The sequence below is a fragment of the Pseudomonas sp. KCJK9016 genome, from assembly GCF_046231795.1.
Taxonomy (GTDB): domain Bacteria; phylum Pseudomonadota; class Gammaproteobacteria; order Pseudomonadales; family Pseudomonadaceae; genus Aquipseudomonas; species Aquipseudomonas bananamidigenes.
The window spans coordinates 166102-277753 of record NZ_JBJJMM010000002.1 but is presented as its reverse complement, the minus strand read 5'-3'; the positions used below and the strand labels follow the sequence as shown (position 1 = coordinate 277753).

General features: G+C 61.3%; 108 protein-coding genes and 1 pseudogene (2 of these 109 running past the window's edge). 53 read left to right on the top strand and 56 right to left on the bottom strand.

What is annotated here, in order from left to right; all coding sequences use genetic code 11:
* The 4 genes from spoT to ACK6BI_RS02945 form a co-directional block, all read right to left on the bottom strand.
* Window positions 1-1534 carry the 5' portion of a bifunctional GTP diphosphokinase/guanosine-3',5'-bis pyrophosphate 3'-pyrophosphohydrolase gene (gene spoT, locus ACK6BI_RS02960; RefSeq protein WP_409315924.1) on the bottom strand. Its footprint begins 572 nt before the window's first position, so only the first 1534 of its 2106 coding nucleotides appear in the window; it begins with the start codon at window positions 1532-1534; the stop codon falls past the left edge of the window.
* Window positions 1535-1591: 57 nt separating this feature from the next.
* Window positions 1592-1861 carry a DNA-directed RNA polymerase subunit omega gene (rpoZ, locus tag ACK6BI_RS02955; RefSeq protein ID WP_065258182.1) on the bottom strand — a complete coding sequence of 90 codons (270 nt, stop codon included), beginning with the start codon at window positions 1859-1861 and terminating at the stop codon, window positions 1592-1594.
* A 168-nt stretch (window positions 1862-2029) separates the two neighbouring features.
* Window positions 2030-2650, bottom strand: coding sequence for a guanylate kinase (gene gmk, locus ACK6BI_RS02950; protein ID WP_065258181.1), 621 nt, complete (start codon window positions 2648-2650; stop codon window positions 2030-2032).
* Window positions 2651-2663: 13 nt separating this feature from the next.
* On the bottom strand, window positions 2664-3527 hold the full coding sequence (locus ACK6BI_RS02945) for a YicC/YloC family endoribonuclease (protein WP_409315923.1): 864 nt from the start codon (window positions 3525-3527) through the stop codon (window positions 2664-2666).
* A 268-nt stretch (window positions 3528-3795) separates the two neighbouring features.
* Here ACK6BI_RS02945 and rph point away from each other — a divergent pair, with 268 nt between their 5' ends.
* Window positions 3796-4518, top strand: a complete 723-nt coding sequence (gene rph, locus ACK6BI_RS02940; protein ID WP_409315922.1) for a ribonuclease PH — start codon at window positions 3796-3798, stop codon at window positions 4516-4518.
* Window positions 4519-4547: 29 nt separating this feature from the next.
* Window positions 4548-4916: a DUF4870 domain-containing protein gene (locus ACK6BI_RS02935; protein WP_260521513.1), complete on the top strand. Its 369-nt coding sequence runs from the start codon at window positions 4548-4550 to the stop codon at window positions 4914-4916.
* 62 nt (window positions 4917-4978) lie between these two features.
* Here ACK6BI_RS02935 and ACK6BI_RS02930 read toward each other — a convergent pair whose 3' ends face one another.
* Window positions 4979-5758 (bottom strand): exodeoxyribonuclease III, encoded by a 780-nt coding sequence (locus tag ACK6BI_RS02930; protein WP_007920349.1) that lies wholly within the window; start codon window positions 5756-5758, stop codon window positions 4979-4981.
* An 82-nt stretch (window positions 5759-5840) separates the two neighbouring features.
* On the opposite strand from ACK6BI_RS02930, the gene pyrE reads away from it, so the two are divergent.
* The gene (gene pyrE / locus ACK6BI_RS02925; protein WP_409315921.1) at window positions 5841-6485 is read left to right on the top strand and encodes an orotate phosphoribosyltransferase; all 645 of its coding nucleotides are present in this window, start codon (window positions 5841-5843) and stop codon (window positions 6483-6485) included.
* Between the two features lie 71 nt (window positions 6486-6556).
* Here the strand turns inward: pyrE and argB are convergent, their stop codons facing one another.
* The 4 genes and pseudogenes from argB to coaBC form a co-directional block, all read right to left on the bottom strand.
* On the bottom strand, window positions 6557-7462 hold the full coding sequence (gene argB, locus ACK6BI_RS02920; protein WP_065258175.1) for an acetylglutamate kinase: 906 nt from the start codon (window positions 7460-7462) through the stop codon (window positions 6557-6559).
* A gap of 17 nt (window positions 7463-7479) precedes the next feature.
* Window positions 7480-8883: pseudogene (locus tag ACK6BI_RS02915) on the bottom strand (phosphomannomutase/phosphoglucomutase); the annotation flags it as partial.
* Between the two features lie 302 nt (window positions 8884-9185).
* Entirely contained in the window at window positions 9186-9641 is a 456-nt protein-coding gene (gene dut, locus ACK6BI_RS02910) for a dUTP diphosphatase (RefSeq protein ID WP_065258173.1), read from the bottom strand.
* Between the two features lie 5 nt (window positions 9642-9646).
* Complete coding sequence (coaBC, locus tag ACK6BI_RS02905; protein ID WP_085708873.1) at window positions 9647-10855, bottom strand: bifunctional phosphopantothenoylcysteine decarboxylase/phosphopantothenate--cysteine ligase CoaBC; 1209 nt, start codon at window positions 10853-10855, stop codon at window positions 9647-9649.
* A gap of 135 nt (window positions 10856-10990) precedes the next feature.
* Here coaBC and radC point away from each other — a divergent pair, with 135 nt between their 5' ends.
* Complete coding sequence (gene radC, locus ACK6BI_RS02900; protein WP_409315920.1) at window positions 10991-11665, top strand: RadC family protein; 675 nt, start codon at window positions 10991-10993, stop codon at window positions 11663-11665.
* Window positions 11666-11701: 36 nt separating this feature from the next.
* Here radC and ACK6BI_RS02895 read toward each other — a convergent pair whose 3' ends face one another.
* Window positions 11702-13288: an ABC transporter substrate-binding protein gene (locus tag ACK6BI_RS02895; RefSeq protein WP_409315919.1), complete on the bottom strand. Its 1587-nt coding sequence runs from the start codon at window positions 13286-13288 to the stop codon at window positions 11702-11704.
* Between the two features lie 446 nt (window positions 13289-13734).
* Here ACK6BI_RS02895 and rpmB point away from each other — a divergent pair, with 446 nt between their 5' ends.
* Window positions 13735-13968, top strand: a complete 234-nt coding sequence (gene rpmB, locus ACK6BI_RS02890) for a 50S ribosomal protein L28 (protein ID WP_003229474.1) — start codon at window positions 13735-13737, stop codon at window positions 13966-13968.
* A gap of 11 nt (window positions 13969-13979) precedes the next feature.
* Entirely contained in the window at window positions 13980-14135 is a 156-nt protein-coding gene (gene rpmG / locus ACK6BI_RS02885; RefSeq protein ID WP_003177274.1) for a 50S ribosomal protein L33, read from the top strand.
* Between the two features lie 72 nt (window positions 14136-14207).
* On the opposite strand, the gene ACK6BI_RS02880 is transcribed toward rpmG, so the two are convergent.
* Window positions 14208-14570, bottom strand: a complete 363-nt coding sequence (locus tag ACK6BI_RS02880) for a cupin domain-containing protein (protein ID WP_409315918.1) — start codon at window positions 14568-14570, stop codon at window positions 14208-14210.
* A 236-nt stretch (window positions 14571-14806) separates the two neighbouring features.
* On the opposite strand from ACK6BI_RS02880, the gene ACK6BI_RS02875 reads away from it, so the two are divergent.
* Both ACK6BI_RS02875 and ACK6BI_RS02870 read left to right on the top strand, forming a co-directional pair.
* Window positions 14807-16300, top strand: coding sequence for an aldehyde dehydrogenase (locus ACK6BI_RS02875; protein WP_409315917.1), 1494 nt, complete (start codon window positions 14807-14809; stop codon window positions 16298-16300).
* A 185-nt stretch (window positions 16301-16485) separates the two neighbouring features.
* Window positions 16486-17631, top strand: a complete 1146-nt coding sequence (locus ACK6BI_RS02870) for an MFS transporter (protein ID WP_409315916.1) — start codon at window positions 16486-16488, stop codon at window positions 17629-17631.
* Window positions 17632-17652: 21 nt separating this feature from the next.
* Here the strand turns inward: ACK6BI_RS02870 and ACK6BI_RS02865 are convergent, their stop codons facing one another.
* Window positions 17653-19221, bottom strand: coding sequence for a phospholipase D family protein (locus tag ACK6BI_RS02865; RefSeq protein WP_409315915.1), 1569 nt, complete (start codon window positions 19219-19221; stop codon window positions 17653-17655).
* Between the two features lie 60 nt (window positions 19222-19281).
* Window positions 19282-20703 carry a PLP-dependent aminotransferase family protein gene (locus ACK6BI_RS02860; protein ID WP_065258165.1) on the bottom strand — a complete coding sequence of 474 codons (1422 nt, stop codon included), beginning with the start codon at window positions 20701-20703 and terminating at the stop codon, window positions 19282-19284.
* Window positions 20704-20883: 180 nt separating this feature from the next.
* On the opposite strand from ACK6BI_RS02860, the gene ACK6BI_RS02855 reads away from it, so the two are divergent.
* Window positions 20884-21129, top strand: coding sequence for a DUF1127 domain-containing protein (locus ACK6BI_RS02855; RefSeq protein ID WP_409315914.1), 246 nt, complete (start codon window positions 20884-20886; stop codon window positions 21127-21129).
* A 108-nt stretch (window positions 21130-21237) separates the two neighbouring features.
* Here the strand turns inward: ACK6BI_RS02855 and ACK6BI_RS02850 are convergent, their stop codons facing one another.
* Complete coding sequence (locus tag ACK6BI_RS02850) at window positions 21238-22548, bottom strand: NAD(P)/FAD-dependent oxidoreductase (RefSeq protein ID WP_409315913.1); 1311 nt, start codon at window positions 22546-22548, stop codon at window positions 21238-21240.
* A gap of 145 nt (window positions 22549-22693) precedes the next feature.
* Between ACK6BI_RS02850 and ACK6BI_RS02845 the strand changes: the two genes are divergently transcribed.
* Complete coding sequence (locus tag ACK6BI_RS02845; protein WP_409315912.1) at window positions 22694-23047, top strand: YkgJ family cysteine cluster protein; 354 nt, start codon at window positions 22694-22696, stop codon at window positions 23045-23047.
* 4 nt (window positions 23048-23051) lie between these two features.
* Here the strand turns inward: ACK6BI_RS02845 and ACK6BI_RS02840 are convergent, their stop codons facing one another.
* Window positions 23052-23540, bottom strand: a complete 489-nt coding sequence (locus ACK6BI_RS02840) for an Lrp/AsnC ligand binding domain-containing protein (RefSeq protein WP_003177284.1) — start codon at window positions 23538-23540, stop codon at window positions 23052-23054.
* A 154-nt stretch (window positions 23541-23694) separates the two neighbouring features.
* On the opposite strand from ACK6BI_RS02840, the gene dadA reads away from it, so the two are divergent.
* The 6 genes from dadA to ACK6BI_RS02810 all read left to right on the top strand — a co-directional run bounded on the left by dadA (window position 23695) and on the right by ACK6BI_RS02810 (window position 29789).
* Window positions 23695-24999 (top strand): D-amino acid dehydrogenase, encoded by a 1305-nt coding sequence (gene dadA / locus ACK6BI_RS02835; RefSeq protein ID WP_065258161.1) that lies wholly within the window; start codon window positions 23695-23697, stop codon window positions 24997-24999.
* Window positions 24971-25324 carry a RidA family protein gene (locus tag ACK6BI_RS02830; RefSeq protein ID WP_065258160.1) on the top strand — a complete coding sequence of 118 codons (354 nt, stop codon included), beginning with the start codon at window positions 24971-24973 and terminating at the stop codon, window positions 25322-25324. Before dadA ends, ACK6BI_RS02830 begins: the two co-directional genes overlap by 29 nt.
* A 95-nt stretch (window positions 25325-25419) precedes the next feature.
* Window positions 25420-26493, top strand: coding sequence for an alanine racemase (gene alr, locus ACK6BI_RS02825; protein WP_409315955.1), 1074 nt, complete (start codon window positions 25420-25422; stop codon window positions 26491-26493).
* A gap of 89 nt (window positions 26494-26582) precedes the next feature.
* Window positions 26583-27131 carry a cupin domain-containing protein gene (locus ACK6BI_RS02820; RefSeq protein ID WP_409315911.1) on the top strand — a complete coding sequence of 183 codons (549 nt, stop codon included), beginning with the start codon at window positions 26583-26585 and terminating at the stop codon, window positions 27129-27131.
* 182 nt (window positions 27132-27313) lie between these two features.
* Entirely contained in the window at window positions 27314-27730 is a 417-nt protein-coding gene (locus tag ACK6BI_RS02815) for a c-type cytochrome (protein ID WP_409315954.1), read from the top strand.
* Window positions 27731-27866: 136 nt separating this feature from the next.
* On the top strand, window positions 27867-29789 hold the full coding sequence (locus ACK6BI_RS02810; protein ID WP_409315910.1) for an acetyl-CoA hydrolase/transferase C-terminal domain-containing protein: 1923 nt from the start codon (window positions 27867-27869) through the stop codon (window positions 29787-29789).
* A 67-nt stretch (window positions 29790-29856) separates the two neighbouring features.
* On the opposite strand, the gene ACK6BI_RS02805 is transcribed toward ACK6BI_RS02810, so the two are convergent.
* Complete coding sequence (locus ACK6BI_RS02805; protein ID WP_065258157.1) at window positions 29857-30429, bottom strand: xanthine phosphoribosyltransferase; 573 nt, start codon at window positions 30427-30429, stop codon at window positions 29857-29859.
* Between the two features lie 56 nt (window positions 30430-30485).
* Window positions 30486-32495 carry a DNA helicase Rep gene (gene rep, locus ACK6BI_RS02800; protein ID WP_409315909.1) on the bottom strand — a complete coding sequence of 670 codons (2010 nt, stop codon included), beginning with the start codon at window positions 32493-32495 and terminating at the stop codon, window positions 30486-30488.
* 263 nt (window positions 32496-32758) lie between these two features.
* On the opposite strand from rep, the gene ACK6BI_RS02795 reads away from it, so the two are divergent.
* Entirely contained in the window at window positions 32759-34429 is a 1671-nt protein-coding gene (locus tag ACK6BI_RS02795; protein ID WP_409315908.1) for a putative bifunctional diguanylate cyclase/phosphodiesterase, read from the top strand.
* Window positions 34430-34477: 48 nt separating this feature from the next.
* Here the strand turns inward: ACK6BI_RS02795 and ACK6BI_RS02790 are convergent, their stop codons facing one another.
* The gene (locus ACK6BI_RS02790) at window positions 34478-35872 is read right to left on the bottom strand and encodes a NorM family multidrug efflux MATE transporter (protein ID WP_409315907.1); all 1395 of its coding nucleotides are present in this window, start codon (window positions 35870-35872) and stop codon (window positions 34478-34480) included.
* A 157-nt stretch (window positions 35873-36029) separates the two neighbouring features.
* On the opposite strand from ACK6BI_RS02790, the gene ACK6BI_RS02785 reads away from it, so the two are divergent.
* Together ACK6BI_RS02785 and ACK6BI_RS02780 are read left to right on the top strand one after the other, a co-directional pair.
* Window positions 36030-36950, top strand: a complete 921-nt coding sequence (locus tag ACK6BI_RS02785; protein ID WP_065258153.1) for a LysR substrate-binding domain-containing protein — start codon at window positions 36030-36032, stop codon at window positions 36948-36950.
* 182 nt (window positions 36951-37132) lie between these two features.
* Window positions 37133-39109, top strand: a complete 1977-nt coding sequence (locus tag ACK6BI_RS02780; protein ID WP_409315906.1) for a methyl-accepting chemotaxis protein — start codon at window positions 37133-37135, stop codon at window positions 39107-39109.
* A 14-nt stretch (window positions 39110-39123) separates the two neighbouring features.
* Here ACK6BI_RS02780 and ACK6BI_RS02775 read toward each other — a convergent pair whose 3' ends face one another.
* The 8 genes from ACK6BI_RS02775 to ACK6BI_RS02740 form a co-directional block, all read right to left on the bottom strand.
* On the bottom strand, window positions 39124-39837 hold the full coding sequence (locus tag ACK6BI_RS02775; protein ID WP_409315905.1) for a phosphocholine cytidylyltransferase family protein: 714 nt from the start codon (window positions 39835-39837) through the stop codon (window positions 39124-39126).
* Between the two features lie 19 nt (window positions 39838-39856).
* Window positions 39857-40453, bottom strand: coding sequence for a gamma-glutamyl-gamma-aminobutyrate hydrolase family protein (locus ACK6BI_RS02770; protein ID WP_409315904.1), 597 nt, complete (start codon window positions 40451-40453; stop codon window positions 39857-39859).
* Window positions 40450-42765 (bottom strand): PEP-utilizing enzyme, encoded by a 2316-nt coding sequence (locus ACK6BI_RS02765; protein WP_409315903.1) that lies wholly within the window; start codon window positions 42763-42765, stop codon window positions 40450-40452. The genes ACK6BI_RS02770 and ACK6BI_RS02765 overlap by 4 nt, the downstream gene beginning before the upstream one ends.
* Window positions 42766-42771: 6 nt before the next feature.
* Entirely contained in the window at window positions 42772-43521 is a 750-nt protein-coding gene (locus ACK6BI_RS02760) for a class I SAM-dependent methyltransferase (RefSeq protein WP_409315902.1), read from the bottom strand.
* A complete protein-coding gene (locus ACK6BI_RS02755; protein WP_409315901.1) occupies window positions 43518-44066 on the bottom strand; it encodes an adenylyl-sulfate kinase in 549 nt (182 codons plus the stop codon). Before ACK6BI_RS02755 ends, ACK6BI_RS02760 begins: the two co-directional genes overlap by 4 nt.
* A gap of 74 nt (window positions 44067-44140) precedes the next feature.
* The gene (locus ACK6BI_RS02750) at window positions 44141-45307 is read right to left on the bottom strand and encodes a hypothetical protein (RefSeq protein ID WP_409315900.1); all 1167 of its coding nucleotides are present in this window, start codon (window positions 45305-45307) and stop codon (window positions 44141-44143) included.
* Between the two features lie 370 nt (window positions 45308-45677).
* Window positions 45678-47171, bottom strand: a complete 1494-nt coding sequence (locus ACK6BI_RS02745; protein WP_409315899.1) for a YifB family Mg chelatase-like AAA ATPase — start codon at window positions 47169-47171, stop codon at window positions 45678-45680.
* 454 nt (window positions 47172-47625) lie between these two features.
* The gene (locus tag ACK6BI_RS02740) at window positions 47626-47886 is read right to left on the bottom strand and encodes an accessory factor UbiK family protein (RefSeq protein ID WP_011336527.1); all 261 of its coding nucleotides are present in this window, start codon (window positions 47884-47886) and stop codon (window positions 47626-47628) included.
* Between the two features lie 413 nt (window positions 47887-48299).
* Here ACK6BI_RS02740 and glnK point away from each other — a divergent pair, with 413 nt between their 5' ends.
* The 4 genes from glnK to sutA all read left to right on the top strand — a co-directional run bounded on the left by glnK (window position 48300) and on the right by sutA (window position 51083).
* Window positions 48300-48638, top strand: a complete 339-nt coding sequence (gene glnK / locus ACK6BI_RS02735) for a P-II family nitrogen regulator (RefSeq protein ID WP_002555808.1) — start codon at window positions 48300-48302, stop codon at window positions 48636-48638.
* A gap of 37 nt (window positions 48639-48675) precedes the next feature.
* Window positions 48676-50013 (top strand): ammonium transporter, encoded by a 1338-nt coding sequence (locus ACK6BI_RS02730; RefSeq protein ID WP_065258150.1) that lies wholly within the window; start codon window positions 48676-48678, stop codon window positions 50011-50013.
* Window positions 50014-50228: 215 nt separating this feature from the next.
* Complete coding sequence (locus ACK6BI_RS02725) at window positions 50229-50654, top strand: secondary thiamine-phosphate synthase enzyme YjbQ (RefSeq protein ID WP_260521496.1); 426 nt, start codon at window positions 50229-50231, stop codon at window positions 50652-50654.
* A 102-nt stretch (window positions 50655-50756) separates the two neighbouring features.
* Window positions 50757-51083 carry a transcriptional regulator SutA gene (gene sutA, locus ACK6BI_RS02720; RefSeq protein WP_065258148.1) on the top strand — a complete coding sequence of 109 codons (327 nt, stop codon included), beginning with the start codon at window positions 50757-50759 and terminating at the stop codon, window positions 51081-51083.
* A 65-nt stretch (window positions 51084-51148) separates the two neighbouring features.
* Here sutA and ACK6BI_RS02715 read toward each other — a convergent pair whose 3' ends face one another.
* Genes ACK6BI_RS02715 through lptM form a run of 6 tightly spaced genes read right to left on the bottom strand, consistent with a single transcriptional unit; the run spans window position 51149 to window position 55753 of the window.
* The gene (locus tag ACK6BI_RS02715) at window positions 51149-51853 is read right to left on the bottom strand and encodes an HAD family hydrolase (RefSeq protein ID WP_409315898.1); all 705 of its coding nucleotides are present in this window, start codon (window positions 51851-51853) and stop codon (window positions 51149-51151) included.
* Window positions 51850-52749, bottom strand: a complete 900-nt coding sequence (gene xerC / locus ACK6BI_RS02710; RefSeq protein WP_409315897.1) for a tyrosine recombinase XerC — start codon at window positions 52747-52749, stop codon at window positions 51850-51852. The genes ACK6BI_RS02715 and xerC overlap by 4 nt, the downstream gene beginning before the upstream one ends.
* Before the next feature lie 2 nt (window positions 52750-52751).
* On the bottom strand, window positions 52752-53477 hold the full coding sequence (locus tag ACK6BI_RS02705) for a DUF484 family protein (RefSeq protein ID WP_409315896.1): 726 nt from the start codon (window positions 53475-53477) through the stop codon (window positions 52752-52754).
* A 13-nt stretch (window positions 53478-53490) separates the two neighbouring features.
* Window positions 53491-54321 carry a diaminopimelate epimerase gene (gene dapF, locus ACK6BI_RS02700; protein ID WP_065258144.1) on the bottom strand — a complete coding sequence of 277 codons (831 nt, stop codon included), beginning with the start codon at window positions 54319-54321 and terminating at the stop codon, window positions 53491-53493.
* A gap of 4 nt (window positions 54322-54325) precedes the next feature.
* Window positions 54326-55573: a diaminopimelate decarboxylase gene (gene lysA / locus ACK6BI_RS02695; protein WP_065258143.1), complete on the bottom strand. Its 1248-nt coding sequence runs from the start codon at window positions 55571-55573 to the stop codon at window positions 54326-54328.
* Window positions 55574-55582: 9 nt separating this feature from the next.
* Window positions 55583-55753 (bottom strand): LPS translocon maturation chaperone LptM, encoded by a 171-nt coding sequence (gene lptM, locus ACK6BI_RS02690; protein ID WP_082302373.1) that lies wholly within the window; start codon window positions 55751-55753, stop codon window positions 55583-55585.
* 203 nt (window positions 55754-55956) lie between these two features.
* On the opposite strand from lptM, the gene cyaY reads away from it, so the two are divergent.
* From cyaY to rnk, 3 genes are all read left to right on the top strand, one after another.
* A complete protein-coding gene (gene cyaY / locus ACK6BI_RS02685; protein ID WP_065258142.1) occupies window positions 55957-56289 on the top strand; it encodes an iron donor protein CyaY in 333 nt (110 codons plus the stop codon).
* A 1-nt stretch (window position 56290) separates the two neighbouring features.
* Window positions 56291-56509 carry a DUF1289 domain-containing protein gene (locus ACK6BI_RS02680; protein WP_065258141.1) on the top strand — a complete coding sequence of 73 codons (219 nt, stop codon included), beginning with the start codon at window positions 56291-56293 and terminating at the stop codon, window positions 56507-56509.
* Between the two features lie 128 nt (window positions 56510-56637).
* Window positions 56638-57048 carry a nucleoside diphosphate kinase regulator gene (gene rnk / locus ACK6BI_RS02675; protein ID WP_065258140.1) on the top strand — a complete coding sequence of 137 codons (411 nt, stop codon included), beginning with the start codon at window positions 56638-56640 and terminating at the stop codon, window positions 57046-57048.
* Between the two features lie 7 nt (window positions 57049-57055).
* Here the strand turns inward: rnk and ACK6BI_RS02670 are convergent, their stop codons facing one another.
* The 3 genes from ACK6BI_RS02670 to ACK6BI_RS02660 all read right to left on the bottom strand — a co-directional run bounded on the left by ACK6BI_RS02670 (window position 57056) and on the right by ACK6BI_RS02660 (window position 60818).
* Window positions 57056-59899, bottom strand: a complete 2844-nt coding sequence (locus tag ACK6BI_RS02670) for a class I adenylate cyclase (RefSeq protein WP_409315895.1) — start codon at window positions 59897-59899, stop codon at window positions 57056-57058.
* 195 nt (window positions 59900-60094) lie between these two features.
* Complete coding sequence (locus ACK6BI_RS02665; protein ID WP_065258138.1) at window positions 60095-60340, bottom strand: TIGR02647 family protein; 246 nt, start codon at window positions 60338-60340, stop codon at window positions 60095-60097.
* Window positions 60341-60533: 193 nt separating this feature from the next.
* Window positions 60534-60818: a hypothetical protein gene (locus ACK6BI_RS02660; RefSeq protein ID WP_409315894.1), complete on the bottom strand. Its 285-nt coding sequence runs from the start codon at window positions 60816-60818 to the stop codon at window positions 60534-60536.
* 123 nt (window positions 60819-60941) lie between these two features.
* On the opposite strand from ACK6BI_RS02660, the gene ACK6BI_RS02655 reads away from it, so the two are divergent.
* Window positions 60942-61601, top strand: coding sequence for a glutathione S-transferase family protein (locus tag ACK6BI_RS02655; protein ID WP_409315893.1), 660 nt, complete (start codon window positions 60942-60944; stop codon window positions 61599-61601).
* 59 nt (window positions 61602-61660) lie between these two features.
* Here ACK6BI_RS02655 and argH read toward each other — a convergent pair whose 3' ends face one another.
* On the bottom strand, window positions 61661-63055 hold the full coding sequence (gene argH, locus ACK6BI_RS02650) for an argininosuccinate lyase (RefSeq protein ID WP_260521486.1): 1395 nt from the start codon (window positions 63053-63055) through the stop codon (window positions 61661-61663).
* Between the two features lie 471 nt (window positions 63056-63526).
* Here argH and ACK6BI_RS02645 point away from each other — a divergent pair, with 471 nt between their 5' ends.
* The 7 genes from ACK6BI_RS02645 (at window position 63527) to rsd (ending at window position 69921) form a co-directional block, all read left to right on the top strand.
* Window positions 63527-64273 (top strand): LytTR family DNA-binding domain-containing protein, encoded by a 747-nt coding sequence (locus tag ACK6BI_RS02645; protein ID WP_065258134.1) that lies wholly within the window; start codon window positions 63527-63529, stop codon window positions 64271-64273.
* A 138-nt stretch (window positions 64274-64411) separates the two neighbouring features.
* Window positions 64412-65353, top strand: a complete 942-nt coding sequence (gene hemC, locus ACK6BI_RS02640; protein ID WP_409315892.1) for a hydroxymethylbilane synthase — start codon at window positions 64412-64414, stop codon at window positions 65351-65353.
* Window positions 65350-66105 carry a uroporphyrinogen-III synthase gene (locus ACK6BI_RS02635; RefSeq protein WP_409315891.1) on the top strand — a complete coding sequence of 252 codons (756 nt, stop codon included), beginning with the start codon at window positions 65350-65352 and terminating at the stop codon, window positions 66103-66105. The genes hemC and ACK6BI_RS02635 overlap by 4 nt, the downstream gene beginning before the upstream one ends.
* A gap of 16 nt (window positions 66106-66121) precedes the next feature.
* On the top strand, window positions 66122-67261 hold the full coding sequence (locus ACK6BI_RS02630; protein WP_409315890.1) for a uroporphyrinogen-III C-methyltransferase: 1140 nt from the start codon (window positions 66122-66124) through the stop codon (window positions 67259-67261).
* Window positions 67258-68496, top strand: coding sequence for a heme biosynthesis HemY N-terminal domain-containing protein (locus tag ACK6BI_RS02625; RefSeq protein WP_409315889.1), 1239 nt, complete (start codon window positions 67258-67260; stop codon window positions 68494-68496). Before ACK6BI_RS02630 ends, ACK6BI_RS02625 begins: the two co-directional genes overlap by 4 nt.
* Window positions 68497-68713: 217 nt before the next feature.
* Window positions 68714-69265 (top strand): disulfide bond formation protein B, encoded by a 552-nt coding sequence (locus ACK6BI_RS02620; RefSeq protein ID WP_409315888.1) that lies wholly within the window; start codon window positions 68714-68716, stop codon window positions 69263-69265.
* Between the two features lie 185 nt (window positions 69266-69450).
* On the top strand, window positions 69451-69921 hold the full coding sequence (gene rsd / locus ACK6BI_RS02615) for a sigma D regulator (protein ID WP_409315953.1): 471 nt from the start codon (window positions 69451-69453) through the stop codon (window positions 69919-69921).
* A gap of 59 nt (window positions 69922-69980) precedes the next feature.
* On the opposite strand, the gene ACK6BI_RS02610 is transcribed toward rsd, so the two are convergent.
* Complete coding sequence (locus ACK6BI_RS02610) at window positions 69981-70646, bottom strand: FKBP-type peptidyl-prolyl cis-trans isomerase (RefSeq protein WP_065258128.1); 666 nt, start codon at window positions 70644-70646, stop codon at window positions 69981-69983.
* 192 nt (window positions 70647-70838) lie between these two features.
* Between ACK6BI_RS02610 and ACK6BI_RS02605 the strand changes: the two genes are divergently transcribed.
* Window positions 70839-71996: an AlgP family protein gene (locus ACK6BI_RS02605; protein WP_409315887.1), complete on the top strand. Its 1158-nt coding sequence runs from the start codon at window positions 70839-70841 to the stop codon at window positions 71994-71996.
* On the opposite strand, the gene ACK6BI_RS02600 is transcribed toward ACK6BI_RS02605, so the two are convergent.
* Entirely contained in the window at window positions 71993-72454 is a 462-nt protein-coding gene (locus tag ACK6BI_RS02600; RefSeq protein WP_409315886.1) for a TIGR02444 family protein, read from the bottom strand. The two genes, ACK6BI_RS02605 and ACK6BI_RS02600, sit on opposite strands and share 4 nt — an antisense overlap.
* Window positions 72455-72504: 50 nt before the next feature.
* Between ACK6BI_RS02600 and ACK6BI_RS02595 the strand changes: the two genes are divergently transcribed.
* From ACK6BI_RS02595 to ACK6BI_RS02585, 3 genes are all read left to right on the top strand, one after another.
* Entirely contained in the window at window positions 72505-74415 is a 1911-nt protein-coding gene (locus ACK6BI_RS02595; RefSeq protein ID WP_409315885.1) for an ATP-binding cassette domain-containing protein, read from the top strand.
* The gene (locus ACK6BI_RS02590; RefSeq protein ID WP_409315884.1) at window positions 74415-74996 is read left to right on the top strand and encodes a mechanosensitive ion channel domain-containing protein; all 582 of its coding nucleotides are present in this window, start codon (window positions 74415-74417) and stop codon (window positions 74994-74996) included. Before ACK6BI_RS02595 ends, ACK6BI_RS02590 begins: the two co-directional genes overlap by 1 nt.
* Window positions 74997-75110: 114 nt before the next feature.
* Window positions 75111-75743 carry a LysE family transporter gene (locus ACK6BI_RS02585; protein ID WP_065258123.1) on the top strand — a complete coding sequence of 211 codons (633 nt, stop codon included), beginning with the start codon at window positions 75111-75113 and terminating at the stop codon, window positions 75741-75743.
* Between the two features lie 62 nt (window positions 75744-75805).
* Here ACK6BI_RS02585 and ACK6BI_RS02580 read toward each other — a convergent pair whose 3' ends face one another.
* The 5 genes from ACK6BI_RS02580 to ACK6BI_RS02560 all read right to left on the bottom strand — a co-directional run bounded on the left by ACK6BI_RS02580 (window position 75806) and on the right by ACK6BI_RS02560 (window position 80575).
* Window positions 75806-76549: a penicillin-binding protein activator LpoB gene (locus ACK6BI_RS02580; protein ID WP_409315883.1), complete on the bottom strand. Its 744-nt coding sequence runs from the start codon at window positions 76547-76549 to the stop codon at window positions 75806-75808.
* A gap of 3 nt (window positions 76550-76552) precedes the next feature.
* Complete coding sequence (gene lpoB, locus ACK6BI_RS02575; RefSeq protein WP_409315882.1) at window positions 76553-77140, bottom strand: penicillin-binding protein activator LpoB; 588 nt, start codon at window positions 77138-77140, stop codon at window positions 76553-76555.
* Window positions 77141-77177: 37 nt separating this feature from the next.
* Window positions 77178-77552: a YcfL family protein gene (locus ACK6BI_RS02570; protein ID WP_065258120.1), complete on the bottom strand. Its 375-nt coding sequence runs from the start codon at window positions 77550-77552 to the stop codon at window positions 77178-77180.
* Between the two features lie 15 nt (window positions 77553-77567).
* Window positions 77568-78962 carry a COG3014 family protein gene (locus tag ACK6BI_RS02565; protein WP_409315881.1) on the bottom strand — a complete coding sequence of 465 codons (1395 nt, stop codon included), beginning with the start codon at window positions 78960-78962 and terminating at the stop codon, window positions 77568-77570.
* 206 nt (window positions 78963-79168) lie between these two features.
* Window positions 79169-80575 (bottom strand): COG3014 family protein, encoded by a 1407-nt coding sequence (locus ACK6BI_RS02560; protein WP_409315880.1) that lies wholly within the window; start codon window positions 80573-80575, stop codon window positions 79169-79171.
* 169 nt (window positions 80576-80744) lie between these two features.
* Between ACK6BI_RS02560 and ACK6BI_RS02555 the strand changes: the two genes are divergently transcribed.
* Together ACK6BI_RS02555 and ACK6BI_RS02550 are read left to right on the top strand one after the other, a co-directional pair.
* Window positions 80745-82640 carry an FTR1 family protein gene (locus ACK6BI_RS02555; RefSeq protein ID WP_409315879.1) on the top strand — a complete coding sequence of 632 codons (1896 nt, stop codon included), beginning with the start codon at window positions 80745-80747 and terminating at the stop codon, window positions 82638-82640.
* 4 nt (window positions 82641-82644) lie between these two features.
* Complete coding sequence (locus tag ACK6BI_RS02550; protein WP_085746828.1) at window positions 82645-83100, top strand: YaiI/YqxD family protein; 456 nt, start codon at window positions 82645-82647, stop codon at window positions 83098-83100.
* A gap of 50 nt (window positions 83101-83150) precedes the next feature.
* On the opposite strand, the gene elbB is transcribed toward ACK6BI_RS02550, so the two are convergent.
* A complete protein-coding gene (gene elbB, locus ACK6BI_RS02545; RefSeq protein ID WP_409315878.1) occupies window positions 83151-83819 on the bottom strand; it encodes an isoprenoid biosynthesis glyoxalase ElbB in 669 nt (222 codons plus the stop codon).
* A gap of 115 nt (window positions 83820-83934) precedes the next feature.
* Here elbB and ACK6BI_RS02540 point away from each other — a divergent pair, with 115 nt between their 5' ends.
* The gene (locus ACK6BI_RS02540) at window positions 83935-85170 is read left to right on the top strand and encodes a sterol desaturase family protein (RefSeq protein ID WP_409315877.1); all 1236 of its coding nucleotides are present in this window, start codon (window positions 83935-83937) and stop codon (window positions 85168-85170) included.
* Here ACK6BI_RS02540 and ACK6BI_RS02535 read toward each other — a convergent pair.
* Window positions 85151-85807, bottom strand: coding sequence for a DedA family protein (locus tag ACK6BI_RS02535; protein ID WP_065258115.1), 657 nt, complete (start codon window positions 85805-85807; stop codon window positions 85151-85153). The genes ACK6BI_RS02540 and ACK6BI_RS02535 overlap by 20 nt on opposite strands.
* Window positions 85808-86015: 208 nt before the next feature.
* Between ACK6BI_RS02535 and hemB the strand changes: the two genes are divergently transcribed.
* Both hemB and ppk1 read left to right on the top strand, forming a co-directional pair.
* Window positions 86016-87029: a porphobilinogen synthase gene (gene hemB / locus ACK6BI_RS02530; RefSeq protein ID WP_065258114.1), complete on the top strand. Its 1014-nt coding sequence runs from the start codon at window positions 86016-86018 to the stop codon at window positions 87027-87029.
* 18 nt (window positions 87030-87047) lie between these two features.
* Window positions 87048-89273: a polyphosphate kinase 1 gene (gene ppk1 / locus ACK6BI_RS02525; RefSeq protein ID WP_065258113.1), complete on the top strand. Its 2226-nt coding sequence runs from the start codon at window positions 87048-87050 to the stop codon at window positions 89271-89273.
* A gap of 64 nt (window positions 89274-89337) precedes the next feature.
* On the opposite strand, the gene ppx is transcribed toward ppk1, so the two are convergent.
* The 5 genes from ppx to ACK6BI_RS02500 all read right to left on the bottom strand — a co-directional run bounded on the left by ppx (window position 89338) and on the right by ACK6BI_RS02500 (window position 93860).
* The gene (gene ppx / locus ACK6BI_RS02520) at window positions 89338-90840 is read right to left on the bottom strand and encodes an exopolyphosphatase (RefSeq protein ID WP_409315876.1); all 1503 of its coding nucleotides are present in this window, start codon (window positions 90838-90840) and stop codon (window positions 89338-89340) included.
* A gap of 161 nt (window positions 90841-91001) precedes the next feature.
* Complete coding sequence (locus ACK6BI_RS02515) at window positions 91002-91739, bottom strand: amino acid ABC transporter ATP-binding protein (protein WP_409315875.1); 738 nt, start codon at window positions 91737-91739, stop codon at window positions 91002-91004.
* Window positions 91726-92376, bottom strand: coding sequence for an amino acid ABC transporter permease (locus tag ACK6BI_RS02510; protein WP_409315874.1), 651 nt, complete (start codon window positions 92374-92376; stop codon window positions 91726-91728). Before ACK6BI_RS02510 ends, ACK6BI_RS02515 begins: the two co-directional genes overlap by 14 nt.
* Window positions 92373-93053: an amino acid ABC transporter permease gene (locus ACK6BI_RS02505; protein WP_409315873.1), complete on the bottom strand. Its 681-nt coding sequence runs from the start codon at window positions 93051-93053 to the stop codon at window positions 92373-92375. The genes ACK6BI_RS02510 and ACK6BI_RS02505 overlap by 4 nt, the downstream gene beginning before the upstream one ends.
* A gap of 21 nt (window positions 93054-93074) precedes the next feature.
* Window positions 93075-93860 carry a transporter substrate-binding domain-containing protein gene (locus ACK6BI_RS02500; protein ID WP_236192263.1) on the bottom strand — a complete coding sequence of 262 codons (786 nt, stop codon included), beginning with the start codon at window positions 93858-93860 and terminating at the stop codon, window positions 93075-93077.
* Window positions 93861-94115: 255 nt separating this feature from the next.
* Between ACK6BI_RS02500 and ACK6BI_RS02495 the strand changes: the two genes are divergently transcribed.
* From ACK6BI_RS02495 to ACK6BI_RS02470, 6 genes are all read left to right on the top strand, one after another.
* Complete coding sequence (locus tag ACK6BI_RS02495) at window positions 94116-94823, top strand: FadR/GntR family transcriptional regulator (protein ID WP_409315872.1); 708 nt, start codon at window positions 94116-94118, stop codon at window positions 94821-94823.
* A gap of 120 nt (window positions 94824-94943) precedes the next feature.
* Window positions 94944-95273, top strand: a complete 330-nt coding sequence (gene trxA / locus ACK6BI_RS02490; protein WP_003206727.1) for a thioredoxin TrxA — start codon at window positions 94944-94946, stop codon at window positions 95271-95273.
* Window positions 95274-95522: 249 nt separating this feature from the next.
* Window positions 95523-96782 carry a transcription termination factor Rho gene (gene rho / locus ACK6BI_RS02485; RefSeq protein WP_007951825.1) on the top strand — a complete coding sequence of 420 codons (1260 nt, stop codon included), beginning with the start codon at window positions 95523-95525 and terminating at the stop codon, window positions 96780-96782.
* A gap of 175 nt (window positions 96783-96957) precedes the next feature.
* Window positions 96958-98955, top strand: a complete 1998-nt coding sequence (locus ACK6BI_RS02480; RefSeq protein WP_409315871.1) for an acyltransferase family protein — start codon at window positions 96958-96960, stop codon at window positions 98953-98955.
* Between the two features lie 69 nt (window positions 98956-99024).
* Window positions 99025-100491: a 4-hydroxy-3-polyprenylbenzoate decarboxylase gene (ubiD, locus tag ACK6BI_RS02475; protein WP_065259930.1), complete on the top strand. Its 1467-nt coding sequence runs from the start codon at window positions 99025-99027 to the stop codon at window positions 100489-100491.
* Window positions 100491-101459: a CDP-6-deoxy-delta-3,4-glucoseen reductase gene (locus ACK6BI_RS02470; protein ID WP_409315870.1), complete on the top strand. Its 969-nt coding sequence runs from the start codon at window positions 100491-100493 to the stop codon at window positions 101457-101459. Before ubiD ends, ACK6BI_RS02470 begins: the two co-directional genes overlap by 1 nt.
* Window positions 101460-101465: 6 nt before the next feature.
* Here ACK6BI_RS02470 and ACK6BI_RS02465 read toward each other — a convergent pair whose 3' ends face one another.
* Entirely contained in the window at window positions 101466-101906 is a 441-nt protein-coding gene (locus ACK6BI_RS02465; protein WP_409315952.1) for a sn-glycerol-3-phosphate transporter, read from the bottom strand.
* A gap of 388 nt (window positions 101907-102294) precedes the next feature.
* Here ACK6BI_RS02465 and ACK6BI_RS02460 point away from each other — a divergent pair, with 388 nt between their 5' ends.
* Window positions 102295-102963: a gamma-glutamylcyclotransferase gene (locus ACK6BI_RS02460; RefSeq protein ID WP_065259927.1), complete on the top strand. Its 669-nt coding sequence runs from the start codon at window positions 102295-102297 to the stop codon at window positions 102961-102963.
* On the opposite strand, the gene glpT is transcribed toward ACK6BI_RS02460, so the two are convergent.
* Entirely contained in the window at window positions 102939-104288 is a 1350-nt protein-coding gene (gene glpT, locus ACK6BI_RS02455; protein ID WP_409315869.1) for a glycerol-3-phosphate transporter, read from the bottom strand. The two genes, ACK6BI_RS02460 and glpT, sit on opposite strands and share 25 nt — an antisense overlap.
* A 225-nt stretch (window positions 104289-104513) precedes the next feature.
* Between glpT and ACK6BI_RS02450 the strand changes: the two genes are divergently transcribed.
* Together ACK6BI_RS02450 and ACK6BI_RS02445 are read left to right on the top strand one after the other, a co-directional pair.
* On the top strand, window positions 104514-105146 hold the full coding sequence (locus tag ACK6BI_RS02450; RefSeq protein WP_409315951.1) for a flagellar basal body-associated protein FliL: 633 nt from the start codon (window positions 104514-104516) through the stop codon (window positions 105144-105146).
* Between the two features lie 173 nt (window positions 105147-105319).
* Window positions 105320-105928 carry an energy transducer TonB gene (locus tag ACK6BI_RS02445; RefSeq protein ID WP_409315868.1) on the top strand — a complete coding sequence of 203 codons (609 nt, stop codon included), beginning with the start codon at window positions 105320-105322 and terminating at the stop codon, window positions 105926-105928.
* A gap of 51 nt (window positions 105929-105979) precedes the next feature.
* On the opposite strand, the gene ACK6BI_RS02440 is transcribed toward ACK6BI_RS02445, so the two are convergent.
* Complete coding sequence (locus ACK6BI_RS02440; protein ID WP_409315867.1) at window positions 105980-106957, bottom strand: NADPH:quinone oxidoreductase family protein; 978 nt, start codon at window positions 106955-106957, stop codon at window positions 105980-105982.
* A 150-nt stretch (window positions 106958-107107) separates the two neighbouring features.
* On the opposite strand from ACK6BI_RS02440, the gene ACK6BI_RS02435 reads away from it, so the two are divergent.
* Window positions 107108-107515 carry a flagellar basal body-associated protein FliL gene (locus ACK6BI_RS02435; protein ID WP_409315866.1) on the top strand — a complete coding sequence of 136 codons (408 nt, stop codon included), beginning with the start codon at window positions 107108-107110 and terminating at the stop codon, window positions 107513-107515.
* A gap of 17 nt (window positions 107516-107532) precedes the next feature.
* On the opposite strand, the gene ACK6BI_RS02430 is transcribed toward ACK6BI_RS02435, so the two are convergent.
* The 3 genes in view from ACK6BI_RS02430 to ACK6BI_RS02420 are tightly spaced (each overlapping or abutting the next) and all read right to left on the bottom strand, a layout consistent with a single transcriptional unit that may run on beyond the window.
* Complete coding sequence (locus ACK6BI_RS02430; protein WP_409315865.1) at window positions 107533-108648, bottom strand: ABC transporter permease; 1116 nt, start codon at window positions 108646-108648, stop codon at window positions 107533-107535.
* Complete coding sequence (gene rbbA, locus ACK6BI_RS02425) at window positions 108648-111368, bottom strand: ribosome-associated ATPase/putative transporter RbbA (RefSeq protein WP_409315864.1); 2721 nt, start codon at window positions 111366-111368, stop codon at window positions 108648-108650. The genes ACK6BI_RS02430 and rbbA overlap by 1 nt, the downstream gene beginning before the upstream one ends.
* Window positions 111365-111652, bottom strand: the 3' end of a protein-coding gene (locus ACK6BI_RS02420; RefSeq protein WP_409315863.1) for an HlyD family secretion protein. 678 nt of this gene lie beyond the right edge of the window; 288 of the gene's 966 nt are visible here — the last part of the coding sequence; the start codon falls outside the window, past its right edge — the gene reads right to left on this strand; the stop codon is at window positions 111365-111367. Before ACK6BI_RS02420 ends, rbbA begins: the two co-directional genes overlap by 4 nt.

Here is a 111652-nt window from a genome sequence, read left to right as displayed (position 1 = left end):
CTTTCACACGTTCCGGCGGAATCTGCTCCAGCGCACTGTCGAATCCGTTGAGCACCTTGTTCAGCAGGCGCTCGCCAAGGCTGATGGATTCGGAGCGGCGTTGCAGTTTCAGGGCATGGCGGATGTGGGTGCGCGCCTTGCCGGTGACCACGAAGTTGAGCCACGCCGGGTTTGGCCGCGCGCCGGGAGCGCTGACGATCTCGACCGTGGAGCCGCTTTGCAGCGGTTCGGACAGCGGCGCCAGACGACGGTTGATCCGGCAGGCAATGCAGCTGTTGCCGACGTCGGTATGCACCGCGTAGGCAAAGTCGACCGCCGTGGAGCCTTTGGGCAGCTCCATGATCCGGCCTTTTGGCGTAAACACGTAGACCTCGTCCGGGAACAGGTCGATCTTCACGCTTTCGATGAATTCCAGTGAGTTGCCAGCACGTTGCTGCATTTCCAGCACGCCTTTGACCCACTGACGGGCCCGGGCATGGGTGCCTTTCGGCTGTTCGTCGCCGCTGGACTTGTACAACCAGTGCGCGGCGATGCCGTTTTTGGCCATTTCTTCCATTTCACGGGTACGGATCTGGATCTCGATCGGTACGCCATGCATGCCGAACAGCGTGGTGTGCAGCGACTGATAGCCGTTGGCCTTGGGAATCGCGATGTAATCCTTGAAGCGTCCCGGCAACGGTTTGTACAAATTATGCACGGCACCCAGCACGCGGTAGCAGGTGTCGACCTTGTCGACGATGATCCGGAACGCGTAGACGTCCATGATCTCGTTGAAGGCCCGACGCTTGCCGCGCATTTTCTTGTAGATGCCGTAGAGGTGTTTCTGGCGACCGCTGACTTCGCCCTGGATACCGTCGACGGCGAGGCAGTGGCCGAGGGACTCTTCGATCTTGTTGACGATTTCCTTGCGGTTGCCGCGGGCGCGTTTGACCGCTTGGTAAATCCGCGCGGAACGCATCGGGTGCATGGCCTTGAAGCCGAGGTCTTCGAACTCGATGCGCACTGAATGCATGCCCAGCCGGTTGGCGATGGGGGCATAGATTTCCAGGGTTTCCTTGGCGATGCGCCGGCGTTTTTCGCCGGACAGCACTTCCAGGGTGCGCATGTTGTGCAGACGGTCGGCGAGCTTGACCAGGATCACGCGAATGTCGCGCGCCATGGCCATGGCCATTTTCTGGAAGTTTTCGGCCTGGGCTTCGGCCTTGGTCTCGAAGTTCATCTGGGTCAGTTTGCTGACCCCGTCGACCAGTTCGGCCACGGTCTCGCCAAACTGCGCTTGCAGCGCTTCCTTGGCGATACCGGTGTCTTCGATCACGTCATGCAGCATCGCGGCCATCAGGCTCTGATGGTCCATGTGCATGTCGGCAAGAATGTTCGCCACGGCAAGAGGATGCGTGACATACGCCTCGCCGCTGCGGCGGCGTTGGCCGTCGTGGGCTTGTTCGGCGTAGAAATACGCCCGGCGGACCAGATTGACCTGGTCCTGACCGAGGTAGGTCGATATTCGATCGGCGAGGGCGTCTATGCTCGGCATGATGACTCCTGCCGCAAGCTGTGATCCCGCGCCTTGCTACGTCGACCAGGCATAGGCTTAAACGGCCTCGTTGGACTCGTCCTCTGGAGCAAAGGCAGCGAAGACCGGGTCTTCGGTGACAATTTCTTCGGCGGCGATGAATTCGGGAGTCACGATACCTTCAGCGATTTCGCGCAGGGCGACGACGGTAGGCTTGTCGTTTTCCCATGCCACTTTCGGCTCTTTGCCGCCGGTGGCCAGTTGACGGGCACGCTTGGTAGAGAGCATGACCAGCTCAAAGCGGTTATCCACGTGTTCTAGGCAGTCTTCAACGGTTACGCGGGCCATGGTATTCCTCGGAGCGAATGCAATATGCGCGCTGCCCGGTTGGGCGAGCGGACTCAACAGTTTAAAAAATCACCAGCGATTAGGGAAGCGCTGATTTTTTGACCAGACCCTTCAACGCGCTGCAAGTGCCAATGTAAAGCCGTTGCAGCGGTTTTGGGAAGGGCTGTTTCAGCCCAGCAATTCAGCCAGCAATTTGCCGAAGCGCACTTGCTGACGTTTTTGTTGCAACTGATTGGCGCGGAAAATCGCCTTCAGGTCATCCAGGGCGTGGGCGAAATCGTCGTTGATGATCAGATAGTCGTACTCGACGTAGTGGCTCATCTCGCTGACGGCCTCACGCATCCGGCCCGCGATGATCTCGTCGCTGTCCTGGCCACGGTTGGTCAGGCGCTGGTGCAAGGCCTGCAGCGAAGGCGGCAGAATGAAGATCGAACGGGCCTGGGGCATCAGCTTGCGCACTTGTTCGGCGCCTTGCCAGTCGATTTCCAGGATCAGGTCATGACCTTCGTCCAGGGTCTGCTGCAGGCGGCTTTGCGAGGTGCCGTAGAAGTTGCCGAAGACTTCGGCGCGCTCGAGGAAGTCGCCGTGCTCGCCCATTTTCACGAATTCTTCGCGGGTCACGAAGTGATAGTTCACGCCGTCCACTTCGCCCGGACGCATGGCGCGGGTGGTGTGGGAAATCGAAACGCGGATTTCCGGGTTGGCGTCGGTCAGGGCCTTGACCAGACTGCTTTTGCCCGCGCCCGAGGGGGCGGAAATGATGTACAGGGTGCCGGTGCTGTGGGTCATGTCGGGGGTAGCCTTACTCAATATTCTGCACTTGTTCGCGCATCTGCTCGATCAACACCTTGAGGTTGACCGCCGCCTGGGTGCTGCGCGGGTCGAAGGCCTTGGAGCCCAGTGTGTTGGCTTCGCGGTTGAGCTCCTGCATCAGGAAGTCCAGGCGCCGGCCGGCGGCACCGCCGGACTTGAGGACCCGGCGAACTTCGATGATGTGGGTGCTCAGGCGATCCAGTTCTTCAGCCACGTCGCTCTTTTGCGCGAGCATGACCATTTCCTGTTCCAGGCGCTGCGGGTCCATCTCGGCCTTCATGTCGGCGAAGCGGTCGAGGACTTTCTGGCGCTGGGTGGCGAGCATCTGCGGAACCAGTTCGCGCAGGGTCGCCACGTCTTCGTCAATGGAGGTCAGGCGATCGTTAATCAGGCGCGCCAGCTCCGCACCTTCGCGCTCACGGCCAGTCTTGAGTTCCTTCAAGCCTTGATTGAACAGCTCCAACGCTTCAGCGTTGAGGGCTTGCGGGTCGCTCGCATCGGCCACCAGCACGCCGGGCCAGGCCAATACCTCCAGCGGGTTCAGCGCCGCCGGGTTCTTGATCAGACCGGCGACGGTTTCGGCAGCGGCGACCAGTTGTGCAGCACGCTCGCGATCCACTTGCAGCGGCTTGCCAGTGCTTTCCTCGGTGAAACGCAGGGTGCATTCCAGTTTGCCGCGCGACAAACCCTGGCGCAGGGCTTCGCGAACGGCGCCTTCGAGGTCGCGAAACGACTCGGGCAGGCGCAGGTGGGGTTCCAGATAGCGGCTGTTGACCGAGCGCAGTTCCCAGCTCAGGGTGCCCTGAACGCCGGCTTTTTCGACGCGGGCGAAGGCGGTCATGCTATGCACCATGGCGGTGACCTCGCGATACGGATCGGCGCGAATTGAAGCTTCGCAGCTCGATATCAGTGAATTTAAGCCGACTGGCAGCAAAGGCGCAGGATTGTAGCGCAGTGCGACAGATGCGCCCAAACACACGGTGTGACAAAGGGCTGCAGGCCGCCGGCGAAGCGCGTTTCAGGGCCTTCGATCGACGGCTGGAATTTTTAGGCAGTGCCCAGGCGCGGTGCGCAGCTCTATAATGCTCCGCAGTTTTCCGTCCTCAGTACAGGTATCTCCTATGAAACGTCCAAGTGGTCGCGCTGCCGATCAGCTCCGCTCGATCCGCATTACCCGCAACTACACCAAGCACGCCGAGGGATCGGTACTGGTCGAATTCGGTGATACCAAAGTCATCTGCACCGTCAGCGTCGAGAACGGCGTGCCGCGCTTCCTGAAAGGCCAGGGCCAGGGCTGGCTGACCGCCGAATACGGCATGCTGCCGCGCGCCACCGGCGAACGTAACCAGCGTGAAGCGAGCCGTGGCAAGCAGGGCGGTCGTACCCTGGAAATCCAGCGCCTGATCGGCCGTTCCCTGCGCGCGGCACTGGACATGTCCAAGCTGGGGGACGTTACCCTGTACGTCGACTGCGACGTGATCCAGGCTGACGGTGGGACTCGTACTGCGTCGATCACCGGCGCCATGGTTGCGCTGGTCGATGCACTGAAAGTGATCAAGAAGCGCAGTGGCCTGAAAGGTGGCGACCCGCTCAAGCAAATGATCGGCGCCGTCTCCGTGGGCATGTACCAGGGCGAGCCGGTGCTGGATCTGGACTATCTTGAAGACTCCGCTGCCGAGACTGACCTCAACGTGGTGATGACCGGCACTGGCGGTTTCATCGAAGTGCAGGGCACCGCCGAAGGCGCGCCGTTCCAGCCTGAAGAGCTGAACGCGATGCTGGAGCTGGCCAAGAAAGGCATGAGCGAAATCTTCGAACTGCAAAAGGCTGCACTGGCCGACTGAGCCGGTTGGTAATCCGCAAGGAGAATGCGATGAGTGATGAACAAGAGTTGCTGCCCAAGCCGAGCCACGAGGTTCGCCAGTGGGCGATGTTTTGTCACTTGTCCGCTTTGCTGGGGATCTGGGTTCCATTCGGAACGCTGATCGGGCCGTTGATTCTGTGGCAGATGAAGCGCGAGACGGACCCGTTTATCGATGCCCAGGGCAAGGAGGCTCTGAATTTCCAGATTACGGTCGCGATTGCCTCGATGATCTGCTTCTTGCTGATGGTGCTGGTGATTGGTTTCTTCCTGTTTGGCCTGTTGGCCATCGGGGCGCTGATCCTGACGATCATTGCGGGAGTGAAGGCTAACGAGGGCTTCCCGTACCGTTATCCTTTCACTTGGCGGTTGATCAAATAACGAACGATCGCGTACAAAAAAACCGACACTGATGTCGGTTTTTTGTGTCTGCGAAAGGGCGCTCAGATGGTCAGCGTCCAGTCGTAGTCGACGATCAGCGGCGCATGCTGCGAAAACCGAGGTTGACGCGGCAGGCGTGCGCTGCGCACGAAGCGTCGCAGGCCCGGGGTCAGGATCTGGTAGTCGAAGCGCCAGCCCAGATTCAGCATCTCGGCCTGTTCGTTGTCCGGCCACCAGCTGTACTGATCGCCTTCACGGCTGACTTCGCGCAGGGCGTCGACGTAGCCCATGTTGCCGACAATCTCGTCCATCCAGGCGCGTTCTGGCGCCAGGAAACCCGGGGATTGCTGGCTGTCGCGCCAGTTCTTGATGTCGAGCTTCTGCTGCGCGACGTACAGCGAGCCACAATAAATGTACTCGCGACGTTTGCGCCGCTGTTTGTCCAGGTACTTGCCGAAATCGTCCATGAGCTTGAACTTCTGGTTCAAGTCTTCATCGCCGTTCATCCCCGAAGGAAGCAGCAGGGTAGCAATACTGACTTTGTCGAAATCTGCTTGCAGGTAGCGCCCGTAGCGGTCGGCCGTCTCGAAACCGAGACCGCTGATGACAGCCTTCGGTTGCAACCGCGAATACAAAGCCACGCCGCCTTGGGCAGGGACTTCAGCATCGCAGGCATAAAGGAAGTAGCCGTCCAGTTGGAAGGCTGGGTCATCCAGTTCAAAGGCGGAGGCACGGGTGTCCTGCAGGCAGATGACGTCGGCATTCTGTGCCTGCAGCCAACTGAGCAAACCGCGCTCGACTGCAGCCTGAATACCATTGACGTTCACACTGATGATCCGCATAAATGGCCCCAAAAATCGCGTGCGTGTATGATACACGGCGTCAAGCTAATTAGCTAAATCCGTGGTATTTGGGGTTTTTTTCATGCAGGCGTATCAGCGCGATTTCATTCGTTTTGCCATCGATCGCGGCGTTTTGCGCTTCGGTGAGTTTACCCTGAAGTCCGGGCGCACCAGCCCTTACTTCTTTAATGCCGGCCTGTTCAACTCGGGTTCCGCGTTGGCGCAACTGGGTCGTTTCTACGCCGCCGCCATCACTGACAGCGGGATTCCTTTCGACGTGCTGTTCGGCCCGGCCTACAAGGGCATTCCGCTGGCAGCCACCACTGCCGTGGCATTGGCCGAGCACCACAACCGTGACCTGCCATGGTGCTTCAACCGCAAGGAAGCCAAGGCTCACGGCGAAGGTGGCAGCCTGGTCGGTGCGCCGCTGACCGGCGACGTGCTGATCATCGACGACGTGATCACCGCGGGTACCGCGATCCGTGAGGTGATGCAGATCATTGCCTCGCAGGACGGCGCCAGGGCCGCTGGCGTGCTGATCGCCCTGAACCGTCAGGAGCGCGGCAATGGCGAGCTGTCGGCCATCCAGGAAGTCGAGCGTGATTTCGGCATCCCGGTCATCAGCATCGTGTCGCTTAACCAGGTGCTGGAGTTCCTGGCCGACGATCCGCAGCTCAAGCAGCATCTGCCTGCCGTTGAAGCCTATCGCGCCCAGTTCGGCGTCTGATCGCTTCTTCCAGGCAAAAAAAAGACCCCGCTCAGTCAGGCTGAGCGGGGTCTTTCCATTTACGCGATCGCTTACGGACGCTTGCGATTGCTGATCAGCGTGCCCACACCGGTGTCGGTGAAGATTTCCAGCAGGATAGCGTTCGGCACGCGGCCGTCGATGATCAGCGAGCTGCCCACGCCGCCCTGAACCGCTTCCAGTGCGCAGCGGATCTTCGGCAGCATGCCGCCGTAGATGGTGCCGTCGGCGATCAGGTCGTCGACCTGCTGGGTGCTCAGGCCGGTCAGAACCTTGCCCGACTTGTCCATCAGGCCGGCGATGTTGGTTAGCAGCATCAGCTTCTCGGCTTTCAGCGCTTCGGCGACTTTACCGGCCACCAGGTCGGCGTTGATGTTGTACGACTCGCCGTTTTCACCCACGCCGATCGGCGCGATCACCGGGATGAAGTTGCCTTTGACCAGCAGGTTCAGCAGTTCGGTGTTGATCCCGACCACTTCGCCCACCTGACCGATGTCGATGATTTCCGGCTGGGTCATCTCCGGGGTCTGGCGGGTGACGGTGAGCTTCTTCGCCCGGATCAGTCCGGCGTCTTTGCCGGTCAGGCCGATGGCGCTGCCGCCGTGACGGTTGATCAGGTTGACGATGCTTTTGTTGACCTGGCCGCCAAGGACCATTTCCACCACGTCCATCGTCGCCGCGTCGGTGACGCGCATGCCGTCGACGAAGTGGCTTTCGATCGACAGGCGCTTGAGCAGATCACCGATCTGCGGGCCGCCGCCGTGAACCACCACCGGGTTGATGCCCACGGCTTTCATCAAGACGATGTCGCGGGCGAAGCCGGTTTTCAGCTCCTCGCTTTCCATCGCGTTGCCGCCGTATTTGATCACCAGGGTCTTGCCGACATAACGTCGGATGTAAGGCAACGCTTCGGACAGGACCTTGGCGGTTTGGGCGGCGGCTTCGCGTTCGAGGGTCATTCAGGGCTCCGGGTGAATCAGAACGGTAGTTGGAGATCAGGTGCAACGCGTTTCAACTGGGCATGGAACACAGCCTTGATGCGCTGCAATTCAGCCTCGTCATCGGCCTCGAAGCGCAGCACCAGCACCGGTGTGGTGTTGGACGCGCGCACCAGGCCCCAGCCTTTGGCGTAATCGACCCGCACGCCGTCAATGGTGGTCAGGTCGGCGCCTGAACCCCACTGCGCATCGTGCAGTGCATCAATGATGCTGAATTTGCTCTCTTCGGTCACATGGATATTGATTTCCGGCGTGGAAATATCGTTCGGGAAGGTCGCGAACAGCGTTTCCGCGTCGGATTTTTCCTTGCTGAGGATTTCCAGCAGCCGTGCGGCGCTGTAAATGCCGTCGTCGAAACCGAACCAGCGTTCCTTGAAGAAGATGTGTCCGCTCATTTCGCCGGCCAGCAACGCGCCGGACTGCTTCATTTTCTTTTTGATCAACGAGTGACCGGTCTTCCACATTAGCGACCGGCCGCCATATTCCTTGATCAGCGGGATCAGTCGGCGAGTGCATTTGACGTCGAAGATGATTTCCGCGCCCGGGTTGCGGGCCAGCACGTCGCGGGCGAACAGCATCAGCAGGCGATCCGGGAACACGATGCTGCCAGTGTTGGTCACCACGCCGACGCGGTCGCCGTCGCCGTCGAAGGCCAGACCGATGTCGGCCTTGGTTTCCTTGACCCTGGCGATCAGGTCGACGAGGTTTTCCGGTTTGCCCGGGTCCGGGTGGTGGTTCGGGAAGTTGCCGTCGACTTCGCAGAACAACGGGATGACTTCGCAGTTCAGCGCCTCGATCAGCTGCGGGGCGATTACGCCGGCCGCGCCGTTGCCGCAGTCGACCACGACTTTCAGGCGTCGGGCCAGTTTGATGTCCTGGACGATTTCGGTGGTGTAGCGGTCGAGGACCTCGACCTGGGTCACGCTGCCTGTGCCGCTGCTCAGATCGCCGCTTTTGATGCGCTCATGCAGCACCTGGATCTGTTCGTTGGCCAGGGTGTCGCCGGCGATCACGATCTTGAAACCGTTGTAATTCGACGGGTTGTGGCTGCCTGTGAGCATCACGCCGGATTTGCCGGCCAGCACGTTGGCGGCGTAGTACAGCGCAGGCGTCGGCACCAGGCCGACGTCGCTGACATGGCAGCCGCTTTCGGCGATGCCGCGAATCAGTTCTGCGACCAGTTCCGGGCCGGACAGGCGACCGTCACGACCGACGGATACGTTCGGTTCTCCCTGGGCCAGGCTCTGGGAGCCGATGGCGCGGCCGATCCAGTAGGCGGTTTCGGCATTGAGGAATTCCGGCACGGTGCCGCGAATGTCATAAGCGCGGAAGATGCTGTCGGGAAGCTGCGGGGCGACTTGGGCGGGGGTGCTCATCTGCGGAAATGCTCCATCTCGAAAGTGGCGGGACACACCGACGAATCATCTCGACGGCTGGCTCAAACTGAAGGGTATGACGGCGGTTTTCACAGAGAGTTCGTGGTGTGAAAGGGCCATGACGCCTTGTCCGGCGTGGCTTTGTCCTGCCAATGCCTTGATTTGCGGCGGTAAAACCAATTTCGAAGAGCAATCTATTTGTGGCGAGGGCGCTTGCTCCCGGCGGGGCGCGAAGTAGACCCGAAATCTTATGGGTGCTGCGCACCCAAGCGGGAGCAAGCTCCCTCGCCACAATGGATTTTCCTCGGTTACTTGGTGCCGGAGTGGCCGAAACCACCCGCGCCACGTTCGGTTTCGACGAACTCTTCAACCATTTCGAAGTGCGCCTGCACCACGGGCACCAGCACCAGCTGCGCCAGGCGCTCGCCCACCGGCATGGTGAATTCGGTCTGGCCGCGGTTCCAGCAGGAGACCATCAGCGGGCCCTGGTAGTCAGAGTCGATCAGGCCGACCAGATTGCCCAGCACGATGCCGTGCTTATGGCCCATGCCCGAGCGCGGCAGGATCAGTGCGGCGAGGTTCGGGTCGCCGATGTACACCGACAGCCCGGTAGGGATCAGCACGGTTTCACCCGGCTTGATCACGATGTCCTGTTCCAGCATGGCGCGCAGGTCGAGGCCGGCGGAGCCCGGTGTGGCGTATTGCGGCAGCGGGAATTCGGTACCGATGCGTGGGTCAAGGATCTTGGCTTGCAAAGCGTGCATGTAAATTAAACCTGGTTCAGACGTTCGGCGATAAAGGTGACGAGCTGGCGAGCGATCTTGCTCTTGCTGGTCTGGGCGAAAACCGTGGCGTGCAGCCCACGGTCGATGACGCTGCAGGCGTTTTCTTCGCTGTTGAAACCGATGCTCGGGTTGGCGACGTCGTTGGCGACGATCAGGTCGAGATTCTTGTCCTTCAGCTTGCGCGCAGCGTAGTCGAGCAGGTGTTCGGTCTCGGCGGCGAAACCGACACTGAACGGACGGTCAGGACGGGTGGCGATGGTGGCCAGGATGTCCGGGTTACGTACCATTTGCAGGACGAAGCCGTCACCGCTCGTAGGATCTTTCTTGAGTTTTTGCGGGGCGACGACTTCCGGACGGTAGTCCGCGACTGCCGCCGAGGCGATAAAGATGTCGCAAGGGATCGCGGCTTCGCAGGCAGCGAGCATGTCGCGGGCGCTAACGACGTCGATGCGGGTGACGCGATCCGGCGTCGGCAAATGCACCGGGCCGCTGATCAGCGTGACGCGGGCGCCGGCTTCCACCGCCGCTTCAGCCAGAGCGAAGCCCATTTTGCCGGAGCTGTGGTTGGTGATGTAGCGCACCGGGTCGATGTTTTCCTGGGTCGGGCCGGCGGTGATCACCACATGCTTGCCGGTCAGTGCCTGACGCTGGAAGCAGTCCGCCGCGAGCTGGGCCAGATCGGTGGCTTCCATCATGCGGCCCATGCCGACATCGCCGCAGGCCTGGCTGCCTGAAGCCGGGCCGAAGGTCTTCAGGCCACGGCTTTCGAGGAGTTGCAGGTTGGCCTGGGTCGCCGGGTCGCGCCACATGGCCTGGTTCATGGCCGGAGCGACTGCGACGATGGCGTCGGTGGCCAGCACCAGCGTGGTCAGCAGATCATTGGCGATGCCTTGGGCCAGACGGGCGAGCAGGTCGGCGGTGGCCGGGGCGATCAGCACCAGGTCGGCCCATTTGGCCAGTTCGATGTGGCCCATTGCCGCTTCGGCGGCCGGGTCGAGCAAGTCCAGGTGAACCGGGTGGCCGGACAGGGCCTGCATGGTCAGCGGGGTGATGAATTCGCTGCCGCCACGGGTCATGACCACGCGCACCTCGGCGCCCTGATCGATCAGGCGGCGCACAAGATCGGCGCTCTTGTAGGCAGCGATGCCGCCGCCGACGCCCAGAACGATGCGTTTCCGATACAGCCGCTGCATAGGTCTGCCTTTCATTTCGTGGGTGACATGCGTGGCGAAACCCCCTCCCCAGGGTGAATTCGCCCGCAAAAAAGATGGGCTACGATATCACAGCGACCGCTATGGAACAGCGGCGCCCATAGACAAGGAGTGTGTATGAGTATTCGCGATTGGCCGGCGGCGGAAAGGCCGCGGGAGAAGCTGCTTGAACAGGGCTCGGGAAGTCTTTCCGATGCCGAATTGCTGGCGATTTTTCTACGGACCGGCGTAGCCGGTAAAAGCGCGGTGGATCTGGCGCGACACTTGTTGAATCAGTTCGGCAGCCTGCGTGCGTTGCTGGAGGCTGATCTCGGTGCGTTCAGCGAACAATTGGGCCTGGGGCCGGCGAAGTTCGCCCAGTTGCAAGCTGTGCTGGAGATGGGGCGGCGGCACTTGGCCGAGCGCATGCGGCAGAAAACGGCGCTGGAGAATCCGCAAGTGGTCCGTGATTACCTCAAGGCCATGCTGCGCCACGAGCCGCACGAAGTGTTCGGCTGCCTGTTTCTGGATTCCAAGCATCAAGTGCTGACGTTCGAGCCGCTGTTTCGTGGCTCCATCGACAACACCGCCGTGCATCCCCGTGAAGTGGTGAAGCGCTCGTTGGCCAATAACGCGGCGGCCGTGATCCTGTGTCATAACCACCCGTCGGGGAACAGCGATCCCAGTCAGGCAGACCGTTTGCTGACCAAACGCCTGCAGAAGGCTCTGGAACTGATCGACGTGCGGGTGCTCGATCACTTCATCGTTGGCGATGGGGAGCCGTTGTCGATGGCGGAGTGTGGCTGGATGTAGCTTGCAGCGACTGCAGTCGCTGCAAGCCGGGGCGGATTACTTAAGGGTAACCTTGGAGTAATCCTGCCGCCCGAACGGGCTCACCGAATACCCCTGCACGTCCTTGCGTGTCAGCGCATACGCCGTCGGATGCGCCAGCGGCAGCCACAAGGCCTGCTGTTGGATCTGCGTCTGCGCCTGCTCATACAGCTTGGTGCGTACGCCTTGCTCGCTGGTGGTCTTGCCGGCACTGATCAGCTTGTCCAGATCAGCGTTGCAGTAGCGGGCGAAGTTGGTCCCGGACTTCACCGCCGCGCAGGAAAACTGCGGAGTGAGGAAGTTGTCCGGGTCGCCGTTGTCACCGGCCCAGCCCATGAACAGCAGGTCGTGTTCGCCGGCCTTGGCACGACGAATCAGTTCGCCCCATTCGATCACGCGGATTTCCGCCTGAATGCCGATTTCCGCCAGGTCCGATTGCAGCAATTGCGCGCCAAGGCTCGGGTTCGGGTTGAGCAGGCTGCCGGACGGGCGCGTCCAGATGGTGGTCTGGAAACCGTCCTTCAGGCCGGCCTTGGCCAGTAAGGCTTTGGCTTTGGCCACATCGTGCGGGTAGCCCGGCAAATTCTTGGCGTAGCTCCAGGTATTCGGCGGGTACGGGCCGTTGGCGGGTTCGGCGGTATCTTCGAACACGGCCTTGAGGTAATTGGCCTTGTCGAAGGCGAGGTTGATCGCCTGACGCACTTCCGGCTTGTCCAGCGGCGGATGCTGACTGTTGATGCCGACGAATGCGGTCATGAACGCGTCAGTCTTTTCGACTTTCAGCATCGGCTCTTCCTTGGCGGCCTGCACGTCCAGTGGTTTGGGCGACAGGGCAATCTGGCATTCGTTACGCCGCAGCTTTTGCAGACGCACGTTGGCGTCCGGGGTGATGGCGAAGATCAGCGGATCCACCGCTGGCTTGCCGCCGAAGTAATCCGGGTTGGCCCTGTAGCGAACCGATGCGTCTTTCTGGAACCGGGTGAACACGAACGGGCCGGTGCCGATCGGCTGGCTGTTGAGCTTGTCGGTAGTGCCGGCCTTCAGCAGTTTGTCGGCGTACTCGGCGGAGTAGATCGAGGCGAAGCCCATGCTCAGGGTCGCCAGGAATGTCGAGTCCGGATGGTCGAGGGTAAAACGCACGGTCAGCGGATCCAGCGCGTCGATCTTCTTGATCAGGCTGGGCAACTGCATCGACTGAGCGTGGGGAAAGCCGCTCTGGGCGACCTTGTGCCATGGATTGGCCGGGTCGAGCATGCGGTCGAAGCTGAATTTGACGTCTTCGGCGGTCAGTTCGCGGGTCGGCTTGAAGTACTCGGTGCTGTGGAATTTCACCTGCGGGTGCAGTTTGAATATATAAGTCAGGCCGTCGGTGCTGACTTCCCAGCTGTCGGCCAGGCTCGGGACCACTTTTCCGGTCGCCGTATCGAAGTCCACCAGGCGGTTCATCAACACATCGGCCGAGGCGTTGGTGGTGGTCAGCGAGTTGTACTGCACCACGTCGAACCCTTCGGGGCTGGCCTCGGTGCACACGCTCAGGGCGGCGGCATGGGCCAGGGGGCTCAGCATTAACGGGGCGAGCAGCAGGGGGAGGGCAGCGAGGCGCATGGTCGGCTTCCTTTACAGATCGAAGGCCCATCTGCAAGTGCAGTCTGGAAAAGGCCTACCCTAGTGGTCGCGATTGCAAATGACTATCCCCTTTTTGCTTTTTCGGGGCATGGGAGCGGGGAAAATGTCCGAAATGACGGCAGGAAAAGTCGCGATTGCAGGTATGATCGATTTTCTTCGACGAATGGTAAAAATTGCCGGCAGCCTTTACCCAAGGCGCTTGCAGGCGAGAAAAACGGCTTTTTAGCCATTCATTGCGCACGGAAAGTTGTTGCTCCGTGGTCTTTCTGGTATAAAGCAGCGCTCTTTTCTAGGGGCCCGGTTCCTTCGCTTGTAGGTGTAGCCGGTAAGACCTCTAAAGAATCGCGGCGCCTGGCGCCACAATGACTAGAGATTAAGCGGCCAACCCATGCCGGGTTGGGCATGTGGTTTTAGAGGGCTGAGGCATGTCTAGAGTATGTCAAGTTACCGGTAAGGGTCCGGTAACCGGGAATAACATTTCCCACGCAAACAACAAAACCCGTCGTCGTTTCCTGCCGAACCTGCAGCATCACCGCTTCTGGGTTGAAGAAGAGAAACGTTTCGTACGCCTGCGCGTTTCCGCCAAAGGCATGCGCATCATCGACAAGCGTGGCATCAGCGTTGTGCTGGCCGAGCTGCGTCGCGACGGCAAGATCTAAGGGAGCTAATCATGCGTGAATTGATTCGTTTGATCTCGAGCGCCGGTACTGGTCACTTCTACACTACCGACAAGAACAAGCGTACTACCCCGGACAAAATCGAGATCAAGAAATATGATCCGGTTGTTCGCAAGCACGTGATCTACAAGGAAGGCAAAATCAAGTAATTGATTTTCCCGACCGACGAAAAAGGCCCGTATCTCACGATACGGGCCTTTTTTGTTGCCTGGCGAAAGGCCTCAGGCCTTCTGTTCGAAGATCACATAGACCTTGCGGCAGGCTTCCAGCACTTCCCAGGTGCCACTGAAACCGGCCGGGATCACGAAGCGGTCGCCCACACGCAGGGTCTTGGCATTGCCTTCGCTGTCTCGCAGCACTGAAACACCCTGCAGGATTTCGCAGTATTCATGCTCGGTGTAATTCACGGTCCACTGACCGACCGCGCCTTCCCACACGCCGACGCCCATCTGCCCGCAAGGGCTGTCGTACTGATTGAACACCGCCTGCTCGGGATCGCCTTTCAGTACCTTGACCGGATCAGGCCGATAGCGTTCGGCCTGGTCCATGGTCAGGCTGATGTCGACGACGTTCTGGATGTTCATTGTTGTTTTCTCCTGTGGTGACGGCGCGGTGGCTTGAAAGGGCCAAAGTCTATGTTTATTAAAATGAACACCGCAAGGCCGTATGGCGAGCTTATGTCAAATATATTGAAACAACCCCGGCCGCTGGTTTAGGGTGGCGGGTGCCTTGGGCCGAAAACAGGCTGGCCGGGCAGAATTCCTGAGGACGCCGGCGAAGATCGCGCGGCGCTCGTACTCAACAAGAGGAGGACACTCGAATGACCACCCTGACTCGTGCCGACTGGGAACAACGCGCCCGTGACCTGAAGATCGAAGGTCGCGCCTACCTCAATGGCGAGTACACCGATGCCGTCTCCGGCGAGACTTTCGAGTGCATCAGCCCGGTCGATGGCCGTCTGCTGGGCAAGATTGCCAGTTGTGACGCCGCCGACGCCCAGCGCGCAGTGGAAAACGCCCGCGCCACCTTCAATTCCGGCGTCTGGTCGCGCCTGGCGCCGACCAAACGCAAAGCCACCATGATCCGTTTTGCTGGCCTGCTCAAGCAGCACGCCGAAGAACTGGCCCTGCTCGAAACCCTCGACATGGGCAAACCGATCAGCGATTCGTTGTACATCGACGTCCCGGGCGCGGCGCAAGCGCTGAGCTGGAGCGGTGAAGCGATCGACAAGATCTACGACGAAGTCGCCGCTACTCCGCACGACCAACTGGGTCTGGTCACCCGCGAGCCAGTGGGCGTGGTCGGTGCCATCGTGCCGTGGAACTTCCCGTTGATGATGGCCTGCTGGAAACTGGGTCCGGCGCTGTCGACCGGTAACTCGGTGATTCTCAAGCCATCGGAAAAGTCTCCGCTGACGGCCATCCGCATCGCCGCCCTGGCGGTCGAGGCCGGTATTCCGAAAGGCGTGTTCAACGTGCTGCCAGGTTATGGCCATACCGTCGGCAAGGCGCTCGCGTTGCACATGGACGTCGATACCCTGGTGTTCACCGGTTCGACCAAAATCGCCAAACAACTGATGATCTACTCCGGCGAATCGAACATGAAGCGCGTCTGGCTGGAAGCCGGTGGCAAGAGCCCGAACATCGTATTTGCCGATGCACCGGACCTGCAGGCTGCGGCCGAATCCGCCGCCAGCGCCATCGCCTTCAACCAGGGCGAGGTCTGCACCGCCGGTTCCCGTCTGCTGGTCGAGCGTTCGATCAAGGACAAATTCCTGCCGATGGTGATCGAGGCGCTGAAAGCCTGGAAACCGGGCAATCCGCTGGACCCGGCCACCAATGTCGGTGCGCTGGTCGATACCCAGCAGATGAACACCGTGCTGTCCTACATCGAGTCGGGCCACACTGACGGCGCCAAACTGGTGGCCGGCGGCAAGCGCATTCTTCAGGAAACCGGTGGCACCTACGTTGAACCGACGATTTTCGACGGCGTGAGTAACGCGATGAAGATTGCCCAGGAAGAGATCTTTGGCCCGGTGCTGTCGGTCATCGCCTTCGACACGGCCGAGGAAGCGATCAGCATCGCCAACGACACGCCTTACGGCCTGGCGGCAGCGGTCTGGACTCGGGACATTTCCAAGGCGCACCTCACCGCCAAGGCATTGCGTGCCGGCAGCGTGTGGGTCAACCAGTACGATGGCGGCGACATGACCGCACCGTTCGGCGGCTTCAAACAGTCGGGCAACGGCCGCGACAAGTCGCTGCACGCGTTTGACAAATACACCGAGCTGAAGGCGACCTGGATCAAGCTGTAAACCGTTGAGGGGAGCCCGGGCACCCCGGGCTCCCTGACGAAACAGAGATCCCATGTGGGAGCGAGCCTGCTCGCGAAAGCGGTGTGACAGTCGACATACATGTTGAATTTGACGCCGCTTTCGCGAGCAGGCTCGCTCCCACATTGGTTTTGTGTGAATAAAAAATATCCACAGGAGCGTGGACCATGCGTTGGGCGACGTATTTCGCCGTGTTGGCGTCTGTCTTGAGTGTTGGCCTGGCCCTTGGCGTCAGCATGCCGTTGGTGTCGTTGCGTCTGGAAGGCTGGGGTTATGGTTCGTTCGCCATCGGTGTGATGGCGGCGATGCCGGCCATTGGCGTGTTGCTGGGAGCGAAGGTGTCGAGTCATCTGGCGGCGCGCTTCGGCACGGCGAACCTGATGCGTCTGTGCCTATGGGGCGGGGCATTGTCCATCGGTCTGTTGGCGCTGCTGCCGAGCTACCCGATCTGGCTGGTGCTGCGCTTGATGATCGGGGTGATCCTGACCATCGTCTTCATCCTCGGCGAAAGCTGGATCAACCAGCTGGTGGTCGAGCAGTGGCGCGGACGGCTGGTGGCGCTGTATGGCAGCAGTTATGCGTTGAGCCAACTGTCTGGTCCGTTGCTGCTGGGCGCGCTCGGCACCGAACATGATTACGGCTTTTGGGTCGGGGTCGCTCTGCTGATGACTTCACCGTTGTTGTTGCTGGGACGCAGCGGGGCGCCGAGCAGCGAGGCCAGCAGCGTGACCTTCGGCGATCTGTGGGGTTTCAGTCGCGAGTTGCCGGCGATTGCCTGGGCGGTGTCGCTGTTCGCCGCGTTCGAGGCGATGATCCTGACTCTGTTGCCGGTGTACTGCCTGCAACAGGGCTTCACGGCGGAAATCGCGCTGGCGATGGTCAGCACCGTGGTGGTGGGCGATGCGCTGCTGCAGTTGCCCATCGGGGCGCTGGCCGATTACCTGTCACGGCGGAGCTTGTTCGCCGGTTGCGCGGTGGTCCTGATGTTGTCGAGCCTGGCGATTCCCATACTGCTCGACACCTTGCTGATCTGGCCGTTGTGGGTGTTGTTCGGCGCCAGTGCCGGTGGCTTGTTCACGCTGTCGCTGATCTTGATCGGCGAGCGCTACCGCGACGATGCGCTGGTACGCGCCAATGCGCATGTCGCGCAGTTGTGGGGCGTTGGTTGTCTGATCGGGCCATTGGCAGCGGGAGCGGGCAGTCAATGGATCAGCGGGCACGCGTTGCCTTGGTTCATGGCCGCCGGGGCGTTCGGGCTGGTGATTCTGCTGTTGCGGCAAGGGGCGTTCGGCAAGGTGCCGGAGCCTGCCTGACGCCTTGGCCGGGGCGGATGACTACAGCATCCGCTCCAGGCCTACCGTGGTGCTGAACCAGGCATTGAAGCGCCGCCACCAGCTGCCGGGTTCCTTGGTCAGCGTGTGCATCTGGCCGTTGTCTTCGGTGACCCAGACGATTTTTCCATTTTGAAGTTTTGCCTCGTAGCTCAGCGCCGGCGCCATGCCCTGCAAGGCCAGATCCCGAACATGGGCAGCCAGTTCGGGGCTGTCCACCAGCACGCCGACTTCGGTGTTCCACAGCACCGAGCGCGGGTCGAAGTTGAATGAGCCAATAAACGATTTTTTCCCGTCGAAGATCATCGCCTTGCTGTGCAGGCTGGAGTCCGAGCCACGAAACGACTTGCTGTAAAACAAGTGCGGGCCACTGCCGAAGTTATCCCCAGGCTGGCGCCGCAGCTCAAACAGCTTCACGCCATGCTCCAGCAATGCCTTGCGATACGGCGCATAACCCCCGTGTACCGCTGGCACGTCGGTGGCTTCCAGCGAGTTGGTCAGCAGGCTCACCGACACGCCCGCATCAGCCCGTCCGGTCAGGTAAACCAGGCCCGGCTGGCCCGGCACGAAGTACGCGGAAATCATCATCAGTTCTTTGCTCACACTCCGCAGCTCCGGTGCCAGTTGCGTGGTCAGCAGCAGCTGCGGATCTGGTTCGCCGTCCGCCAGCACCTTGCTCGGTGCGTCCCACAGCGCCTGGTTCCAGGCCCAGATCAGCTCCCGCCGCCAGATGTCCATGCGCGGATGAGTGGTGAAGGTCATCAGCTGTTGGTAGAGCGCGTGATTCTGTTTGCGGGTTTCCTCCAGGGATTCTTCCAGGCGCGTGCGGGTGTTTTGCAGATCCTTGGCCGAGGGCTTGCTGGAGAGGAATTCCTCGATCGGCTTGCTCAGGGCGCTGTTCCAGTATTGATCGAAGCCGTGCCCGAGTTGTTCGGCGACCGGTCCGACGCTGAGCATGTCGATGTCGGTGAAGTTCAGGTTGGGCTCGGCATCGAAATACTCGTCACCCAGATTACGTCCGCCGACGATCGCGGCGCTGTTGTCCGCCAGCCACAGTTTGTTATGCATCCGTCGGTGTTGCTGCGACAGGTTGAACAACCGGCCAGCGGTCCGGGTCACGCCGGTGCTGCGGCCCAGGTGCAGTGGATTGAACAGGCGGATCTGGATGTTCGGATGCGCTGCCAGCGTGGCAATGATCAAATCGAGGCCGTCGCTGGTGGTGTCATCCAGCAGAATCCGCACCCGTACGCCACGGTCGGCAGCCTTCAACACTTCTTCCACCAGCATGCGGGTGCTGATGCCGTCGTGGACGATGTAGTACTGCAGGTCGAGGCTGCTCTGGGCATTGCGGATCAGCTCGGCGCGGGCGGTGAAGGCTTCGGTGCTGTTGGACAGCAGGCGAAACCCCGACTGACCTTTGTACGGTGCGGCCTGGGCCTGGATGGAGCGTCCGAAACTCGATGCCGAGGCCGGCAATGCCTGGCTTGGCTCGCGTGGCACGTCGAGGGTCGCGCAACCGCCCAGGAGCGCGGCGAGTAGAGGCAGGGCAAGCAGGGGCTGTCTGAGGCTCACGCGGGATCGTTCCGATTGGCAGCAAGGGTCGGCATATGGACGCGGGGCTTTTGAAAAAGGTCAGTCGGTTTCTGCGAGCAATTTGATCGCCGCCGCACCGACTTTGCGCACGGCTTCTTCGATGAGCGGTGTCGGCTTCGCAGCGTAGTTCATGCGCAGGCAATTGCGATACTTGCCCGAGGCGGAAAAAATGCTGCCGACGGCAATCTGTACGCCCTGATCGTGCAGCGCACGATTCAGTTTCAGGGTATCGAAACCTTCCGGCAATTCGACCCAGAGCATGAAGCTGCCCTGTGGACGGCTGGCGCGGGTGCCGGCAGGGAAATAACGGGTCACCCAGTCGATCATCACGTCGCGATTGCGCTGATATTGAGTGCGCATCCGCCGCAAATGCGGTTCGAAGTGGCCGGCCTTGAGAAATTCGGCGATGGCAATCTGTGGCTGTGGTGCGGTGGAACCGGTGCTGATGTATTTCATGTGCAACACCCGTTCGAGGTAGCGGCCCGGCGCGACCCAGCCGATGCGCAGCCCCGGCGCGAGGGTCTTGGAAAACGAGCTGCACAGCAGCACGCGACCGTCTTCGTCGAAGGATTTGATCGTGCGCGGACGCGGGTAGGTGTAGGCCAGTTCGCCATACACATCGTCCTCGATGATCGCCACGTCGAAGCGCTGTGCCAGCGTCAGCAACGCACGTTTGCGCGACTCCGGCATGATGTAGCCGAGGGGGTTGTTGCAGTTGGGCGTGAGCTGGATGACCTTGATCGGCCATTGCTCCAGCGCCAGTTCCAGTGCTTCGAGACTGATGCCGGTGAGCGGGTCGGTGGGGATTTCCAGGGCTTTCATGCCCAGCCCCTTGAGGGTCTGCATGGCGCCGTGAAAGCTCGGCGAGTCCACCGCGACGATATCCCCGGGCTCGCAGATCGCGTGGATGCTGGTGGACAGCGCTTCGTGGCAACCGGTGGTGACGACGAGGTCGCTGGCGCTCAACTGGCAGCCGGAATCGAGCATCAATCGGGCGATCTGTTCGCGCAGTTCGAGGGTGCCGTGGATGTTGTCGTAATACAGACCGGGCATGTCCTGACGGCGGCTGATACGGGCCAGTCCGCGCAGCAGCGGTTTCATCGTCGGTGACGAGATGTCCGGCATGCCGCGACCGAGTTGCACGACGTCCTTGCGCGGTACGGCGCGAATCAGTTCCAGCACTTGATCCCACTGGGAAATCTCCACCGGGCGCTGGGCCGGACGCCCGATTGCCGGCAGTTCGGGAAGCTCGCGGCCGACCGGCACGAAGTACCCGGATTTGGGTTTCGGGGTGGCTAGGCCGCTGTCTTCCAGCATTCGATAGGCCTGCTGCACCGTGCTCAGGCTGACCCCATGTTCTACGCTCAAGGCGCGCACCGACGGCAGGCGATCACCAGGACGGTAGAAGCCTTGTTCGATGCGGGTGCCGAGCAGTTCGGCAAGGTTCACATACAGGGTCATGGCACTGCCTCGATGCAGGTGATTCGAAAAACCAGTACAGATGCGGCGTAAATCGACAATTCAGTCCCGGAGACAGCAAATCTGTATGGAAATAATACAGATGCGTTGAATCTGTAATGCTTTTGTCGGCCCGCGCATCATGGAATCTCTGGCTACCCAAGTAAACAGGAGCGACAAAAAATGAACGGCTTGAGCGATGTGCGGCTGACGTTACACAGTCGGGTACTGGAGGCGGGGCAACAGGACAAGGCGCGCAACGAGATATTGCGCAACGCACCGTCCGGCCTGAGTCGCTGGGGCCTGTTCTGGCATCGTCTGCACACGCGCAAGGCCCTGCTCGGGCTCTCGCCGGAGCAGCTCAAGGATGTCGGGCTGACTCGGGAGCAGGCGCTGGAGGAGGGGTTGAAGCCGTTCTGGCGGATCTAGAAGGATCGTTCCCACGCTCTGCGTGGGAGCGCCGCCCCGGACGCTCCGCGTCCGCTGTGACGCAGAGCGTCACTGGATGCATTCCCACGCAGGAGCGTGGGAACGAGCTCAGACCAGCTCTTTGAGCCGATGCCACAACATCCCCAACGCCAGCAGCGGCGAGCGTAGATGCTTGCCGCCGGGGAAGGTGATGTGCGGCACTTTGGCGAACAGATCAAAGCCACCGCCGTGCTGGCCGCTGATAGCCTCGGCCAGCAGCTTGCCCGCCAGGTGCGTGGCATTTACGCCGTGACCGGAATAGGCCTGGGCGTAATACACGTTCGGCTGATCGCTTAGCCGGCCAATCTGCGGCAGGCGGTTGGCACCGATGCCGATCATCCCGCCCCACTGATAATCGATCTTCGCTGAGGCGAGCTGCGGGAACACTTCCAGCATTTTGGGCCGCATGTACGCGCCGATGTCCTTTGGATCACGCCCCGAATAATGGCAGGCACCGCCGAACAGCAGGCGCCGGTCCGCCGAGAGCCGGTAGTAATCCAGCGCCACCCGCTGGTCGCAGACTGCCATGTTCTGCGGCAGCAGTTCTCGAGCCTGTGCTTCGCTCAGGGGTTCGGTGGCGATGATATAGCTGCCGGCCGGCAGCACCTTGCCGCTGAGTTGCGGATTCAGGTTGTTGAGATAGGCATTGCAGCCGAGCACCAGCGTTTCCGCTCGCACTGAACCTTGCGCCGTGTGTACCCGGACTTCGGGGCCGTAGTCGATGCGGGTGACCGCCGATTGTTCGAACAGCTTCACCCCCAGTTGCTGCGCCGCTGCGGCTTCGCCCAATGCAAGGTTCAACGGGTGCAAATGACCGGAGCCCATGTCGATCAGACCGCCGACGTAACGCTTGGAGCCGACGACCGTGTGCATTTCGTTCGCTTGCAGCAGACGGGGTTCGTAGCGGTAGCCGAGACTGCGCAGTTCTTCGGCGTCTTCGGCGAAGCCTTCCAGGTCGGACGGTTTGTTGGCGAGGTCGCAGTAACCCCAGGTCAGGTCGCAGAGGATCTGAAATTTCTCGACGCGCTGGCGGACGATTTCCACCGCTTCCAGGCCCATGAGTTTCATCTGACGCACGCCGTCGGCGCCGATCACGTTGGCGAACTGGTCGAGGCCATGACCGACCCCGCGAATCAGTTGCCCGCCGTTGCGTCCGCTGGCGCCCCAGCCGATCCGGTGCGCTTCCAGCAGCACGACGCTCAAGCCGCGTTCTGCCAGTTCCAGCGCGGTGTTCAGCCCGGAGAAACCGCCACCGACCACGCACACGTCGGCGATCAGTTCGCCTTGCAGCACCGGATGGTCGGGCTGCGGCAGGCTGCTGGCGGCGTAGTAAGAGGCAACGTGGGGTTGGCTCGCGAAGGCGTGGGCGCGGGCATTCATGGGCGTCATCCTGAGCGGGTGTCGAGAAAATTTGACGGAGCATAAGCCGCAGGCCCGAGGCCGGGCAACATTGGTCGGCCTGTGGTGTCTGGATCACGGCTTTTGCGGCACAATTGCCGCCTATTTCGCTCCGGTTACCGCTGCAATGAGCTGCAACAGTCAGAAAATCCGCACCCTGCGTCAGCAGATTCCCACGTTCGAGTGCGTGCCGGGCTGTCACGACTGCTGCGGGCCGGTGACCACCTCGCCCGAGGAAATGGCCCGGTTGCCACGCAAGACTCGCGCCGAGCAGGACGCGGCCATGGAAGAGCTCAACTGTGTGCACCTGGGGCCGAACGGCTGCACGGTGTATGACGAGCGGCCGCTGATCTGCCGGTTGTTCGGTACCACCCCGACCTTGCCGTGCCCCAACGGCCGACGGCCGGTGGAGCTGATTCATCCGCGGGTCGAGAAGCAGGTATTCGAGTACATGGCTTCGAATCGGCAGGTGCTGGTCTGAGCAATCAGTCCGGAATCGGCAGGCTCAGGCTCTCTTTCACTTCTTCCATCACGATGTAGCTCTTGGATTCGCGCACGTGCGGCAGCTTGAGCAGGATGTCGCCCAGCAGCTTGCGGTACGAAGCCATCTCGGAAATCCGCGCCTTTACCAGATAGTCGAAATCTCCTGACACCAGGTGGCATTCCAGCACGTGGGGCAGCTTCAAGACGGCGCGTCGGAATTCTTCGAACGTGTCGCCGGACTTGTAGTCGAGGCTGATCTCGACAAATACCAGCAGGCTGCCCTTCAAGTGCTGAGGATTCAGTCGGGCGTTGTAGCCCATGATGATTCCCTCGCGCTCCAGGCGCCGCACCCGCTCGGTGCACGGCGTGGTGGAGAGCCCGACCTTCTCGCCCAGTTCAGTGAATGATATCCGCCCGTCCGCCTGCAGGATCCGCAAGATGTTGCGGTCGATCTTGTCCAGCTCACGTTTGGTCTGAGTGTTGGTACGCATAGGGGATGCGCCTCCGTGAAAAGGGTTTTTGCCGAGAATTGTCGCCAAATATAGGCGCTTATACAGTGAAAAGCACTGGCGAATCTTTTTTACACTGCGCGCATCATTGCTCTAACAACAGACGTACGCGGCACGCCGCGAGAGGGATACAAAAATGCGCGTTATGGTCTTGGGTAGCGGCGTCATCGGTACCGCCAGTGCTTACTATCTGGCCCGTGCCGGGTTTGAAGTGGTGGTGGTCGACCGGCAGCCAGCCGCGGCCATGGAGACCAGTTTCGCCAACGCAGGCCAGGTCTCGCCGGGTTATGCCTCGCCGTGGGCTGCACCGGGTGTGCCGCTCAAGGCCATCAAGTGGCTGCTGCAACGCCACGCACCGCTGGCGATCAAGGCCACCGCCGATATAGACCAGTACCTGTGGATGGCGCAGATGCTGCGTAACTGCACCGCCAGCCGTTACGCGGTGAACAAGGAGCGCATGGTGCGTCTGTCCGAGTACAGTCGTGACTGCCTCGATGAATTGCGCGCCGAAACCGGCATTGCCTACGAAGGCCGCAGCCTCGGTACTACTCAGTTGTTCCGCACTCAGGCCCAGCTGGATGGCGCCGCCAAGGACATCGCCGTGCTGAAAGAGTCCGGCGTGCCGTTCGAAGTCCTCGACCGCGCCGGCATTGCCCGCGTCGAGCCGGCCCTGGCCAGCGTTACCGACATCCTCGCTGGTGCGCTGCGCCTGCCGAACGACCAGACCGGCGACTGCCAGATCTTCACCACCCGCCTCGCCGAAATGGCGGTGAACCTGGGTGTGGAATTCCGTTTCAACCAGGACATTCAGCGCCTCGACTTCGCCGGCGACCGCATCAACGGCGTGTGGATCGACGGCAAGCTGGAAACCGCCGACCGCTATGTGCTGGCCCTCGGCAGCTATTCGCCACAAATGCTCAAGCCGCTGGGCATCAAGGCCCCGGTGTATCCGTTGAAGGGCTACTCGCTGACCGTGCCGATCACCAACCCGGCCATGGCCCCGACTTCGACCATTCTCGACGAAACCTACAAGGTCGCGATCACCCGTTTCGACAACCGCATCCGCGTCGGCGGCATGGCGGAGATCGCCGGTTTTGACCTGTCGCTGAACCCGCGTCGGCGCGAAACCCTGGAGATGATCGTCAACGACCTTTATCCTCAGGGCGGCAATCTGGCCGAAGCCAGTTTCTGGACCGGCCTGCGTCCGACCACGCCGGACGGCACGCCGATCGTCGGCGCCACGCCGTTCAAGAATCTGTTTCTGAACACCGGTCACGGCACCCTCGGTTGGACCATGGCGTGCGGCTCCGGTCGCCTGCTGGCTGACCTGATGGCGAAGAAAAAACCGCAGATCAGCGCCGAAGGCCTCGATATTTCCCGTTATGGCAACAAGACCCAGGAGTCCGCAAAGCATGGCAATCCAGCGCCAGCTCACCAATGAGCGCATGAGTCAGATCGTCAGCCACAACGGCATCGTGTATCTGGCGGGTCAGGTCGGTGATGACTTCAACGCCGGGGTAGAACAACAGACTCGCGACGTACTCGCCAATATCGAGCGTCTGCTGGATCTGGCCGGTACCGACAAACAGCATCTGCTGTCGGCGACGATCTACCTGAACGATATCGAGGCGCACTTCGCCGGGATGAATTCGGTGTGGGACCAGTGGCTGCCCAAGGGCGCCGCGCCGGCCCGTGCCACAGTCGAAGCGAAGATGGCCAGGCCGGACATCCTGGTGGAAATCTCCATCGTCGCCGCGCTGCCGTAACCTGCTGTAAAGATCCCTCTCCCGGTGCTGTTGGCGGTTCACGCCGCCAGCCAGCACCGGTTTTTATTCCCATGACCGCCAAGAAGTCTGCTGCCATGCGTCCTGCCCGTGCCCTGATCGATCTAGAAGCCCTGCGTCACAACTACCAAATCGCCCGTGAAGTCACCGGTGCCAAGGCACTGGCGGTGATCAAGGCCGACGCCTACGGTCATGGCGCAGTACGTTGTGCCCAGGCGCTGGAGGCGCAAGCGGACGGCTTCGCGGTGGCCTGTATCGAAGAAGCCCTGGAGCTGCGTGCTGCGGGGATTCGTGCGCCGGTGCTGTTGCTTGAAGGCTTTTTCGAGGCCGATGAGCTGGCGCTGATCGTCGAACACGACTTCTGGTGTGTGGTGCATTCGCTGTGGCAGCTCGAAGCGATCGAGCAGGCCGCGTTGAGCAAACCGATCACCGTGTGGCTGAAGCTCGATTCGGGCATGCACCGCGTCGGTCTGCATCCGAAGGACTACCCCGCGGCCTACCAACGTCTGCTGGCCAGCGGCAAAGTGGCGAAAATCGTGCTGATGAGCCACTTCGCCCGGGCCGATGAACTGCACGAGCAAAGCAGTGCCGATCAGGTTGCCGTGTTCGAAGCTGCGCGTCAGGGCCTGGCGGCCGAAGTCAGCCTGCGCAATTCGCCGGCGGTGCTGGGATGGCCACAGATTCAAAGTGACTGGGTGCGCCCGGGCATCATGCTCTATGGCGCCACTCCGTTCGAAGAAGCCAACGCCGTGGCCGAGCGCCTGCAACCGGTGATGACGCTGGAATCGAAAGTCATCAGCGTACGTGAGCTGCCGGCCGGCGAGCCGGTGGGCTACGGCGCGAAATTCGTCACCGACAAACCGATGCGCATCGGCGTGGTCGCCATGGGTTATGCCGACGGTTATCCGCGTCAGGCGCCGACCGGCACCCCGGTGCTGGTGGCCGGCAAACGCAGTCGCATATTGGGCCGCGTGTCGATGGACATGCTGTGCATCGATCTGACCGACGTACCGCAAGCCGGTCTCGGTTCGACCGTGGAGCTGTGGGGCAAGAACATCCTCGCCAGCGACGTGGCGAAGTGGGCGGACACCATTCCATACCAGATCTTCTGCAACCTGCGCCGGGTGCCAAGGCTCTATTCCGGGGGTTGAAGGCCGGGCTGGGCCCAAGTGTTGTAAATACTGAACGCTGTCGCCATGATAACGCTCAATATTTCTACAACACTCAGGAGGCCCAAGCCTTGGACGTCGGTGAACGACTGCAATCGATCCGCAAGCTCAAAGGGCTTTCCCAGCGTGAACTCGCCAAGCGCGCGGGCGTCACCAACAGCACCATTTCGATGATCGAAAAGAACAGCGTCAGCCCTTCGATCAGTTCGCTGAGGAAGGTGCTGGGCGGGATTCCCATGTCCATGGTCGAGTTCTTTTCCGAAGAAATCCTCCAGGAAAAACCGACCCAGATCGTCTACAAGGCCAACGAGCTGATCGACATTTCCGACGGTGCCGTGACCATGAAACTGGTCGGTCGTGCACACCCGAGCCGGGCCATCGCCTTTCTGAACGAGATCTATCCGCCGGGTGCCGACACCGGCGAAGAAATGCTCACTCATGAAGGCGAGGAAACCGGAATTCTGGTGGAGGGCCGTCTGGAACTGGTGGTGGGGCTCGAAACTTTTATCCTCGAAGCCGGTGACAGCTACTACTTTGAAAGTACCAAGCCGCATCGTTTTCGTAATCCGTTCGACGTACCGGCGCGACTAATCAGCGCAGCCACGCCGGCGAACTTCTGAATCGAGAGACGCCAGGCCACTGCGGCAAAGGTGTCCGGACTGTCTGACCGATGCGCAACAAGACCCCTTTAACTTTGGGGTTGTTTCAGTGTGGCGGGCTACCCGCTATACTTGCGCCCGCCTGCGAACCGTGGCCGCAGGCGTGAATAGCCACCATTGAGGGTGAACGCGTGAATCTAATTATGAAAATGCTGGCTGCACCAGCAACCGTACTGGCCCTCTGGGCTGTCAGCGCTCAAGCTGCGACGAATGACGACATTACCAAACGCCTCGAGCCTGTCGGCCAGGTGTGTGTTCAAGGGCAAGAGTGCAAGGGGATGGAAGTGGCCGCTTCGGCAGGCGGCGGTGGCGGAGCGAAGACTCCGGACGAAGTGATTGCCAAACACTGCAACGCTTGCCACGGTACCGGCCTGCTGGGCGCGCCGAAAATCGGTGACACCGCGGCCTGGAAAGACCGTGCCGATCACCAGGGCGGCCTCGACGGCATCCTCGCCAAGGCGATTACCGGAATCAACTCCATGCCGCCGAAAGGCACCTGCGCCGACTGCTCGGATGCTGAGCTGAAGGGTGCGATCCAGAAGATGTCCGGCCTGAAATAAGGCGACCTTCTGCTGAAAAAAACCGTCTTCGGACGGTTTTTTTGTGCCTGCGATTCGGGGTTGAGGCTGTTCATTGCAGCAAACAACCGGCAATCTCGGTCGTACCTCTATTCACGGAACGGGCAGGAGGCTTCAGATGGTGCAGTTGTGTTCGATCGAGCAGGCAGTGGACGATGTGTTGGCACGGTTGCCGGCGCACATCCACATGGGGCTGCCGCTGGGACTGGGCAAACCCAATCCCTTCGTCAACGCGCTGTACCGGCGCATCGCCGGTTTGCCCGAGCGGCAACTGACGATCTACACCGCCCTGTGCCTTGGTCGCCCGGCCTTGGGCGACGGTTTGCAGAAGCGCTTCATCGAGCCCTTCGTCGAGCGGGTGTTCGGCGATTATCCGGAGCTGGAGTTTCTCGCTGACCTGCGCCGAGACAGCCTGCCAGCCAACATCCGTATCGCGCAATTCTTCATGCAGCCCGGCAGCCTGCTCAACAGTGCACCGGCCCAGCAAGACTATGTCAGTAGCAACTACAGCCATGCCGCCCGGGATATCAACGCCGCCGGCCTGAATCTGGTGGCGCAGTTGCTGGCCAGCAGCAGTGAATATCCCGATCGCCTGAGCTTGAGCTGCAACCCGGACATCACCCTCGACCTGTTCCCGATGATCGCCAGACGCCGGGCAGCGGGGGAAACGATCCTGCTGGTCGGCCAGGTGCACACCGGGCTGCCGTATATGCCGGGTGATGCGGAAGTCGACATCGACACCTTCGACCTGCTGATCGACGAAAAGGACAACAGCACACTGTTTTCCACGCCGAACATGCCCGTCGGGTTTCAGGATCACTTGATCGGCCTGCATGCCAGTACCCTGGTGCGCGATGGTGGCACCTTGCAGATCGGCATCGGTTCGATGGGCGATGCGCTGACCGCCGCGCTGCTGGCGCGGCAGGCCGACAATGCCGGATACCAGGCTTTGCTGGCCGATGTGAATCTCAGCCAGTGGGCGCAACTGATCGAGCGCGAGGGCGGCGTCGAGCCGTTCGCAAAAGGTCTTTACGGTTGCAGCGAAATGTTCGTCAACGGCCTGCTGGTGCTGGCGGACGCCGGGATCATCCGGCGCAAGGTCTATCCGGACGTGGAGACCCAGCGACAGGCCAACGCCGGCACCCTCGACGAGGCGGCGCAGACCGACGGCATTTCAGTACACGGCGGTTTTTTCCTCGGGCCGCGCAGCTTCTATGAGCGTCTGCGTGCGCTGCCCCACGGTAAACGGCTTGAATTCAACATGACCCGCATCAGTTACATCAACGAGCTGTACGGTCAGGAAGAACTCAAGCGCTTGCAGCGCCTCGATGCCCGGTTCATCAACACCGTGTTCACCATGACCCTGCTGGGTGCGGGGGTGGCGGACCAATTGCAGGACGGACGGGTGCTCAGCGGCGTCGGTGGGCAATACAACTTCGTCGCCCAGGGCCATGCGCTGCACGATGCGCGTTCGATACTGCTGCTGCGCAGCTGGCGCGAATCCGGCGGCGATGTCAGTTCGAATATCGTCTGGGAATATGGCCACTGCACGATTCCCCGGCATCTGCGCGACATCGTGGTCACCGAGTACGGTATTGCTGATTTGCGCGGCAAGTCGGACGCCGTGGTGATCGAGTCGTTGTTGAACATCAGCGATTCGCGCTTCCAGCAGGGTCTGATCGAACAGGCGCAGAAGGTCGGCAAGTTGCCGAAGGATTTCCGTCTCGATCCACGCTTCACCGACAACACCCCGCAGCGCCTGCAGGCGATTGCCGCCCGGCACCCGAACCTGTTTCCGGAGTATCCGCTGGGCTGCGATTTCAATGAGGTCGAGAAGGATCTGTTGCGGGCGCTGAACTGGCTCAAGAGCAAGTTCAAGCTGACGGAGATTCTGGAGCTGGGCAAGGCAGCGCTGGACGCGCCTGAGGCTTCGCTGTATCCGGAGCATCTGGCGCGCATGCAGCTCACCCATCCGGAAGGCCTGAAGGAAGACCTGTTTCAGCGGTTGCTGCTCACGGGCCTGAAGGCCACCGCGCAGTAGCATCCACACAAGACACTGTGGGAGCGAGCTTGCTCCCACAAGTATTGCGGCGCAGTTGAGTCAGTGATCAGTCGATGAAGGTCACGACGCCGCCCGCCAGCGACTTCACGCGAGCCAGCGACTCGACGCGGTAACCTTGGGAATCCAGCTCGGCGCGACCGCCCTGGAACGATTTCTCGATCACGATACCCAGGCCTGCCACGGTGGCGCCGGCCTGCTTGATGATCGAAATCAGCGCCTGGGATGCCTTCCCGTTGGCCAGGAAGTCATCGATGATCAGCACGCGGTCGCTGCTGGTCAGGTGGCGCGGGGAAATGGCCACGGTGCTTTCGGTCTTCTTGGTGAACGAGTAAACGGTCGCCGACAGCAGGTTTTCAGTCAGGGTCAGGGACTGCTGCTTGCGGGCGAAGATCACCGGCACGCCGAGGTTCAGACCGGTCATGACCGCCGGAGCGATACCCGAGGCTTCGATGGTGACGATCTTGGTGATGCCCGAATCCTTGAACAGCGCGGCGAACTCGTCGCCAATCAGCTTCATCAGGGCCGGGTCGATCTGGTGGTTCAGAAAAGCGTCGACTTTCAGGACCTGGTCGGAAAGCACAATGCCTTGTTCGCGGATTTTTTGATGCAGGGCTTCCATGAAGCTGTCCTCAATTGGCGCCCTTGGCGCCGAAGGTCTAGTAAAAGTGGTCAATTCTAGCGCTTTAACATCGCGCGTATATCGGCCAGTGCGTTGTTGCCGCGAACGGCTTTGACTTCGGTCGGGGTGTCGTCATTGCCTTCCCAGGCCAGGTCGTCCGGCGGCAGCTCATCGAGGAAGCGGCTGGGGGCGCAGTCGACGATCTCGCCGTACTGTTTGCGCTTGGCGGCGAAGGTGAACGCGAGGGTCTGGCGTGCGCGGGTAATGCCCACGTAGGCCAGGCGGCGCTCCTCTTCGATGGTGTCGGCTTCGATGCTGGAGCGGTGCGGGAGGATTTCCTCTTCCATGCCCATGATGAACACGTAAGGGAATTCCAGACCCTTGGACGCATGCAGGGTCATCATCTGCACGCCTTCGGCGCCTTCTTCCTCTTCCTGCTGACGTTCCAGCATGTCGCGCAGGACCAGTTTGCCAATGGCGTCTTCGACGGTCATCTCGCCGTCTTCGTCTTTTTCCAGGGTGTTCTTCAAGGCCTCGATCAGGAACCAGACGTTGCTCATCCGGTAGTCTGCGGCCTTGTCGCTGGAGCTGTTGGTGCGCAGCCAGTTCTCGTAGTCGATGTCCATGACCATGCTGCGCAGGGCCGAGATCGGGTCCTCGCCGGCGCACTGCTCGCGGACCTTGTCCATGAAGCGTTTGAAGCGCGACAGGCGATCGGTGAAGCGGCTGTCCAGATGTTCGCCCAGGCCGAGTTCGTCGGTGGCGGCGTACATCGAGATCTTGCGTTCGGTGGCGTAGTTACCGAGTTTTTCCAGGGTGGTCGAGCCGATCTCCCGGCGCGGCACGTTGATCACGCGCAGGAAGGCGTTGTCGTCGTCCGGGTTCACGATCAGGCGGAAGTAGGCCATCAGGTCTTTCACTTCCTGGCGGCCGAAGAAGCTGTTGCCGCCGCTCAGACGGTAAGGCACCTGATGGTGCTGCAGTTTCAGCTCGATCAGCTTGGCCTGGTAGTTGCCGCGATAAAGGATCGCGAAATCACTGTACGGGCGATCGGTGCGCAAGTGCAGGCTGAGGATTTCCATGGCCACGCGCTCGGCTTCGGCGTCTTCGTTGCGGCAGCGGATCACGCGGATCTCGTCGCCGTGGCCCATTTCACTCCACAGCTGCTTTTCGAATTCGTGGGGGTTGTTCGAGATCAGCACGTTGGCGCAGCGCAGGATGCGGCTGGTGGAGCGGTAGTTCTGCTCCAGCATCACCACTTTCAGGGACGGGTAGTCTTCCTTGAGCAGCATCAGGTTTTCCGGTCGCGCGCCACGCCAGGCGTAGATCGACTGGTCGTCGTCGCCCACCACGGTGAACTGGTTGCGCTTGCCGATGAGCATTTTCACCAGCAGGTACTGACTGGCGTTGGTGTCCTGGTATTCGTCCACCAACAGGTAGCGCACCTTGTTCTGCCATTTTTCGAGGATGTCGGCGTGCTCTTCGAAGAGCTTCACCGGCAGCAGGATCAGGTCGTCGAAGTCCACCGCGTTGAACGCCTTGAGCGTGCGTTGGTAGTGGGTGTAGACGATGGCGGCTGTCTGTTCCTTGGGATTGCGTGCGTTTTCCAGGGCCTGGGCCGGCAGGATCAGGTCGTTTTTCCAGGCGCCGATCATGTTCTTGATTTCGTCGATGCCGTCGTCGCCCGCGTATTCCTTCTGCATGATGTCGGTCATCAGCGACTTCACGTCGGTTTCGTCGAAAATCGAGAAACCGGGCTTGTAGCCCAGCCGTTCATGCTCCTTGCGGATGATGTTCAGGCCCAGGTTGTGGAAGGTACTGACCGTCAGGCCGCGACCCTCGCCGGCACGCAACAGGGTGCCGACCCGCTCCTTCATCTCGCGGGCCGCCTTATTGGTGAAGGTCATGGCGACGATGTACTGGGCGCGGATGCCGCAATTCTGGATCAGGTGCGCGATCTTGCGGGTGATCACGCTGGTCTTGCCGGAGCCGGCGCCGGCGAGCACCAATAGAGGGCCGCCGACGTAGTTCACGGCTTCTTGCTGCCGGGGATTGAGTCGGGACATACGAAAATTCGGGAGTCGTTGACGAAATGGGCCGGCATTTTAACAGGCTCAGCGATTTGTGCCGCTCTCTCCGACTTGTGACGCAGCACGCGGTTCAAATTTGCCGGTTTTGTTAGTTTCGCGGAGGATGCGCGGTGATTTTGCGGCTAATGTACTCATTCGTGACACAAAATAACGTTTTGATAGCCGTTGTCATTGGTCATTGGTCTTCGCAACGGCATAATGCCCGCCGCCCACATCATTGCAGAGTCTAGGGAGTCAGCTTGTCTACGCCTGTCGAACCCTTGCGTTTGCTGCTCCTGGCCGAAGAGCCGGCGTGGACAGCGTTATTGCGCGAGTGTCTGGCTCCAATGGGGAGCGCGGCGGTGCTGGTCAGCGCGCCGAGCTGGGAGTCGGTCAGCAGTCTGTTCGAAGACAACCGCCAGGCGGTGTTGTTGACCGTTCCCGCGTTGCAGCCGGCGCCCGGGCGCTGCAGTCTGCCGACCGTGTTGCTGCTGGAGTCCGAACCGGCAGCCGTCCCCGATGGGGTCAGCGACTGGCTGGTGTTCGATGCCCTCGATGCGGGCATGTTGCGCCGTTGCCTGCGCCATGTCCGTGAGCGCGGCGTGCTGGAAAACACCCTGCAACGCCTGGCCGAGCAGGATCCGCTGACCGGCATCGCCAACCGCCAGGGTTTTCAGACCTTGCTGACAGCCCGCCTCGCCGAGAACGACGGTCGCGGTCTGGCCCTCGGGCACCTCGATCTCGATAACTTTCGCTACGCCAACGATGCCCTTGGCCATCAGGCCGGAGATCGCTTGATCCTGCAGGTGGTGGCGCGGCTGAAAAGTCAGCTGGAGGCCGGCGATCAACTGGCACGCCTGGGCAGCGATGAGTTCGCCCTGCTGATCGACACCCGTCGCGCTCCGCAACGGGCCGAATGGATGGCCGAGCGCATCACCGAAGCATTGGCCGAACCTTACTGGATCGACGGTGAAAGCCTGTTGATCGGTTCCAGTCTGGGCATCGCTCACGCCCGGGCCCAGGGCGGCGCCGATCCGCTGATGTGGCACGCACACATCGCCATGCAGCAGGCCAAAAGCACGCAAGGCTGCACCTTTCATATTTTCAACGAACGGATCAACCGCAACGCACGCAGCATCGCCGACCTCGAAGGCGAGCTGCGCCGGGCCTTGCGTCGCGATGAACTGGAGCTGCATTACCAGCCGCGCCTGAACCTGCAGGACGGCCAGATCGTCGGCCTCGAAGCGCTGGTGCGCTGGCGCCACAGCGAACGCGGCCTGCTGCCGCCGAGCGAATTCGTGCCGCTGGCCGAACAGAGCGGCCTGATCGTGCCGCTGGGCTATTGGGTGATTTCCCGGGCCCTGCGCGACATGCAGGTGTTGCGCGAGCGTGGATTGCCGGCGCTGCACATGGCGATCAACCTGTCGTTCCGCCAGTTTCAGGACAGCCAGTTGCTGCCGACCCTCAGCCGTTTGATCGCTGAACGCGGGGTCGAGGCGCAGTGGCTGGAATTCGAACTGACCGAAACCGCCGTCATGCGCCGCAGCGATCTGGTCAAGCAGACCATGGACGCCCTCGGCCGCCTCGGCGTGCGCTTCTCGCTGGACGACTTCGGCACCGGGTTCTCGTCGTTCGTGCACCTCAACAGCCTGCCGATCACCTTGCTGAAGATCGACAAGAGTTTTGTCGGTGGCATGGAGCAGCGCGAGGAAAACCGCAAACTGGTGCACGCGATGATCAACCTCGCGCACAACCTGCATCTGGAAGTGGTGGCCGAAGGGGTGGAAACCCCGGAGCAACTGGATCTGCTGCGCGGGTTCGGCTGCGATCAGGTGCAGGGATACCTGATCAGCAAGCCGTTGCCGCTGGCGGAACTGGTTGACTACCTGATTGCCGACGCCAGCCAGCCTCCGCTGGACATTGTGGTTTAACCTTGAATCCGCGTGGGAGCGAGCCTGCTCGCTCCCACAAGGTGAAGCTCATTCGGCTTGAGCGACCTTGAAGCCTTGAGTTGGCGTCTCCAGCCGAATCATTCGTTTCATCTTCCCTTCGAATGCCAGCGTCAGACTGATTGCTGCGCAGGCCAGACCCAGGGCCAGCCCCCACCAGACGCCGGTCGGTCCCCAGTGCAGATGGAACGCCATCAGCCATGCCGACGGCGCGCCGATCAGCCAGTAGCAACCGAGCCCCACCAGAAACGTGGTTTTCGCATCTTTCAACCCACGGATGCAGCCCATGGCAATTGTCTGGGTGCCGTCAAACAGCTCGAACCATGCCGCGACAGCCAGCAGGCTCACCGCCAGGCGGATGACTTCGGCAAATGCCGGATCATTGTGATCGAGGAAGAGCCCGACCAGCTGATTCGGCAGCAACCAGAACACCATGGCAAACCCCAGCATCACCACCGCGCCGAAGGCGATGCCGACCCGGCCGGACATCCGCGCATCGCCCAGTTGCCCGGCGCCGAAATGCTGGCCTACACGCATGGTGATGGCGTAGGACATGCCCGCCGGCACCATGAACGCCACAGAAACGATCTGCAGGGCAATCTGATGCGCCGCCAATTGGGTGCTGCCCATGGTGCCCATGCACAGCGCCGCGAAGGCGAACAGCCCGACTTCCACCGCGTACGTGCCGCCGATTGGCAGACCGAGGCGCCAGAGTTCTTTCAGGTACTGCCGGTTCGGTCGCGACAGCCCGTGGCGCAATGGATAGGCGTCATAAGCCGGGTGCCGACTGATATGCCACGCCAGCGCCAGCGCCATGCAGTTGGCGACGATCGCCGTGACCAGACCGATACCGGTCAGCCCCAGTTTCGGCAGACCGAACATGCCGGTGATCAGCGCGTAGTTGAGCAGGAAGTTGGCCACGGTACCGCCGAGGCTGATGACCATCACCGGCGTCGCCCGGCCGATGGCACTGGTGAAGCCGCGCAAGGCCATGAAGCTCAGGTAGCCGGGCAGGGCGAACGGCAGGGCGATCAGAAACTGCCCGGCGGCGTTGACGTTGGTCTCGGTCTGACCGAACAACAGCAACACCGGTTTCAGATTCCACAGCAACAACCCGGCACCCAGCGCCATCAGCCACGCCAGCCACAATCCGGCCTGGGTCAGCCGGGCGGCACCGAGTATGTCGCCGGCGCCCTGACGGATCGCCACGAGGGTGCCGACCGCCGCGATCACGCCGATGCAGAAGATCGACACGAACGAATAGCTCGCCGCGCCCAAGCCACCGCCGGCCAGCGCTTCCGGGCTGAGACGCGCCATCATCAGGGTGTCGGTCAGCACCATCAGCATGTGCGCCAACTGCGAGGCGATCAACGGCCCCGCCAGCCGCAGGATGGCCCAGAGTTCGGTACGCACAGGACGCTGCATGGTTTCACATCCTTATAAAAGAGGGAGCAGGAGACCGTCGATTCTCGGGGTTTGGCACGGGATGCACAAAGGGATAAAAAGGATGGGTGGCATGATTAAAACTCATCCTGATCCAATTCTGCTAAGTTGACGCTATCCCGCAACCGGAGCCCTGTGTATGTCCCGTCGCCTGCCCCCCTTGTATGCCCTGCGCGCATTCGAAGCAGCGGCGCGGCACAGCTCGTTCACCCGCGCGGCCGAGGAGTTGTCGATCACTCAGAGTGCGGTGAGCCGACATATCCGCACGCTTGAAGAACACTTCGCCTGTCGGCTGTTCCACCGCAGTGGCCGCAACCTGCAACTGACCGAGTCGGCCCGTCTGCTGCTGCCCGGCATCCGTGAAGGTTTCGCGGCCCTGGAACGAGCCTGCAATACCTTGCGCGCCGAAGATGACATCCTGCGCATGAAAGCTCCCTCGACCCTGACGATGCGCTGGTTGCTGGCGCGGCTCAGTCGCTTTCGTCACTTGCAGCCGGGTAATGAAGTGCAACTGACCAGTGCCTGGATGGACGTGGATTCGGTGGACTTCAACAACGAACCCTTCGATTGCGCGGTGCTGTTGAGCGACGGGCATTTCCCGCCGGACTGGGAGGCCAGCCTGTTGTTCCCGGAAGAGCTGATCCCGGTGGGCGCGCCCAACCTGCTCAATGACCAGCCCTGGGATGTGGAGCGACTGGCCGCCACCGAACTGCTGCACCCGACCCCGGATCGCCGCGACTGGCGCAGCTGGCTGGAGCACATGGGCCTGTCCGATCAAGTGTCGCTCAAGGGCGGGCAGGTGTTCGATACCCTCGAACTGGGAATGATCGCGGCGGCCCGGGGTTATGGCGTCTCCATGGGCGATCTGCTGATGGTGGCCGAGGATGTGGCCCAGGGGCGTTTGAGTCTGCCGTGGCCGACGGCGGTCGCCAGCGGCCTGAATTATTACCTGGTATGGCCGAAGACCCGTCCGGGAGGTGAACGTTTGCGCCGGCTCAGTGATTTTCTTCAGGGTGAGGTTCGGGCGATGGAACTGCCGCAGGTCGCGCGCTTGAGCTGAAACGTTCTAGCCGCCACAATGCCGGCCCTCGGCCATAACCCTGCTGAGCGCTCAAGTATTCGCGTTCACCGCCGAATACGTCCAGGTGGAACCGTCGTGCCGGTTTCACGCCTCACCCCCATTATTAGAAATGTTCCGAGCCGCGATCAGGGAGGATACGCAGACTCGGCCAGGAGCTGTCCATGTCTCAACCTCGCGCCCGGATCGCCTCGCAGCTGGGCCTCGCGCTCGCTGTGATACTGGCAATTGTCATCAGCGGCAGTACCGTGTTCGCCCTGCGTTCGCTGGACGCCGCCAACCTGTCCACCCGTGAAGAACACCTGGCCAGCGAGGCACGCCTGCTCTCCGACCAGTTGAGCACCTTCCATGGCACGCTGCGTGAAAGCACCCAGCGCCTGAGCGGTCTGTTCGAGAAGCGCTTCAGCGCGGGTCTGAGCCTTCATGCCGACGAACCGGTCAGCGTGGCGGGCACCCGGACCCCGGGCCTGCATCTGGGCAGCGAAGTGCTGAACAACAACTTCAAGGAAGTCGACGAGTTCAAGCAGATGACGGCGGGTGTTGCCACCCTGTTCGTGCGCAGCGGCGAAGACTTCGTACGGGTCAGCACCTCGCTGACCAAACAGGATGGCTCCCGCGCCATCGGCACTTTGCTCGATCACGCGCACCCGGCCTACGCGAAGTTGATGGCGGGGCAGGGCTATGTCGGCCGTGCGCTGCTGTTCGATCGTTCCTACATGACCCAGTACACCCCGGTGCGCGATAGCAGCGGCAAAGTGATTGCGGTGCTGTTCGTCGGCTTCGATTACACCGATGCGCAGAACGCCCAGTTCGATAACCTCAAGCGTTTCCGCATTGGCCAGAGCGGTTCCCTCGCGCTGTTGGACGAACAGAACAAATGGCTGGTTGCGCCAGCCGGTGTGCAGGCGCCTGATCAGGCGGTGCCGGTGGTCAGCGGTCTGGCGAAAACGCCGGGCAAGGGCCGCTTCTGGAGCGATACGTCCGAAGACTTCTACAGCATCGCCGTACCGTTCGAAGGCGGACCCTGGTCGGTGGTGGCGAGCATGCCGAAATCCGAGATCCGCGAAGTCACCTGGAGCGTCGGCATTCAACTGGCCATCGGCAGCCTGCTGGCGATGTTGATCGCGGTGGGTTCGGCGGTGTGGCTGCTGCGCAGCAAGCTGCAACCGCTGGGTGATCTGGTGCGTCAGGCCGAAGCCTTGGGCGACGGTGATCTGAGTGTGCGCCTGAACGTCTCGAGCAACGATGAAATCGGCCAGTTGGCCCGCGCCTTCAACCAGATGAGCCAGGCCCTGTCGACCATGGTCGAGCACATTCGTCGCGCCTCGGAAGAGGTCAACAACCGTGCTCAGGCGCTGTCCGGTCTGTCCGGTGGTGCGTATGAAGGCATGGAGCAGCAATCCGGTGAAATCACCAGCATGGCGGGCGCGGTTGAAGAGTTTTCCGCCACCTCGCTGAACATTGCCGACAACATGGGCAATACCCAGCGCCTGGCCCAGGAAAATGCCCAGCAGACCCAGATCGGTCGCAGCTCGATGGAGGAGGCGTCTTCCTCGCTGGAGCAGATTGCCGGCGCGCTGAACACCACGGCGGCCGTGATCAACACGCTGGGTCAGCGCTCCCAGGAAATCGGTGGCATCGTCAGCGTGATTACCTCGATTGCCGAACAGACCAACCTGTTGGCACTCAACGCGGCGATTGAAGCGGCCCGGGCCGGTGAGCAGGGTCGCGGTTTTGCCGTGGTGGCGGACGAAGTGCGCAATCTGGCGTCGCGCACCCGTCAGGCGACCGACGAAATTTCCGGAATGATCCACAGCATCCAGCAGGAAACCGGCAACGCCATCAGCACCATGGAGCAGGGCAACGTGCTGATGCAGGAAGGCCTTTCGCGCAACGCCAATGTCGCTTCGGCGCTGGCGCGTATCGATGAGCAGAGCCGCTCAGCCGGGCAGCAGTTTGCGGCAATCACCACGGCGACTCAGGAGCAGAGCAGCACCGCGACGTTGCTCAGCAGCAATCTGCAGAGCATTGCGCTGGCCAACAGCGAACAGCGTGAGGTGGTGTCGAACCTGGCGATTACCGCGAAGGAGCTGGAAAGCCTGGCGGCCGATCTGCGCCAAGAGGTCGACCGCTTCCGTTGAGATGGCGTATCCGCTTACTGGTACGCGGAGAGGTCTTCGCTGGAGTCGACCTCTCCCCACTCTCCCGTATAGGCAACAGCCTCGATGGGAACCCGGCCTGCATCGATGACGCGCTGCAGAGTGTTGGTCATGTGCATCTTGTCGCGTTGTTCCGCGGTCAGTCCGGCTCTTATCCGAACAACCTCCGCCCAACCCTCGGGGGTGAAGCGCAGCAGACCCATGTATTGACCCTGAACTTCGTCCACCGATTGCGGCTTGTTGCCGATTTCCGCCAGCGTACCGGCGTCGGTCAGGCGGAAGGTTTCGGCATCCAGCAGCGGATCGCCGAAACGTTGCGTCCACAGTTCCAGCCAGTTGGGGTCATAGGTCACCGCCAGTGACGCCGTGTGGGTCATCAACGATTGAACTGCAGCCGGGCTGTAGAAAATATCGGAATAACTGACGATGCATGGCTCGCCCTGCAGCCACGATTCGGCGCAGGCCAGTGACGAGACCATGTTGGTGTCCGCCCAGCGCGGGTTATGGAATTCGATCAGGCCACGGTCGGCCAGCAACTCACGCTTATAGCCGGTGACCACGGCGATTTCACTGATACCGGCCGCGCGCAGGGACTCCAGCTGCCATTCGAGCAGAGGTTTGCCCCGCAATTCGACCAGGCACTTGGGGCGCTCATCCGTGAGGCTTTTCATGCGGCTGCCACGTCCGGCAGCCAGAATAATGGCTTTCACAACACGTCTATCCCGTGGGTTATTGAGAGGAGTGGGGTTCGCCGAACAACTGCCGGATTCGCTTCAGGTCGTGGGAGGCAAAATCCGCTTCACGTTCCGGGTGCCACATCCAGCCTTCCCACGGCAGTTGAAGGTGGCGGATGGCTTCGATTTCCCCGTCTTCGCTGCGGGCCATGACTTCAAAACCCTGCGGGCAGCCAGCAAGGGCGAGGCCGTGATAGCTGTTCACTTCGGCAACGATCCGGCCGGACAACCGATGTCGGGTTCGCACATGACCGGTGACTGGTTTCAGCTCGCCATCGGACCAGTGCGCCAGCATCTGCATGCCGCGACAAATGCCCAGCACTGGCAACTGACGCGCGCTTGCGTGATCCAGTAACTCGCTTTCGGTACGGTCGCGGGCCGGGCACTGACCGATGTCATTGCCCCCCGACAGCACGATGGCGTGGGGCGCGACGGCCGCCAGCCAGTGATCGAGCGGCAAGCCGTTGGGCACTGGCACCGGGACGAAACCGGCTGCCAGAAGGAAACCGATCAGTCGCTGATCCAGCGCATCACGGGCTTCTCCGCGTTCCGGGTGACTGTCCACTCGCTGACTGACGGCGACAACCTTCATGCCATCATCTCTACCCGGCGGCCCGGGCAATCCAGGTGCAGGAAATCCGCCGTCGACCAGCGCCGGTAAAGCACTTCACCCGCACCAATGACGGCCGGCAAGCCCAGTTCGCCGGCACGGATCGCCATGTGTGAATTGGCGCCGCCCCACGCTGTGATCAATCCTGCAATCGGGTAGGCGAACAACCAGTCGAACCCCGGATCCGCGTTGGGAATACAGACGATCGCCCCGGCGAGTTTGTCCCGGTCGTCGCACAGCACAACCGGCGCGGTCACGCGTTTCTGGGTGATGAAATTGGGCGCCGTTTCCGGCCACTCGAAACACCAGACATCTTCCGGTCGGGTGATCACCGGTGGCAGGGAGACCTTGAGCGTCTCGGCATAGCGCGCCTTGCCCTGTTCGATGCTGCGCAGCAGTACCTCTTTCGGATCCGCTGCCGCCACGTGCAGTTCGGTGAAGGCGCGGATATCGCAATAGGCCAAGTCTTCGCGACCGATGCCGTGCTCGGCACCGACTTGCGCGATCAATGCCAGCGCGTCGGAGAGATTACGGGTGAAGTGGAACTTGGCCAGCTCCCGCAGTTCGATACCGTTCTGCAGAAAGTCCAGCAAACCTACCGGATCGGGCTGCAAGCCATGGGCTTCGAGCAGTTTCACGATCTCGCGCATCTGTGGCAGCGTCAGCGAAAACGGTTGAAGCGGTTCCGGGGCGGCCGGACGTTGAGTCCAGTCGAAATAAAGTTCCGGTGCTTCGTCGTAGCGAGGTGAAAGGATGTCGTAGGTACCCGGTCGCAGATGCCCGTAACGCGCCAGGAAAGCCGTCTTGTCGAGCGTCGCCCGGTCCCGTGCCAACTGACCGCTGACGGTAGAAACCCCCGCCATGAACGCATCGTAGTCAGCCTGCGAAAACACGCCCACGGACACCAGCGACCTGAGCATCTGCACGGCGACGAATCCGGCGCGCGCCAGGCCGGCGAAAGGCAGGGTGCCGTAGCGTTTTGCATCCTCCAGCAGCCAGTAAATGCGCTCCAGCGGATCGGCATCGGAGGCCAGGAACTCATCGCGGCGGGCGTTGAGCACATCAAGTTTGTTGGCATCGCTGCGCCATAGGCCGTCCTTGGGATGGACGATACGGTTGGTCAGCTTGCGCAGGCTGGTGCTGATCGCGTCCAGCTCGTGGGGCTGAAAGCCTGCATCGGCGAGGCGTTCCAGCTGTTGCGACAAATCCAGGGTGTAGCAGGAGAACACGATTTCGAACTCCACCTTGTCGTGGAGTGTCGGCTCGGCCAGTAACCGATCGATGTAGTAGTCGACCAGCCGCCCGGCCAGATCTTCATCAAGATCTGCCGGAATGAAGGAGTTGAACGACAAACGCACATCGATATAGGGCAGGCCGAAAAAGTGCGGCATCAGCGGAAAGCTGCGCAAGTTGCGGTAGCCGTAGTTGTGACGCTGGTAGGCCCAGATAGAGTCGGTCACCAGGTCCCGGTACAGCGAGAGTGCCAGCGGTTTGGGCCGGATACCGATGATCTCGGCCGGGTTCCAGTCAGGCATCACGCCATAGACCGTGCGCTGGCCGATCAGGAAAGGATGCGGTCGCATGCCGCGCGCCACTTTGCGCTGAATGCTTTCCAGGCGGGCGGCCTGCTCCGCATCGGATTCCGGACGGGAAGGCAGAATCAGCGGCCGGGCCTGTAGCAGCCAGAGCACTTCGCCGTCGGTTTCACCGGTGATTGCAAACTCGCAGTCGAGCGGCACGCCGCCGAATAGCGGCAGCAGCTCTTCAAGCAAGCCAATCACGGGCGCGAGGGACGCAGGTGCTGCAACTTTGCTGTGGGCGGCCTGCTGCCAGAGCCGACCGCCCATGCCACCGGTCACCGAGGCGGTGTCGCTGCCTTCCGACCAGTTCACCACGCGATAGGGGGCGCAGGTGTTGGGGTCATGGGAAAACGCGACGCCGGAGCGCAGCACATTCCGCAGCATGGGCTGGATCAGGATCTCGTCCGACGGATACACCTCGCCGTAACTGGCGATCACCTGTTCAACCGCCGAGGCCAGCCCTGCGTCATCGACATCAGGGATCGACAGAAAGGCGCCCGCGAAGGACGCCTGGGCGCTGTCTTCGCGTCCGCAGCTTGAACGCACGATCCAGGGAGCGGCAGGCAGCCGTCCCTGGACAGCCTGTACACAGGCTTGCCGGTCCCGTTGCCAGTCCGCCACGGTGAATGCCAGCAGCGGCGCAATGCGGGCCGACGCGAGTCGTCCTTGCAGGCTGGACAGCGTGCCGGCCTTGGTAGAGAAATGCACGGCCATCAGGCGTTATCTCAGCTGGGCGACCCAAATGTTCGTCGAGTACGGAATCTGGATCGAAGGCGTCTTCAGGCCTTTCAGGTAGTCGTCGATGGCGCTGATCACTGCGTGGAAGTTCGCGCCGGCCTGACGCTCCAGCGTGGCGTGGGAGCGCCAGGCTTCCAGGCATTCTTCGATGCTCTGCTCGTGAATGACTCGGGCGTCCAGGTGTACGACCGGGCCGAACAGTTCACTGGCGTCGATCACGGCCGTCTGGTCTTCGCGACGGGTGCCGTAGCCATAACCCGGTACTCGCTCCTTGATGATGGCTTCGATCCGGGCCTGAATCGGGTCTTCAAGATTGCGGTGGTTCCACATGCAGGCGAACCAGCCACGAGGCTTGAGAATGCGCGCGGTTTCTTTCAGGGCCTGTTGGCGGTCGCAGACGTTGAACGAGCTGCCGAAGGTGACCATGTCGAACGCCTGGGTCGCCTGGCCGGTCACTTCGCCGGTGCCTTCGTGCCATTTGACATTGGCCAGCTCGGCGGTGCGCTGGATGCCGTTGGCGCGCATCGCATCGTTGGGTTCCACGGCGGTAACGTCCAGGCCACGAGCGGCCAGCATCAACGTCAGGTGAGCAACGCCAGCGCCGACGTCACAGAAATTGTCACCCTGTTCGGCACCTGCGATCGAGAGCATCGCGTCGATGGCGGCATCGGCGTAGTCAGGACGCTTCAGATAGGCGTCGGCCAGGGTGGTGTAATCCCATTCTGTTTTCATACCAGATTCCTTGTATAAATTTTATTGAGTAAATCGTCTGCCAGGCTTTGCCCGGAGCGCAGGGGGTCGAATTCAACCAGCCAGTCCGCCGCTTGCGGTTCATCAACGGGCAGGTCAAGTCCGGCAACGTTGTTCAGTTCACCGGCATGAAACCGACGGTAGATGCCCTTGGGATCCCGGCGGCTGAGCTCCTCTACCGGCACTTTCAGGTAAACCTCGAAATAACCGGGCAGATGGGCGCGGTTCCACGCATGAACTTCACGAAACAGCGAGATTGTCGCGATAACCACGGTGTGGCCTTGCGCCGCGATCATTCTGCAGAGATGGGCGTATTGCATGGCCAGCGCGAGTCGACCTTCACGGCCATGGTTCTGCGAGTTGGCGGCGGTGGCACCGAACACCTCGCGCAATTCATCGCCATCGAGCATCACAACCGATTGGTCATCGCTGCGCAGACGGGCAACGAGCTCACCGGCTAGCGTTGATTTGCCGGCGCCCGAGAGGCCCGTAATCCATATCACCTGCGCGCGAGGGTCACATTTCATAGCAATCTTGCCAGTGTTCCGTGTAGGTATCTGGCGTTAAGCCTTGCAGCAGGCGTAACGCGGTTCATCTGTGTTCAGTCACGTTCTTTGATGTTGCCAAAGGAGTCGATGGTTGACTGGCAGAACATCGAGTCATGCTTGTTCTCGATCAAGTCATGAAACACATCCTGCGGTAACGGCAAGTTGTGGTACTGCGTTTCGTAGAACTTCTTGTATATAAAATAATTGTCGTCGGGGGACATCAGACTGAAACCCAGTGCCAGCTCTTTTAGTTCGTCAGCGTTTTTTGCGATGGGCAGCAGGTTATTCATCTGTTGCAACCAGGCGTCGACAATCGGATTGCATTCATCGGAGGTCGGAACGTAATAGATTGGCAGCTTGCACGAGTGGAGCATGAACGACACACCACCGGTCGAGGCGTCGGTAATGATGGTGTCGCACTGCTGGTAGAAAACCGTGCTGCTGGTGCCTGGCTTGTCTATGGTGATCCAGTCATACACAGAGAGCTGTTTGCACAGGTCCTTCAGGGTTGGATGCTCAAGGTCAGCCATGTACGGACGCAGGATGAACCGGGCATGTGCAATCTGTGACCTGACGGCATTGATCACGGTTTGCAGGTTTTCGTACAGCGACGCGCCACTTGGGCAAATACCCAATTGTGTCGGCAGCAGCCCGACAACGTAGTCCCCCGATGTCCTGTTCGACACGGGAGCGGACTCGAAGAACCGGGGAACCTTGATTGGCAACGTCGCGACCGGACTTGTCTTGCGCATGTCTGTGCGCAATGCAATGCCATCGGCGATCAGGGATTTCAGGGCTTTTCTGTCGGGTCTGTAGCGTTGCAGGCCGGTTTTGATCAGGTCAAATCCCGATCGGGACGAAGCAATGACCACGTCCCAATAGGACGTCAGTTCGGCGTAGTAATACTTGTCCCTAGTCGGCATTCCGATATTGCCGTGGGTCATGAAGATGCCAAAGTTCGAATCGTCGAGCACGCGGCCAACCCAGGCATCGTTTGAAATGACGATTTGTGATTCCAGGTTCGAGATCACCTCTACGCCTACCTGCTGAACCGGGTAGTCGAGTATCTCTTCTGCCTCTTGCCGGCTCAGCCCCGTCTTGTCTGTTTGCAGGACGATGCAGTTATAAGTGTTGCGCAGGGCATCAAGTGCAGGGATCAGGTATTCGAGGTATGTTTTGCCGCCACGGGTGACATTGCTGATCAAATAGACGTTTTTCATTATTGACTTGTGCTTATAAAATTTGCCGTGGCAAAACAAGTTGGGTCGGCTGGCGCGCGTTGACAATTAACTGATTGATATTGTCTTGGCGAATGAGTCATTGAAAATCTGTCATCGGCAGTTGTTTGGGAGTATGCCGTTTTATGACGATTTTAATTGATCAAATATATTGCGCCCGGTGGGCTGGAGATCTTTTCCATGATGTGCCGCCTCCATTTTATATTGCTTTAAAGTTTGAGCTTTTAACTAAAAACTCTGGTGCCTGATCGAAGAGCGCCGTCGTTATACCACATCTTGGCTAATGGCTATCAGCGCGTGCGGACTTTATTTTCAGTCGGCAAACATCGCCAGCAAGCACCTGTCCATCCTGTCATTGCGTCGCCGGGCGATACTGAAGCGCTTCGGCCAGATGTTCGCGGGAGATGGCATCAACCTTCTCTATATCGGCCAGTGTCCGCGCAACCTTGAGCAGTCGATGTGCCGAACGCAGCGAGAGGGTCAGCCGCTCACACGCTGACTCCAGCCAGTACTCGTCGGTTGTGGATAACTTGCAGTGTCTGCGCAACCCCGGCAGATCCAGAAACGCATTGGCGCAGCCTTGACGCTTTTGCTGTCGCTCCCGGGCTTCGGCGACCTGAATCGCTGTACTGGCGCTGTCCTCGCCGGGCTTCATTGTCGGGTTCAATGCAGTGGCTTCCCGTGCAACGGTCAGGTGCAGATCGATCCGGTCCAGCAACGGCCCCGACAGCTTGTTGCGATAACGCTGCACCATGTCCGGGGTGCATGAGCAGCGCCCCGTTGGCTCGCCCAGATATCCGCAGGGGCACGGGTTCATTGCCGCAACCAGTTGAAAGCGTGCAGGGAAGCGCAGGCGATCTTTCGCGCGCGCGATGACGATATGCCCGGACTCCAGAGGTTCGCGCAGTACCTCCAGCACCTTGCGATCAAACTCCGGCAGTTCGTCGAGAAACAGCACGCCGTGGTGGGCGAGGGTGATTTCGCCGGGTTGCGGTTTTGAGCTGCCGCCGACCAGTGCCGGCCCGGAGGCCGAGTGATGGGGTTGGCGGAACGGGCGCTGTGGCCAGTGAGTCAGGGGAGCGCCGCTGGCCACGGATTGAATCGCCGCCACCTCCAGCGCTTCACTCTCGGCCAGCGGTGGCAGCAACCCCGGTAATCGACTGGCCAGCAGCGTCTTGCCCGTTCCCGGTGGCCCGCTGAACAGCAGATTATGTGCGCCGGCAGCGGCAATCAGCAGCGCCCGTTTGGCAGCCCGTTGACCCTGTACTTCATTCAAGTCGGGATAGGGTTTGGCGGCATGGATCAGCCCATCCGAGACATAGGGTTCGACGGGTGCATGTCCATTGAAATGCGCCACGGCCTCCAGCAAATGATCAACCGCAATCACCTTCAATCCTGACGCCAGACACGCCTCTTCGGCATTCGCCCGCGGCACCACCAGCGTTCGTCCGGCCTTGCGTGCCGCCAGCGCTGCCGGCAAGACACCACGCACCGCCCGCACTGCGCCGGATAACGCCAGCTCCCCCAGGCATTCCACATCATCCAGCATCAACGTCGGCACCTGCACACTCGCCGACAGGATCCCCAGCGCAATCGCCAGATCGAACCGCCCGCCATCCTTGGGCAGATCTGCCGGGGCCAGATTCAACGTGATCCGCCGCGCCGGAAACTGCAGCCCGGAATTGATGATCGCGCTGCGCACCCGATCCTTGCTCTCTTTTACCGCCGCCTCGGGCAGGCCGACCATGGTCAGCGAGGGCAAGCCGTTGGCCAGATGGACTTCGACGGTGACAGCGGGGGCATCCACGCCGATCTGGGCGCGGCTGTGGACGATGGCGAGGGACATGGTCGTTCCTTGAGCTGAATCGGGGGCCGCTTCCTGCGGGTTTTTTAAGGGTAGTCGGGGAGGAGGGAGTTGAAGGGAAAGTTGTCTGGGCAAAGCTTCACTGGATGTTGCTGAAATAGAAATGACTAATCTTCAGGCGAAAAAAAACCGCCTTGAGGAGACGGTTTTTAGTTGCAGGCTTCGGTGAGGCCAAGGCCTGCGCATCCTTAGCGGACACACTCGTGTGTAGTCCCGAAGGTGTTCGTACGCCGGAAAGAGCATCGGAGGTTTGGCCCTACGCAAAGAGGGCCAAAATATGTCTAAGTTTCTTGAACATATGTTGCACCTCGTCAGGATCGCGCTATGGGCTTTACGCCTGTACGAGATTCTGCAAGACCGTTGGAATAATTCGCTGTAGGAATTGCACCGACGGAAACCGCTTCTGCCTCGGCAGGAGCGGTTTTAGCTTCTTGTCTCACTCAGCCGGCGGCGTCAGCTTCGCTTCCAGCTCAGCCACCTTCGCCTCAAGACTCTCAAGCCGGGCGCGAGTCCGCGCCAGTACCACCATCTGACTATCGAATTCTTCCCGGCTCACCAGGTCCAGTTTGCTGAAGGCGCTTTGCAGCAGCATCTTGAACTGGCTTTCGATTTCGGCTTTTGGCAATGGCGTGTCACCACTGAACAGGCGGGAGGCGGTGCCGCTCAGGGCGTCGAGGAAGTCTTTGGGCGCGAGCATGGGATATGTCCTGGAAACAATGGCCGGCAGTGTATCACGCAGTGTCTATAGTCATTCGCGCGGGCCGGGATGCACGCTTTTCGCGCAAAAGGACGAGCGGCTGCGCACCGTTGTTGTGCGTATCCCGTGTGCCATTTCGGTGATGGCATCGGCGGCCGCGGCCAAGGGATTGAAATCAGGGGATTTTGGCGAGATGGCAAGCTTTCTGCTTAGTCGGTAGTGACCCATGCACTGATGCAGTCGCTGTGACGAATGCAGTGCGCCGGACGGGACGGGGAGTTTCGTCGGGAGCGGTTAGCTGGCGTCAGTCGGGCGGGTAGGGCCGACGATGCGTTACAAAGCCAGGCACTGCGCTTAGACTTGAGTCGGGTTTGTTTTCCTGGGGCAAGTCCACCAATTCGGGAGAGAGTTTCATGAAGCTAGTCACTGCCATCATCAAGCCGTTCAAGCTGGACGACGTGCGCGAGTCGCTGTCCGAAATCGGCGTGCAGGGCATTACCGTTACTGAAGTCAAAGGCTTCGGCCGGCAGAAGGGTCACACCGAGCTGTATCGCGGCGCGGAATATGTGGTCGATTTTCTGCCCAAGGTGAAAATCGACGTGGCCATCGACGACAAGGATCTGGATCGGGTTATCGAGGCGATAACCAAGGCTGCCAACACCGGCAAGATCGGTGACGGCAAGATCTTCGTGGTCAATCTGGAACAGGCGATTCGCATCCGTACCGGCGAAACCGATACCGACGCGATCTAAGCGCCGCCACAAACCCAACGCCCCAGGAGAAAACAATATGACTCTGCGTAAATTCGCAGGGCTAGGCGCCCTGTTGTCCATCGTAATGCCCGGCCTGGCTTTGGCGGCAGATCCGGTGGCGCCTCCAGTCCTCAATTCCGGCGATACTGCCTGGATGCTGACCTCGACGGCCCTCGTGCTGTTCATGACCATTCCGGGCCTCGCGCTGTTCTACGGCGGCATGGTGCGGTCGAAAAACATTCTTTCCGTGATGATGCAGTGCTTCGCCATTACCGGCCTGGTCACCATCCTGTGGTTCATTTATGGCTACAGTATGGCGTTCGACACCACCGGGATGGAAGCCAACGTCGTCAACTTCAACTCCTTCGTCGGTGGCCTGGGCAAGGCTTTCCTCGCGGGCATCACGCCGGCCAGTATCACCAGCCCGACTGCGCTGTTCCCGGAAGCCGTATTCGTTACCTACCAGATGACCTTCGCCATCATCACCCCGGCGCTGATCGTCGGTGCCTTCGCCGAGCGCATGAAGTTCTCCGCGATGCTGGTGTTCATGGGTGTCTGGTTCACCCTGGTTTACGCACCGATTGCGCACATGGTCTGGAGCGGTCCGGGTTCGCTGTTGGGTGACTGGGGCGTACTCGACTTCGCCGGCGGCACCGTGGTGCACATCAACGCCGGTATCGCCGGTCTGGTAGCGTGCCTGGTGCTGGGCAAGCGCAAAGGTTTCCCGACCACCCCGATGGCGCCGCACAACCTCGGTTACACCCTGATGGGCGCGGCGATGCTGTGGGTCGGCTGGTTCGGTTTCAACGCCGGTTCCGCTGCTGCAGCCAACGGCACCGCCGGCATGGCGATGCTGGTCACTCAGATCGCAACCGCCGCCGCTGCGCTGGGCTGGATGTTCGCCGAGTGGATCACCCACGGCAAACCAAGCGCCCTGGGTATCGCTTCGGGCGTGGTCGCCGGTCTGGTGGCAATCACACCGGCGGCTGGCACCGTGGGCCCGATGGGCTCGCTGATCATCGGTCTGGCCGCAGGCGTCGTGTGCTTCTTCTGCGCCACCAGCCTGAAACGCAAACTCGGTTATGACGACTCGCTGGATGCCTTCGGCGTGCACGGGATCGGCGGTATTCTCGGCGCGATCCTGACCGGTGTGTTCGCCGCTCCGGCGCTGGGTGGTTTCGGCACTGTCACCGATGTCGCTTCCCAGGTCTGGATTCAGTGCAAGGGCGTCGGTTTCACGGTGATCTACACTGCGATCGTCACCTTCATCATCCTCAAGGTGCTGGATGCCGTGATGGGTCTGCGCGCCACCGAAGAAGAAGAGTCGGTGGGCCTGGATCTGGCACAACACAACGAGCGCGGCTACAACCTGTAAGCACGCGCCTTGAAAAACTTGCCCGGTTCGCCGGGCATTTTTTTGTCCGGAATTTGTCATCCCTGATGTGGCTGAATGGAATTCTCGTACGGCTTTGGTCGTGTTTACGACGGGCGTTTTTCTGCGGCCAATGGCTTACACCATTGAAGGAATATTAGGGCCTTTGTTTTTTTTCAGAGCGCGCTAGAATGCGCCCCGAACGTGCGGAGAACTGTATGTGGCAACAGACTCTGATAACCCTGCGGGCACGGCCCCGGGGCTTTCATCTGGTAACGGAAGAGTTGCTTGCCGGGCTGCCTGAACTCAAGGCATGCCGCGTCGGTCTGTTGCATTTGTGGCTGCAGCATACCTCGGCGTCGTTGACCATCAACGAGAACGCCGATCCGGCGGTACGTCGCGACTTCGAACGATTTTTCAATCGTCTGATCCCACAAGGAGCAGACGGCTATGAGCATAACGACGAAGGCCTGGACGACCTCCCGGCGCACTTCAAGGCCAGCGTGCTGGGTTGCCAGATCAGCCTGCCGGTTTCGGCGGGTCGTCTGGCACTGGGCACCTGGCAAGGCGTTTATCTGGGTGAGCATCGCGATCATGGCGGTGCCCGCAAAGTCCTCGCCACCTTGCACGGTGAAGAGGCATAAACCGTTGGTCACCAATGGTTGTCGATTTTTTTACGGCGGCTTTCGACAGTCGCCAAAGCTGGTCTATAACTAATCTGCTTTTCGCAAGTCATGAGGTAGAACATGAGCGACGATGATCTGGAAAACGACGACCTCGAAGTAGGCGATGAAGACGAGGCCGATGAGGGTCTGGAAGCGGCAGCGGATGACGTTGCCGAAGACGATGGCGGTGACGATACGCCGGCCCCGGTAGCCAAAGGCAAGGCCAAGGCTGCAGTGTCGGTCGACGAGATGCCGAGCATCGAAGCCAAGAACAAGGAGCGCGATGCCCTGGCCAAGGCCATGGAAGAGTTCCTTGCGCGCGGTGGCAAGGTTCAGGAAGTGGAGGCCAACGTGGTCGCCGATCCGCCCAAGAAGCCGGACAACAAGTACGGCAGCCGCCCGATCTGAGGCGTGTCGCTCGCTTGCTGAAAAAGCCCGCCGTCGCTGCGGGCTTTTTCATGAGCGAAAGAAATCTAGCTGCGGCTGTTCCAGCGGGCGAGCACGGCAGGCAAATCGTTCAGGCTGCGAATCTCGGCATCCGGCAGACGCTCCGCTTCCCACGGCTTGCCCGCCGGATTGAACCAGATCGCCCGCAATCCCGCCTGCTGCGCCCCGGCGATGTCATCCCCCGGATGATCGCCGATATGCACGGCGGCTTCGGCGCTCACACCACCGCGCTGCAGGGCTTCATGGAATAGCCGCGCATCCGGCTTGGCGATGCCGATGTCTTCGGCGCACAGAGCGAACTTGAAGTAGTCCGCCAGGCCGAGGCGTCGCACATCGGCATTGCCGTTGGTGACCACGCCGAGGGCGTAGTGTCTGGCGAGGGTTTCCAGGACCGGTTCGACCTCCGGGAACACCTCGATCTGATGCCTCGCATGCAGAAACACTTCAAAACTCTTGTCCGCCAGCTCCGAGGCCTCACTGTGGGCGTACCCGGCTTCTTCCAGCGCATGAAACAACACACGGCGCCGCAGCGCGCTGATGCGGTGCTTGAGTCCCGGTTCGCTGGCCAGTACGCGCTCACGGATCGACCACAGATGCTCCACCGGCACCGCGCCCAGATTCGGCGCATGTTCGCCCAGCCATTCACGCAAAACCGCTTCGGCGCTGACGATCACCGGAGCGGTGTCCCACAAGGTGTCGTCGAGGTCGAAGGTGATCAACTGGATACTCATGAATCGTCGCCTTTCATGCGTTTGGCCCGAGGATGGGCGCTGTCGTAGACCGCCGCCAGGTGCTGGAAGTCCAGGTGGGTGTAGATCTGGGTGGTCTTGATGTCCGAGTGGCCGAGCAGTTCCTGCACCGCACGCAGGTCCTGGGAGGACTCCAGCAAATGGCTGGCAAAGGAGTGCCGCAGCATGTGCGGATGCAGGTTCTGCCCCAGCTCGCGCTCACCGGCCAGTTTGACCCGCACCTGAATCGCGCGTGGACCGAGGCGCCGGCCTTGCTGGCTGACGAACACCGCATCATCCGCCGGGTTGCTCAGTGCCCGCAGTGGCAGCCATTGCTCCAGGGCTTCCCTGGCTTTTTGGCCAACCGGCAACAGACGTGTCTTGCTGCCCTTGCCGAGCACCTGAACCATGCCGTCGGCGAGATCGAGCTGATCGAGATTGAGCCCGGTCAGCTCCGACAGACGCAGGCCGGATGAATAGAACAACTCCAGAATCGCCTGGTCGCGTCGGGCCAGAAAATCGTCCTCGACCGCCCCTTCAAGCAATTGCAGCGCTCGGTCGGTATCGAGGGTTTTCGGCAGGCGGCGTTCGCCTTTGGGCGGTGTCAGGCCGGTGGCCGGGTCGTGATCGCAGAGGCCTTCGCGATTGAGATAGTGATAGAGCCCGCGCACCGCTGACAGCAGGCGCGCCAGACTGCGTGAGGACTGGCCTTGCGCGTGCAGGCGGGCTATGAGGCTGCGCAGACGCTGGATATCCAGGGCCTGCCAGCTTCCGATGTTCTGCTTGTTGCACCAGTCGAGGACTTTATCGAGGTCGCGGCGGTAGGCCGACAGCGTGTGCGGCGACACCTGCCGCTCACTGCGCAGGTGCTCGCAGTAAGCGTCCAGTTGTCGTTCCATGCTCAGCGTACCGAGCGCAGGGAGCTGTTGACCCGTGGCAGCACGCGGCCCATCACTTCAGCGATGTAGCTGAGGAACAGCGTGCCGACCGAGCTCTTGTAATGTTGCGGGTCACGGCTGGCGATGGCCAGGATTGCGTGGATGCCCTGGTGGCTGACCGCGACCACGGCGGTGGAGCCGATCTGTTTGCGCTGCTCTTCGCCGAACAGGAAGTCCAGTTCGTGTTCACGCAGGCTGCCGCTGACGCTCTTGCCTTCGGTGAGCAGGCCGCCGATGGCGGTCTGCGCGTCGGCGTGAGTGACCCAGCGACCGACCGGCGCCGGGTTGTCACCCAGCAGGATCAGGCTGACGAAGGGCACCTGGAAATCCTGGCGCAGGCTGTCTTCGACACTGATCACCACGTCTTCCAGTGTGGCTGCGTCCATCAGCGCGAGGATCAGGCGACGGGTCTTGTCAAACAGACGATCATTGTCCCGGGCCACGTCCATCAAGTGTGAGAGACGGTGGCGCATCTCGATGTTGCGGTCGCGCAGAATGGACATCTGGCGCTCGACCAGCGACACGGTATCGCCGCGGCGATGGGGGATGCGCAGGGACGGCAGCAGTTCTTCGTGCTCGACGAAGAAGTCCGGATGAGCCTCCAGGTACGCGGCAACCGCTGCCGCCTCCAGGCTTTCGGGTGCTGTTTCAGTGGACTTTCGGGCGGGTACCTGAGGCTTGTCGGTCATGGCTTCTGCTCACTCAAAGACGCACTTGTCCTTCGTATACACGCACTGCCGGACCGGTCATCAATACCGGTTGGCCGGGGCCTGCCCATTCGATGGACAGGCGCCCGCCCGGCAGGTCGATCAATAGTGGCGAATCCATCCACCCCTGGCTGATCGCAGCTACAGCCGCCGCGCAGGCGCCGGTACCGCAGGCCTGGGTTTCCCCGGCACCGCGTTCCCAGACGCGCAGTTGTGCGCGGTGACGGTCGATGACCTGGAGAAAACCGACGTTGACCCGAGCCGGGAAGCGCGGGTGGTGTTCGATTTTCGGCCCCAGTTCATGCACCGGTGCGGTGTTGATGTCCTGCACGCGCAGGACGGCGTGGGGGTTGCCCATCGACACTGCCGCCAGCTCGACCGGCGTACCGTCGACGTCGACCTGGTAACTCAAGGCCTGTTCGTCCGCCTGGAACGGAATCTCCGCCGGCAGCAGGCGCGGGGCACCCATGTTCACACCGATCTGGCCGTCGTTACGGACGTCCAGTTCGATGATGCCGCCCTTGGTCTCGACGCGAATTCGCCGTTTGGCGGTCAGGCGCTTGTCGAGCACGAAGCGGGCGAAGCAGCGTGCACCGTTGCCGCACTGCTCCACTTCGGAACCGTCGGAGTTGAAGATCCGGTAACGGAAGTCCACATCCGGATTGCTCGGTGCCTCGACGATCAGCAACTGGTCGAAACCGATGCCGGTGTGCCGGTCGCCCCACATTTTTGCGTGCTTGGGCTGAATATGCGCGTGCTGGCTGACCAGGTCGAGGACCATGAAGTCGTTGCCCAGGCCGTGCATCTTGGTAAAACGCAGCAGCATGGGGTTACTCCGGCAGCAGGCTTTCGCCGGCAAACAGCTCGGCCACGGTCTCGCGGCGACGCACTTCGAATACCTGATCGCCATCTACCAGCACTTCGGCGGCACGGCCGCGAGTGTTGTAGTTGGAGCTCATGACAAAGCCGTAGGCCCCGGCTGAATGCACGGCCAGCAGGTCACCTTCCTCCAGCGCCAGTTCACGATCCTTGGCGAGGAAGTCGCCGGTCTCGCAGATCGGGCCGACCACGTCGTACTTGCGTGCTGCGGTGTCGCGCGGCTTGACCGCCGTGACGTCCATCCAGGCCTGGTACAGGGCCGGGCGGATCAGGTCGTTCATCGCCGCATCGACGATGGCGAAATCCTTGTGCTCGGTGTGCTTGAGGTACTCGACCTGTGTCAGCAGCACGCCGGCGTTGGCGACGATGAAGCGGCCCGGTTCGAACACCAGCGCCAGATCGCGACCGTCGAGACGTTCGCGCACGGCCTTGATGTAGTCGGCTGCCAGCGGCGGCTCTTCATCGCGGTAACGCACACCCAGGCCGCCACCGAGATCGATGTGGCGCAGATGGATGCCGCAATCGCCCAGGCGGTCCACCAGATCAAGCAGGCGATCGAGCGCGTCGAGGAATGGTGGCAGGGTGGTCAGTTGCGAGCCGATATGGCAATCGACGCCGACCACTTCCAGGTTCGGCAGGTGCGCGGCACGCACGTACACGTCTTCGGCGTCGGCGATGGCGATGCCGAACTTGTTCTCTTTGAGACCGGTGGAAATGTACGGGTGGGTGCCGGCGTCGACATCCGGGTTCACGCGCAGGGAGATCGGTGCACGAACGCCCAGCTCGGCGGCGACCACTTGCAGGCGCTCCAGCTCGTCGGTGGATTCGACGTTGAAGCAATGCACGCCGACTTCCAGCGCACGACGCATGTCGTCACGGGTCTTGCCGACGCCGGAGAACACGATCTTGTCAGGGCTGCCGCCGGCGGCCAGGACGCGTTCCAGCTCGCCACGGGAGACGATGTCGAAACCGGCGCCGATGCGGGCCAGGACATTCAGGACGCCGAGGTTGGAGTTGGCCTTGACCGCGAAGCACACCAGGTGCGGCATGCCGGCCAGCGCATCGGCGTAAGCCAGGTACTGAGCCTCGATATGGGCGCGGGAGTAGACGTAGGTCGGTGTGCCGAAGCGATCGGCGATGGCGGACAGCGCCACACCTTCCGCGAACAGCTCCCCGCCACGGTAGTTAAAAGCGTCCATGGCGATCCCTTAGTAGACGTCGTGCTTGTGGGCCTTGGAGACAGGCTTTTGCGAAGACTGGGCTTGTGCGGCCGGATCCTGATCTTCATCGGGCAGGTACAGCGGGCCTTTCTGACCGCAGGCCGAAACGAGGCAGGCAACCGCGACGATCGCAGCGATGGAAGAGATCAGGCGCTTCATGGCGAAATCCTTGAAAATGCGTTAATTGCGCCGGAGTATACCGGCCACCCGTCAGCTTGCCTATGCGACGGGGTCCCCGTCCGGCGGGGCCTGCCCGAAGCGCGTGCAGGCAGGGGGATTGGTCGTTATCCTTTGCAATCGGCCGGCCGCGTCCGTATCTTGCGGCGCTTGAGCCTGATCAGACATTTTTTGAGGTTGCCGCAATGAGTTTGTCCGAAGCCCGTTTCCATGATCTGGTCGACGCCACCCAGCAGGCGTTGGAGGACATCTTTGATGAAAGTGGTCTGGATCTGGACATGGAGAACTCGGCCGGTGTGCTGACTGTCAAGTTCGACAACGGCAGCCAGTTGATCTTCAGCCGCCAGGAACCTCTGCGTCAGCTATGGCTGGCCGACCGTTCCGGTGGTTTCCATTTCGACTATGACGAGCAGGCCGGCAAGTGGGTCTGCGAAAAGACCGAAGAGTTGCTGGGCGAAATGCTGGAGCGCATCGTCTGGGAGCGCGCCGGCGAGAAACTCGATTTCGACGAAATCTGAGATGAGCACTGCGCCACGTCCTGCCAAACCGCTCTACAGCAATGTCAGTCCGGCAGTGCCATCGCCGTGTACCGGCGTCTGTCGGTTGGATGAACAGAAGGTCTGTCTCGGCTGCATGCGTCATGTCGAAGACATCCGCGAGTGGCGTTCGGCCGATGACGAGCGCCGTCGGGTGATCTGCGAGCAAGCAGCCCGGCGCAGGCAGCTCTGCGGGACGTAGCTTGTATATTTTTTGAGCTGTGATAGTGTCCGAACACGCCTCAACCCATCGAGGCCTGGTAAAAACCCCGTCTTTTTTGGCGGGGTTTTGCTTTTTTTGTGTGCAGAAGAAAGGAGTCTGCCCGGATCATGACCGCACCTTCCATCACCCTTACCCGTCTGGACGTGCAACGTCTGGAGCGCCTGATCGACAGCCTGGATGACACGCTGCCGGGCGTGATTGCGCTGCAAACCGAACTGGATCGCGCCGATACCCTGGTCGGCCACGATGAAGTGCCCGCCGATGTGGTGACGATGAATTCCCGAGTGCACTGTCGCGAAGAAGGCAGTGGCAAGGACTACCACCTGACGCTGGTCTACCCGAAACACGCCAACGCCGATGAAGGCAAGATTTCGATCCTGGCCCCGGTCGGCAGTGCGCTGCTGGGCCTTAAGGTCGGCCAGCACATCGACTGGCCGGCACCGGGCGGCAAGACCCTGAAACTGACCTTGCTGGAAGTCGAATCGCAACCGGCCAACGGTGGCGACTTCCCGGAATAACCCTGTCTCAGACCTGCTCGAGCGCCTCGTTCATCGCGCGTTCCAGGTCGGCCTTGTAACGCAGATACAGATTGCTCGAACTCTGCCCGTCACCGATCACACCCGACAGGTCCAGGTCGGTGATGTAGCAGCGATAGCGCTCGGTTTCCCGACGCTGGCCGACGATTTCCCGGGCGACCACGCTGAACAGCTGGTCGCCATGTTCCAGTTCGCAGAATTCTCGCTGATTGCAGTACAACGTGACCTGCACCTCGCCGGGTGCGGCCTTGCCGACGATCGCCTGCACGTCGTAGAACGGTTTGTTGGCCGGCGTCTGTGGCGGCGGACGCATTTCGACCCGACGTGCACGTCCCGGTCCTGACGGCAGTAACTGGTAATACAGGATTTCAAGGCCGGCGGCATGGCCTGAATCCATCGGCAGCAGCGCTTCGCGCCGGAACTGGATCGATTGCAGGAACCGCTGCAACGGCACCAGCAGGCTTTGCTCGTCGTGGTACGGCAAGTGTTGTTGCCACAACGCATTGAATTCGTCGAGTACATACAGCTCGGCCGTCTGTTCGGTGATCCGGTAGAACACCTGAATGCATTCGGGTTGGCCCATCGGCAGGATGAGCGCAAGGTCGTGGTCTTCCAGCGCCATCGGGTCCAGATGCAAGGGGCTGTAGCGCGGCTGCTCCTCGCCCAGGTAATCGAGCAGCGCCGGCAGGGTGGCGAGAGCGACATGGCTGACCTGGCCCGGCACCAGTTCCAGCACGTGATAGTGCTGCTGCACCTGAATCAGGTAGCGGTGATTCAGGTCGCTGAGCAGCAGGTTCTGCGCGGTATCGACGATCTCTTCCACCCGGCGGGCGATGAATTGCGCGCGGTTGTGGCAGAAACAACGCACTCGAAGCGACGGCTGTTGCGGTCCGCGCGGCAGGTTGTTGAGGTAGTCGCGCAGGCAGTCGAGCAGCGCATGCGGGCCGTCGAAGCGGTTGACCAGCACTTCGTTCCAGCTGTTGAGCGTGACCTGATCCAGCGTCAGTACGAGGTTTTCGCGCACGCCGGCATAGCTCAGCGAATCCGTGCGCTCGGTGGTCATCAGAATGTTCAGGTCGCGATGGTGCTTGAGCGGATCGACGCCGACATTCACCAGCATCAGCACTTCGCTCGGCACGCTGGCGCGCAGCAACGGTTCTTCGGCGACGGTCGGCAAGGGCAGGGTGATGCTCTGTTGCAGGCTGCCGAGCAGATTGAACAGCTCGAATTCGCTCAGATCACTGGTGCCCGGATGCAGGGCCAGTCGGGTGCTGCTGTCGATCACGCCGTTGCGGTGGCACCAGGTCAGCAGCTCCAGCAGATGGCGGCAGCGCTTGATCGGGGCGAAATGTTCCCACTCCAGCGCCGTCAGGCTGCCGTTGTACAGGCCCCACTGGGTCTGCCCGGGTTCCTTTTTGTTCGGTGACTGCACCAGGGTCAGGGTGTCTTCGGCCAGGTCCGGGGCGATGCCGGGGTTGATGAACTCGACCTTGTCGGCCTTGCGTTCGAACGCGGCGTACAGGCGCCGACCGAGAACGTTGAGATCGCGCTTGTTGATCAGGCTGACAGTCTGTTCGGAGCGGGCGAACTGGGTCAGGAAGCGATAGCTGTAGTTCAGCTCGTTGACCAGAGCCCGGCGCTCGGCGCTGACCTGGCGCACTTTCCATTGGCTGCGGCTGTCGAGCAAAGCCAGTTGCCGCGGGTCCCAGTGCCATTCGCCGGCCAGTCTTTCCAGCAGAGAGCGTTGCCAGCTCTGGGTGCGGCTGTTGCCGGTGAGCTTGCGGTTGACCTTGAGGTACAGCGCACGGCGCACCAGTTCCAGCCGTTCCGGTTCGTTACGGGCGGTGAGGTATTCCTCGATCCGGCGGTAAACCACCATGTACGGATCCAGTTCGTCGAGGTCGAGTCTGTTGGCAAATACCGCCGCTTTGAAGCGCAGGCTCAGGCACTGCACCTGTGGATGCTCGCTGGCATAGACCTCGATCAGCAACAGCTTGAGCACCGATTTGTAAGGCGATTCGATGCCCTTGAACAACTGCCAGAGCCCGGCGCCGACGAACTCGCCGGGCGGAATGTGCGCCAGAGGCCCCAGATCGAGGGTTTCATCGTTACGGATGAAACGCTTCGAGAGCAGCGTGTGGGTGTACTGGTCGTACGTCTGTTCTTCGTAGACCGGCACCAGCCACCAGATCGGCGTGCGCCCGGCCAGCCAGATCGCGGTGCGGTAAAACTCGTCCAGCAGCAGGTAGTGCTGGGTGGTGCCGCAATCTTCGGAGCTGAGCTGGGTATCACGCTCGCCTTTGACGAAACGCACCGGGTCGATCAGGAAGAAATGCGCCTCCGCCCCCTGACTCGCTGCCCAGGCTTCGAGCAGCTGGCATTTCTTGCGCAATTCGGTGATTTCGCTGTCGCTCAGGTCGGGCGCATGGCAGACCCACACGTCCATGTCGCTCTGGTCGGCCTGGGCCAGGGTGCCGAGGCTGCCCATCAGGAACAGGCCGTGAATCGGTCGTGGCGGGTTGCTGCCGTGGCGCGGCTTGTAGGAAAACGAGCGGGTCAGCCGCTGGGCCTCGGCGAGTGCATCGGCATCCGGCTCGTAATTCGACAGCCCGGCGGGCGTGCTGCCCGAGACATAACCGGGCAGCAGCGGATGATTGACGTGAAAAAACAGTGGCAGCAAGGTCAGCACGCTTTGCTGGCGTGTCGACAGACCTTCCCGCGCCCGGTTCAGGCGGCCATCGTTGAGTTTCAGAAAGCGTGCGCGCAGCTGGCTGAGTACCTTGCGGTCGATTCCCTCGTCCAGGTCGGGGCGGATTTCTTGGGTGCGGGTCATGTCGGCTCAAACCGGCTCGCAGGGCTCGGAGGCAGAGGGTCACGGAATGCGAGGGAGTTTAGCGCCTGTGCAGCGCGAGCATTAAGCTGAATTTGTTTTTTTGACGCCGGATTTCCACCGCGCGACGCCGGCGATAGCTCAAGCCGGCCCGCGGAAAACCCTTGGCAGAGGTTTCCGTGGGCAAAGTGGGGAAAATCAGGCGGTTTGTTGCTCTTTGAGAATTGTCAGTACGGTTTGCACGTTCTGCGCGGCATCGCGACCGAGGCTGGTCAGATAACCGCCATCAGGCTGGTCGGTCAGTTCTTTTTCGTAGAGGCGTTTGGCTGCAGCGATATGTTTCGGGGCAGCGGTCTGATGGATTTTCAGACCTTCCTGGGAACTGTCCAGGTTGAAGAGTGCGAGGACTTCCAGTTCGGCAACCAACTCAGGGGTAAGCGACATAAGGACTCCAGACTTTCTAGGAATTGAACGACAGCGCCCCTAAGGTGAACCTGTCGGCGCGGCCTGTCCAGCGTGCGCCAGGGTTTTTGTCCCGGGGGTGGATTCCAGTGTAGTCAGGGGGCGGGAGAAGGCCGGTTGGAAGGGTGACAAATTGTGTGGGAGCGGGGACGGCTCCCACGGCCGGGGTATCCGGTTACGGCTTTTCCGGCGGCAATTCAGGCAGGGCGCGAAGGGCCGCTTCGTACCATTCGGTATTGAACGCACGGTCCTCGTCCAGCATGGCGTCGATTTCGTACGCCAGCACATGGGCCATCAGGTTCAGGGTGTCTTCGCGTTCGTAACCGACCAGGGTCAGCTTGTTGAAGGTCGCCTTGGCCGCGGGCGGGTTGTCGCTTTCGATCTGGTTTTCGATGGCTTCGATCAACGTGCTCTCGGTGAACGCTTCGTCGTCGTTATCGATGTCTGTCGGCTCGCTCATGGCAGGCTCCTCAAGGAAAGGCGTCAGTTTACCCGCATTCAGCGGCGTGATGCTGCTGGCAGGATTCCCCGGAGCGATCTATAAACAGGCACTGCCCACCCCGCACGGCCTGGAGGCTATGTGATGTTCAAGCTTTACGGATTCTCAGTCAGCAACTACTACAACATGGTCAAACTGGCGCTAATGGAAAAGGGCCTGCCGTTCGAGGAAGTGACCTTCTACCCGACGCCAACGCCGGAGTCTCTGGCCATCAGCCCGCGCGGCAAGGTGCCGGTGCTGGGGGCCGAAGGGGGCTACATCAATGAAACGATGGTGATGCTCGAATACCTCGAAACCACCCAGAAGGGTGTTCCGCTGCTGCCGACCGAACCGTTCGCCCGGGCGCAGGTGCTGGCGGTGGCCAAGGAAATCGAGCTGTATATCGAATTGCCGGCCCGTGCCTGTTATGGCGAAGCGTTCTTCGGCGCGGTGCTGCCGGAGGCGATCAAGGAAAAAACCAAGGCTGAATTGTTGCTGGGGTTCGCAGCACTGGGCCGTCATGGCAAGTTCGCCCCGTATGTGGCGGGCGACAGCCTGAGCATCGCGGATCTGTACTTCCTCTACAGCGTGCCGCTGGCGGTTGCGGTGGGACACAAGCTGTTCGGTCTGGATCTGCTGGCGGACATGCCGAAGGCCAAGGCGTTGCTGGAGCGACTTGAACAGAATCCGCACGTGCAGAAGATTGCAGCGGACAAGGAAGCGGCGATGCCTGCGTTTTTGGCGATGATCGCAGCCAAAAAGTAGAAAATTGTTCTGAAGCGAGTTCGCGGGCAAGTCGAAGATTCGACTTGCCCGCGATGCTTTTAACGGCTGGCGATCAATGCCTGACCGCGAGCAACGGCAGCCTTGACCTGCGCCGGTGCGGTGCCGCCGATGTGGTCACGGGCATTCACCGAGCCTTCCAGGGTCAGCACGGCAAACACGTCCTGTTCGATCTGGTCGCTGAACTGACGCAGTTCTTCCAGGCTCATTTCCGCCAGATCCTTGCCGGTATCGACGCCGTACTTCACGGCGTGGCCGACGATCTCGTGGCAGTCACGGAACGGCAGGCCACGGCGAACCAGGTAGTCGGCAAGGTCGGTGGCGGTGGAGAAACCGCGCAGCGCCGCTTCACGCATGATCGCGTGTTTCGGCTTGATCGCCGGGATCATGTCGGCAAAGGCACGCAGCGAGTCGCGCAGGGTATCGGCGGCGTCGAACAGCGGCTCCTTGTCTTCCTGGTTGTCCTTGTTGTAGGCCAGTGGCTGGCCTTTCATCAGGGTCAGCAGGCCCGTCAGTGCGCCGAACACTCGGCCGGTCTTGCCGCGTACCAGTTCCGGCACGTCGGGGTTCTTCTTTTGCGGCATGATCGAGCTGCCGGTGCAGAAACGATCCGGCAGATCGATGAACTGGAACTGCGCGCTGGTCCACAGCACCAGCTCTTCGGAGAAGCGCGACAGGTGCATCATCGCGATGCTGGCGGCCGAGCAGAATTCGATGGCGAAATCACGATCGGAGACGTTGTCCAGCGAGTTGCCGCCGACGGCGTCGAAGCCCAGCAGCTGTGCGGTGTATTCCCGGTCGATCGGGTAGGTAGTGCCGGCCAGCGCGGCGCTGCCCAGCGGCATGCGGTTGGTGCGTTTGCGGCAGTCGACCAGGCGTTCGTAGTCGCGGCTGAGCATTTCGAACCAGGCCAGCATGTGATGCCCGAAGGTCACAGGCTGGGCGGTCTGCAGGTGGGTGAAGCCCGGCATGATGCTCGCGGCTTCACGCTCGGCCTGCTCCAGCAGGCCTTTTTGCAGACGGGTGATCTCGGCCAGGATCAGGTCGATCTCATCACGCAGCCACAGGCGGATGTCGGTAGCGACCTGGTCGTTGCGGCTGCGGCCGGTGTGCAGCTTCTTGCCGGTGATGCCAATGCGGTCGGTCAGGCGTGCCTCGATGTTCATGTGCACGTCTTCGAGGTCCACGCGCCAGTCGAACTGGCCGGCCTCGATTTCGCCCTGAATGGTCTTCAGGCCATCGATGATGCTGTCGCGCTCGGCATCCGTCAGCACGCCGACTTTGGCCAGCATGGTGGCATGGGCGATCGAACCCATGATGTCGTGGCGATACAGGCGCTGGTCGAAAGTGACGGAGGCGGTGAAGCGGGCGACGAAGGCGTCGACGGGTTCACTGAAGCGGCCGCCCCAGGACTGATTGGTCTTGTCAGTGCTCATGAATTCGCTCGTATCGGCTTGAAGAAAGAAGGCGTGAAACGCTGGCGCGGATAATAACAGGGTTGCCAATCCTGTCGCTGACACTGGTCGATACGTTTTTTTCTCATCTCTGCGTTCATAGTCTCCGTCGGTTCCGGGAGATTTGCGCAAGGATATTTTCCGATTGAGCAATATCGGCCCGGCGAGCGTCTACAGTTGGACTAAGGGTCGGCGTGACTGTGGACCGTGCAAAGGTTCAGTCGCCGACTATAAAAAGAGAGGGGTGGGTGTTTTGACCATCGGCATACCCTGCGTAAAACGCAGACAGCAGCGAGCCTTGAGTGGCGCGTCCCGGGTATCGACAAATATTGCCGGCCGACGTACGGCACTTTTTGGCGCTCGCGCTAGTCTTAGCGTGGATCGCGGTGACGGACGTCACTCCACTTGTCTACGCTATCCTTGTGCGAGACTCACGCAGGAATCCAGCGCAATATGAATGTCCTGATCGTTGATGACGAACCACTGGCCCGCGAGCGCCTCGCCCGAATGGTGAGCGAGCTCGAGGGCTACACAGTCCTGGAGCCCAGCGCCACCAATGGCGAAGAAGCGTTGGCACTGATCGACAGCCACAAACCGGATATCGTGCTGCTCGATATCCGCATGCCGGGCCTCGATGGCCTGCAAGTCGCTGCCCGCCTGTGCGAACGCGAAACTCCGCCCGCCGTGGTGTTCTGCTCCGGTATCGATGAATTTCCCTTGGAGGCCCTGCAGGCCAGCGCCGTGGGCCATGTGGTGAAACCCGTGCGAACCGAACATCTGCAGGAAGCCCTGAAAAAGGCCGAACGTCCGAATCGGGCTCAGCTCTCGGCCCTGACCCGCCCTGCCGCGGAAAGCGGCAATGGCCCACGCAGTCATATCAGCGCCCGCACTCGCAAGGGCATCGAACTGATCCCGCTGGATCAGGTGGTGTATTTCATTGCCGACCACAAATACGTGACCTTGCGCCATGAAAGCGGTGAAGTCCTGCTGGACGAGCCGCTCAAGGCGCTGGAAGACGAGTTCGGCGAGCGCTTCGTGCGGATCCACCGCAATGCACTGGTCGCCCGTGACCGGATAGAACGGCTGCAACGCACCCCCCTGGGCCACTTCCAGTTGTTCCTCAAGGGCCTGAACGGTGATGCACTGATCGTCAGTCGCCGTCATGTGGCGGGCGTGCGAAAAATGATGCAGGGCCTTTAGTCCGTAGTCTCCGGGCGATTCTGCGTGCTTTTCACCAGGTATTGCCGGCCAGGGAGGCCGTGCCGTTTCTGATTCAGGTCAAAGTGGATTTGGCTGAGCTGTTATCATCCGCCGTATCTATTCAGTACGGATTGATCCATGTCCTCTCGCGAAATCCGCATCGCCACCCGCAAAAGTGCACTGGCCCTCTGGCAGGCCGAATACGTCAAAGCCCGTCTGGAAGCGGCCCATCCGGGATTGCTGGTGACGTTGGTGCCGATGGTCAGTCGCGGCGACAAGCTGCTCGATTCCCCTCTGTCGAAAATCGGCGGCAAGGGTCTGTTCGTCAAGGAACTGGAAACCGCGCTACTGGAGAACGAAGCCGACATCGCCGTCCATTCGATGAAGGACGTGCCGATGGACTTCCCCGAAGGTCTCGGCCTGTTCTGCATCTGCGAGCGCGAAGACCCGCGTGATGCCTTTGTTTCCAATACCTTTTCAAGCCTGGATGCATTGCCTGCCGGCAGTATTGTCGGCACCTCCAGCCTGCGTCGTCAGGCGCAATTGCTGACGCGCCGTCCCGACCTGGAAATCCGCTTCCTGCGCGGCAACGTCAATACCCGCCTGGCCAAGCTCGATGCCGGCGAGTACGACGCGATCATCCTCGCAGCGGCCGGCCTGATCCGTCTGGGATTCGAAGACCGCATCACTTCGGCGATCAGTGTCGACGACAGCCTGCCTGCCGGTGGCCAGGGCGCCGTCGGTATCGAATGTCGCAGTGCCGATACTGAAATCCATGCCTTGCTCGCACCGTTGCATCACGCCGATACGGCTGACCGTGTGAGCGCCGAGCGTGCTCTCAACAAGCGCTTGAATGGTGGCTGCCAGGTGCCGATCGCCTGCTATGCCGTGCTTGAAGGCGAGCAATTGTGGCTGCGTGGCCTGGTCGGAGAACCGAGCGGCGGCAAGCTGCTGGGCGCTGAAGCCCGGGCGCCGCGCTCTGAGGCTGAAGCGCTGGGTGTGCAGGTCGCCGAAGATCTGCTTCGCCAGGGGGCCGACGATATTCTCAAGGCAGTCTACGGCGAGGCAGGTCACGAGTGACCACCTGGCGCCTGCTGCTGACGCGCCCCGCCGACGATTGCGAGGCGCTGGCCGGGGTGCTGGCCGGGCAGGGGATTTTCAGCAGTTGCCTGCCGCTTTTGGAAATCGCCCCTCTGCCGGTCTCTGACACAATGCGCCAGGCGTTCGACGGGTTGTCGCGCTTTAGCGCGGTGATCGTGGTCAGCAAGCCGGCGGCACGTATTGCTGCGCAATTGATTGATGCCGTGCCGGCCGTGCCCTGGTTCAGTGTTGGCGCAGCGACGGCGCAGATTCTTCGGGATCGGGGTCTCGATGCGCATTGCCCGGACGAAGGCGATGACAGCGAAGCCTTGCTGCAATTGCCGCGACTGCTCGAGACCGTTGCACAGCCTGGCGCGCGGGTGTTGATCCTGCGCGGAGAGGGCGGTCGCGAGCTGCTGGCCGAGCGCCTGCGCGCGCTTGGTGCTAGTGTCGAGTATCTGGAACTGTACCGCCGTGACCTGCCGGACTATCCGCCACGGGAACTGCCCCGACGGATTACGGCGGAACGCCTGAACGGGCTGGTGGTCAGCAGTGGACAGGGTTTTGAGCACCTGCGCCAATTGGCCGGCGATACCTGGCCGGCGCTTGCGCAGTTGCCATTGTTTGTTCCAAGCCCAAGGGTCGCCGAGCAGGCACGTGCCGCCGGGGCCCGAACAGTTGTGGATTGTCGTGGCGCCAGTGCCGCGGCTTTGCTGACGGCGTTACGGGAGTATCCCGTGCCCGTTCTCTAATGCAAAGGATGGATACGTGAGCGAAACAGCCTTGCCTAAAGATGACGTTCAACCTGTGATCGATGCACCGGTTGATGCACCGCCACCGGTCGCCGAGCCGCGCCGAGGCAACGGATTGGCCATTGTCGCACTGCTGCTGGGCGCCGCCGGTGTTGCAGTGGGTGGCTGGGGTGTCTGGCAGGTGAAGCACCTGCAAGCCAGTACCCAGGAGCAATTGAGTCAGGTGCAGACATTGAGCGATCAGGCCCAGACCCTGAGACTCAACGACCAGCGTCTGACCGAGCGTCTGGCACAATTGCCCGGCGCCGACGAACTCGCCGATCGCCAGCGTCTGGTGACGCAGCTCCAGGGTGATCAGCAGCGGCTCAATCAACGCCTGGAAACCGTCCTCGGCGCCAGCCGCAAGGACTGGCGTCTGGCAGAGGCCGAGCACTTGTTGCGTCTGGCGAGCCTGCGCCTCTCTGCCTTGCAGGACATCAGCAGTGCACAGGCACTGGTGCAAGGGGCCGACGAAATACTCAAGGAGCAGAATGACCCGGGTTCCTTTGCCGCACGCGAGCAAGTGGCGAAGACACTGGTGGCGTTGCGCAGTACCGAACAGCCGGACCGTACCGGCCTGTTCCTGAAGCTGGGCGCGCTGCGCGATCAGGTCATCGGGCTCACCGAGCTGGCGCCCGAATACAAGGATCGTGGCGATTCGCTGCTGGGCCTGACCGCCGATGGTGATGGTGCCAGTCGCTGGGCGCAGTGGTGGGATCAGATCTCGCGCTACATCCGCATCGATTTCAACGCCGACAAGAACGTACGGCCATTGCTCGCCGGGCAGAGCCTGAGCCAGGTGCGCCTGGCCCTCAGCCTGTCGCTGGAGCAGGCGCAATGGGCGGCGCTCAACGGTCAGGCGGCGGTGTATAGCCAGGCGCTGACCGAAGCGCGGGATGTGCTCAAAGGCAACTTCAACCCGGACAACCCGCAGAGCAAAATCATGCTCGAACAGGTGGCGGAGTTGAGCAAGCAACCCGTCACGGTTGTCACTCCGGATCTGGCGGGCACCCTCAGTGCGGTGCAGGCCTATCTCGAACGTCGCAATGTCAATGCTGAAGACTCGGTGAAGCCCTTCGCCAGACCTGCTGCCACCGCGCAGGAGACCACGCCATGAAACGCCTGTATGTCATCGTGTTTCTGGTCATCGCAGCGACAGCGGCCCTTGGACTGGCGATCGCCGAGCATTCCGGTTACGTGCTGGTGGCTTACAAGAGCTTTCGCTATGAGTCGAGCCTGTGGGCGACCCTGGCTCTGGTCGCGGTGTTGTGGCTGCTGGTCTGGGGTATCAAGGCGCTGGTCGAGCTGGTGCTGACTTCCGGTGGCGTGGTCAATCCATGGTCGCGCCGCAACCGCAGTCGCCGCGTGCAAGTGGCGATCGAGCACGGCCAGCTGGACCTTGTCGAAGGACGCTGGGCCAGCGCTCAGCGTCATCTCTACCGGGCCGCGGAGGCCGAGCGCCAGCCGTTGCTGTATTACCTCGGTGCCGCCCGTGCCGCCAATGAGCAAGGCAACTACGAAGAAAGCGATCGGTTGCTGGAGCGCGCCCTCGAGCGTCAGCCACAGGCCGAGCTGGCCATTGCCTTGAGTCACGCGCAACTGCAGACCGATCGCGGCGATACGGAAGGCGCACTGGTGACCCTGCAGGCCATGCGCGAGCGTCACCCGCACAATGTCCAGACCCTGCGCCAATTGCAGCGTCTGCATCAGCAGCGAGGCGATTGGTCGGCCGTCATCGGGCTGCTGCCCGAGCTACGCAAGGACAAGGTCCTGCCCCCCGCCGAGCTGGCCGAACTGGAGCGTCGCGCCTGGGGCAAGAACCTGTCGCTGGCAGCGCATCGCGAAGAAGATGGCGTGGCTGGCCTGCAGTCGCTCAATCGTGCCTGGCAACAACTGAGCTCGTCGCAGCGCCAGGAACCGCCGCTGGTTCTGGCCTATGCCGAGCAACTGCGTCAACTGGGTGCTCAGGTCGAAGCCGAGGAAGTGCTGCGCAGCGCCCTCAAACGCAAGTATGACAGTCATCTTGCGCGGCTTTATGGCCTGGTGCGTGGCAACGATCCAGCCCGTCAACTGCAGACCGCCGAAGGCTGGCTCAAGGATCACCCTGCGGACCCGAGCCTGTTGCTGACGCTCGGTCGCCTGTGTCTGCAAGCCAGTCTTTGGGGCAAGGCGAGGGATTATCTGGAGAGCAGCCTGCGTACCGAGCGCAATCCGGAAGCCTGTGCCGAATTGGCGCGATTGTTGGCTCGACTCGGCGATACCGAGCGCAGCAATCAGTTGTTTCAGGAAGGTCTCGGCCTGCTGGATGAGCGTTTGCTGGCCGCGCCGTTGCCGGCCCAGGTGCACGCCTGAATCAGCGAGGGAGCGCGCTCCCTCGCTCGCACTTTCGCCCGAATAGTGATCGCTTTTCCCCTTCCTCGGCAAAGTCCTACAGGGGACTACACCCATTCCTCTCATGCCTGTCGGGATTTCCCTACACTTCTGGTGAAGTGTCGTCAGTGGTCCGCCTTGAAAGGCCGAGGCCCTTTACTCTACCGTTACTCCCTGTCTTTATTGTTACGGATTAGCCATGTCGGCGACCTGCTCACGCTCCCTGTTTTTTATGGTTTTCACGGCGGGAATCCTGGCGCTGGGAGCTTCCTACTACCTTGAGTACACAGTCGGCCTCATGCCGTGCAGCCTGTGTCTGGTGCAGCGACTTTTCCTGAGTGTCCTCATCGCCTGCTGCGCAGTGGCAGCCGTGCACGGACCCCGGCGCTTCGGTCTGTCGCTCTACTGGTTCGGTGCACTGTCGGCCAGCCTCGGCGGCACGATGGCCGCGTGGCGTCAGGTACTGCTGCAGAGTGATTCGCTGCATCACATGGCGCAGTGTTCGCCCGGCATTCAAGAGTCATTCAGTCATCTGCCCTGGCTGTGCGCTCTGGGGCGGATGTTCAATGACAATGAGGATTGCGCGCAATTGTCCTGGACGTTGTTCGATCTGAGCATCCCGGAGTGGAGCCTGCTGTTTTTTGTCGCCATGTCGATCCTGGCGGTTTATCAATTGCTGCGGCTGGCCTGGAGCGCTCTGCAACGACCGCTCAGCGACGAACCGTCGCAGCGGGCGCTGGTCAGGGATTAAACACTTGTATGAACTTTCTCTCCTGCGTACCTTGAAGCCATAGGCGTGCGGGCATAATCTGGCCCGCACGTGTCATTGGATTCGTGTTGCTCGATGACGCTCTGTCTGTCCGCCTCTAATAGCAACAATCCGCAAAAGGGGCGCAGGTGCAGGGCAGCATGACCCACAAGGGAAGAGAGATCGCCATGCTCGAAAGTTGTCAGAATGCTCAGGAACGTTGGGGTGGAGTTCATCTGCTGATCGACCGCTGGCTCCAGGAGCGTGAGGACTTGGTGAAGGCGTTTCGCGAGTTGCGTGATGCCCGGCCTGCGTTTGCAGACAAGTCGAAGAACGGTCGATTCTGTCAGATCATGGTTGATTACCTGTCCGCCTGGCACTTCGAGGTGTGTGAGCAGTTGGTCAACGAGGCCAGGGCGTTCGACGATGTGCGCGGACTGGAACTGGCAGACAAGGTCGGGCCTCGCCTGGATGAGATCAAGGACTATGCGTTGTCATTCAACGACCACTGCCACAAAGGCGAGTGCAATGATCCCGAGCGTTTTGCCGAAGCGCTGCAAAAACTCGGAGGGCAGTTGCGGGAACGTTTCGAACTGGAAGACTGCCTGATCGAAGTACTGCATACGGCTCACAAGGAAGAGGATCCGGTTCAGGCCTGAGCCGACCCTGCAAGACACCAGAACGGTGCGCCAACAGCGCACCGTTTTTTATTGGGTGCTCAACTGGTCGCGCCGCGCAATTCGACTTCGAACACCAGCGGTGTGAACGGTGCGATCAAGTCGCCGGCACCGTCGGCGCCATAAGCCTGATCCGATGGAATCACCAGACGCCACTTCGCACCCACCGGCATGTTTTGCAAGGCGGTACGCCATCCGGCGATCACACTGTCGAGGTTGAACCACTGTGGTTGAGTGTTCTGGTCGAACACGGTGCCGTCCGGCAGGCGACCGATATACAACACCTGCACCTTTCCGTCGGGCCCCGCCTTCGCGCCATTGCCGGGCGCCAGTTCGGTCAGCAGGATGCCATCAGCCAATTCTTTAACACCTGGCCTGGCTTTTTCGGCCGAGAGAAAGCGTCGCTCGTTCTCCATCGCGGCGTCAGTCGAAGGCATGGTCGCCTGCTCGGCCGTTTGCGATTCGTGATCGGCCAGGATCTGCTCGATGCGTGCTTCACTCAGTGCCAGAGGCTTGCCCTGATAAGCCTGTTGCAGACCTTCGATCAATGCCTGGAGCTGTAGCTGCGGCACTTCCTGGCGCAGTCGCTCACCGAGGCTGGCGCCCAGGCTGTAAGCCAGATCGTGGGCATCGTTCGCCGTGGTTTTTTCGTCAGCCTGAGCTACGGAAAACATCATGCAGAGGGATAAAAAAAGGTAGCGCGACATGGGCACTCTCCATCCTGAATTGCGGTGGATTATGCCAGCGCGAACGTCTGCAACGGTGAACTGCTTTTGCCAATACGCAGAAGTTTTTCGCGAGCTTGCAACCGAGTGCTTCCGATACGGTCAACATGCCCTAGCGGCGGTAGCAGCAGAGGTCTAGTATGAGCCGCACTCACGTCAGCCAGGAGGTAAACCATGTCGGCCACCAAGAAGCCTGTAAACACTCCGTTGCATTTACTCCAACAACTCTCGGGCAGCCTGCTCGAGCATCTGGAAAACGCTTGCTCCCAAGCCCTGGCTGATGCTGAAAAACTGCTCGCCAAACTGGAAAAGCAACGCGGCAAGGCGCAAGAGAAACTGCACAAATCCCGCACCAAATTGCAGGACGCAGCAGCAGCCGGCAAAGCCAAGGCGCAGACCAAGGCCAAGGCTGCCGTGAAAGAGCTGGAAGATCTGCTCGATGCGCTGAAGGAACGTCAGTCCGACACCCGCAGCTACATTCTGCAGCTCAAGCGCGATGCCCAGGAAAGCCTGAAACTGGCCCAGGGTGTCGGTCGTGTCCAGGAAGCCGTGGGCAAGGCGCTGTCTCTGCGTTCGGCCAAACCGGCAGCGGCGCCTGCGAAGAAAGTGGCTGCCAAGCCTGCTGCAAAAGCACCGGCCAAAGCGCCAGTGAAAGCCGCTGCAAAACCAGCCGCGAAGAAACCTGCAGCCGCCAGCGCTGCTAAACCTGCGGCCAAAACCACAGCAGCCAAACCAACTGGTGCCAAGCAGGCTGCTGCAAAACCAGCTGCCAAACCTGCGGCGAAAACCGCTGCTGCGAAGGCCGCTCCGGCAAGCACTGCCGCTGCGAAACCCGCTGCCAAGCCAGCCACCAAAGTGGCTGCAAAGCCGGCAGCAAAGCCAGCCGCTAAAGCTGCTGCCAAACCAGCCGCCAAAACTGCTGCTGCCAAGCCTGCGGCGAAAACCGCTACCAAACCTGCTGCCAAAGCGGCGGCGAAACCAGCGGCCAAACCTGCGGCAAAACCCGCTGCCAAACCAGCCGTCGCCGCGAAGCCTGCAACCACCGCAGCCAAGCCAGCGACCGCTGCCAAACCAACCGCCAAGCCATCAGCGAAACCTGCTGCAAAACCTGCGGTGAAAAAACCTGCCGCTGCCAAGCCAGCTGCCGCCAAGCCAGCAGCAAAACCAGCTGCAGCAAAACCTGCCACTGCGCCGGCTGCCAAACCTGCCGCACCGGCAACCCCGGCTCCGACTGCAACACCGGCACCGGCCGCCACTACCTCGACCACCGCAACCACGCCATCCCCGGCGCCGGTGTCGAGCGTCGCCAGCAACCCGTCCAGCGCTTCCTAAGCGCCGGTCGCCGCGACGCGCAGCACTTGCAGCGCGTCGCGGTTCAGGTTGGCCGCAGGGCCGGCCAGCACCTCCAGCCAGTCACTCGATTCCTTCGAATTGCGCTTCCAGCCTTGTGCGGCGCCTTCAAATCGCGACAGAAGTGCACGCTCCGCTTCCAGCTCCAATCCCTTGATCTGCTCGCGCATTCCCTTGAGCACCGGATCGGTCTCGGCCAGGGTTTTCCACTGCATGCGTAATGTGCGTAACGGTTGCACCACTTCCCGGTCCCAAGGTTCTGTCAGTTCCAGAAGCTGCCGGACGCGTACCTCGTCGCACGTCGCATCGCGCTGTTCCAGCCATAAACCACACAGCATCAGGCACACATTGGCTCCCGCCGATTGCAGGCGCAGGCAGGCCTCTTCCACGCCGGGACGGGCGTAGACGGCAAGGGCAAAGCTCCACAGGTCAGGGGACATCGTGCTACTCGCGCCAGTTGTGAGCGAAGCTGGTAGACTCCGCCGCCATTATGATCCGACTTCAGAACCTGACTTTACAGCGTGGCCCGCAACGTCTGCTAGAAGACGCCGAGCTGACCCTGCACGCCGGCCACAAAGCCGGCCTCATCGGTGCCAACGGCGCCGGCAAATCCAGTCTGTTCGCCTTGCTCCGCGGTGAGTTGCACCCGGATTCGGGCGACTGCCTGCTGCCGGCCGACTGGCGTATCGCTCACATGCGCCAGGAGGTCGACACCCTCGAACGCCTGGCGGTCGACTACGTGCTCGACGGCGACCTGCGCCTGCGCGAGGTCCAACGTGACCTTGCAGCGGCCGAAGAAGCCCACGACGGGGCTGCTCTGGCGCGTCTGCACGCCGAACTCGACAGCGCCGACGGTTACACCGCCGATGCCCGTGCACGCAAGTTGCTGGCCGGTCTCGGTTTCACCAACGAGCAGATGGATCGTCAGGTAGGAGATTTCTCCGGTGGCTGGCGGATGCGTCTGAACCTTGCGCAGGCATTGATGTGTCCGTCAGACCTGCTGCTGCTCGACGAACCGACCAACCACCTGGACCTCGACGCCATCATCTGGCTCGAAGAGTGGCTGAAAAGTTACCCCGGCACTTTGTTGCTGATCTCCCACGACCGGGATTTCCTCGATGAAGTGGTCGATCACGTCGCCCACGTCGATCAGCGCAAGCTAGTGCTGTACCGTGGCGGCTACACCGCGTTCGAGCGCGCCCGCGCCGAGCGTCTGGCCCAGCAGCAACAGGCCTACGAGAAGCAGCAGGCGCAGCGTGCGCACATGGAAAGCTACATCGCCCGGTTCAAGGCCCAGGCCACCAAGGCCCGTCAGGCCCAGAGCCGGATCAAGGCGCTGGAACGCATGGAAGAGCTGTCGGCGGCCCACGTCGACTCGCCGTTCGATTTCGTGTTTCGCGAGTCGACCAAGATCTCCAGCCCGCTGATCGATTTGTCCGATGCGCGCCTGGGTTACGGCGAAAAAACCATCCTGGAGAAGGTCAGGCTGCAATTGACCCCTGGCGCGCGGATCGGCTTGCTCGGTCCCAACGGCGCCGGTAAGTCGACCCTGATCAAGAACCTCGCCGGCGAGCTGACACCGCTGGCCGGGCGCCTGACCCGGGGCGAGAACACCGTGGTCGGCTACTTCGCCCAGCATCAGCTCGATTCGCTGGATGCCAAGGCCAGCCCGTTGCTGCACTTGCAGCGCCTGGCGCCGACCGAACGCGAGCAGACCCTGCGCGACTTCCTCGGCGGTTTCGATTTCCGGGGCGGGCGGATCGACGAACCGGTACTGAATTTCTCCGGTGGCGAAAAGGCCCGTCTGGCCCTGGCGTTGATCGCCTGGGAACGGCCGAACCTGTTGCTGCTCGACGAACCGACCAACCATCTCGATCTGGAAATGCGCCTGGCGTTGACCATGGCATTGCAGGAGTTCAGTGGCGCGGTACTGGTGGTTTCCCACGATCGGCATTTGCTCAAGAGCACCACCGACAACTTCTTCCTGGTCGCGGACGGCAAGGTGGAGGAGTTCGACGGCGACCTCGAGGACTACGCCCGCTGGCTGGTCGAGTATCGTCAGCGCAACGCCCCGGTCAGCAACACGCCGGTCAATCCGGACAAGACCGACAAGAAAGCCCAGCGCCAGGCCGCCGCTGCGTTGCGTCAGCAACTGGCGCCGCACAAGCGCGAAGCCGACAAGCTCGAGGCCGAGCTGGGCAAGCTGCACGAGAGACTGGCCAAGGTCGACGCCAGCCTCGGCGACAGCGATCTGTACGAGCCGGCGCGCAAGAACGAATTGCGCGACCTGCTGGCCGAACAGGCCAGACTGAAAGTCCGTGAAGGCGAACTTGAAGAGGCGTGGATGCAGGCGCTGGAGACCCTGGAAACCATGCAGGCGGAGCTGGAGGCGCTGTCCTGATGGAGGCGCTCAAGTTGCCGTTGCCGGCAGAGTGGATCGAACCGGTCTGGCTTGGCGTGCAGATTCTCTTGATCCTGCTGGCCGGCTACTTCGCTCAGCGCGTCGTCGCCCGCTTCCTGACCCGTCTGGGAGAAAAGTATCCGCTGCCGCCGCAGTTGCTGATGCCGCTGCGTGGGGGCCTGCGCTGGCTGATCATGGGCAGCGCGCTGATCTTCGTGCTGGAGCGCCTCGGTGTTTCTGCCACCGTGCTATGGACCGCGTTGTCCGGTTTCGTCGCCGTCGCGGCGGTGGCGTTCTTCGCCATGTGGAGCGTGTTGTCGAACCTGCTCTGCGCGATTCTGATCTTCACCGTCGGCCCGTTTCGTCTCGGGGATGTGGTCGAGCTGGTGGACACCACCGACAAGCCCGGCGTCAAAGGCCGGGTGGTGGCGATCAATCTGCTCTACACCACGCTGATCGAAGCCGAAGAACTCGGCACCGGCAGCGTTATGGTACAGGTTCCCAACAGCCTGTTCTTCCAACGCTCGGTAAGACGCTGGCGCGGGTCGGATGTGCTTCCTTCGAGCGGTTTCGAAAAGTGATCGGGTGCCGGCCACGCTGGTCGGTAGCCGCAACATCCTGAAAAAAATCGGTAGTCATCCAGCCTGAATCCCATTAGCTTGGACGTTTGTCACGAGTCTGAGTCGAGGTGTGCGATGGAGCTTCAAACATGGCTGGCGTTTTTTGCCGCGTGTTGGGTAATCAGCCTTTCTCCGGGCGCCGGTGCGATTGCGTCGATGTCCAGCGGTCTGCAATACGGTTTCTGGCGCGGTTACTGGAACGCCCTGGGCCTGCAACTGGGCCTGGCCCTGCAGATTGCCATCGTGGGCGCTGGTGTCGGCGCGATCCTCACCGCTTCGGCCACTGCGTTCCATGCGATCAAATGGTTCGGTGTCGCCTACCTGGTTTATCTGGCGATCAGGCAGTGGCGTGCACTGCCCATGGACATGAGCGATGACGCGGCCGTGCGCCCGATCGGGCGGCCGATGGCGCTGGTGTTCCGTGGCTTCCTGGTGAATATCAGCAACCCCAAGGCGCTGGTGTTCATGCTGGCGGTGCTGCCGCAGTTCATCAATCCTCATGCGCCGCTGCTGATCCAGTATGTGGTGATCGGCGTGACCATGATCTGCGTCGACCTGATCGTCATGGCCGGCTATACCGGTCTGGCGTCGAAGGTACTGCGCCTGTTGCGCACACCGACCCAGCAGAAACGCATGAACCGCACGTTTGCCGGGCTGTTCATCGGTGCGGCGGCGTTCATGGCGACGTTGCGCAAAGCCGCCGCGTAAAGCGCGGCAGGCATAAAAAAGGCGACCTTTTCAGGTCGCCTTTTTTCGTTTCCGGCTGCCGGTCAGCGCAGAATCACTGGCGCCGTATCACGCGGCAGATTGTTGCGCTGCTGCGGTTCACGCGGTTGCTCGTAGCCACCACCGCCGAGCTGCTGGCTCAGCTGTCCGGCCACGTCTTCACCCAGCGCCTTCGAGACCTCGCGCACCACCCGTGGGCGGTTGAGCGAGATCTTGATGTCGCGGTGGTTCACCAGTTTGGTGTCCTGCGCTTCGCCCATGGCCGTGAAGGCCGAGGTGATTTCGTAGGTTTTGGTGTTGATCAGGCTGAAGTCCGCCACCAGCGTCAGGCCCAGTACGGCTGAATAGCTGTCGGTATTGGCCAGCTCGTTCATGTCCTGGGTGAAGTCGATGTCGGACACCGTACCGAACAGCACGTAGTCGGCGCCCTTGAAGTTGCCGGCCTTGATCCGCTTGATCACGTCGTAGACGTCGCCCTTGGACGACGCCGTGTACGGCGTTCCCTGCACCAGCTGGAACATCCCGGTGCGCAGGATTTCACCCTTGATGTCGCCGGTGAACTTGCGCAGCTCGCCTTGTTCGATGTAGCTGGTGGACGCTTCGAGCTCGTTGTAGCTCGAAGATCCGCTGGCGCTGTAGTAACCCTCACGGTAGTTGTTTTGCGCCGAAACGACGTGGATGTATTGCTCCACGCGTTCCTGATACGCCAGGTCCGTCACCGCGACTTTCGGGGCCGCTTGTGCGCTGAACGCGCAAGCCAGGGCCATCATGCCAATCCATGTGCGCATCGATTAACGCTCCGTGGTTTTGCGGATCTCTTTCTCGTCCATCCACTCGGCCAGACCGCTTTCAACGTCGATCAGTTGCAGGCTGAATTTGTAGAAGACGTCCTTGTAATCGCTGCTGCGCTTGACGATCGAGCTGATCGAACCTTCAAGGCGGTATTTGGCGGCGATCATGTTGCCGGTCTTGGCCACGGTGCTCTTCTTGTACAGACCGCTCTGGTTTTGCAGCTTGAGCTGGTCGACCTGGCTCTGCATCGCGGTGTTGTCGCTGGCGAAGCGGGCAGTGCCGGACTTCATCAGTTGGGTCTTGATGGTGGTGGTGATCTCGCGGGTGTCGATGTATTCGCTGGTCTTGTTCTTCACGTCATAGACCTGAACCACAGGACGGCCCTGCAGGACACCGGACTGGGCCAGGGAGCGGGTCATCGATTCGGCAATCATCTGCAGGTCGGTGGAACCGAATTCGTTGGTCACGGTTTCAACGGCCTTGGTATCGCCGTAGCTGATGTTCTTGCTGCCCAGGGTCGGCGAAGTGTTGGCGCAGCCGGAGGCCAGCAGGGCGAGGAAGGCGATGAAGGAAAAGCGTGCAAACATGGGAATGCTCTCTGAATCGGGAATGGGGGGGGCGGGCTTAAGGCGTCTTGAGTTCCAGGCGGAAGTCCACGGCTTTCGGCGTCGGGGCAATGCCCTGAATGAAGCTGGTCTGGGCGCCGTACATCATCTGGCTCTTCCAGACTTCTTCTTCGGCAATCGGGAAACCTTCCGGTCCCAGCCAGGCGAAGCGGTAGTAGAACGTCTTGTTGCTGTTGAGGGTGTTGGTCAACTGCACATTGACGGTCATGAAGCCGTTCTCGCGGGCGACGCGCATGGCGCCGACCGCGATGTGTTTTTGCGGGCCCATTGCCACGACCTTGCTCGCGGCGCTGCCCGGCTCCGGGGGCGGCGGGGTGGCGCAGCCGCTGGCCAGGACGGCGAGGGCGGCAACGGCGAAGAGTTTGAAACGCATGCAAAGACTCCGTTCTTAAGGTTGTTTGAGGCTGGCCACGGCGGTGCCGGCGGTGCTCGGGATCACGTGAGCGGCGAGGCCTGCGGCGAATACCTGATTGCCGACGGCGCGCAGGGTGACGACCTGATAACGCTGATCGACGTTGACCTTGACCACCGAACCGCCCACGGCGCTCGGCAGAGTGACCTGATGTTCACCCTTTTTCAGGCGCAGGCGCACCACTTGGGTGGTGTCCGGCAGGGTACGCCACGTACGGGTATCGGCACCTTCGAGCACCGCTGAAGAGATGCCGACGGCCAGACCCGCCAGCGGGTTGGTTTCGTTGATTTTCTTCTGCGCCACGCCTTTGGTGATCGCGCGCACGGTGGTGCGCAGGATGATCCCCGGCATGTCATCGCGCAGGGCGCGGCGCGACATGGCAGTGGTGCTGTTGAGCGCGGTCAGGTCCAGTTGCTGGCCGTCGACACCGATCTGCGCGAACGTTGCGGTCGAGGTGTCAGGCTTGATGATCGGAAACGACAGCGGGGTAATGACCACGTTGTCGGAAATCGGCAGCGGCAGCGGTACGCGGATCGAGTCGCGGGCCGGTGCCAGACCGCTTTGCACCACGATCAGGACGTCGCTGTCATCGCTCTTGACCGGTTTGTCGAGGTTGACCAGCGCCTGCTCCAGCAGCGGCGTGTTCGGGCGCAGCTCGGCCGCCTTGCGGTAGCCCGGCGCGGCCAGGTCTTTTTCATCCAGGGCTTCGTAGACGAAACCGGCCAGGTAATGGCTGAACGCGCTCTGGTAGCTGTTCTTCAGGCCGACCACTTCCGGGGCGTCGAGGCTGGCGACCGGGTAGCCTTGCAAGTCCTTGTACTGAGTCTTGATGCCTTCTTTCTCGGCTTCCTCTTCGCTCTTGAGGTATTCCTTGTCACGCAGGTCGGCGATCACGGCTTCACGTTCGTGGGTCTTCTTGATCGCGGTGCGGGCGCCGTCGAAGTCGTTGACCGCCAGCAGGTTCAGGGCCATCTGCGTGGTCAGCATGACTTTTTCGTAGTCGTAGCCCTCGTAGCGACGGACCTTGTCATTGACCAGGAAACTGCCGAACTGGGCCAGGTACTTGTCGGTGTCGAGCTTGACCGAGTCTTCCCATTTGCCCACCACCTGGTCGGCGCTGGTCCAGGCGTTCTGGCTGCCGGACAGATCGCCCTTGGCGCGCAGCAGTTCACCTTTCTCGAAGTAATAAAGCAGGTCCTTGTCCGGGCCGGTGTTGTTCTTTTCCAGCAGGGTCAGGGCGGCGTCGACGTTGCCGGTGGCCAGTTGCTGGTTGGTCTGGGCCAGTTCGGAATCGTAGTTGCGAAACGCCGAACAGCCGGACAGCAGAGTGACGGCGCCAAGCGCGATCAGAGTGGGAGCGCGAAATGCCATGGGGTACTTCTTCCATGAGTAGCGACAGCCTCGGGTGCGGGTCGGGCTGCTGGGACCGATCGACAGTGGCGTTGGCCTCCTGCCAATTCCTCATAAACAGAGGAGCTTTAATGCCGCATCGCGATAACGAGGGCGCGGCATTATAGGCGGGCGGTGCTGGCTATGTAATAGCTTTTTAATCGCACTGGTTAGTCGAGTGCCATCACTTACTTCATGCTGGATACCGTTCGCGTGCCGCCTGTGATGATGTCCCGGAAGGCACTCCCGTTGGCGTAGATCCGATCGCCAAGTGCACGCAAGCCGATGACCTGGCGATCCTGATCAATGCGGATTTTCAGAGGTGCAGCACTTGGCGCCGTAGGCAGGCTGATCGAGTGCTCGCCTTTCTTCAGACGCAGGCGCAGTACCTGGGTGAGGTTGGGAAGAGTGCGCCAGGTGCGGGTATCGGCGTGCTCGAAACCGTCATGCTGGGTCACGTAAGAAGCCTTGGCGGGATTGCGGCGGTTATCGGTGCCTTGAACGTCCGCCGCCAGGAATGCTCGATAAGTGGTGCGCTGAATGATCCCGGGCATGTCGTCACGCAGGGTGCGCAGGGACATGTCGGTGATGTTGTTGACGGTGATCAGCTTCCTTTGACGACCGTCGAGCGTTATCTGGTTGAAAGGTTGAGTGGAGGTATCGGGCACCATCACCGGAAACGAGATATTGGCGACGATCACCTGTCCGTCGTCGAGCTTCACCGGGAAAGGCACGCGCACCGAGCTGCGGGCAGGGGCCAGTCCGCTCTGCACAATGATCAGCACATCGCTTTCGCCCGCCTTGAGCCCGGGGCTGTCGAGGTCACGCAGCGCCTGTTGGAAGAATGGTATGTCAGGACGAAGTTCGATCGCCTGGCGATAACCCGGTGCAGCCAGATCCTTCTCACCCAACGCTTCATACGTGAAGCCGGCCAGATAGTGGCTGAACGCACTTTGATAGCCGTTTTTCAGGGCAATCACTGCCGGTGACTCGAGCATGATCACCGGATAACCCTGCAGGTCCTTGTAATGCAAACGGGCGCCCTGATCTCTGGCGGCGTTTTCAACACGCTCATATTCCAGCTCTCGTTGCCGGGCGATCAGTGTTTCGCGCTCGTGGGTCTTCTTGATGTCCGCACGGGCGCCATCGAAGTCGTTCACGGCCAATTGATTCAGCGCCATTTGCGTAGTCAGCATGACCTTTTCATAGTCATAGCCATCGTAACGACGAAGCTTGTCGTTGATGATGCTTCCCCATTCATTGCCCAGGGCGGCAAGCAGCTTGTCGCCAGTGGTTTCGATGGTGTCCTGGCGCTCGATCACCTTCTGTTCGGCACTGCGCCAGGCCACCTGGCTCTGTGACAACTCGCCGGCGGCGCTGAGCACCGCACCTTTCTCGAAGTAATACAGCAGGTCTTTTTCTTCATCCGGGTTATGCGCCTCGATCAGGGCCAGCGCCCCGTCGGTGTTGCCTGCTTTCAATTGATCGGTGGTTTGTTGCAGTTCCAGGTCGTAATTGCGGTAGGCCCCGCAACCGCTCAGTTGCAGGAGCGCGCTCAACAGCAAGGGAAACAGCAGGCAATGGCGCTTGACCACGAGATCTTCCTTAATCGAGAGAAGCGGGAGGCGACGCAGTATAGGGGCGAGTGATGGCTATGTGCTGCTTGACCATGCACGTTATCCGTCCCGGTTGGCGAGAAAGCTTGAGTCAGGCCTGCTTGACGTGAACAATGTGTTACTTCGCATTTCCAATTGAGATTCTTTCATGACTGCCTCGTCCCGATTCCTGGCCTGGCTGGTGTTCCCGCTGTTTGCCCTGAGCAGTTTCAATCTGCTGGCCGATACCGTGGAAGGCGCGCCCCGGGCGCTGCACCTGCTTGATTACATCAGCGCCGACTACCCGCCAACGGTAGAGGCAGGCAAGGTTGTCGACGATGCCGAATACCGCGAGCAACTGGAATTCACCCGGGCGCTGCAAGGGTTGATTGCCGGGATGCCGGCCAAACCGGAGAAGGCCGGCCTGGAGCAGGGCGTCGACGCTCTGCTCGCCGCCATCACCGCGAAGCAGGACGGCGCGGACGTCGCCCGTCAGGCCCGGCAACTGGGGGCAAAACTGGCGGTGGCCTATGAAGTCAGCCAGGCGCCGATCATCACCCCGGACCCGGCCCGTGGTGCGCCGCTCTACGCTCAGCACTGTTCGGTGTGTCATGGCGCCAACGGTGCCGGCGACGGGCCTGCGAGTGTCGGTATGGAGCCCGCGCCGGCCAACCTGCGTGATGCCTCACGTCTGGATCATCTGAGTCTCTACGCAATCTTCAACACCCTCGGCCAAGGCGTCGAAGGCACCGACATGCCGGCCTTCGCCGATCAACTGGACGACCGTCAGCGCTGGGATCTGGCGACCTACATCGCACAATTCAGCGCCGATCCGGCCACAGCGAAAACCGACAAGACCTACAACATCGCCGACCTCGCCCGTCAGACCCCGGCCGAAGTGCAGGCCGCCGAAGGCGCCGAAGCCGCCGCGACCTTCCGCACGCAACGGGCGCAGCCGCCGCAGGTCAAGCGCGGCCCGGCGCAGTTGCTCGACTACACCGCCGCGACCTTGGACAAGAGCCTGGCCGCGTACCGCGCCGGCGATCGTGATCAAGCGTATGACTTGTCCGTTGCCGCATATCTGGAGGGTTTCGAGCTGGTTGAAAGCTCACTGGATAACGTCGACGCCAACGTGCGCAAGGACACTGAAAAATCCTTGATGGCCTACCGGCAATCGCTGCAGGACGGCTTGCCGGTGGAGCAGGCCGAGCAGCGCCTTGACGCGGCCAAGGGCAAACTCAAGGCGTCTGCCGATTTGCTGGGCAGCGACGGTCTGAGCTGGTCGCTGAGCTACATTTCCGGGCTGCTGATTCTGCTGCGCGAAGGCCTGGAGGCGATTCTGGTGCTGGCGGCGATCCTCGCGTTCCTGCGCAATACCGGCCAGCAATCGGCGGTGCGCAGCGTCAACGTCGGGTGGGGCCTGGCGTTGCTGGCCGGTCTCGGTACCTGGGCGCTGGCGGCGTATGTGATCGATGTCAGCGGCTCCCAGCGCGAACTGCTGGAAGGCGCCACGGCGCTGTTCGCCAGTGTCATGGTGCTGTGGCTCGGGGTGTGGATGCACGACCGTCGGCACGCGGCGGCGTGGCAGGACTACATCAAACAGAGCCTGGTCGGTGGCGGTGGACGGTTCGGTTTTGCGGTGCTGGCGTTTTTCTCGGTGTATCGCGAGCTGTTCGAAGTGATTCTGTTCTACGAAACCCTGTGGCTGCAGGCCGGTCCTGCCGGGCACAACGCGGTATTGGCGGGCGGCGCTACGGCGCTGGTGCTGCTGTTCGGTCTGGCCTGGATCATTCTGCGCGGCTCGGCGAAATTGCCGCTGGCGCTGTTCTTCAGTATCAACGCGGCGCTGCTGTGCGCACTGTCGGTGGTGTTCGCCGGCCACGGCGTGAAAGCGTTGCAGGAAGCCGGGATCTTCGGCACCCGGCCGGTGGCGTTCTTCGATTTCGAATGGCTGGGGATTCACGCCGATGCCTACTCGCTGACCGCGCAGGCCGTGGCGATTGCGGCGATCATCGTGCTCTACGGTCGCAGCCGGGTGGCGGAAAAGCGCCGGGTGGCGGCCTGAGATGATACGCGTATGGATCGATGCCGACGCCTGCCCGAAGATGGCTAAAGAGCTGGTGGTGAAGTTCGCCCTCAAGCGCCGCTTCGAGGTGGTGCTGGTGGCGGGGCAGCCGCAGAGCAAACCGGCGCTGGCGATCGTCAAGCTGATCGTGGTGCCGAGCGGTCCCGATGCGGCGGATGATTATCTGGTGGAGCATGCGGTGCCGGGCGAGCTGGTGATCTGCAGCGACATCCCGCTGGCCGACCGGCTGGTGAAGAAGGGCGTTGCAGCGCTGGACCCGCGAGGCAAGGAGTTCGACGCGCAGAACATGGGTGAACGGCTGGCGACGCGCAACCTGTTCACCGATCTGCGCGAGCAGGGCCAGGTCAGCGGTGGCCCGGCGCCGTTCGGCGACCGGGAGAAGCAGGCGTTCGCCAATGCCCTGGACCGGATCCTGACGCGGCTGGCGCGCCAGTCCTGAGCCTCATACAAGACCTGTGGGAGCGAGTATTGATCCAGTGGAAGAGGTGCTCAGGCGTCGTTTTCGTGGGTCAGCTCGAGGACCCGGTCGACCAGCTTGTTGATCCCCGAAGCCGCCTCACTGATCGACTGCGCCAGCATGTAGGCCGGGGTGGTCACCAGTTTGCGCGCCTTGTCTTCGATGATGTCGGTCACGGCGCAGTCTTCGTGGGTGGCGCCCATCTTGCCGATGGCTGCTGCGGTGTCGGCATCGTTGCCGATGGTGCAGGTCACGCCCGGACCGTAGATCTTGGCGGCGAGCGCCGGCGAAATGCACATCAGGCCCACCGGTTTGCCCGCTTCGGCAAACGCCTCGGTCAGCGCCAGTACGTCCGGCTGAACGCAGCAGCCGGCGCCGTCGGCGGCGAAACTCGACAGGTTCTTCGCCGCGCCGAAACCGCCGGGAACGATCAGCGCATCGAAGTCATCGACATCGGCTTCACGGACATCCTTGACGTTGCCCCGGGCGATGCGCGCCGACTCCACCAGCACGTTGCGCGACTCGGGCATCTCTTTGCCGGTGAGGTGGTTGATCACATGCAATTGCGCGATGTCCGGGGCGAAGCACTGCACCTGGGCGCCACGCTGATCCAGGCGCAGCAGGGTGATGACGCTCTCGTGGATCTCGGCGCCGTCGTACACGCCGCAACCGGACAGGATCACTGCAACTTTTTTGCTCATGGGTTTCTCTCCAGATTCATGGCGCTAAATGTCCACTAATTTGTCGCTCGTTGCCATAGGGGCAGGTCGTCGCTACACCTAGGATCAGTGCACACGGATCTCGTCAGGGCACGTCATGAACTTCATTCTGTATGCGGTGCCGTTTTTCTTTGTATTGATCGTGGTCGAGCTGATCGCCGACCGTTGGCGCGGGGTGAGTAACTATCGCCTGGCCGATGCTGTGAGCAGCATCAGCACCGGGGTGCTGTCGACCACCACCGGCCTGCTGACCAAGGGCGTGGGCCTGCTGACTTACGGGTTTGCCCTGGAGCATCTGGCGCTGTTCAGGTTGCCGGCGGACAGTGTCGGGGTGTGGGTCTTCGCCTTTGTCCTCTACGATTTCTGTTACTACTGGCTGCACCGTATGGGCCATGAGCGGAACATCCTCTGGGCTGCTCATTCGGTGCATCACCAGAGCGAGGACTACAACCTTTCCACGGCCTTGCGCCAGACCAGCACCGGGTTTCTGCTGGGCTGGATCTTTTATCTGCCGATGGCGGTGCTGGGCGTGCCGTTGCCGGTGTTCGTCAGTGTCGCCGCACTGAATCTGCTGTATCAGTTCTGGGTGCATACAAAGCACATTCCCAAGCTCGGCTGGTTCGAATGGTTTTTCGTCACGCCGTCCAATCATCGGGCCCACCATGCACAGAACGCTCTCTACATGGATCGCAACTACGGCGGGGTGTTCATTATTTGGGATCGCCTGTTCGGCTCGTTTCAGGAAGAGGACGACAACGAGCCGGTGATTTTCGGCGTGACCACACCGTTGGCGAGCTGGAATCCGTTATGGGCCAACCTGCAGTTTTACGCGCAGCTCTGGAATGATGCGCGGCGCGCCACAAGCAGATGGGACAAGCTGCGTATCTGGTTCATGCGCACCGGATGGCGCCCGGCGGACGTGGCGGCGAAATATCCGCTGAGCAAGCCGGATCTGAGCCGGTTCCGCAAATTCGAAGTGCCGTTGGGCGCCCGACAGCAGTGGTACGTGCTGCTGCAATTTGGCGTGTATGTGGCACTGGGCAGTTATCTGATGAGTCTGGAGCGCAGTCTGCCGACCGGTGCCCTGGTGCTGGGCTGGGGCGCGATGGCGTTGGGTCTGTTTGTGCTGGGTGTGGCCCTGGAGAATCGCCCGTGGGCGCTGAAGCTTGAGCTGTTGCGATTGGCGGCGAACCTGCCGCTGGTGTGGCTGGCGCCGCAGGTCGGATTGTGGCCGGCCAGCCCCGAAGTCTGGGCCGGCCTGCTCGGCTACAGTCTGCTCAGCGGCATCGGGCTGTACTGCTGTCGCCAGCGGGTTACTCGGTGGGTGTCTTAGGCTCGGCTGCCTTGGCCTGTTCGGCCTTGTGCCGTTCGGCCTTGGCCAGTTGCTCGGCCTGTTCTTCTTCGTAGACCTTTTTCGCCAGCCGGGCATTCTTGAACCGGCGGCGCAACCAGAGGCCGACCCCCAGCACCAGCAGCGCACCGAGTACCCACAGTTCATATTTCTTGATGCTGCCCAGCATGCCTTCGAGCACCGCGCCGAAGTGGTACGCGGCTGCGGCCAGGGCCGCGGCCCAGATCGCCGCACCGATGCCGTTCAGCAGCAGATAACGTCCCGGCGGATAGCCCGACAGGCCGATCGCCACCGGCATCACCGTGCGCAGGCCGTATACGAAGCGAAAGCTCAGGACCCAGATGTCCGGGTGCTTGCGAATGTGCTCCAGTGCGCGGTCGCCCAACATTTGCCAGCGCGGTTTGCGCGCCAGCAACTTGCGCCCGTGCTTGCGGCCCAGGAAGTACCACAGCTGATCGCCGGCATAGCTGCCGAAGAACGCCACGACCACCACCAGGTTGATGTCCATGTAACCACGGAACGCGAGGAAGCCCGCGAGCACCAGGATGGTTTCGCCTTCGAAGAACGTGCCGAGAAACAAGGCAAAGTAGCCGAAGTCATGCAGAAATTGTTGGAGCATTGTCTGGGTGCTGGCGAAATGAACGCGCAGCCTAACCCTTCGGACACATTCAGGAAAGTGTCGAAATGTGTCTCGACGTTAACATTTCCTACAACGACAATGGATTGCGGCTACGTGTCACAGGGGTGCACATAACTGTAATACGACCGTCATAATGGCCGCTTATAACTGTCACGCTCGCCCGTTTGCGCGGGCTCAGGAGTCTGCCGTGAGCTTTACCCCAGCCAACCGTCTGTTCCCTGCCACCCGCCTGCGTCGCAATCGTCGTGATGATTTTTCCCGGCGTCTGGTACGTGAGAACGTGTTGACGGTCGATGACCTGATCCTGCCGGTGTTCGTGCTCGACGGTGAAAACCGCCGCGAAGCCGTGGCTTCGATGCCGGGTGTCGAGCGCCTGACCATCGACCTGCTGCTGGAAGAAGCGGCGAAATGGGTCGAGCTGGGGATCCCGGCGCTGGCGCTGTTCCCGGTCACGCCATCCGAACTCAAGTCCCTCGATGCCGCCGAAGCGTGGAATCCCGAAGGCATCGCCCAGCGCGCCACCCGTGCCCTGCGTGATCGGTTCCCGGAGCTGGGGGTGATCACTGACGTCGCTCTCGATCCGTTCACCACCCACGGTCAGGACGGCATTCTCGACGAAGACGGCTACGTGCAGAACGACATCACCGTCGATGCACTGGTCAAACAGGCGTTGTCCCACGCCGCAGCAGGTGCCCAGGTGGTGGCCCCGTCGGACATGATGGACGGTCGCATCCAGGCGATCCGTGAAGCGCTGGAGCTGGCCGGTCACGTCAACGTGCGGATCATGGCCTACTCGGCCAAGTACGCCAGCGCCTATTACGGCCCGTTCCGCGATGCCGTGGGATCGGCCGCGAATCTGGGCAAGGCGAACAAGGCTTCCTACCAGATGGACCCGGCCAACAGCGACGAAGCGTTGCACGAAGTGGGCGCGGACTTGTCTGAAGGCGCGGACATGGTCATGGTCAAGCCCGGCATGCCTTACCTGGACATTTTGTTCCGGGTAAAAGATGCCTTCAAAGTGCCGACCTTCGTCTATCAGGTCAGCGGCGAATACGCCATGCACATGGCGGCGATCCAGAATGGCTGGTTGAGCGAAGGCGTGATCCTCGAATCCCTGACCGCCTTTAAACGTGCCGGCGCTGATGGCATCCTGACTTACTTTGCTGTCCGTGCCGCTCAATTGTTACGAGAGCAGAAATAGCCCTCCCAGGAACATTCGATGAATACCGAAGGACTCACTGAAGTTGCCGTAAAAGAAGCTCAACCCGTGGTCGAGCAGATCACCGAAACCCCGCCGGAACTCGAACCTGCGCCGCCCGCGCCGGCCACCGAGTCCGCCGCAGCGGCACCGGTGATCGCGATTCCCGGCCTGGATGACAGCAGCCTGTATATCCACCGGGAATTGTCGCAACTGCAGTTCAACATCCGCGTGCTGGAACAGGCGCTGGACGAGTCCTACCCGTTGCTGGAGCGGCTGAAGTTCCTGCTGATCTTCTCCAGCAACCTCGACGAATTCTTCGAAATCCGTGTCGCCGGCCTCAAGAAGCAGATCACCTTCGCCCGGGAACAGGCCGGCGCTGACGGCCTGCAGCCGCATCAGGCCCTGGCCCGCATCAGCGAGCTGGTGCACGGTCATGTAGACCGCCAGTATGCGATCCTCAACGACATCCTGCTGCCGGAGCTGGAAAAGCATCAGGTGCGCTTCATTCGTCGGCGCTACTGGACCACCAAGCTCAAGACCTGGGTCCGTCGCTACTTCCGCGACGAGATCGCGCCGATCATCACTCCGATCGGCCTCGACCCGACGCACCCGTTTCCGTTGCTGGTGAACAAGAGCCTGAACTTCATCGTCGAGCTCGAAGGCATCGACGCCTTCGGTCGCGATTCCGGTCTGGCGATCATCCCGGCGCCGCGTCTGCTGCCACGGATCATCAAGGTGCCGGAGGAAGTCGGCGGCCCTGGCGACAACTATGTGTTCCTGTCGTCGATGATCCATGCTCACGCCGATGACCTGTTCCAGGGCATGAAGGTAAAGGGCTGCTACCAGTTCCGCCTGACCCGGAACGCCGACCTGGCGCTCGACTCCGAAGACGTCGAAGACCTGGCCCGCGCCCTGCGTGGGGAGTTGTTCTCCCGTCGTTACGGTGACGCCGTGCGTCTGGAAGTCGCCGACACCTGTCCGAAACACCTGTCGGACTACCTGCTCAAGCAGTTCAGCCTCAGTGAGACCGAGCTGTATCAGGTCAACGGCCCGGTCAACCTGACCCGTCTGTTCAGCATCACCGGTCTGGACAGCCATCCGGAGTTGCAATACACGCCGTTCACGCCGCAGATCCCGAAACTGCTGCAGAACAGCGAAAACATTTTCAGCGTCGTCAGCAAGCAGGACATCCTGCTGCTGCACCCGTTCGAGTCGTTCACTCCGGTGGTCGACTTGCTGCGTCAGGCCGCGAAAGACCCGCACGTTCTGGCTGTGCGCCAGACGCTGTATCGCTCCGGCGCCAACTCGGAAATCGTCGATGCGTTGGTGGATGCCGCGCGTAACGGCAAGGAAGTGACGGCGGTCATCGAGCTGCGGGCGCGCTTCGACGAAGAGTCCAACCTGCAACTGGCCAGCCGTCTGCAGGCAGCGGGTGCGGTGGTGATCTACGGCGTGGTCGGCTTCAAGACTCACGCCAAGATGATGCTGATCCTGCGCCGCGAGGCCGGCGAGATCGTGCGTTATGCGCACCTCGGCACCGGTAACTACCACGCCGGCAACGCCCGTCTGTATACCGACTACAGCCTGCTGACCTCCGACGATGCCTTGTGCGAAGACGTCGGCAAACTGTTCAGCCAGTTGATCGGCATGGGCAAGACGCTGCGCATGAAGAAGCTGCTGCATGCGCCGTTCACCCTGAAGAAGGGCATGCTCGACATGATCGCCCGCGAGACGCAATTCGCCCTCGACGGCAAGCCGGCTCACATCATTGCCAAGTTCAACTCGCTGACCGATCCGAAGATCATCCGCGCGCTGTACAAGGCCAGCCAGTCCGGCGTGCGCATCGACCTGGTGGTGCGCGGCATGTGCTGCCTGCGTCCGGGTATCGCCGGGGTTTCGCACAACATTCACGTGCGCTCGATCATCGGCCGCTTCCTCGAACACACCCGGGTGTTCTACTTCCTCAACGGCGGCGAGGAACAGATGTTCCTCTCCAGCGCCGACTGGATGGAGCGCAATCTCGACAAGCGCGTCGAGACCTGCTTCCCGGTGGAGGGCAAGAAGCTGCTGACCCGGGTCAAGAAAGAGCTGGAGCTGTACCTGACCGACAACACCCACAGCTGGAGCCTGCAATCGGACGGTCGCTACATCCGCAACACGCCGACCGGCAACCAGAACCCGCGCAGTGCGCAGGCGACGTTGCTGGAGCGGTTGGGCAGTCCGATTCTGCCCGTGAGCAGTTGACCGCAGGTCTCAAAGCAATAAAAAGGCGATCCATCCGGATCGCCTTTTTTGTGCCTGCCTTGACTCAGTGCACGGTCAGGACAATACCCACCCGCGTCAGCCACTCGGCCTCAAGCGCGAAGTCGGCCTGAGTCAGCTGGTTCTCATCCAGCCAGTTTTCCGGGAATTCCACGTCGAGGTTGTCGCCTTTGGCGTGCAACGCGACCTGCGGCATGGCCTGGGTGCCACGAATGTGATGGAACAGGATCGCAAAGCGCAGCAGGACGCACAGGCGGATCAGCTTGTCGCCGTCCTCACCGAATTCGGCGAACTTGTCCTTGGGGATGTTGCGGCGGTGGCCGCGCACCAGCAGGGCGAGCATTTGCTGGTCTTCGCGGGAGAACCCGGCGAGGTCCGAGTGCTCGATCAGGTAGGCGCCGTGCTTGTGGTAGTGGTAGTGGGCGATGTCGAGCCCGACTTCGTGCACTTTCGCCGCCCAGCCCAGCAGTTCGCGCCAGATGCCGTCTTCCAGTTGCCAGTCCTCGGCCACCTGATCGAAGGCGTGCAGCGCTTTGCGCTCGACCCGTGCGGCCTGTTCCAGGTCAACGTGGTAGCGCTCCATCAGCGAGGTCAGGGTGCGTTCGCGCACGTCTTCGTGATGATGGCGGCCAAGCAGGTCGTAGAGCACGCCTTCACGCAGCGCCCCTTCGCAGTGATCCATGCGTTGCAGTTCGAGGGCGTCGAAGATCGCTTCGAGGATCGCCAGGCCCGCCGGGAAGATCGCCCGACGGTCAGGTTTGATGCCTTCAAAATCGATCTTGTCGACGTCGCCGAGCTTGAACAGGCGACGCTTGAGCCACGCCAGGCCTTCGGCATTCACTTCGCCGGCGCCGTGTCCGCCGGCCTTCAACGCCAGGCCGATGGCGCGGATGGTGCCCGAGGAGCCGATGGCTTCATCCCAGGTCAGGCGATGCAGGGCGTGTTCGATGCTCATGATTTCCAGGCGCGCCGCCGTGTAGGCCTGGGCGTAGCGGGCCGGGGTGATCTTGCCGTCCTTGAAATAGCGCTGGGTGAAGCTCACACAGCCCATTTGCAGGCTTTCGCGCAACAACGGTTCGAATCGTTGCCCGATGATGAATTCGGTACTGCCACCGCCGATGTCGGCGACCAGGCGCTTGCCCGGGGTGTCGGCGAGGGTGTGGGACACGCCGAGGTAGATCAGGCGCGCCTCTTCACGGCCGGAGATGACTTCCACCGGGTGACCGAGTATTTCTTCGGCGCGGTGGATGAATTCCAGGCGGTTGCGGGCTTCACGCAGGGCGTTGGTGCCGACGATCCGCACGGCGCCTAGCGGCATGCCGTTGATCAGTTGGGCAAAACGCTTGAGGCAATCGAGCCCGCGCTGCATGGATTCTTCGTTGAGATGGCGCTCTTCGTCGATGCCGGCGGCCAGCTGCACCTTCTCCCCGAGACGTTCGAGAATACGGATTTCGCCGTTCTGGGCCTTGGCCACGACCATGTGGAAGCTGTTGGAGCCCAGGTCGATTGCGGCGATCAGGGACAGATTCTTGGCTTGGGATTGCGGCATGGTCAGGGGGTCTCGGTCGATAACCCTGACATCGTGCCACGATCAAACGCTGCCGCCAACGCGCAGAACTGAAAGGCTTGATTCAGCACAAGTTTACGGGCCGCTGGGCTGCTTCGCAGCCCAGCGGGAGCACGCTCCCTCGCCACAGAGAATGGGCAGGTTCAGTGAGTGACTTCGACCGTGCCGATGAAATTCGCCAACTCCGGCGTCTGCGGATCGGCAAACAGCACCTTCGGATCCCCCACCTCATGCACCTTGCCCTGATGCATGAACACCAGTTTGTCCCCGACTTCCCGGGCGAAGCGCATTTCGTGGGTGACCATGATCAGCGTCATGCCTTCCCTGGCCAGTTGCCGGACCACGCTGAGCACTTCGTTGACCAGTTCCGGGTCCAGCGCCGAGGTGATCTCGTCGCACAGCAGCACTTTGGGCGACATCGCCAACGCCCGGGCGATTGCCACGCGCTGTTGCTGGCCACCCGAGAGGCGATCCGGGAAGGCGTCGAATTTTTCACCCAGACCAACGCGTTCCAGCATCTGCCGCGCCCGTTCCGCAGCCTTGGCCTTGGGTACTTTCTGCACCACTTGCGGCGCGAGCATCACGTTTTCGCCCACCGTCAGGTGCGGGAACAGATTGAACTGCTGAAACACCATCCCGACTTTCTGCCGCAGGCTGCGCAGGTCGGCGCGGGCGGCGTCGAGGTATTCGCCGTCGACTTCGATCACGCCGTCGTTGATCGATTCCAGGCCGTTGAGGGTGCGCAGCAGGGTGGATTTGCCCGAGCCGCTGCGGCCGATGATCGCCACCACCTGGCCTTCCTCGACGCTCAGGTCGATGCCTTTGAGCACGTGGTGATCGCCGTAGTATTTATGCAGAGCGGAAATTCTAAGCAGAGGCATGCAGTCTCCTTTCCAGGTAGCGCGCGCTGAGGGACAGGGGGTAGCAGAGCAGGAAATAGCCAGCGGCGACGAGGCCGTAGACCATGAATGGTTCGAAGGTGGCGTTGGCGAGCATGCCGCCGGTCTTGGTCAGTTCGGTGAAACCGATGATCGAGGTCACGGCGGTGCCTTTGACCACCTGCACCGAAAAGCCTACGGTCGGCGCCACGGCGATACGCAGGGCCTGCGGCAGGATCACGTAGCGCAGTTGCTCCAGTGGATTCATCGCCAGACTCGACGAGGCTTCCCACTGGCCATTGGGGATCGCCTCGACGCAACCGCGCCAGATCTCCGCCAGGTAGGCGCTGGTGAACAGCGTCAGGGCAATCGCCGCCGCCATCCACGGCGAAATCTCCACCCCGACCAGGGCCACGCCGAAGAACACCAGAAACAGCTGCATCAGCAACGGCGTGCCCTGGAACAATTCGATCCAGGTACGGGCGATGCGGCTCGGCAGCGCATTTTTCGAGATGCGCATCACCAGAATCAGCAACCCGACGATCCCGCCGCCGATGAACGCCACCAGCGACAGCGCCAGTGTCCATTGCAGGCCGGCCAACAGGTTGCGCAGGATGTCCCAGAACGTGAAGTCGCTCATTGACTGCTCCTTGCGTTGCTCGTCGACAAGTAGCGCCGGCCGAGCCAGTTCAGCAACTGACGGATCAGCAGCGCCATGCACAGGTAAATGAGGGTGGTCAGGGCATAGGTTTCAAAGGCGCGGAAATTGCGCGACTGAATGAAGTTGGCGGCGAAGCTCAACTCCTCGGTGGCGATTTGTGAACACACGGCCGAACCGAGCATGACGATGATGATCTGGCTGCTCAGGGCCGGCCAGACCTTGCCCAGTGCCGGCCGCAGCACCACGTGGCGAAACGCTTCGAAACGGCTCATCGCCAGCGCAGCCGCTGCTTCCAGTTGCCCGCGCGGTATCGCCTGGATGCCGGCGCGGATGATTTCCGTCGAGTAGGCGCCGAGGTTGACCACCATCGCCAGCACCGCCGCCTGCCACTCGGAAATCTGCACGCCGAGGGACGGCAGGCCGAAAAAGATGAAGAACAGTTGCACGAGGAATGGCGTGTTGCGGATCAACTCCACATACACGCCGAAGATCGCCGAGAACGGGCGGATGTTCCACGCCCGTACCAGCGCCCCGACGATGCCCACCCCTACGCCAAACAGCGCGCCGATGGCGGTCAGTTCAAGGGTGAACAGCGCCCCGCGCAACAGCAGATGAGTGTTCTCCAGCACCGGCAGGAAATCGAATTGATAGGCCATGAAGGTCTCCCGCGTCGCCGGTCAGAGGTCGGCCGGCAGCGGCTCTTTGAGCCAGGTCTGCGCGTTCTTTTCCAGCGCGCCGTCCGCCTTGGCGGTAGCCAGGATCTCGTTGACCTTGCCCAGCAGCGCCGGCTCGTTCTTGTTCACGCCGACGTAGACTGGCGAATCCTTGAGCTTCACTTTCAGCGCCGGCACACGCTTCGGATTCTTTTCACTGATCGCGACCATCACCACGTTGCCGCTGGCAATCAGATCCACCTGGCCGGCGAGGTAGGCGGCGATCGTCGAGTTGTTGTCTTCGAAGCGCTTGATGGTCACGCCTTCGGGGGCGACCTTGGTCAGCTCGATGTCTTCGATCGCGCCACGGGTGACGCTGATGGTCTTGCCCTTGAGGTCGTCCAGGGTGCTGACGGCAGCTTCTGGCGGGCCGAATACCGCGAGATAGAACGGCGCATAGGCGCGGGAGAAGTCGATGACCTTTTCGCGCTCGGGGTTCTTGCCGAGGCTGGAAATCACCAGATCGACCTTGCCGGTGGTGAGGAACGGGATGCGGTTGGTGCTGTTCACCGGGGTCAGTTCGAGTTTGACCTTGAGCTGGTCGGCCAGCAGTTTCGCGGTGTCGATATCGAGGCCGCGCGGCTTCATGTCCGGGCCCACCGAGCCGAACGGCGGGAAGTCCTGGGGCACGGCGACTTTCAGGGTGCCGCGTTTGACTACGTCGTCCAGACCGTCGGCATGGGCGGGTGCCTGGCTGAGCATCAGGCCGGCAAACAGGGCGGCGAGGAGGGCGCTGTAACGCTTCGTCATGGACAATCTCCGGATCGGCGGGAAGTGAAATCTGCGATCGGACAGAGCATGGGCCGTGCCAAGCCAGCGGTCTGGCCCCGCAAGGCCACGGGTTTAGCGGGTTTGTTCGGTCTTACTGGTCTGAACAGTCAGGTTGCGTTTCGCACTGCGATAGCGCATCGATGCGCACTGTCGAACCCCGCTGGGGCACGACTTGCCTGATGCCTCGAATAGCTTTACAACTGGCCGCACCTTGGCTGGCCTGTCTGGAAAACCATGAACTCGATCTCCCGCGCCGTACCCGAAGTGGCGCTGCAAGCGATCCGCAAACTGATTACCGAGCAGGGCTTCGGCGCCGGCGATGCGCTGCCCTCGCAACGGGATCTGGCGGTTCAGTTGGGTGTCAGCCGGGCGTCGTTGCGCGAGGCGTTGTCGTCCTTGAGTGCGCTGGGCGTCGTCAGCATCCAGCCGGGCAAGGGCGTGTTCGTGCAGTCACCAGTGGAACTGCCACGAATGGAGGGTGCGCCGGCCTGGCCGTTCGCAGCCCAGGCCTCGCCGCTGGAGATCTTTCAGTTGCGCTATGCGCTGGAAGGTTTTGCGGCGGGCTTGGCGGCGGTGACGCTGAGCACCTTTGATCTGGACGAACTGGAAGACAACGTCGCCGCCATGCGTGAGCAACTGCGTGCCGGGGACTTCGAGGCGGCGGCGAAACTGGACTTCGAATTCCACCAGCGAATCCTGCGGGCCAGCGGCAATCAGGCGATGCTGAGCATCCTCACGGCCAGCGCCGAGATCTTTCTGGAGAGCCAGAAACTACCGTTCATCCGGGCCGAGCGGGCCATGGAAACCTGGCAGGAACACCGCAAGATCCTCCGCGCCCTGGCGCGCCGGGCCTCTGCTGCCGCCCAGAAGGCCATGCAGGAGCACGTGCGCAACGCAGCACTGCGCACGGGAATTGCGTTTATCGCCCCCGCCGGCGCGTGACTTGAGCTATACCCAAACTCATCGAGTGCCATAGCAAGACTCAATCATCTGCGGCTTCCTGAACAAGGGAAGGGCGGCTATGATGGGCCACGTTTTTTTGCTTACAACCTGGAGAATTCCATGAGCAGCGATCTGATCAAACACGTTAGCGACGCTAGTTTCGAAGCCGACGTACTCAAGGCCGAAGGCGCTGTCCTGGTCGACTACTGGGCTGAATGGTGCGGCCCTTGCAAAATGATCGCTCCGGTTCTGGACGAGATTGCAGAAACTTACAAAGGCAAGCTGACCGTTGCCAAACTGAACATCGACGAGAACCAGGAAACCCCGGCCAAGCACGGCGTTCGTGGCATCCCGACCTTGATGCTGTTCAAGAACGGCAACGTGGAAGCGACCAAGGTCGGCGCGCTGTCGAAGTCGCAACTGGCTGCTTTCCTCGACGCCAACATCTAAGCGTCGCTGTAAGGATTGTCCTCAAAAAGCCCCGCAATTTGCGGGGCTTTTTGCGTATTCAGGGCTAGACGCTCCGAAACTCAGGTGATACATTCGGCCCCGCACTGGTTTCTCCACTGCCCCCTGCTAGCCGTCGCCGACGCACTCCTTTTCGAACAAGTACGCGATCCTGTCGCCTTCTCCGCGGCGCGGCCTCATTAAGCCAAAAGCTTAATTTCCCCCCTCCATAAATGATTACGTCATTCCTATATGAATCTGACTGAACTCAAGCAAAAGCCGATTACCGAACTGCTCGAATTGGCCGAACAGATGGGCATAGAAAATATGGCCCGTTCGCGCAAGCAGGACGTGATTTTCTCCCTGCTGAAAAAGCACGCGAAAAGCGGTGAGGAAATCTCCGGTGATGGCGTGCTGGAGATTCTCCAGGACGGCTTCGGCTTCCTGCGCTCCGCTGACGCTTCCTACCTCGCCGGCCCTGACGACATCTACGTCTCGCCGAGCCAGATCCGCCGTTTCAACCTGCGCACCGGTGACACCATCGTCGGCAAGATCCGGCCGCCGAAGGAAGGCGAGCGTTATTTCGCCCTGCTCAAGGTCGACACGATCAACTTTGATCGTCCGGAAAACGCAAAGAACAAGATTCTCTTCGAGAACCTGACCCCGTTGTTCCCGAACGTGCGCATGAAGATGGAAGCCGGCAACGGTTCCACCGAAGACCTGACCGGTCGTGTGATCGACCTGTGCGCCCCGATCGGCAAAGGCCAGCGCGGTCTGATCGTTGCTCCGCCGAAGGCCGGTAAAACGATCATGCTGCAGAACATCGCAGCGAACATCGCCCGTAACAACCCCGAAGTTCACCTGATCGTGCTGTTGATCGACGAACGTCCGGAAGAAGTGACCGAAATGCAGCGCACCGTGCGCGGCGAAGTGGTTGCCTCGACCTTCGACGAGCCGCCGACCCGTCACGTGCAGGTTGCTGAAATGGTGATCGAGAAGGCCAAGCGCCTGGTCGAACACAAGAAGGACGTGGTGATCCTGCTCGACTCCATCACCCGTCTTGCCCGTGCCTACAACACCGTGATCCCGAGCTCTGGCAAGGTGTTGACCGGTGGTGTCGATGCCCACGCCCTGGAGAAGCCGAAGCGTTTCTTCGGTGCCGCGCGCAACATCGAAGAAGGCGGCTCGCTGACCATTATCGCCACCGCGCTGGTCGAAACCGGCTCGAAGATGGACGAAGTGATCTACGAAGAGTTCAAGGGCACCGGCAACATGGAGCTGCCTCTGGACCGTCGCATCGCCGAGAAGCGTGTGTTCCCGGCCATCAACATCAACAAGTCCGGTACCCGCCGTGAAGAGTTGCTGACTGCCGACGACGAGCTGCAGCGCATGTGGATCCTGCGCAAGCTGCTGCACCCGATGGACGAAGTGGCGGCCATCGAGTTCCTGGTCGACAAGCTGAAAACGACCAAGACCAACGACGAGTTCTTCCTGTCGATGAAGCGCAAGTAACATCGTCGGTCGAGTCCGGAGAATGGCGTTCCTCAGGGGGCGCCATTTTTTTTTGCCTGTTTTTTGTCCGGGTCATGGGAGGTTCGCGATCTGGTAAGGTCAAGTGTGTTGGCAAAACAACAATCAGCCCACGAGGCTGTACAAAAAACAACCATCTGATTGGCATCAAGGATTTATGAGCACTCTCGCTTATCGAAGGGATATCGACGGCTTGCGCGCAGTCGCAGTGATGGCCGTGGTGCTGTTCCACTTTGGCGTCCCGGGATTCACCGGCGGATTCGTCGGTGTGGACGTGTTTTTCGTGATTTCCGGCTACCTGATTACCTCGATCATCTGGAACCAGCGCCAGGCCGGGCGCTTCAGTTTCGTCGATTTCTGGGCCCGGCGTGCGCGGCGGATCCTGCCGGCACTGTTTGCGATGATCATCGCTGTGCTGGCGGTGGGCTGGTTCCTGCTGGCGCCCAAGGACTACGAGGAACTGGGGCGGTCGGTGCGCTACCAGGTGACCTTTGTCTCGAACATCCTGTTCATGCGCCAGGACGGCTATTTCGACGTCGCTTCGGATCTCAAGCCACTACTGCACACCTGGTCGCTGGCGGTGGAGGAGCAGTTCTACATCGTTTTCCCGTTGCTGCTGACGTTGTTGTCGAGTCGGCTGAAACATTGGCGGCTGGCGCTGTTCGGCGTATTGCTGCTGTCCTTCGGGCTGAGTGTGTGGGCAATCAATCACCACCCGGAGAAAGCGTTCTTTCTGCTGCCGATGCGAGCCTGGGAACTGCTGGCCGGTGCGATGCTGGCGGTGGCACCGAAACACGCATGGCGTTTGAAACCGTTGGCCGCGCAGCTGTTGAGCCTGTCGGGTATGGGGCTGATCCTGCTGGCGGTGTTCATCTATGACAAGTCCACGCCGTTCCCGGGTGCGACCGCATTGCTGCCGGTGCTGGGGGTGGTGCTGCTGATTCTGGCCAATGGTCATCGCGAAACGGCAGTGGGTCGGCTTCTGAGCAGTCGGTTGATGGTGGGGCTCGGTCTGATCTCTTATTCCTGGTACCTCTGGCACTGGCCGGTCTTCGTGTTTTCCAGCTATGCCAGCGTCGAAGAGTCCGGTCCTGTGGATAGCGCGGGATTGATTCTGCTGACGCTGGTGCTGGGTTACCTGTCGTGGAGGTTCGTCGAGACACCATTTCGCGAGCGGCGCCTGCTCGCCGGGCGCCGACAGGTCCTGCTGGCCGGGTTCTGCGGCATTTTGATCCTGGGGCTCGCCGGGCAAGCCCTGCGCTGGACCGATGGCTTGCCGTCGCGTCTGTCCGAGCAGGCACTGCAATACGCCGACGGCCGCGAGTGGCCACCGGAGCAGCTGGCGTGCCTGACGGACGACAAGGCTGCGGACGACAAATTGTTCTGTCATTACGGTGTACGTGGTCTGCCGATCCAGGCTCTGGTCTGGGGGGACAGTCACGCGACGGCGCTGGTCCCGGTGCTGGAAGACGGGGCGAAAGCCCACGCTGTGAGTGTCACTCTTGCCAGTTCAGCCGGTTGCATTCCGGTTGAGGGTCTGGAAAGCAGCAGGGCGTGTGCGCACTTCAACCAACGGATCGAGCAGGCCTTGAGTGCGAAACAAGTGAGCGATGTGGTGCTGGTCGCTCGCTGGAGTCTTTATCTGTACGGCGACGCCAACGGCGATCTGGAGCATGCGTTAAGAACGCCGGTTGGTCAGTACGATCGGGCAGTCGCTGAACGGCGCCTGGCCGACGGCCTGCGTGCCAAGGTGGCGCGGCTGCGTGAGGACGGGCGGCGGGTCTGGCTGGTCAAGGAAGTGCCGTTGCAGGCATTCAGTCCGCCCTATCGCCTGACACGCCTGGCGATGCTCGGCCACGCGGTGGATGGCGTCGGTCTGGCTGTCGACGAGCATGAAAGGCGTCAGGGCTTTATCTCTCGGCTATTCGCAGAACTGGCGCAGGATCCGATGGTGCGGATCGTCGATCCGGCGCCACAACTGTGTGACGAGCACGGTCTGTGCCGCGCCGAACGTGATGGTTACTCGCTGTACAAGGATGACAATCACCTGTCGGAAGTCGGTGCGCGAAGCGTGGCGCCGATCCTCGAGCCGCTGTTTCTCGCTCTGCGAGGCGGGGAAAATCTCGGAAAAGCCCAGGCGAATGCAGCCAAGTAAGTCATGACGGGCTGCCAGCGACCGGCATAGCAGGTAGGATGTACGCCTATTTTGAGGGTGCCATCGTCAATGAAATTCAAGGATCTTCGGGATTTCGTGCAGCAGCTTGAGCAGCGCGGAGAGTTGAAACGCATCCGGATTCCCGTCTCGCCGGTGCTGGAAATGACTGAAGTGTGCGACCGCACACTGCGGGCCAAGGGCCCGGCACTGCTGTTCGAGAAGCCGACCGGCCATGACATTCCGGTGCTCGGCAACCTGTTCGGCACGCCCGAACGGGTCGCCATGGGCATGGGCGCCGAGTCCATCAGCGAACTGCGCGAGATCGGCAAGCTGCTGGCCTTCCTCAAGGAGCCGGAGCCGCCGAAGGGCCTGAAGGACGCATGGTCGAAGCTGCCGATCTTCCGCAAGATCATCGCGATGGCGCCGAAAGTCGTCAAAGACGCACCCTGCCAGGAAGTGGTCATCGAAGGCGACGACGTCGACCTGGCAATGCTGCCGGTACAGACCTGCTGGCCGGGCGACGTGGCGCCGCTGATCACCTGGGGCCTGACCGTTACCAAAGGCCCGAACAAGGATCGGCAGAACCTCGGCATCTACCGTCAGCAAGTGATCGGCCGCAACAAGGTCATCATGCGCTGGCTCAGCCACCGTGGTGGCGCGCTGGATTTCCGTGAGTGGTGCGAGAAGCATCCGGGCCAGCCGTTCCCGGTGTCCGTGGCCCTCGGCGCGGATCCGGCGACCATTCTCGGCGCGGTCACCCCGGTGCCGGACAGCCTCTCCGAATATGCTTTCGCCGGGCTGTTGCGCGACAGTCGCACGGAACTGGTCAAGTGCCGCGGCAACGACCTGCAAGTGCCGGCTACTGCCGAAATCATCCTCGAAGGTGTGATCCATCCGGGTGAAATGGCCGACGAAGGCCCGTACGGTGACCACACCGGTTATTACAATGAAGTCGACAGCTTCCCGGTGTTCACTGTCGAGCGCATTACCCACCGGATCAAGCCGATCTACCACAGCACCTACACCGGCCGTCCGCCGGATGAGCCGGCGATTCTCGGCGTGGCGCTGAACGAGGTGTTCGTGCCGATCCTGCAGAAGCAGTTCCCGGAGATCACCGACTTCTACCTGCCCCCGGAAGGCTGCTCGTACCGCATGGCCGTGGTGACGATGAAGAAGTCGTATCCGGGGCATGCCAAGCGCGTGATGCTGGGTGTCTGGTCGTTTTTGCGACAGTTCATGTACACCAAGTTCGTTATCGTCACCGACGACGACATCAATGCGCGGGACTGGAACGACGTGATCTGGGCCATCACCACGCGCATGGACCCCAAGCGCGACACGGTGATGATCGACAACACGCCGATCGACTACCTCGACTTCGCTTCGCCGGTGTCGGGTCTCGGCTCGAAGATGGGCCTGGATGCCACCCACAAGTGGCCGGGCGAAACCACTCGCGAATGGGGTCGGGTCATCGTCAAGGATGACGCCGTTACCCAACGGATCGATGCCATCTGGAATCAGTTAGGAATAGATTGATGCGTGTAACCCTGCAGCCCTCCGGAGCGGTGCTCGAGATACGGCCCGGAGAGCGGATTCTCGATGGTGCGCGGCGCCTGGGCTACGAATGCCCGCAAAGCTGCCGCAACGGCAATTGTCACGTGTGTGCGGCGCTGCTGGTGGAAGGCCGGGTCGAACAGGCCGGCAAGGTGCATGACCACGGCGAGTTCTACACTTGCATAGCGCAGCCGCTGGAAGACTGCATCCTGCTGTGGGATGGCGTGCTCGCGCTGGGAGAACTGCCGGTGCGCAGCCTGTCGTGTCAGGTCATCGAGTGCCGGGACGTCGGTGGTGACACCTGGCGTGTGCGTCTGCGTGCGCCGGCTGGCAAGCCGCCGCGCTATCACGCCGGTCAATACCTGATGATCGAGCGCGAGAGCGGCGAGAAATCGGCCTTTTCCATGGCTTCTGCGCCTCACAGCGGCCGTGACCTGGAAATCCACGTACTGGCGCGTGAAGCCAGTGCCCTGAGTCTGATCGAACAACTGCAGCGCAATGCCATGGTGCGGGTCGAATTGCCGTTCGGTGACACCCATCTGGCGGAACTGCCGGACGGGCCGCTGGTGCTGATCGCCGCCGGTACCGGCATGGGCCAGATCCACAGCCTGATCGAACACTGCCGGGCCAGCGGCTTCAAACACCCGGTGCACCTGTACTGGGGCGTGCGTCGTCCGGAAGATTTCTACGAAATCGAGCATTGGGACGAATGGCTGAAGCTGGCCAACCTGTTCCTGCACAAGGTCGTCAGTGACCAGTGTGGCTGGGAAGGGCGCTGCGGGATGTTGCATGAGGCGGTGTGCGAGGACTTCCCGGACCTGAAATCGCTGCACGTCTACGCCAGCGGCTCGCCGGCCATGGTCTACGGCACCCTGGATGCGCTGGTGGAGGCCGGGATGGATGCCCACCAGATGCGCGCCGACGTATTCGCGTATGCGCCGCGCTCCTGAGTTTTTCTAGAACCGCACACCCGTTGTCACCATGGCCGCGTTGGCGCCGAGAAATACCAGCTCGGCGCCCAGCGGGCCATAGTGGGCGCCGACCGACGGAATGATCACCGGTGCAACGCCGAAGTGATTGAGCGGGATCTTGTCTTTGTAGTCACCTCGATAGCCTTGCAACAAGCCGCCTGTGAGTTTCACGTACACCGGATAATCGGCGCTCTCGAAGCGTTTGCCGGCGTAGGCGTAATTGGAGCGCTGGCTGAACGAGTTACGGAAAGTTGCTCCGCCAAATACCCAGCCGGAAGCCTGATTGCGCTCGATGCCGATCAAGTCCTGATGATTATTGTGTTCAGGGTCGGGTGAGTAATGTTTGGTATAGACACTGGTCTGTGCGTACCAGAAACCTTTGTCCTGCGTGTCGTCCACGGCCAGCGATGGAGCGGTCTGAATCATCAACAGTGCGGCCAGAATTCCTGGTTTTTGCATCGTGCAGCCTCGGGTGAACGGGTTGGCTTGCGCCAGAGGAAAGCCGTATTACGCAGGCGATCAGCGACGGTAAATGTGGGAAGTCCGAAATTTTAGTAGGAAGAATCCCGAGATTTCATGAACGAAACCTGAACGAAGAGAGGGCTTAACGATATTTCATTCGGATATTTAAGATATCTGCGCAATGGTATTAGGCTATATCAAACAAGATAGCTCTCGCGGATAACCCCGAATCAGCGCTATCAAAGGTGTCATACATCCTTTAGCACTTTTCGTTTTACAGTTACTGCTATATGTTCTATCAACTGAATTGTGCTTACATCTTGTAATACTTGCAGGGCCGAATACTTTCGTCATGACAGCCATTGAATCTGCTTTTCTGAATCTGGCTTACCCTCCGCGGCTCGATCTGGGGCCGCAGCTGACTCACGAACAACTCCTCGCTTCCATGCAGTCGACCATGGCGCGCCACAAGGGCGGGCCGGTGTGGTTGTTCGCGTATGGTTCGCTGATCTGGCGGCCGGAGTGTTCGGCAGTGGAACGGGTTCGTGGACGGGTGCATGGCTATCATCGCGGGCTGTACCTGTGGTCGCACGAGCATCGCGGTACGCCGGAAATGCCGGGGCTGGTGTTCGGTCTGGATCGCGGCGGTTCGTGCAGCGGCTTTGCCTACCGGTTGCCGGAAGACAACCTCGACAGTGCGCTGTATGCATTGTGGAAACGCGAGATGCCGTTTCCGTCCTATCGCCCGCACTGGCTCAACTGCCGTCTTGAAGATGGCAACCGGGTACAGGCGCTGGGGTTTGTATTGGAGCGACACCTGCCCAGCTATGCCGGCAATCTGCCAGATCATGTGCTGAGCCAGGTGTTCGAAAGCGCTTGCGGGCGTTACGGCACGACTCGCGATTATGTCGAGCAGACCGCTCACGCCCTGCGCAGCCACGCCATGCCAGACCGGAATCTGGAGGCGCGGCTCAAGCGCTGTCGGTCAAAAGCCGATCAGGCGACTGCCTCGCGACTCTGACTGGCGGCCTGCTTGTGCATCAAGGTCGGGGCCAGGAAGGCCATCGACAGCAGGCAGGCGCCTACCAGCAGCACGAAACCGCCGTCCCAGCCGAAGTGGTCCACGGTGTAGCCCATCGCGGCACTGGCCGCGACCGAACCACCCAGGTAACCGAACAGGCCGGTAAAGCCTGCAGCCGTCCCGGCGGCTTTTTTCGGTGCCAGTTCCAGGGCCTGCAGGCCGATCAGCATCACCGGGCCATAGATCAGGAAGCCGATGGAGAACAGCGCGATCATGTCGATGGTCGGGTTGCCGGCCGGGTTCAGCCAGTAAACCAGGGTCGCCAGGGTCACCAGGGCCATGAACACCATGCCGGTCAGGCCGCGGTTGCCACGGAAGATCTTGTCCGACATCCAGCCGCACAGCAGCGTGCCCGGGATACCCGCCCACTCATAGAAGAAGTACGCCCACGACGTCTTGTCGACGTCAAAGTGCTTGGCTTCCTTGAGGTAGGTCGGCGCCCAGTCCAGTACGCCGTAGCGCAGCAGGTAGACGAAGACGTTGGCCATGGCGATGTACCAGAGCATTTTGTTACGCAGCACGTATTTGACGAAGATTTCCTTGGCGCTGAATTCGTCTTCGTGGCTGGCGTCGTAGCCTTCCGGGTAGTCGTTCTTGTACTTCTCGATCGGCGGCAGGCCGACCGATTGCGGGGTGTCACGCATGGTGATGAAGGCAAATGCCGCCACCGCCAGGGCCACCGCCGCCGGCACGTAGAACGCCGCGTGCCAGTCATTGAACAGGCCCATGCCGATCAGGAACAGCGGGCCGATCAGGCCGCCGCCGACGTTGTGCGCCACGTTCCATACGGACACCACGCCGCCGCGCTCCTTCTGCGACCACCAGTGCACCATGGTCCGTCCGCTCGGCGGCCAGCCCATGCCTTGGGCCCAGCCGTTGATGAACAGCAGGATGAACATCATGGTCACGCTGGACGTTGCCCAGGGTGCGAAACCGAAAATGAACATCACACCTGCCGAAACCAGCAGGCCGAAGGGCAGAAAATAGCGCGGGTTGGAACGGTCGGACACCAGGCCCATGAGGAACTTGGACAGGCCGTAGGCAATGGCGATGGCCGACATTGCCAGACCCAGATCGCCCCGGCTGTAGCCTTCGTCGATCAGGTAGGGCATGGCCAGGGAGAAGTTCTTGCGCAGCAGGTAGTAACCCGCATAACCAAAGAAGATACCGGCGAAGATCTGCCAGCGCAGGCGTCGGTAGGTACTGTCTATTTTTTCTTCAGGCAAAGGAGCCTGATGTGCGGCAGGTCGAAAGAAAGCAAACATTCAAGAGCTCCAGATTTCTTGTTTTGACTGCGGATGCGAATGTTACAGTTTCGTTACCGAAAATAGCACCGGTTCACGTCGGCAAAACAGCGGAAAATGTTGGAAGTCGCACGTTCTTTTACGAACCTGTCGCTCAGCTGTAAGAACAGGGCGTTTTCACCACTTATGAACATGGGGCGGCTTAGACTCGCGATCGGTCAACCGACTGTTCTGCAGAGATGAATGATGGCTTTGAAGGTTCGTATGATGATGCGCCGCTTATTGGCGGTGACGTTTATTGCCGTCGCGGCGCTGACATTGATTTACGCCGACCACCCTGCCCAGTCCGGTTTGCGTAATGCCACGGTGCTGATCATCCGTCATGCGGAGAAACCGACCGAGGGCACGGTACTCAATGCCCGGGGCCAAGAGCGGGCTCTCGCCTATGCCGACTATTTCAATCCGTTGAAGCTGGCGGGGCAGACGCTGATCCCCGGACGGTTGATCGCCGCCGCTGACAGCCCGGTGAGTTCCCGCTCGCGCCTGACCCTGACACCGCTGGCCGAACGCCTGGACCTGCCTGTCGAGCAGCCTTACATCAACGGGGACGTGCATGAACTGGTCAGGCTGCTGCGCCGGAGCAATCAGGCGCCGACGATCCTGATCGCCTGGCACCATGGTCATATCAACAAGCTGATTCAGGCGTTCGGCGGCGACAGTACGGCCCTGATGGGGCAGAAAAAATGGCCGGACGAGGTGTACGACTGGCTGATCGTGCTGCGCTTCGACGATAAGGGCCAGATCATCAAGACCGACAGCCGGAAGGTTCTGGAGCATTTGTTGCCAGGCGACGAGGCGGAGGCAAACCAGGGGAAATAGTCCGTCGGAAAAGTTACTGGTAGATGATTTCTTCACGCTTGCACCCAATTTCCCGTCGAGGCTTGGGCAATTTCCTGCATTCACTTCAGAAGCCGCGCTATTCAGTTGAAAATCATTGCTCCGTAACCTTTGTGATGTTGCCGAGAGGGCGCGTCAGTGCGGAAGGTACGGGAATGAAGCAATGGATTATGGCTGTCATTTTGTTGGTCATTTTCCCTGCTCAGGCGGGAGAAGTATTTGTGATTCCGGACAACACCCCCAAGCCGGTTTACCCGCCTGCGTTATCGAGAGCGGGGATCACCGGTGACGTAAAGGTCCGTTTCATGGCCAATTCGGATGGTTCGGTGAGCGAAATCAGCATTCTGCAAAGTGATCATCCGGATCTGGCACAAGCGGCCAGGGACGCGATAGCTCAGTGGAGGTTCAAGCCGTGGACGGTTGACGCCGACAAGCCTGCCAAGCAGGAAATCGTGGCGCCCATGGCCTTTCTCCTCGAAGCGCCGGAGGGTGCCCACCAATGGGTTCAGCAGTTGAAATGCCGAGAGTTCAACGAACTGCTCAATCGAATGCCCGAGTATTCATGGGTCGACTCTGCGCCGTTTCACTATCTCCGTGACCACTTGTCGAGCGCTCTCTTTAAGCCACCACTGTCGAAAGACGAAAGACTCACGCTGATTGCCAGACTGAACCGAAGCGTGGAGGGCGTCGTCTGGCGTTGTCGACAGTGGCCGGTGAGCAGGTTCACGAGGTTTTTGCCGGAGGATGTCCGCAAGTTGCTTTAGTGCCGGACGCAGTGAATGGCGATCCGGACAGCATCCGAATCGCCAGTTGAGTCAGCGCACCTGCACCACCACCTTGCCCACAGCCTTGCGCTGCCCCAGATCATTGATCGCCTGTGCCGCCTCGCTCAGCGGATACACCCGCGACACCAGCGGCTTCAGCTTGCCCTCTGCATACCAGCCAAACAGTTGCTGGAAGTTCGCCGCGTTGTCCTGGGGCTGGCGCTGGGCGAAGGAGCCCCAGAACACCCCGAGCACCGCCGCACCCTTGAGCAGCGCAAGGTTGACCGGCAGTTCGGGAATGCGTCCGCTGGCGAAACCGACCACCAGCAGTCGGCCGTTCCAGGCAATGGCGCGGATCGCCTGGTCGAACAGGTCGCCGCCGACCGGGTCATAGATCACGTCGGCGCCCTGGCCGTCGGTCAGGCGTTTGATTTCGTCCTTGAGACTGGTTTCGCTGTAGTTGATCAGCTCGTCAGCACCGGCAGCCTTGGCCACGGCAAGTTTCTCGGCGCTGCTGGCGGCGGCAATCACCCGGGCGCCCATGGCCTTGCCGATCTCCACCGCGGCCAGACCAACGCCACCGGAGGCGCCGAGTACCAGCAAGGTTTCACCCGGCTGCAGATTGCCGCGTTGCCTGAGTGCGTGCATCGAGGTGCCGTAGGTCATGCTGAACGCCGCGGCGGTGTTGAAATCCATCGTCGGTGGAATCGGCAGTACGTTATAGCCCGGCACCGCGACCTGTTCGGCGAAGCTGCCCCAGCCGGTCAGGGCCATGACCCGATCACCGACCTTCAAGTGACTGACCTTTTCCCCCGCCGCGCTGACCACTCCGGACGCTTCGCCACCGGGCGAGAACGGAAAGGGCGGCTTGAACTGGTATTTGCCCTCGATGATCAGCGTGTCCGGGAAGTTGACCCCGGCGGCGTGCACGTCCAGCAGGATTTCATTCTTCTTCGCGACAGGACTGGCGATGTCTTCCAGCACCAGCGATTCGGCAGGGCCGAAGGCTTTGCACAGCACGGCTTTCATCAGGGCTATTCCTTTGGGAGTGATGGCCGATAAGTGTAGGTGTGGCAGTCAACGGGTCAACGAGCATGCCCGGCCCTGATAGTCCGCCATAAGCTTGTGCTTGCGCGGCGGGTCGTTATGCTAGGCCGCAAACCGGATAAGGAGCGAATTGTGAAAGCGTGGATCATGTTGTTGCTGGCCCTGTCTCTGCCTGTGGCAGCGCTGGCCGAAGAAGCCAAAGAAGGCGAGGCGCCGAAGGTCAACTACATCAGCCTGAGCCCGCCGTTCGTGGGCAACTACGGGCTCGATGGCACACCGAAGCTCAAGGTCTACAAGGCCGACGTGGCGTTGCGGGTGACGGGCGACGAAGCGAGCAAACTGGTCAAGGCCAACGAGCCGCTGATCCGCAATCAGCTGGTGGCGCTGTTCACTCAGCAGACTACCGAAGCGATGGGCAGCATCGAAGGCAAGGAAAAGCTGCGTCAGGAGGCCTTGAAGCAGACCCAGCAAGTGATGAATGACGAGACCGGCAAGCCGGTGGTCGAGGATCTGTTGTTCAATAACCTGATCATTCAGTAAGCAGCGTTGCTGCGGGGTCAGGACGCCAGGCTCCTGCGAAAGCGTGCCAGGGCGATGAAGAAGAACAGTAATCCGATGGCGGTCAGGGCCAGCAAGTCCGGCCAGACCACACTCAGCCCGGCGTCGCGGAACAGAATCGCGGCGCCGAGACTGACGAAATGGGTGGAAGGCGATCCCTGCATGACCCATTGCAGCCATTGCGGCATGCTGTCCAGCGGCGTACTGCCGCCCGACAGCAGCAACATCGGGATAATCACCGGGATGGCCAGCAGGCCGAACTGTGGTGTCGAGCGCGCCAGCGTTGCCAGGAAGATTCCCAACGCGGTGCTGGCGAACAGATAAACCGCCGTGACCAGCAAAAACAGGCCCAAAGAGCCGGACAACGGTACGCCCAGTGCGCCTTTGACGATCACTTCCAGCGACACCCAGGTGCACAGCACCACCACCAGCAGATTGCTCCAGATTTTCGCCAGCATGATTTCCAGCGCGGTCAGCGGCAGCACCAGCAAATGGTCGAGGGTGCCATGTTCGCGTTCCCGCAACAGCGCCGTGCCGGTCAGGATGATCGCCAGAATGGTGATGTTGTTGACGATCTGGATCACGGCCAGAAACCAGCCACCCTCCAGGTTGGTATTGAACAGGGCCCGGGTCGTCAGCTGCACCGGGGCAACGGCCTGCGCCTTGCCCTGGCCGGCGTAAGCCGACAGCTCGCGCTGGAATATCCGGCCGATGTAGCCGGCGCCCATGAACGCCTGGCTCATGGCGGTGGCATCGACATTGACTTGCACGGCCGGTTGACGGCCCGCGAGCAGGTCGGTCTGGAAACGGGCCGGAATGTTGATGACGAACGTGTACTGGCCGCTGTCCATGACTTCATCCAGTCGTTCGTAGCGTAACGGGACGGGAGGCTGGAACTCCGGAGGTTGCAGCGCCTGGGCCAATTGGCGGGAGAGGGCGCTGTGATCCTCGTCGACAATCGCCACGCTGGCGTTATGCACGCCGATTACTGATCCGGCGGCCGGCATGTAGATGGCCACGGTAAAGGCGTAGAACAGGAACAGCAGCACGCTGTCGTGACGCAGACTCGTCAGTTCCTTGAGCCCCAGTCGCAGGATATGCGTGAACTTGTGCATCAGGCCTCCTGCTTTTTCAACATGACCAGGCTCAATCCGGTGAATGCGATAAAGAAGCCGAACAGCGCCAGGCATTGTGGCCAGAGTTGCCGCAGATCCAGCGCTTTGGTGAACGTTCCAACTGCGATGTCGAGGAAGTGGCCGGCCGGAAACAGCGTGCCCATCACGGCAGCGGCGCCTTCCAGCGACGAGCGCGGCACGATCAGGCCGGAGAATTGAATGGTCGGCAGGCTGGTGATGATCATGGTGCCCAGAATCGCTGCGATCTGCGTTCGGGTGAACGCCGAGATCAGCAGCCCCATGCTGGTGGTGGCCAGTACATAGAGCAGCCCGCCGAAAGCGAGGGTCAGGCCGCTGCCCTTGAACGGCACGCCGAACAGCCAGCGATTCATGGCTGCCAGTACCGTGAGATTGATCAGGCTCACCAGCAGATAAGGCGTCTGTTTGCCCAGCAAAAACTCCAGACGCGTCAGGGGGGTGGCGTAGAAGTTGGTGATCGAGCCCAGCTCCTTCTCGCGCACGATGCCGAGCGCCGTCAGCATCGCCGGAATGAACGCCAGGATCAGCGCCATCACACCGGGGCCGATCGCGTTGACGCTGACCACATCCTGGTTGTAGCGAAAACGGGTTTCCAGGCCGGCGGTGGCCTGGTGGTTGAGTGCGGGGCTGCTCTGTTCGGCCAGTTGCTCGAGATTGGCCTGATGGACGGCCTCGACGTAGTTGCGACTGGTTTCCGCGCGAAACGGCATGCCGCCATCCAGCCACGCCGCCACGGCCGGCCGACGCCCGGCGTAGAGGTCGCGGCCGAATCCGGGCGGAATCTCCAGCGCCAGTTTGATTTCCGAACGTTGCAGGCGTCGGTGCAAGGCCTGCGCGTCCTGGATGACGGGCTGCTCGGCGAAATATCGCGAACCGCGAAAGGCTTCCAGGTAGGCACGACTTTGTGGTGTCTGGTCCTGGTCGTAGACGGCGAAAGCAAGATTTTCCACATCGAGGGAAATCCCGTAACCAAAAATCACCATCATGAAAATGGCGCCCAGCAGCGCGAATGCCAGGCGGACCTTGTCGCGCAGCAATTCCTTGCCTTCACGGCTGGCCACCGCTACCAGACGGCCGAAGCTGAAACCATGTTCGGTGATGGCCATGGCCGGGGCCATCGGGGCGGACGTTGGTTCGGGGGGCGGCGACGCTTCGCTGTTGCCCTGGGCTTGCTCAAGGCAGCTCACGAACGCAGCCTCAAGGGATTCGCCATTGAATTGCTGCTGCAGGGCGGTCGGCGTATCACAGGCCAGGACCCTGCCCGCATGCATCAGGGAGATGCGGTCGCATCGCTGCGCTTCGTTCATGAAATGGGTGGAGAGGAAAATGGTCACGCCCTGATCACGGGACAGCTCGATCAACAGTCGCCAGAAATCGTCTCGTGCTGCCGGATCGACGCCAGAGGTCGGTTCATCGAGTATCAGTACTTCCGGGCGATGCAGGACAGCGACGGCCAATGAAAGGCGTTGGCGCAGTCCCAGGGGCAAAGCGCCTGACGGTTGATCGGCGACGCCTTGAAGATTGAAGCGCTGAATCAAGGCGTCGATGCGTGGGGCGCTCTCGGTCTTGGGCAGGTCGAACAGGCGTGCGTGCAGGTCCAGGTTCTGCCGGACGCTGAGTTCGCCATACAACGAAAAGCTCTGGGACATGAAGCCGACTCGCTTGCGCGTGGCCAGATCCCTTGCATCCACCGGGTTGCCCAGTAGCGTCGCACTGCCCTCACTGGCTGGCATCAACCCGGTCAGGACTTTCATGGTGGTGGTCTTGCCGCAGCCATTGGAGCCGAGGAAGCCAAAAATTTCACCGCGCCCGATGGCGAAGCTGACGTGATCCACTGCGGTGAAGTCGCCAAAGCGCAATGTCAGGTCGTGGGCTTCGATGGCGATATCGGTGTTGGTGGTGCGAGGCGGGATCTGCAGAGGTTGCGGGTCGTGATGGCTGTCACCCTGAAAGTGGGTGAAGGCATCATCGAGTTTGCCGCTTGGGGTGACCGCTGCCAGCTCTCGGCTCAAACCCGAGGCAATCATCCGGCCACTGTCGAGCATCAGGCAGTGCTCGAATTGTTCGGCTTCTTCCATATAGGCCGTGGCGACCAGCAAGGTCAGTTGCGGCCGCTGGCGCCGCACGTCGTCGATCAGTTCCCAGAAGCGTCGCCGGGAGAGCGGGTCGACACCCGTGGTGGGCTCGTCGAGGATCAACAGATCCGGCTCATGGATCAGCGCACAACACAGCCCCAGTTTTTGTTTCATGCCGCCGGACAGTTTGCCGGCCGGGCGATTAGCGAACCTCAGCAAGTCCGTGGCGAGCAGCAGGTTGTGCAGTCGCCGTTCGCTTTCGTCGGCGGGCAGACCGAACAACGTGGAGAAAAATTGCACGTTCTCGCGGATCGAAAGTTCCGGGTACAGGTTGCCACCCAGCCCTTGCGGCATGAAGGCGATGCGCGTGTACAGGGTGTTGCGATGGGTGCGATCGTGAATCGGGCCGCCGAGGACTTCCAGTTGTCCCTGCTGAAGGGCTTTAACACCGGCGATCAGCCCCAGCAGGCTGGACTTGCCGGCACCGTCGGGGCCGATCAGACCGCAGCGGGTTCCCGCCGGCAGATCAAATGCAATCGCGTCCAGGGCTCGCTGCTGGCCATAGCGGTGCGCGATGGCGCTCGCCCGAACCGCGATGCCGTTCATTGCAGATTGGCCGGCCAACCGATCGGCGCCGTGCGCACGTAGCCGACGCCAGGCATGCCGGGCTTGGCCTGCGGTACGTTGCCAGGTTCAGTCAGGCGCAGCTTGACGCGAAAAACCAGTTTCTGTCGCTCGTCGCGAGTCTCGACTTCTTTGGGGGTGAACTGCGATTTGGCCGCCACGAAGCTGACTTTCGCCGGTAAAGGCCGGTCGGGCAGCGCATCCAGCAGGAGCCGCGCGTCATCGCCCACCGCCAGGCGTCCGGCCACGGACGCGGACAGATAAAG

Bases quoted from the DNA above. Each gene is read 5' to 3' on its own strand.
- ubiD (WP_065259930.1), top strand. From the start codon at position 99,025: ATGAAATTCAAGGATCTTCGGGATTTCGTGCAGCAGCTTGAGCAGCGC.
- ACK6BI_RS02470 (WP_409315870.1), top strand. From the start codon at position 100,491: ATGCGTGTAACCCTGCAGCCCTCCGGAGCGGTGCTCGAGATACGGCCC.
- ACK6BI_RS02570 (WP_065258120.1), bottom strand. From the start codon at position 77,552: ATGCGTTTCAAACTCTTCGCCGTTGCCGCCCTCGCCGTCCTGGCCAGC.
- ACK6BI_RS02895 (WP_409315919.1), bottom strand. From the start codon at position 13,288: ATGCGCCTCGCTGCCCTCCCCCTGCTGCTCGCCCCGTTAATGCTGAGC.
- ACK6BI_RS02515 (WP_409315875.1), bottom strand. From the start codon at position 91,739: ATGCCTCTGCTTAGAATTTCCGCTCTGCATAAATACTACGGCGATCAC.
- ACK6BI_RS02930 (WP_007920349.1), bottom strand. From the start codon at position 5,758: ATGCGGATCATCAGTGTGAACGTCAATGGTATTCAGGCTGCAGTCGAG.
- rsd (WP_409315953.1), top strand. From the start codon at position 69,451: ATGCTCGAAAGTTGTCAGAATGCTCAGGAACGTTGGGGTGGAGTTCAT.
- argH (WP_260521486.1), bottom strand. From the start codon at position 63,055: ATGAGCACTGACAAGACCAATCAGTCCTGGGGCGGCCGCTTCAGTGAA.
- argB (WP_065258175.1), bottom strand. From the start codon at position 7,462: ATGACCCTCGAACGCGAAGCCGCCGCCCAAACCGCCAAGGTCCTGTCC.
- ACK6BI_RS02465 (WP_409315952.1), bottom strand. From the start codon at position 101,906: ATGATTCAGACCGCTCCATCGCTGGCCGTGGACGACACGCAGGACAAA.
- glnK (WP_002555808.1), top strand. From the start codon at position 48,300: ATGAAGCTAGTCACTGCCATCATCAAGCCGTTCAAGCTGGACGACGTG.
- ACK6BI_RS02610 (WP_065258128.1), bottom strand. From the start codon at position 70,646: ATGTCGCGCTACCTTTTTTTATCCCTCTGCATGATGTTTTCCGTAGCT.
- dapF (WP_065258144.1), bottom strand. From the start codon at position 54,321: ATGCTGCTGCGTTTTACCAAGATGCACGGCCTGGGCAACGACTTCATG.
- rpmB (WP_003229474.1), top strand. From the start codon at position 13,735: ATGTCTAGAGTATGTCAAGTTACCGGTAAGGGTCCGGTAACCGGGAAT.
- ACK6BI_RS02840 (WP_003177284.1), bottom strand. From the start codon at position 23,540: ATGCGTACCAACACTCAGACCAAACGTGAGCTGGACAAGATCGACCGC.
- rep (WP_409315909.1), bottom strand. From the start codon at position 32,495: ATGTCCCGACTCAATCCCCGGCAGCAAGAAGCCGTGAACTACGTCGGC.
- ACK6BI_RS02790 (WP_409315907.1), bottom strand. From the start codon at position 35,872: ATGCAGCGTCCTGTGCGTACCGAACTCTGGGCCATCCTGCGGCTGGCG.
- ACK6BI_RS02555 (WP_409315879.1), top strand. From the start codon at position 80,745: ATGACTGCCTCGTCCCGATTCCTGGCCTGGCTGGTGTTCCCGCTGTTT.
- rho (WP_007951825.1), top strand. From the start codon at position 95,523: ATGAATCTGACTGAACTCAAGCAAAAGCCGATTACCGAACTGCTCGAA.
- ACK6BI_RS02645 (WP_065258134.1), top strand. From the start codon at position 63,527: ATGAATGTCCTGATCGTTGATGACGAACCACTGGCCCGCGAGCGCCTC.
- ACK6BI_RS02625 (WP_409315889.1), top strand. From the start codon at position 67,258: ATGAAACGCCTGTATGTCATCGTGTTTCTGGTCATCGCAGCGACAGCG.
- lpoB (WP_409315882.1), bottom strand. From the start codon at position 77,140: ATGTTTGCACGCTTTTCCTTCATCGCCTTCCTCGCCCTGCTGGCCTCC.
- rph (WP_409315922.1), top strand. From the start codon at position 3,796: ATGAAACGTCCAAGTGGTCGCGCTGCCGATCAGCTCCGCTCGATCCGC.
- ACK6BI_RS02495 (WP_409315872.1), top strand. From the start codon at position 94,116: ATGAACTCGATCTCCCGCGCCGTACCCGAAGTGGCGCTGCAAGCGATC.
- xerC (WP_409315897.1), bottom strand. From the start codon at position 52,749: ATGGAACGACAACTGGACGCTTACTGCGAGCACCTGCGCAGTGAGCGG.
- ACK6BI_RS02850 (WP_409315913.1), bottom strand. From the start codon at position 22,548: ATGAATGCCCGCGCCCACGCCTTCGCGAGCCAACCCCACGTTGCCTCT.
- ACK6BI_RS02660 (WP_409315894.1), bottom strand. From the start codon at position 60,818: ATGAGCGAGCCGACAGACATCGATAACGACGACGAAGCGTTCACCGAG.
- ACK6BI_RS02855 (WP_409315914.1), top strand. From the start codon at position 20,884: ATGAACGGCTTGAGCGATGTGCGGCTGACGTTACACAGTCGGGTACTG.
- radC (WP_409315920.1), top strand. From the start codon at position 10,991: ATGAGTATTCGCGATTGGCCGGCGGCGGAAAGGCCGCGGGAGAAGCTG.
- ACK6BI_RS02740 (WP_011336527.1), bottom strand. From the start codon at position 47,886: ATGCTCGCGCCCAAAGACTTCCTCGACGCCCTGAGCGGCACCGCCTCC.
- dadA (WP_065258161.1), top strand. From the start codon at position 23,695: ATGCGCGTTATGGTCTTGGGTAGCGGCGTCATCGGTACCGCCAGTGCT.
- lptM (WP_082302373.1), bottom strand. From the start codon at position 55,753: ATGAAGCGCCTGATCTCTTCCATCGCTGCGATCGTCGCGGTTGCCTGC.
- glpT (WP_409315869.1), bottom strand. From the start codon at position 104,288: ATGTTTGCTTTCTTTCGACCTGCCGCACATCAGGCTCCTTTGCCTGAA.
- hemC (WP_409315892.1), top strand. From the start codon at position 64,412: ATGTCCTCTCGCGAAATCCGCATCGCCACCCGCAAAAGTGCACTGGCC.
- ACK6BI_RS02870 (WP_409315916.1), top strand. From the start codon at position 16,486: ATGCGTTGGGCGACGTATTTCGCCGTGTTGGCGTCTGTCTTGAGTGTT.
- ACK6BI_RS02765 (WP_409315903.1), bottom strand. From the start codon at position 42,765: ATGGCCGTGCATTTCTCTACCAAGGCCGGCACGCTGTCCAGCCTGCAA.
- ACK6BI_RS02460 (WP_065259927.1), top strand. From the start codon at position 102,295: ATGACAGCCATTGAATCTGCTTTTCTGAATCTGGCTTACCCTCCGCGG.
- ACK6BI_RS02670 (WP_409315895.1), bottom strand. From the start codon at position 59,899: ATGACCCGCACCCAAGAAATCCGCCCCGACCTGGACGAGGGAATCGAC.
- ACK6BI_RS02540 (WP_409315877.1), top strand. From the start codon at position 83,935: ATGAACTTCATTCTGTATGCGGTGCCGTTTTTCTTTGTATTGATCGTG.
- ACK6BI_RS02505 (WP_409315873.1), bottom strand. From the start codon at position 93,053: ATGGCCTATCAATTCGATTTCCTGCCGGTGCTGGAGAACACTCATCTG.
- ACK6BI_RS02845 (WP_409315912.1), top strand. From the start codon at position 22,694: ATGAGCTGCAACAGTCAGAAAATCCGCACCCTGCGTCAGCAGATTCCC.
- ACK6BI_RS02500 (WP_236192263.1), bottom strand. From the start codon at position 93,860: ATGACGAAGCGTTACAGCGCCCTCCTCGCCGCCCTGTTTGCCGGCCTG.
- ACK6BI_RS02580 (WP_409315883.1), bottom strand. From the start codon at position 76,549: ATGCGCACATGGATTGGCATGATGGCCCTGGCTTGCGCGTTCAGCGCA.
- ACK6BI_RS02830 (WP_065258160.1), top strand. From the start codon at position 24,971: ATGGCAATCCAGCGCCAGCTCACCAATGAGCGCATGAGTCAGATCGTC.
- ppx (WP_409315876.1), bottom strand. From the start codon at position 90,840: ATGCCGCAATCCCAAGCCAAGAATCTGTCCCTGATCGCCGCAATCGAC.
- trxA (WP_003206727.1), top strand. From the start codon at position 94,944: ATGAGCAGCGATCTGATCAAACACGTTAGCGACGCTAGTTTCGAAGCC.
- coaBC (WP_085708873.1), bottom strand. From the start codon at position 10,855: ATGCAGCGGCTGTATCGGAAACGCATCGTTCTGGGCGTCGGCGGCGGC.
- ACK6BI_RS02935 (WP_260521513.1), top strand. From the start codon at position 4,548: ATGAGTGATGAACAAGAGTTGCTGCCCAAGCCGAGCCACGAGGTTCGC.
- ACK6BI_RS02445 (WP_409315868.1), top strand. From the start codon at position 105,320: ATGAAGCAATGGATTATGGCTGTCATTTTGTTGGTCATTTTCCCTGCT.
- ACK6BI_RS02565 (WP_409315881.1), bottom strand. From the start codon at position 78,962: ATGGCATTTCGCGCTCCCACTCTGATCGCGCTTGGCGCCGTCACTCTG.
- ACK6BI_RS02755 (WP_409315901.1), bottom strand. From the start codon at position 44,066: ATGAAATGTGACCCTCGCGCGCAGGTGATATGGATTACGGGCCTCTCG.
- ACK6BI_RS02805 (WP_065258157.1), bottom strand. From the start codon at position 30,429: ATGGAAGCCCTGCATCAAAAAATCCGCGAACAAGGCATTGTGCTTTCC.
- ACK6BI_RS02430 (WP_409315865.1), bottom strand. From the start codon at position 108,648: ATGCACAAGTTCACGCATATCCTGCGACTGGGGCTCAAGGAACTGACG.
- gmk (WP_065258181.1), bottom strand. From the start codon at position 2,650: ATGACCCACAGCACCGGCACCCTGTACATCATTTCCGCCCCCTCGGGC.
- ACK6BI_RS02750 (WP_409315900.1), bottom strand. From the start codon at position 45,307: ATGAAAAACGTCTATTTGATCAGCAATGTCACCCGTGGCGGCAAAACA.
- ACK6BI_RS02535 (WP_065258115.1), bottom strand. From the start codon at position 85,807: ATGCTCCAACAATTTCTGCATGACTTCGGCTACTTTGCCTTGTTTCTC.
- cyaY (WP_065258142.1), top strand. From the start codon at position 55,957: ATGAGTTTGTCCGAAGCCCGTTTCCATGATCTGGTCGACGCCACCCAG.
- sutA (WP_065258148.1), top strand. From the start codon at position 50,757: ATGAGCGACGATGATCTGGAAAACGACGACCTCGAAGTAGGCGATGAA.
- ACK6BI_RS02760 (WP_409315902.1), bottom strand. From the start codon at position 43,521: ATGAAAACAGAATGGGATTACACCACCCTGGCCGACGCCTATCTGAAG.
- alr (WP_409315955.1), top strand. From the start codon at position 25,420: ATGCGTCCTGCCCGTGCCCTGATCGATCTAGAAGCCCTGCGTCACAAC.
- ACK6BI_RS02680 (WP_065258141.1), top strand. From the start codon at position 56,291: ATGAGCACTGCGCCACGTCCTGCCAAACCGCTCTACAGCAATGTCAGT.
- ACK6BI_RS02860 (WP_065258165.1), bottom strand. From the start codon at position 20,703: ATGACCCTGTATGTGAACCTTGCCGAACTGCTCGGCACCCGCATCGAA.
- ACK6BI_RS02600 (WP_409315886.1), bottom strand. From the start codon at position 72,454: ATGTCCCCTGACCTGTGGAGCTTTGCCCTTGCCGTCTACGCCCGTCCC.
- ACK6BI_RS02770 (WP_409315904.1), bottom strand. From the start codon at position 40,453: ATGAAGGTTGTCGCCGTCAGTCAGCGAGTGGACAGTCACCCGGAACGC.
- ACK6BI_RS02620 (WP_409315888.1), top strand. From the start codon at position 68,714: ATGTCGGCGACCTGCTCACGCTCCCTGTTTTTTATGGTTTTCACGGCG.
- ACK6BI_RS02585 (WP_065258123.1), top strand. From the start codon at position 75,111: ATGGAGCTTCAAACATGGCTGGCGTTTTTTGCCGCGTGTTGGGTAATC.
- ACK6BI_RS02450 (WP_409315951.1), top strand. From the start codon at position 104,514: ATGGCTTTGAAGGTTCGTATGATGATGCGCCGCTTATTGGCGGTGACG.
- rpoZ (WP_065258182.1), bottom strand. From the start codon at position 1,861: ATGGCCCGCGTAACCGTTGAAGACTGCCTAGAACACGTGGATAACCGC.
- rpmG (WP_003177274.1), top strand. From the start codon at position 13,980: ATGCGTGAATTGATTCGTTTGATCTCGAGCGCCGGTACTGGTCACTTC.
- ACK6BI_RS02590 (WP_409315884.1), top strand. From the start codon at position 74,415: ATGGAGGCGCTCAAGTTGCCGTTGCCGGCAGAGTGGATCGAACCGGTC.
- ACK6BI_RS02815 (WP_409315954.1), top strand. From the start codon at position 27,314: ATGAAAATGCTGGCTGCACCAGCAACCGTACTGGCCCTCTGGGCTGTC.
- ACK6BI_RS02810 (WP_409315910.1), top strand. From the start codon at position 27,867: ATGGTGCAGTTGTGTTCGATCGAGCAGGCAGTGGACGATGTGTTGGCA.
- lysA (WP_065258143.1), bottom strand. From the start codon at position 55,573: ATGGACGCTTTTAACTACCGTGGCGGGGAGCTGTTCGCGGAAGGTGTG.
- ACK6BI_RS02945 (WP_409315923.1), bottom strand. From the start codon at position 3,527: ATGGTGCATAGCATGACCGCCTTCGCCCGCGTCGAAAAAGCCGGCGTT.
- ACK6BI_RS02880 (WP_409315918.1), bottom strand. From the start codon at position 14,570: ATGAACATCCAGAACGTCGTCGACATCAGCCTGACCATGGACCAGGCC.
- ACK6BI_RS02725 (WP_260521496.1), top strand. From the start codon at position 50,229: ATGTGGCAACAGACTCTGATAACCCTGCGGGCACGGCCCCGGGGCTTT.
- rbbA (WP_409315864.1), bottom strand. From the start codon at position 111,368: ATGAACGGCATCGCGGTTCGGGCGAGCGCCATCGCGCACCGCTATGGC.
- ACK6BI_RS02655 (WP_409315893.1), top strand. From the start codon at position 60,942: ATGTTCAAGCTTTACGGATTCTCAGTCAGCAACTACTACAACATGGTC.
- ACK6BI_RS02480 (WP_409315871.1), top strand. From the start codon at position 96,958: ATGAGCACTCTCGCTTATCGAAGGGATATCGACGGCTTGCGCGCAGTC.
- ACK6BI_RS02730 (WP_065258150.1), top strand. From the start codon at position 48,676: ATGACTCTGCGTAAATTCGCAGGGCTAGGCGCCCTGTTGTCCATCGTA.
- ACK6BI_RS02780 (WP_409315906.1), top strand. From the start codon at position 37,133: ATGTCTCAACCTCGCGCCCGGATCGCCTCGCAGCTGGGCCTCGCGCTC.
- ACK6BI_RS02605 (WP_409315887.1), top strand. From the start codon at position 70,839: ATGTCGGCCACCAAGAAGCCTGTAAACACTCCGTTGCATTTACTCCAA.
- ppk1 (WP_065258113.1), top strand. From the start codon at position 87,048: ATGAATACCGAAGGACTCACTGAAGTTGCCGTAAAAGAAGCTCAACCC.
- elbB (WP_409315878.1), bottom strand. From the start codon at position 83,819: ATGAGCAAAAAAGTTGCAGTGATCCTGTCCGGTTGCGGCGTGTACGAC.
- pyrE (WP_409315921.1), top strand. From the start codon at position 5,841: ATGCAGGCGTATCAGCGCGATTTCATTCGTTTTGCCATCGATCGCGGC.
- ACK6BI_RS02595 (WP_409315885.1), top strand. From the start codon at position 72,505: ATGATCCGACTTCAGAACCTGACTTTACAGCGTGGCCCGCAACGTCTG.
- ACK6BI_RS02665 (WP_065258138.1), bottom strand. From the start codon at position 60,340: ATGTCGCTTACCCCTGAGTTGGTTGCCGAACTGGAAGTCCTCGCACTC.
- ACK6BI_RS02745 (WP_409315899.1), bottom strand. From the start codon at position 47,171: ATGTCCCTCGCCATCGTCCACAGCCGCGCCCAGATCGGCGTGGATGCC.
- ACK6BI_RS02705 (WP_409315896.1), bottom strand. From the start codon at position 53,477: ATGACCGACAAGCCTCAGGTACCCGCCCGAAAGTCCACTGAAACAGCA.
- ACK6BI_RS02715 (WP_409315898.1), bottom strand. From the start codon at position 51,853: ATGAGTATCCAGTTGATCACCTTCGACCTCGACGACACCTTGTGGGAC.
- dut (WP_065258173.1), bottom strand. From the start codon at position 9,641: ATGCACGCTTTGCAAGCCAAGATCCTTGACCCACGCATCGGTACCGAA.
- ACK6BI_RS02875 (WP_409315917.1), top strand. From the start codon at position 14,807: ATGACCACCCTGACTCGTGCCGACTGGGAACAACGCGCCCGTGACCTG.
- ACK6BI_RS02440 (WP_409315867.1), bottom strand. From the start codon at position 106,957: ATGAAAGCCGTGCTGTGCAAAGCCTTCGGCCCTGCCGAATCGCTGGTG.
- ACK6BI_RS02510 (WP_409315874.1), bottom strand. From the start codon at position 92,376: ATGAGCGACTTCACGTTCTGGGACATCCTGCGCAACCTGTTGGCCGGC.
- rnk (WP_065258140.1), top strand. From the start codon at position 56,638: ATGACCGCACCTTCCATCACCCTTACCCGTCTGGACGTGCAACGTCTG.
- ACK6BI_RS02785 (WP_065258153.1), top strand. From the start codon at position 36,030: ATGTCCCGTCGCCTGCCCCCCTTGTATGCCCTGCGCGCATTCGAAGCA.